The following is a 115,343-nucleotide window of genomic DNA, read 5'->3' as shown; positions in this document are numbered from 1 at the left end:
AGCCGCCAGCGTGTTTTTTGCCCAGGAGATCGACCGTCCCCGGACGAGGCCGAGCAAGTGATCGACCACCTGCGCCAGAAGGGCCTCGGGGTCGATCCCGTCTGCCGGGTTCTTGAGCTGTCGCCGTCGACGTACTTCGCCCGCAAGAAGCGGCCGAAGTCGGCCCGCCGGCTCCGCGACGAGCAGCTCATGCCGCTGATCGAACGGGTCCACGCCGAATCCGGCGGCACCTATGGCGCCCGCCGGATCACCCGCGCGCTGCGGCGCAAGGGCGTCCAGGTGGCCCGCTGCACTGTCGAGCGACTGATGGCCGAGCTGGGCCTGGAGGGCGTCATCCGCGGGCAGCGCCGGCGGACCACCGTCCCCGAACCGTCGGCGCCCCGCCCGCCGGACCTGGTCGACCGGGACTTCACCGCGAGTCGGCCCGACCAGCTCTGGGTGGCGGACATGACGTATGTCCGTACCTGGTCGGGCTGGGTGTATGTGGCGTTCGTCCTGGACGTGTTCTCCCGGACGATCGTCGGCTGGCAGGTCGCGAACCACATGCGCACCGAACTCCCGTTGGATGCCCTGGAGATGGCGCTGTGGAGACGGAGGATCAAGAAGGACTCCGGTCTCATTCACCACAGCGACCGCGGGTCGCAATACGTATCAATTCGGTACACCGAGAGGCTGTCCGACATCGGGGCTTCGGCCTCGGCCGGCTCGGTCGCGGACAGCTATGACAACGCGATGGCCGAGGCCCTGAACGGCACCTTCAAGGCCGAGCTGATCGAGATGCAGGGCCCCTGGACCGGCTTCGACCAGGTCGAGCGGGCGATCTTCCAGTGGGTCACGTGGTACAACGAGGAACGGCTCCACTCCGCCCTCGGCTACGTACCGCCCGCCGAGTACGAACGCGACTGGTGGCGACAACGGGAAGCCTCCCCGCGCTCCGCCTAAACAAGATCGCCGGACTCTACGAAACTCGGGGCAGCTCAGTCCACAAGTGGTCCGTGAAGATTGCGCCCTGCGGTTCCCAGACTGGCGACGGAGTGCTGGCCCTGAGGCACTGTGCCTGCTCGCCGCCTCCCAGCCCAGTGAGGGTGGAGTGCATAACTGCCGCGCAGTTGGGAACTTCATATCGCTGACCATGCGTCAGAGAGTGATGTGGAGGTCATTCGGCGGAGGAGGCCATCCCACAGGCATCTCACTCAGCTAGTGCAGGTGAAGACGTCGATGCATGTGCTGGCCTGTGCGCGATCTCGCGTATGTGTGGACCAAGTTGTGCCATCCATGAGTGAGTTGATATGAAGATTCTGGGGAGGTTGCGAGTCGACTTCGAGGAGGTAGGGCGCGGCGGCGATTCCATCCCTCCGGCGGTCCTGACGCAGCTTCGGGGATGGGGGAATGCTGTGGGTATGGCTGAGTCGGACGATCTTCCGGCTAGTGGCGCTCAAGTGCGCATCGATGGCGAGATGCTCACCGTCGTTGCGGCAGTGCCCACCGTTGACGGCGCTGATCTTGTCGTTCGACGCAGCGACGGCACGCTCACCGACGTGGTATTGAGTCACGCCGATCTGCGCGCGGCGACGGTGCCGGTTAACGACGGGAAGGGCGATTCAGGGCGGGCGCTGGCAGGGTTATGGGGCCGGTGGATGCAGTACGCCGTCCCCCGCATCCGGTCCGCTGTGCTGGCCACCCGTCCGCTTCGGCCGTACGCGCATCAGGACGAGGCAGTGTTCAGCCACATGCTCGCCCAGCCACGGCTGCGGTTCCTGCTTGCCGATGAGCCGGGTACCGGCAAGACCATCATGACGGGGATGTACATCGCCGAGGGCACCCGGCGCGGGCTGGTGCCGGGCCGGACAATCATCATCGTGCCAGCGCACCTGGTGGCCAAGTGGCAGCGAGATCTGCGCCGCTACTTCGCGATCGAGGCGGCGACAGTGACAGCCGAGGTCGCCAGAAGTCCCCGGGATCTGGATCCGCGGGTCAGTGTGTGGGTGGCGAGCGTGGACCTGTACACGCACAACGCGGACGTCCGCCGCACGATCTCCGGGGCTCGGGCGTCGTGGTCACTGGCCGTCTTCGACGAGGCGCACCGGCTGACGCCCACCTCCCAGTACTTAGGTGCGGCGCGGGAGGTGGCGAACCGCTCGCACCACCTACTGCTGCTGACCGCGACCCCACACCGGGGCAAGGAGCATTACTTCCGTGCCCTGCTCAACCTGCTGGATCCCACGCTGTACCCGTGGGATCCGCGGCAGTCCGAGTACGACAGGGCGCTGAAGCCCTCGACGCTGTCCTTCCTTCGCCGAATGAAGGAGGAATTGAAGGGCTTTGACGGTACCGATCTGTTCCCGCCCAGGTTCGCCGAGACGGTGCCGGTGGATCTCAACGGCCCGGAGGCGGCGGCCTACACCGCGGTCATGGACTACGTGGATGTCCACTACGGCGAGAACGCGACGCTGGCCCGCTCGATCTACGGTAAGCGGGCCGCGTCCTCTCTGGTGGCCGCGGCCGCGACGGTCCGGCGGCGAGCGGAGGCGCTCAAGGGGCCGGCCACGGGCCGGACGAGCGCGGTGGTGCCCGAGGAGTTCGCCCGCAGCGACGGGACGGTCGACCTCGCGGTGGAGGACGACGAGGCCTGGCAGCGGGCTGAGGAGGCCCTTGTTCGCGCGCGCAGCCGTGACAAGGACAGTGAACTGGCGGCCGTCGAAGGGGTCTTGGCTGCGATCGAGCAGGCCAAGACTTCCGGATTATCCACGAAGTGGGAGCGGGCGCAGAAGCTCCTGGCAGTCCACGGCATCGCGCCCGGGCAGGGGCAGTTGCTGGTGTTCACCGAGTTCGCCGATACTGCCCGCTGGCTGGCCGAGCGTTTCGACCGGGCTGGCTACAGCGTGGAGGTGCTGCAGGGCGCGGTCAGCCACCACGAGCGGGATCGACTCCAGCAGCGATTCCTGACCGGGCAGTTCCAGGTACTGGTCTCGACCGACGCCGGCGGCGAGGGGATCGACCTGCAGTCCGCCCACGTGATGATCAACTGGGATATCCCGTGGTCCCTGGTCCGTCTTGAGCAGCGTATGGGCCGCCTGCACCGCATCGGCCAGTCCCAGCCCGTGTACATCTACCACCTAGTGGCGCCGCAGACCCGCGAGGGGCGGGTCCAGGAAGTCATGCTGGGCAACCTCCAGGCCGCTGGGGAGTCGCTCGGTGGGCGGATCTTCGACCTGATGGACGCCACCGCCGACCGTGTCGGCTTCGACTACACCCGCGCTCTTACCGAGGCCCAGGCCGGCCGCGACGTTGCCGTTCCTGCGGTGGCCGAGTTGCTGGCTACGGCCAAGGAGCTGGTCAGGGACGAGAACCGGCTCCACACGCCGGCAAACACCGAGGCGGCACTGGAGCGGTTCCGCAGCGACCGCCTGGAGGCGATCAACCCGGTCATCGTCGACGGCTTCGTCGACCAGCTCGCCTTCGCTGAGCACTGGAGATCGGGCCCGGGCCCGGCCAAGGGGATCCGCCACCTGAGCGCGACCCGGCTGTTACCGCCGGCGCTCGGCGGCACGCACGAGGCACTGGTGGCCGCCGATGGTGCCTCGGTCCGGAAGGCCGTCAACGATGGCGCCCAGGGACTGGACGACGTCGTCGTGCTGGGTCCCACCGAGGAGCCGTTTCACGAACTGACCGACCTGGCCCTGCGCATCGGCGAGAGCGACCTGATCCGCGGCACGATTCTCACCGACCCCGCTTCGCTGACCGACTACACCCTGCTGGTCTACGACGCCGAGGTCGAGGTCCACGACGGCATCCGCCGCCGACGGCGTAAGTCACCGGTCTTGATCCGGTACTCCGGCGCCGGAGCCTTCGAGAGCGCCTGGGAGTCCCTGATGCTGCTCACTCCCAGCGGCGCTGTCCGCCGGACGGCACCGCCGCTCTCCCCCGCGCTGCGCCACGACGCCGAGCACGAAGCCCGCGCAGCACTGGCCCGCGAAGCCGCGCGGGCCCGCGCCGAGCGGGAGGCGTGGGTCGATCAGGCGCGTCGGCAGCTCGACCAGGTCGAATATCGCTACCTCGACGAGCTCGAAGACCTGCCCACTCCGGAGCGGCGCGAGCGAATGGCCCGTTTCGGGGAGCTCAAGCGCGACCGCCTCGCCCAGCTCGACGACATCAGCAGGGTCGGGCAGAGCGCTCCGCGCCTGGTCGGCTGGGCGTACGTGGTCGGTGAGGCCCGCGCCGACCAGCTCGGCTACGACCCCGACAGCGAGGCGGTCGCAGTGGCCGCCGTCCTGGCCGAGCTGGAACGGCTCGGCTTTGACGTGGACGACCGTCAGAGCGCCGGGGTGGGCTATGACCTGCTGGCCCGGCACCGCACTACCCGCGAGCAGCGCCTGGTGGAGGTCAAGGGCCTGCAGGCGGGCCTGGCGCCGGTGTGGCTGGAGCAGCATGAGTGGGCCCAGGCACAGCAGCGCGGCCAGGACTACTGGCTGTACGTCGTGGTCGACTGCGCCACTGCCCCTGCGGTTGCGGTACGGGTCCAGGACCCGGCCGGTCTGCTGGCCAGCGGGCCGCGGCGCATCGAACGGTTCCAGATCAAGGTTGCCGACCTGCGTCGGCTGATGGGAGAACAGCGGTGACCGCCATCGAACAGGTGCACTCGGCGAGTACGCCGCCTGCCGCGCCAAGCGGCGGCGATGATATGGGGAGCCGCCTGATCGACCGCTGGTTCCCGTGCGCCTCGGTCGACGCCGCGGTCGGTAGACCGGCCGGGTCCGGACGCAGTGAGAAGGCGCTGTTCACCTGGTTCGCCTCTCGGCCTATTGCCCAGGCCCGCGCGGCCGTGCTGACGGCCCTGCTGCCGGACCAGGTGGCCCACCACGACGATGTGGAGAAGGCGGTCGGGAGCGGCGACGCCGAAGCCCAGCAACGCCTGCGGAAGGCCATTGCTGCCCAGTACCCGTCAGGTCGCCCGGTGGTCCTTGACATGTTCAGTGGGCGCGGCATCCTCCCACTGGAGGCCGCGCGCCTGGGCGTGACCGCCGTCGGCACAGATCTCAGTCCGGTGGCGACCCTGGGCGGGCGACTGCTAGCCGACTATCCACTGCATGACTGGTCGGCCGAGGCTGCCGTCCCCTTCATTGATGGCGCGGATCTAGAAGACGGGCTCTTCTCCGCTGAAGGGCCACGGCTTCTCCGAGATGTCCGTGCCGTACTAGCAGAGGTGAACAGGCGTGTGGCCGAAGCTGTGGCGCCTTACTACCCGGCCAACGATCGCGGAAAGGTGCCCTGGGCTTACCTATGGGCCGTGAGCATCCCGTGCGACCAGTGCCGTCGGCGCTTCCCACTCATCGGCAGTATGCGCCTGCAGTTCGCCTCCGGACGTGAGGGGGATTACGGGCAGTCGCTCGAACTCGTCATCGACGGAGATCAGTGGCAGCCTCAGGTGGTGGGCGGAGACCCCACCCAGCAGCCGACCTTCTCGGCCGCAGCTGGCCGCAAAGGCAAGAGTGCTCGTTGCCCATTTCCGTCCTGCGGACACGTTCACACGCTCGATGCCGTCAAGGCGATTGGCTTCGCTGGCCAGTACGATGACGAACTTCTCGCCGTCGGGGAGGAGAACGAGGGGGTTGGTAAAACCTTCCGAATACCGACGCCTGACGAGGTGCGAGCAGCAAAATCTGTCGACCTTACTCAACTCGATGGCTTTGGCCCCTTCACTGCTGTTCCTGACGAGGCGATCCCGCCAGGCAACCAGGACACAATCCGAGCCAGCGGCTACGGCTACTGCACCTATGGCGCCCTAATGAACGACCGGCAGGCCCTTCTCTTCGCCGAGACCGTCCGCGCTATCCGCTCCGTGCGCACCGACCTCTTGGCTGCAGGGCTCACGCTGGACTACGCGGGCGCACTCACTGCCTACGCTGCAGCGAACATGCAGCGGCGACTCAGGTATTCCACTCGGGGCGCGAAGTTGCGCGCCTTCGGCGGCAACGCCTCGCGCAAGGGGACGTGGGTCCAGGTCCACGACATCTTTGCAGACGAAAGCAAGGTGTCCTTCCAGTTCGACTATCTCGAGTCCGGGCCGGGCAGCGGTCCTGGCACTTGGGAAAGTGTGACTGACAGTGGCCTGCAGGCCCTCAAGAAGGTCATCCAGGGAAGCGCTGCAGGACGTCCGGGCCGATTCCGTCGTGCCTCCGCAGTAGCCCTCCCCTTTCGCGACGGGTCGGTAGATGCGGTCGTCACCGACCCGCCGTACTACAACATGATCGACTATGCCGATGCGTCGGACCTCTTTCACGTCTGGCTGAAGCGTTGCCTCTTCGATGTGTTCCCCGACCTTTTCGATGTTCCGGGGCTGCAGGACAAGAGCGACGAGATTATCGTCAAGCGCGGCAACGCCCCCGGCGAGCACCGCACCCGTGACTTCTACGAGCAGATGCTGAGTCGGGCTTTCGGCGAGGCCCGGCGCGTCCTGCGTCCGGATGGCCACCTCGTCGTCGTCTTCGGGCACTCCGACCCCGACGCCTGGCGTCGCCTGCTCGGCGCCCTGCACGACGCCGGCTTCGTGGTCACCAGCTCCTGGCCCTCCAGGACCGAGACGGCCGCGACGGGTGTGGCCAGCATCAAGGTCACGGTCACCATCGGCTGCCGCGTAGCCGCCCCCAACCGCCCGGCCGCCACTGCCGCCCAGGTCGACCGCGAAGTCACCGAGCGGGTCAAGGCTGCAGCCCGGGAGTGGGACCGCGACGGGCTGGCCCTTACCGACCAGCTCATGGCCGCCTACGGGCCGGCCATGGAGATCTTCGGCCGCTACTCCAAGATCCTCAAGCCCGACGGCAGCCGGGCCGAACTCGACCGTTACCTGACGCTGGCGCGTACCGCGGTCCGCGACGCCACCGCGCTCAAGCTGGACGAGTTGCCGCTGGAGACTTTCGACTCCCCCACCCGCTTCGCGGTCTTCTGGCAGCGCCTGTACGCGCGTTCGGACGTCCCCAAGGGTGAGGCGCGCTTCCTCGCCCAGGCGGACAACCTGCGGCTGGAGGACCTGCGTGGCGCACTGCTGACGGAGAGCAAGAGCGGCTACCGGCTGCGGCTGGACGCGCCGGACGCCGTCGGCGAGCAATCCTCGGCCTTCGAGGTGGTCCGGGCCATGGCCGCCGCATGGGACCAGAACGCCACCGAAGGCGTCGCCGCCGTGCTGGCCGACTGCGAACGCCAGCCCACCGACGCGCACCTATGGGCGGTCGTCGGGGAGATCGTCGCGCAGCTCCCGCCCAGCGACCAGGTCGCCAAGGCGCTGACCGCCGTGCAGCGCAACGCCGCCACCATCACCAGCCTGGCGCACCGCGCCGCCACCGCATCCGCCCCCGGCGAGCCCGTCGCCCAGCTCGCCCTGTCCCTGCCTGATGAGGAGTCCTGAGCATGTCGACCGGCATCGCTGCGCACTGGGCGGACCTGCTGACCCTACGGCCCGAGGTCACAGACTCCGACGGCTCGGTCGGGGAACTGCAGATGAGCCTGCACAAGGCCGTCTATCAGACCGTCGACGTGCCCTACCGCAAGGTCGACTACTACAGCGACATCACCCAGCCCACCCCGAACCTCGTCGGCTTCTTCGGCCGCATCGCGCGCCGACTGGGAACCGATGCCGACTGCGCGGCACTGTTCCACCTCGACCAGGGCATGGGCGGAGGCAAGAGCCACGCCCTGGTCGGGCTCTACCACATGGCCCATTCCCCGCAGGAGTTCTTCGCCACAGAACTGGGCCGCAAGGTCCGCGCCGAAGCCGAACAGGGTGGCACCGACGTGGACCTGGCCGGCACCCAGACCGTCGTTCTGACCGCCGACTACTTCAGCCCCGGCAGGACCAGCGAGACCTTCGGCCCGGCCACCAACCTGTTCGAACGGTTCCTGTGGTCGCTGACAGGCGGCGACATGGACCGCTACCAGCGATACGCCAAGGGCGGCCCGAACAAGGACACCCTGCAGCAGGCACTCACCGATGCGGGACGCCCAGTGCTCATCCTGCTGGACGAGCTCATGGACTACGTCCTGCAGCTCGCCGAGCCCGAGAACATCGCCTCCATGCCCGGCGAGCAGGCGTTCCTCAACGCCCTGATGGACGTGTGCGACGACGTGCCAAACGTCGCCCTCGTCGTGGTCATGATCCGCAGCGAACTTGACGAGCGCGGCTACCCCCCGCAGGCCGAGGCCTTCCGCAGCTACGTCTCCGAACGGCTGGTACGCAACGGCCCCGACGGCAGGGTCGCGGTCAACTCGTCCCACGACTTCGCTGCCATCATCCAGCGCCGCCTGTTCGAGTCGACCGATGTGAGCGCCGCGGCCGCGCAGACCGCCCAGCAATACGCCGCAGCGCACCAGGGCAGCTGGCGGGACAAGGTCCTCGACAAGCTCGGCCCCGGGCGAGGGGCAGCCAGCTTCGCCGAGCGGGTCACGGCCAGCTACCCCTTCCACCCCGAGCTGATGCGGCTAGTACGAGAGGAGTGGTCGCGCGTACAGAACTTCCAGCGGGTACGCTCCACGGTCGCCATCTTCGCCCGGACCGCGCTGCACTGGGTCACCGAGCACCAGGCCGGACGCTGGGCCCCAGCCCTTATCGGTGTCGGCGACATCCCGCTGACCACCGCCCTGGAGCAACTGCTGTCTTCCGGCCTGTTCATGAACAACGACCGGGCCGTCCAAGGCTACCGCTCGGTGGCCACCACCGACATCACCAGCAGCGACGGCTCCGCAGGACGCGCGGTCGCCATCGACCGCCGACTACGCGCCGACGGCGTCACTGCCGGCCAGCAGCACGCCGCCGTACGCATGGCCACCGCCCTGTTCTGCTACTCCATGGTCGCCCGCCCCCGCGCCGGCCGGGGCGCGACCAAGGCCGAACTCCTCGCCGCCATCCTGGAACCAACCCCGGCCCCCGGCACCCCCTACACAGACGCCGAGGAGGTCTTCAATGCCCTCACCGGCGAGGACGGCCTCGGCGCACTGGAGATCACCCAGCCCGCCAACGCACCCGGCCGCTACTACCTGTCGATCAAACAGACGCTGCGGATGTACTACACCGCCTGCCACGCCCTGGTGGACCAGCAGGCCTGCGAGAAGCTGCTCTGGGACAAGGCGCAGAAACTCGCCCACAAGGGGATCTTCGACGAGATCCACTTCATCGATGCCCCAGCCGCCACTGGCACCATCGACCTGGCGCGGACCTTCGAGGGCGTGGACTCGGCCACCACCCGCCTGGTGGTGCTCGACCCGCGCCGCTGGACACTGCTCAACGGCAAGGACACCCGTAGCCGCGCCGAGATCACCGCGCTGTTCGGCCTCGGTCCCGACGCGCTCCGCGTGGACAACGCCGCCAGCTGCACCGTGGCCTGCGTGAACACCCAGCGGCGGGACATGGCACGCAAGCGTGCCAAGGAGGTCCTCGCCTGGCGCAACGTCCTCAAGCAGATCGACCCCGAGGAAGCCGACGAGTACCGCGAGGCCACCGCCAGGACCACCGAGGCCGAGGACAAGTTCAAGAAGGACCTCGAAAAGGCCTTCCAACACTATGCCTACCTGGTGCGCGCCGCCGACGGGCTGCACGTGGAGTTCAAGCGGTTCGACGGGGACGGCACGTCCTCGCTGCGCGGGGACCAGGTGTGGTCCGCGCTGGTGGAGGCCGGTCGTGCGACGACCACCGGCGGTCTCTCAGCCGAGTACCTTGCCACCCTGCTCGACACCTTCGAACGCACCCTGACTCCTCGTGAGGTCGTTCAGTTCTTCTACAAGAACCCCTCCTTCCCCCTGGTTCCGGCTACCGACGACATACGCCAGGCGGTCTTCGCCCTGCTCCTCGACGGGTGGGAGCTGGCCGACTCCGACGGCAATCCGCTCGCCATCGCCTCCGCCGGCCAGATCTCCATCAACTCCATCAGCCAGAGCCTCCGCCGCGCAGTCGAGGCACCCGAGGCCGTGTCCGCCACCGCGGCAACCAGGAGCACCACGACGGCCGTACTGCCCCAGCAGCGACGCGTATCCGCCGACTGGCAGGGAGACGTGCTGCCAGTCGACAGCGACGACCAGCAGTACCGGTCCACGGCGGGACAAGCCGGTAGGACCGACGCAGCCAGCACCTCTGACGATGCACCGAGCACCGCCTTGCAGCCGGTCGTCTTCAAGCGGTACATCGTCGAGCTCACCAACCGCAGCATCACCGCACCCGATGCACGCAGCCAAGCGTGGGAACTCCTCAAAGAGCTGAGCAAGGTCATCGACGCGGACGCCGACCACCAACTCCTCACCTTGAACGTCACACTCGTCACTGCTGAGGGGGCACAGGGTGCGATCCAGCAGAAGGCTGAGCAGGCTGGTGCACGCTTCCGGATCGAGGACGACGACTTCTGACCTGGGTAGAACAATGAAGATTGGTAACACACTCACCCTTGAGCTGGCGCGCACCTACGTCGCCAAGCAGGGCTCCACGATTTCGGGCGTGAGCGACGCCGGCTTCGCCACCGAATGGCAGTTCGAAGTTCCCGGCCATCCGCAGTTAACCATCCACGACACACAGTGGGACAACGGCGAACGGGACGTAGTGCTTCAACAGCCCCCGCTCGTACCCGAGATGCCAGCGGCGTTAGCCAACCTGCACGGTCGACACCGCGCTGGGATCACCGAGATTGCTCCGGGGATACTGCGAATCACGGCTTTTCTCTCACTGCCTCAGCCGGACGGGAGGCCGAAGCAGAAACGGGCTCTTACCACGGCTCAGCTAGCGGAGGGCTGCGGGAAGCAACTCCTGCGCGAACTTGTGGCGCGCCCCGATGTTTCGCTTGATCCCTCCTTCGACCTCGCCAAGCCGCAGGACACGGAAAAGTTCCAGCACGCGCTCCGCTTCCAGGATGAGGATCGGGAGACACCCGCCATCGCCTACGTGCTAACCCGGCTCATGCCGACCTTGAGGCACACCGGCTGGGTTGCCAACGAGTGACGTGAGCCTCAGCTTGGGGAGCTGTGATCATTTGTGGCCAGCTCGAGCGTTGACCTGGGCGAACGGACGAGAAGGGGCCGTCTGGCACCGCTGCTTTCACCGTGGTTCCCCGCTGTTCCCCGCTCGATCTGGTGCGCTTGTGGTGCGGCCATGGTGCGTCGGCTCCGCGTGGCTTCCCGCCAGGCTGGGCACGCGAAGGTCACGGAGCTGCCACCGATCACCGCTTTAGGAGCGAGGTTGGGCGATCACGCGCGTGACCTGCGGATTCCGTACCGTGGGCAGAGCCCGGCCGAACTCACCCCTGCGGACCCCGGTTCCCCGTGAGTCCCCGTCCGTTCTGGCACGAGAGTGGCACGGCCACGGGACCGTGCCTTGGGCTCCCTCGATGCGAACTACGGGCGGGAGGGTCGCTGAAGGTCGCCTTGCTGTCCAGGAGGTTTCCTGAGGTCTAACTCGGTTGACTGCGGTCTGAGCGGTTGCTGTACTCCGCTGCTGTACAGCGACTTTGGAGGACTCGTGACCGCACTGCCTGCAAGCGTAGACCGCGACATCCTCGATCACCGGATCATCTTCGCGCTCAAGACGATCCGCGAAACGCTGGGCTGCACGATCCCCGAAGCCATCGACGTGTTCGTGGTCCGGTATGAGGAGCTGCGCCGTGACCGTCCGGGCGACTTCTCAGTCCCGCCTGAGGAGTACGGGCAGGGCTTCTACTCGTGATCGGCGGTGTACCAGTTTGGAAGATCGCGTACGCGGCGCGGATCCGGCCTGATCTGGCAAGACGCTGACCTGCGCGTTCGCGGAACGCTGTCCGGCGGATCTTTTGGTCCGATTGTGCTGGGCGGATCTGTGTGAACGATCATCGGGCCATGAACACGGACTACTGGGCGGCACTCACGGACTCTGAGCGCGAGCAGTGGGGGTTCGTCCCCCGTCAGACGATCGGGTCCCTGTGCTTCGGTATGGACCGGCACGATGCGGTTACCACCATGGCGGGGCATGGCTTCACCGCCGAGCAGAATGAGATCGAACGCTGGAACCGGGACCGCTCCCAGTGGCGCGTCCAGTTCCACCAGGCCGAAGCGGACAGGTGGAAGCGACCGGCCGTGAAGTGCTACTTCGTCGAAGACGTGGGGTTGACCTGCACCCTTGTCGACGGGCTGCGTGGCCCGCAAGTCACCTACGAGGGGATCCGCTTGATCGGCCGTGTGCCGTCTGAGCTCTCGCGAGAGATGGAGGCGTACGCCATCGAGCACGACGCGGGGATCAGGTTCAGCCCTGGGGGAGACATGTTCGTCGACGGCTTCGAGATCGAACTGGGCACGCAGCGGGCCGGCGATGGCGTCGTCACCTGGGCCCTGTTCTTCAACACCGGTGGAATCGCGGGCACCTCGTGGGACATCGCACCGAAAGAAGTCTGGCACCACTGGTAGAGCACTCAGTGAGTGAGGATGCCGCACCAGGTCGGCGGAGTCTCAAGGGGCGAGTCAATCTTCACCGAACGCGATCAGTAGTCGAAGAAGTGACGGGAAAGGTCCGCGACCTCCGTCTACGTGATTCATCAACGCTGTGAACTGCGACTTAGCTGTTCAACGACTGTCGATGTTGGTCGTCATTGAGTGCCGTTGGACGGCCCAGGCACGGCCCAAGCGGGGGCGTCGTGGTATCTGGTCGCCTTAAGCTACGCGGCCGTCGTTAACCTGCCGCAAGCCCCCTATGACGGCTCACAGACGGCCGCAGACTGTCTTCGAGGTTGGTTCCAGCAGCGGAAGCTGAAGGAACGGTGGAAACTGTTGCACTACACCACGGGACCACACGTCAGAAACCAGTAGATATTGCGACAGTTGCCCTGCAAACTACAATGCATGGACTTCGCAGATGATCAACTAGCGCCTCTGGCAAGCTGGATCGACGAAGCGGCTCAAGCCGAGACCAGCTTTGCGGCTCATCGATCACTCACTAGCCGTATTCCGATCGCCGAGCAACGAGGGACGTTGGACGAAGAGGACTCCCAGGCTACCGCACGGAAGGCAACTGCTTGGGCCTTCGCTTACCACGTTCAAGTAGTAGAAAACAGCGGCAAATGGCGAACTCAGATTATTCCTTACCTCGAATATCCAGACGACTCATCAATGCCGCCGCGAATTGTCGACGTACCCAACTCCGGCGTCGCGGTATGGTCTAGATTGAGTGAAATGGTGTCCTCGAACTTTGGTAAGGCCAGGCTGCATCACTTGCTCTTTGAGCGCAAACACGGGAACGTCCGCGATCACGCAATTCAGGCAGCGCAGAGTTATTTCCAAGCAGCCAAAGACTGGACTGAGTGGCTTGATAAAGAAGAAGCTCTGAACATAGCTTTGCGGTTGGCGCGCGCAGTAGGGGAAAGAGAACTCGCCTCGCAGATTATGGCGGATATGCTAAAACTAGTTGGTCAAGCCCTGTCAAGCGAGGAGGAAGTGCCTGGAGTTGCATTGCGCGTCCTTCGACCTCTCGTCGATGAGAGTTCACCTCCCCCAGCCCTGACTTCCACTATTGACATCGCCTTGCAAACGTACGACTCCCCGTTCATCCGAGATGAACTATTGTCCCTTGCGTTGCGTCGCCCAGTCACGGTCAAGGAGCGTGATGCCCTGCATGTGCAGCGAGTGCAGATTTGGCTAGATGCTGCCGCCGGCGAAACCGGTCTAAGGAGAGCCGGCCATCTCAAGACCGCCCTTCAGCGCGCCCAGGAGACAGGTAAATCCGATCTGATTGAGCGTGCCGCTGCGGCCCTGCAAAAGATCCGGGAAGAAGATCTCGGGCTCGTCTCCTTTACTTCCTCCGGCGCTATAAGTCGAGAGCAGTTCCAGGAAATGATGGCGCCAGTGGTCAACGCCGCCGACTGGCGGGAAGCTTTGGTGCAGTTCGCCTTCGCTTACGGGCCTGCCGTCGGTACGGTGGAACGCACAAGGAAAGCTGCCGAAGAGTACGCTCGCGTTTCCATCATCGAGAGTCTCGCCACGACGGAGATTTTTGGATCCGATGGCCTGCCGCGCTTTTCTCCGCAAACCGATGCCGAGAAAAATGAAATGCGCCTAGCCCGACAAGAGGCGTTTGCATTGCAAACTTCGGCACCCCTGTTAGCGCATCTTTTGCATAAAGTGGCTGAGGCGCACGGAATTCCAAGTGAAGCGGATCTTACTGAGTTCTTTTCTCAAGGTCCGCTTGCTTCGCATGAGTTGGCATCGTCGATCTCTCGGTGTTTCATCCGCTTTTGGACCGGAGACCCCGAAGGAGCTACGTTCACCATCGCCCCAAAGATTGAAACGTTGGCTCGAAATCTCGTCTTGAGTCTGGACGCGGGTGTCTATCGACTACAGCGCCAGGAAAAACCGGGACAGTACCCAGGGCTAGCATCCCTGCTTTCAACTCTACGAGAGAGAGGGCTCGATGAATCCTGGTACCGCAACATCCTCACTATTTGCGGAAATCCGGCGGGTGGCTGGAATCTCAGGAACGAACTCGCACATGGATTCGTTGAGAACTCCGGATCGCCGGGAGCAGCCATCCTGTTTCAATGTGTGATGTACCTCTGGACTCTAGGGCCCAAAAAAGAGAAAGATGAAACAGAGTCAGAAGTCTCCAATTCCTCAGATGAAGCACCCTCCTGACAGATCTGCTGTGCCCAACGCACTCCCTCTCGGTTAGTGACGACGGGACAGGAACTTCGTCCGGTCCCGTCGTCACTCGCGACTCACCATGCATCGGCGTGCCAGGAAAATCGACTAATCTCCGTCTGCCAGCAGCCATCTCAGCAGGTCGCGACCTTTCTTGCGGAACCATGAGCGGAACCGAAGCAACCAGTGCTCGGCAACGTGGCAGAGATGCCGAGCCTGACGTGCATACCAAGCGAAAGCCGGCAGTGTGAGGAGTGTCAGGAACGCGAGCAGAATAACCTCATTTAGGGGAATTTCGATTCCTCCGATCCGTTGCTGAACAAGTGGGTGAGTTTGCATTAATTGCAGCCCGAGATAGGGCATGGATCTGGCTCGGCCGGCAGGGGCCATCCCGGGATCACCGCAACACCGGCCGGAAGGTAGAACTGAACTTCGGGGACAGGGACTACAACCTTCGAGGGCTCGTCCATCGGGTCATCGTCCAACATGGTCCATGTGGCACCTGTGGGGCTTCTGGCGAAAATCACGCACATTTCCCTTGCTTCGCCCGAAGTTGCTACCTGTACGCCATGTACATGCCTTGCGTTTTCTACCTCTGGGCTCGCCCCTAGGTATGTCGGCCTCCAAGGAATGGCTTCTCCCAGAGGCCAACTCCCACCCTGACCCGTCGGCCCTGGCCATCCGCGACGCCTGAAGGGGTACCGGGCGATAGCCAACTCCAATGTGCCGGAATGGTCATATTCGGCGGCTTGGACATAAGTGCGGTGATAAGTCAAGTCGTTGGTCGCTAGCGTTACCCGGGCGCGCCGCCCCCGCTTGTCTCGGACCGTACAGTGCAGCAATCCCCATTCGCTGGCTGTAGGAGCCAATGAGGCAAACCCGCACCACTCCTCATAGGTGGCTTCCTGACCGTTCCGCTCCATCTCACGGACGGCGGCATGCGAAAGTTCAGAGAACTCTTTGATCTTCGGGTCTCTCAAATCGCCACTCAGGTATCGAAGCCGCTTCTCCGAGGTCGAGGGAGCGGGGGAGGTGTAACGAGAAGTGCGCTTTTTCTTCGGCATGCAAGGAATTCTGCCGACGTCGGGGATGTCGCGCCACCCTGCTATATCCAGCGCTGTGTAGAACCACCGCGGCGGTGCTGAGCTGCTTAAATCAGCGCTAGAGATGGGTCCGCTCAGCCTCTGCGGGAGTGGTGGGGGCCCCACCGCAACCTGACTGTTACCGGTTGACGGCGTGCAGCCCCTGTGTTCGTCAGCGCACCCGAAGCGGGCATGCTCAGTCGGCCTTCCTATAGATCCAAGTCACACTGCTCTGAGCCCTCGAAGGTCGCCGACTCGTTGAACAAGCGGATCGCTGACAACCCGGACATGTCTGAGCTGCCGTCCCTAGCCGACGTTGTGCGCGACCACATGGTGTCCCGCGGGGTCGCTGTGCGTGCGTTCGACGTACTGAAGCGGTAAGGGGTGGCCGAACCAGTACCGGGCGGACGGTGGCGCGTTGTGCGCTCAGGCGTCCGCATCGACCGCCGCCCGCTGCACCAGCGCATCGCTGAGGTCATCGCGACTGACGCGCTTGAAGTCGGGGAAGCGTTCCCGAGTACCTCGGCGCTGGCAGAGCGGTTCGGGGTATCTCGTCCTACGGTCACCAAGGCGCTGGACAAGTTGGAGGCCGCCGGCGTGCTGGTGGGGGGAGGGCAGGGCAAGTGCGGACCGTCCGCGCCAGGTCCTCACGGCGCTGCTGGTATCAGCGGCTGCGGGCATGCTCGCTCGCCTCGATGGTGCCAGCTACCCCGCCGCCCTATACCGTGCCGCAGTCACATTCGCCGAAGAAGTGAAGGGCCGGGTCTCTGACCTGCGGCCACGTAATCGATCAACGCTGCGACCTGCCACTTAGCCGTCGGTGGTTGTCAGCGTTGGTCGTCGTTGAGCGCCCTCCGACGGCCCCGAGACGGCCCGACAGATGGGGTGGAGGACTGGGAGGTAGACCACATGCTCCGCTGCTACTCCTGGCCGTAGCCGAGGATGTCATGAAGCCAGTGCTGGAAGTAGCGGCGAACGGCATCGCCGTCATGAGGGTCAAGTTGGAGCCATTCTCGCGCGGCAGTCACCATGTGCCTCATGGCGAGAGCTTCCTCGTGCGGCCTGAGTTCAACCCAGTCCGTCAGGGCGCCCCACAGGAGGTAGATGCTGCCCGCGTGCTCGTATGTGGTGAAGACGTCCAGCGTGGCGCCCATGAATTGCAAGCCAGTGTCATAGGGGTCGTCTGCATGCACGAGCTGGTTGGCGAGGTGACGGGTCTGCTCTAGGTATGCCGACACAGCTTCATCGTCACCCATTGTGTTCAATCCCTTAGCGTGTCTCGAAGTGAGAGATCAGCTGCTGCCTGACTGCGCCTGACACGGGGTTGGCACCTCCGGGCCGCACCCTACAGAGCGGTCGGCGTAGCGACTTTGGCCGGGAGCTGCTTTGGCGCGAGTGATCATGGCCCCGTAAGCTTCCGGCGCGTCGGGCAGTCTGTGGACCTGCCCGGTAAAGCACGACGTTGGGGCCATGATCTTCGAGGCTCGCGCCAAAGTGGCTGGCTAAAGTCGCGGAGCCGACCGCCCCAGCCACGACGTGTTCTGACCTCATGCACTGTGTGCCTGCCTCTTGGGCGGGCGTGGGCGGCCGGCGGTGCCGAGCGGGGCGGAGACATGAGCGCGGGCGCCGCCGGCCGCCCGCGCCCGCCCGGAGGAGCGAAGCGACGACGGGTGCTTGATGACGTAGAGAAAGTCTGAGCCAACTTGGCCGTGCTACAGCCGGAACGACAGTTCCAGCTCGTCGCCCGGAAGGTGGAACTCCTCCAGGGCTAGGGGCTTGTCTGCCTCAGTGAGAGTCACGCGGATGACGTGAAGTAGTGGGACCCCGTCCGCGAGGCGTAGGGCCTGGGCCTGGTCCGGGAGGGGCATGCGGGTGCGGACGTACTCCGTGAAGTGGAGATCGTGGCCCAGGTTGGCAAGTGCGGTGTAGAGGTCGGGGGCCGGTGGTGGGGCTTCTTCCTCGTACTTGGTGTCGATGAGGACCGAGAACGGGATGTAGGTGCGGTGGAGTTGACGGAGGCGGCCTTGGTCCGCGGTCTGTAGGGCGTCGTACGTGAACATCGGCTCGCCCGGCGGGATGCGGAGCAGGTCTGCCAGGGCTAGCGGGGCGTCGGTGCGGGTGGCTACGGGGGGCTCGGCGTCTGTCCAGCGGATGCCGTCAGCCTCGACGTACCGGCCGTCGGACGCTCGGCGCACGCCGCGCGGGCGCGTAAGGCTGGGGCGGCTGTGGGGGGAGCGGGCGAAGGTGCCTCGGCCCATGATGGCCTCGACGAGTCCCGACGCCCTTAGCTCCGTGAGGCCCTGACGAACTGTGGGGCGCGTCACACCGAACTGCTTCGCCAACGCTTCCTCCGAGGGGAGCGGTTGGCCGGCCGGGAAGGTGCCGTTCAGGATGCCTTCGCGCAGGTAGTCGGCGATCTGCCGGTACTTCGGCTGCGTCTTCTTCGGCGGCATGCGGGCCCTCCGTTGCCGTGGCTTTCGCGGCTGTTCGTCGTCGTAGACAGCGTGCCCACGATCGTGGACAGCTTCCCTCATCGCTTGGTCGGTTGACAACCCGTACTACGGGTCGCCACTCTGGTCTGGCGTCACCCGTACTACGGGTGGTCTAGCAACCCGGAGGATGGGCCTTCGGGTGCCAGAGATGAGGAGATCCGAACAGTGGCAAGCCTTCCGATCGACACCGCGAAGTTCACGGGGATCATCTGCGCCGTGCCCCCGGCTCCGCGGGTCGCCAACCGTGAGACCGGTCAGCTTCGCGTCGACCGCGAGACCGGCAAGACCATGTACCAGGTCGGCCTGTGCCTGATGGCCGGAGCGTCGGCGGACGTCGTCACCGTGAGCGTGGCGGGTGAACCGGCCGGTGTGCAGCTCGGTATGCCGGTGGCCGTGCGGGACCTGGTCGCCACGCCGTGGGAGAACGAGGGGCGGCACGGGATCGCGTTCCGCGCGGCGGAGATCCGGCCCCTGAGCGCTCCCGCTTCGGCGGGCAAGGGGGCCGGGCAGTGATGAACCTGGCCTCCACCCCTTCGGCCGAGGCGACCGGTTCGAGTTGGGCTCTGGTGGTCGCCGCAGTGCTGGTGTCGGGTCTGCTTCTCGCAGGCCCGGCCCTGCGCCGCCGCTACCCCGTCGCCTGGTGGCTGTTACTCGGCTTTCCCGCCGCAGCCTTCCGGGTGGTGCGCACCTGGCGGGCCTTGATGGCGGGGTGCGGACTCGCCGTGAGTCGTCGGCCGGCGCTGACGGTCGTGTCCGGGCTCGTCGGCAACGGGGCGCCTCCGCCGCTACCGCGTGTGCCGCGCCCTGGCCTCATACGCCCTACTTCCGGCGGCTTCCTGCTGCTGGTTCGGCTGCTGCCAGGCCAAGTGCCGGAGGACTTCGTCAAGGCTGCACCCGCCATGGCGGAGGACTGGCAGGTGCACGCGGTACGGGTGACCTCCTGGAAGCCAGGAGCCGTACGGATCATCGCTTCGGCGGCCGACCCGCTGGCCGCTCCTCGCGTGCCGAAGCAGCGGGGGCCTGGCCACCTGCTCCGGGTGACCGTGGGCGCGCTGGAGACCGGGGCCGCGTGGGTCGTCGACCTGCGGCGCGTGCCGCACTGGCTGATCGTCGGGGCCACTCGTTCCGGTAAGTCGACGCTGATCAACGCACTCGTGGCGGGCCTGGCTCCGCAACCCGTTGCACTGATCGGCATCGACTGCAAGGGCGGCATGGAACTGTCGCTCTACGAACCGCGGTTGTCCGCGCTCGCGACCAACCGTGAACAGGCAGTCCGGCTGCTGGCCGCGCTCGTAGACCTGACCCTCGACCGCATGACCGTCTGCCGGGCTGCCCGCGTCCGCAACATCTGGGGCCTGCCGGACAAGGAGCGCCCGGTACCTGTCGTGGTGATCGTCGACGAGATCGCCGAACTGTTCGTCGTGGCAAGCCGCAACGAGAAGGACGAAGCGCGGGCGGCCGGTACGGCGCTGATCCGACTGGCCCAACTGGGCGCGGCTCTCGGGGTCTTCCTCGTCGTCGCCGGCCAACGCGTCGGCTCCGACCTGGGACCCGGCGTCACCGCACTGCGGGCCCAACTGGGCGGCCGAGTCTGCCACCGCGTGGCCGACCCCGGCACGGCCGAGATGGCGCTCGGGGATCTCAACCCGGACGCGCTGAAGGCGGCGCAGGCCATCACTCCGGAACAGGCCGGTACGGCCGTCCTCGCCTCCGGCGACGGCTGGGAACGCGCCCGGTCGCACCTGATCACGGAAGCAGAGGCGGAAGCCGTCGCCGCCGAGTACGCGCACCTGACTCCGGTTCTGTCCGAACTGCACGTCGAAGCGCCGTGAAAGGGGCCTGCCGTGCTGGTGTCCACGTCCGCCGTTCTGCTGCTCGGACTGCTGATCTGGTTCCTCCTGCGCATTCGCTACCTGAGGTGGGCCGACGCGCTGATCTGCGGAGCCTTCGGATTCCTGCTGTCCCGGACCATGGCTGCCCCGTTCGTTCAGGGGCTCCTCGACGGCGTGAGCGGCTTCCTCGGCCTCTTCCGCTTCTGAACCTCTCCATCGACCCGCGAAGGGGATTCTCTGTGCCCGACTACGTCATTCGCTCCGGTGACCGTGCCGCGTTCCTGGCCGGCCTACGGGAGCTGATCGACTTCCTGACCGCCAACCCGACCGTCGTCGTACCGCGCTACGCGTCCGTCACGGTCGTGGTCGACGCCTCCGACTCCGTTGCACGCCGGGACGCGGTGGAGTTCGTCGCCGCTCCGCTCGGCGTGCCGGTGGAGGACATCGGCCGGGGCTACTTCAACGCGCGACGCGACTTCGGACCGATCTCGTACGTCGTCGTCGCGATTCCGCCCGAGGAGCGGCAGTGATCGCCCGTACGACGGGCTCCCGACGGGGCGCGAAGTCGCCAAACCCGACCCCGTCAGGAACCCACTCCATCCGCCACGTGAGCAGTGAAAGGAGCACTCACACTTTGTCCACCGCGCATCATTCGCGCAAATCCCCCCTGCCCGACTGCGAACTCAGGCAGCACGACCCGGACGTCTCGACCTGCGCCGGACGCGAACAGGTCATCCTCGTCCACCTTGACGGAACCGAGCGGCGCCTGTGCCCTGCGCACGCTGCCGCCCTCTGGCTCACGGATCCGACGCTCCGCTTCAGCGCCAAGACACGGCCGGAGGGAATCTCGGCCGTGATGGGGCAGGCGTTCGGCGGCGGGGGTGGTCGCCGATGACCACAACCCTTCCCGAGAACGCTGCTGCTGCCCTGGTCGCCAGGGCGGCAGAGCCGGACTTCGCAGCCTGGCGCCGGAGCATCGTCCGCCTCGGCGGCTGCACCAACCCGATTCACCTGGTCGGTATGGCAACCGTCTACGACACGACAACGGGCGCGGCCCTGCTCTCCTACGGCTCGGACGTCTACGGCGGTCGCCTGCTCACCGCATGCGGCAATCGGCGCGCGGCGGTTTGTCCGGCCTGCTCGGCTGTGTACCGGGCGGACACGTACCAACTCGTCCGGGCCGGACTCGTCGGCGGTAAGAAGGTGCCGGAGGCGGTGAGCGGTCACCCGCGGGTGTTCGCCACGCTCACCGCTCCCGGCTTCGGCCCGGTCCACACGCGCCGTGAACGTGACGGGCGCGTGCGGGCCTGTCGGCCTCGTCGGGTGGGGGAGTGCTGTCCGCACGGGACTACGGCTGGATGCCGGGAGCGGCACCCGGCGAATGATCTCCGTCTCGGTGAACCGCTCTGCCCGCGCTGCTACGACTACGCGGGGGCCGTCCTGTGGCACGCGTTCGCCGGTCGGCTCTGGCACCGGTTCGGACTGGAGCTACGGCGGGAGGTCGCCCGGCGGGCAGGGCTGTCGCGGACGGAGTTCGGGGAGGTTGCCCGGCTCTCGTACGCGAAGGTCGCCGAGTACCAGCGGCGGGGCCTGGTCCACTTCCATGCCGTGATCCGACTCGACGGTCCGGACGGTCCTGGCTCGGCTCCGCCCGGCTGGGCGACTGTGCCGCTCCTGGTGGACGCCGTCTGGGCCGTGGTCGGTCGGGTGCGGCTGACCGCTCCGGGCGCGGATGTGGTCGGTCCGCGGATGTTGCGCTTCGGTACGCAGGTCGACGTTCGGCCGGTCACCTCGTACGGACGGGACGCGGGGGAGCGGCCTGCCTCTGCGGGGGCCGTGGCGGGCTACATCGCCAAGTACGCCACCAAGGGTGCGGAATCCGCCGGCGCGGTGGACGGCCGCATTCATCACTCACGGGACATGGTCATGCTTCCGGTACGCGCGCATGTGCTGCGCATGATCGGCACGTGCTGGTGGCTCGGCGGACTGCCGGAGTTCGAGCCGCTCGGCCTGCGTCGCTGGGCCCACATGCTCGGGTACGGCGGCCACTTCTCCACCAAGTCACGCCGGTACTCGACCACGCTGACCGCGCTCCGGCAGGCCCGTGCCGACCATCGCGCGGAGCAGCAGCGGGCCTCCCTCGGCCTGGCCGACCACCCCACGGTCACGGTCGGCGAGTGGCGTTACGCGGGGCGCGGCTACTCGCCGGAAGCGGCTCTCCTGGCTGCCTCGGTGCGGGAGGGCGGCGGTCTCCATGGCGCGTGACAGCCGCACGAAGCCGGCCGAACTGCTCACGGTCCGGCAGGTGCTCGACGAACTGGGCGGCGTCTCCCGGCGCACCTTCTACCGCTGGCGGGAACTGCGCCTCGCTCCGGCCTGCATCCGGTTGCCGAATGGGGAGCTGAGGGTCCGTCGGGACGTGCTCAACGAGTGGTTGGAGGAGCGTGCGGAGGGGGCGGCGTCGTGAAGTCGTACAAGGCTTCCGTCTGGAAGCTGTCGGTCAACAAGACCACCAAGAAGCCGACCTACCTCGTGCGCTGGGTGGTCGACGGACAGCCGTTCAGCGAGTCGTACAAGACTAAGACGCTGGCCGACCGCTTCCGGGCCAAGCTGGTGCGGGCGCTCGACAAGGGCGAGCCGTTCGACACCGTCACCGGTCTGCCCGACTCGCTGCGCGGTGGCAAGGCGGCGCTGTCCTTCCTCGACCTGGCGGTGAAGTACGTGGATGCCCGGTGGGCGGAGGCGTCGGCCAAGCAACGGGACAGCATGACCGATGCGCTGGCGACGGTCGTTCCTGTCTTGGTGAAGCCGGGGCGGGGGCGGCCTGCTCCCGAGGTGCTGCGACGGGCACTGCGTTCGTACGTCCTGCCCGTACCCCGTAGGGAGCGGGAGCGGCCGGAGGAGATCGCCGCGGCGGTGAAGTGGATCGAGAAGGCATCGCTTCCGGTGGCGGAGCTGCAAGAGATCACCCGGGCGCATGACCTGATCGACGCGCTGAGTCGGCGGCTGGATGGCAAGCCCGCGGCGACGCAGACGTACCGGCGGCGGCGCGCCGTCGCCTTCAACGCGCTTGAGTACGCGGTGGAGCTGGAATATCTCCCGTCCAACCCGCTGAGCCGGGTCCGGCGCAAGCGGGGCAAGCGGGCGCTGCAGGAGGTTGACCGCCGGGTGGTGGTCAACCCTCGACAGGCCCGGGAGCTGCTGACCGCCCTCACATACGTGGGTGGCTACGACCGGGCGAGCGGTCGGCGGCTGCGGGCATTCTTCGGGTGCCTGTACTACGCGGCCATGCGGCCGGGAGAGGCTCTCGGCCTTCGCCGCTCCGACTGCGCTCTTCCGGCGTCGGGCTGGGGCCGTATCGAGCTGGCGGAGACCCGTCCCACGGCCGGGAAGGCGTGGACGGACTCCGGGGAAGCACACGACCGGCGCGGCCTGAAGCAGCGAGCCCAGCGTGAGGTACGGATCGTGCCGATTCCGCCTCCGCTGGTGCGGCTGCTCCGCGAGCACCTGAAGGAATTCGGCACGGCGGAAGACGGCCGGCTGTTCTCCAGCGAGCGGGGCAACGTGATCGCGGCCTCGTCGTACTCCCGGGCGTGGAAGCAGGCTCGGGAACTGGCGCTCGTGCCGGACCAAGCCTCCTCGGTCCTGGCCTTCCGCCCGTACGACCTTCGGCACGCGGGTGTCTCCCAGTGGCTCAACTCCGGAGTGCCGGCGCCGGAGGTCGCCGCTCGTGCGGGCCACTCGGTGGACGTTCTGCTGAAGATCTACGCCAAGTGCGTCGACGGCCAGGAAAAGGAGATGAACGACCGGATCATGCAAGGGCTGGGGGAGGGGGACGACCCTACGGACTGACAGCCGAACATGACCGACCGACGGAAGCCCCGGACTGTGAGAGGTCTGGGGCTTCGGCCTGTCCACGGATGGTCCACAGGGCTACTCTCAAGGGCCTGCGAAACGGCCTCTGACCTGCCTCTCAGCCCTCCAAGATCAACACGCTATTACAACGTGATCACTGGCAAACGGCTGCTTCCGGCGGCATCTGCCTGCACATGCAACAAGACCCCGCGCTCAGCGAACTCGCTGGTGGCGGGGTCTTCAGGCACTTCATGCGAAGTGCCCCCGGCAGGATTCGAACCTGCGCACACGGCTCCGGAGGCCGTTGCTCTATCCCCTGAGCTACGGGGGCGGGTCGGGCGCGTTGTTTGCGCGGCGACGGGTAGAACACTACCAGTTCCGGGGCGGTGGTCATGAACGTTTTCCGGTGGGTCCCGGGGGGTGGGTCCCACGGACGGGGTGGAAGTGGGGAAAAGCCGGACGCGGTGGCCGGTGCCGACCTACTCTCGAGTGGTGCCAGCCGCTTCGGGACGGGTGCTTGTTGTGGACGACAACAAGGTCATCCGGCAGCTGATCAGGGTCAATCTTGAGCTTGAGGGGCTCGAGGTCGTGACCGCCGCCGACGGTGTCGAGTGTCTGGATGTCGTGCATCGGGTGCAGCCTGATGTCGTCACGCTCGATGTCGTCATGCCGCGACTGGACGGGCTGCGGACCGCCGCCCGGCTGCGGGCCGATCCGCTCACCCGCGATCTTCCCCTTGCCATCGTCAGCGCCTGTTCGCAGTACGAGATCGAGGCCGGGCTCGACGTCGGCGTCGACGCCTTCCTCGCCAAGCCCTTCGAGCCGGCGGAGCTCGTGCGGCTCGTGCGGCGGTTGATCGACGGTGGGGCTCGTGGGGCCGGGGAGGCCGAGCCCGCCGGGCGTAGTAGCGGGTGATTCCTTCAACGGCGTGACGGTGCCACCCCGAGTTCCGGGTGTGTCCGTCCACATGGCGATACCGCGCCCAAACCAGTTCGCATACCCACCCCCCTCCTCCCCTACGCTTGTCCCGTGACCCCCGTGGAGCTCTCCCGTACCGTGCTCAGCGCGGTCCGTCGCGCTGTCGACGTGGGGGAGCTCGACGTCAGCGTGCCCGAGCGGGTCGTCGTCACGCCGCCCCGGCCCGGCGGCTGCGGTGACTACGCCACCAACGTCGCCCTCCAGCTCGCCCGGCCCGCCGGTCAGCCCGCCCCACTGGTCGCCCAGGTGCTCCGGGGGTATCTGCTCGACCTCGACGGCATCGGCGACGTCACCGTCACCGGACCCGGGTTCCTCAACATCAGCCTCCGCGACGCCGACGCGGAGGCCGCCCTCGTACGGCTGGTGGAGGACGTTCGGCGCGCCGGTCAGTGGTACGGGTACGCCCCGCGGGCTGCCGGGGCCGTCGTCGAGCTGCGTTGTCCACGTGAGGTCCGTGCCCTAGTCGTCGCGGATGTCGTGGCCCGGCTTCTCCGGTCCCAGGGGAGCCAGGCAAGCGTCAGTTGTGAGGGTCCCACCCCCGTCGACCCCACCCCCGTCGACCCCATCCCCGTCCGCTGGGAGCAGATCCTCGGCGTCCACCCCCATACCGCCGATCCCATCGGCGACAACGCCGTCCACATTCGGCCCGTCCCCGCCCCCGCCGACCCCCTTCACCTCGGCCGTGACGCCGCCCGCTGGGCCCTTCTTCACCCGGCCGGTCACGACCGGCCCCGTCTCGGCGGCGAGCATCTCGTTCAGCGTGAGAGCAACCCGCTCTTCCGCGTCCGGTACGCCCACGCCCGTGTCCGGGCCCTCGGCCGGAACGCCGCCGACCTGGGCTTCGGGGCCGAGGCGGGGCCCGTCGACGTGGCCCCGCCCGACTTGCTCACCCTGCTCGCCGACCATCCTCGCGTGCTCGCCCGCGCCGCGGACCACCACGCTCCCGATGTTCTCGCCCGGCACCTCGTCAGCGTTGCCGATGCCGTGCTGCCCTTCCTCGCGACCGTGCTGCCGCGCGGGGAGGAGAAACCCTCGGCCGCCCACCGTGCCCGGCTCGCCCTCGCCGAAGCCGCCGGGACGGTGCTGGCCGGTGGCCTGTCCCTGCTCGGCGTCGACGCACCCGAACACCTCTGAGAGAGCCCACAGAGAGCCGCACTGACATGAGCCGTTCCGCACACCCCGCCGGGCCCCGTCACGCCGATGTCCTGCCCGAGGGGCACTACTCCGCCCCGCCCGCCGACCTCAACGCCCTCGACCCCAAGGTCTGGGCGCAGACCGTCGGCCGGCGCGAGGACGGTGTCGTGACCGTCGGCGGCATCGCCGTCACCGACCTCGCCGAACGCTTCGGCACCCCCGCCTACGTCCTCGACGAGGCCGACTTCCGGGCCCGGGCGCGGGCCTGGCGCAACGCCTTCGGGCACGACGCCGACGTCTTCTACGCCGGGAAGGCGTTCCTGTCCCGCGCCGTCGTGAAGTGGCTCGACGAGGAGGGGCTCAACCTCGACGTCTGCTCCGGCACCGAACTCGCCACCGCGCTCTCCGCCGGAATGCCCGCCGAGCGGATCGCCTTCCACGGCAACAACAAGTCGCCGAACGAGATCGAGCGGGCCGTCGAGGCCGGGGTCGGGCGGATCGTGCTCGACTCCTTCCAGGAGATCGTGCGGGTCGCCCACATCGCGCACTCCCTCGGGAAGCGGCAGCGGGTGCAGATCCGGATCACGGTCGGCGTCGAGGCGCACACGCACGAGTTCATCGCCACCGCGCACGAGGACCAGAAGTTCGGCATCCCGCTGGCCGGGGGACAGGCCGCCGAGGCCGTACGGCGGGCCCTCCAGCTCGACGGGCTCGAACTCATCGGGATCCACTCCCACATCGGGTCGCAGATCTTCGACATGTCCGGGTTCGAGGTGGCCGCGCACCGCGTGGTGCGGCTGCTCAGGGACATCCGGGACGAGCACGGGGTCGAACTGCCGGAGATCGACCTCGGCGGCGGGCTCGGGATCGCGTACACCAGCAGCGACGACCCGCGCGAGCCGCACGAGATCGCCAAGGCGCTCACCGAGATCGTCACCCGTGAGTGCGATGCCGCCCGGCTCCGTACGCCCCGCATCTCCGTCGAGCCGGGGCGCGCCATCGTCGGGCCGACCGCCTTCACGCTCTACGAGGTCGGCACCATCAAGCCGCTGGAGGGGCTGCGGACGTACGTGTCCGTCGACGGGGGGATGTCGGACAACATCCGCACCGCGCTCTACGACGCCGAGTACAGCGTCGCGCTCGTCTCCCGTGTCTCCGAGGCCGAGCCGATGCTCGTACGGGTCGTGGGCAAGCACTGCGAGAGCGGGGACATCGTGGTCAAGGACGCCTTCCTGCCGGCCGACCTGGCACCCGGTGACCTCATCGCCGTGCCCGCCACGGGCGCGTACTGCCGTTCGATGGCCAGCAACTACAACCACGCGCTGCGTCCACCGGTCGTCGCCGTCGCGGACGAGGAGGCCCGGGTGATCGTCCGCCGGGAGACGGAGGAGGATCTCCTGCGGCTCGACGTCGGATGACGCCCGGCGGGACTCAGGAACCAGGGAAGAGGACGGTGACAGGGGCGGCGCGGGGCGGCCGGAAGATCTCCTGTCTTCCGGGCCGACGAAAATGAAATAAACGTCTCAGGATCCGGACAAATAGCAGAAACTTCGTTCCGGTGAGTGAGACTGGTTCAACCGTAGACGGTATGAGGAAACGAGGTCGGATGATGCGTACGCGTCCGCTGAAGGTGGCGCTGCTGGGCTGTGGGGTTGTCGGCTCAGAGGTGGCGCGCATCATGACGACGCACGCCGACGACCTCACGGCCAGGATCGGTGCCCCGGTGGAGCTCGCCGGGGTCGCCGTGCGGCGCCCCGGCAAGGTGCGCGAGGGCATCCCCGCCGAGCTCGTCACCACCGACGCGACCGCGCTCGTCAAACGCGGCGACATCGACGTCGTGGTCGAGGTCATCGGGGGGATCGAACCCGCCCGGACGCTCATCACCACCGCCTTCGAGCACGGCGCCTCCGTCGTCTCCGCGAACAAGGCCCTGCTCGCCCAGGACGGGGCCGCCCTGCACGCCGCCGCGGAGTCGAACGACCGGGACCTCTACTACGAGGCCGCCGTCGCCGGTGCCATCCCGCTGATCCGGCCGCTGCGCGAGTCCCTCGCCGGGGACAAGGTCAACCGGGTGCTCGGCATCGTCAACGGCACCACCAACTTCATCCTCGACAAGATGGACTCCTCGGGCGCCGGCTACCAGGAGGCCCTCGACGAGGCCACCGCGCTCGGGTACGCGGAAGCCGACCCGACCGCCGACGTCGAGGGGTTCGACGCCGCCGCCAAGGCCGCCATCCTCGCCGGGATCGCCTTCCACTCGCGCGTACGGCTCGACGACGTCCACCGCGAGGGCATGACCGAGGTCACCGCCGCGGACTTCGTCTCCGCCAAGGAGATGGGCTGCACCATCAAGCTGCTCGCCATCTGCGAACGGGCCGAGGACGGCGGGTCCGTCACCGCGCGCGTGCACCCCGCGATGATTCCGCTCACCCACCCTCTGGCCTCCGTGCGCGGCGCCTACAACGCCGTGTTCGTCGAGTCCGACGCGGCCGGGCAGCTGATGTTCTACGGGCCCGGCGCCGGCGGTTCGCCCACCGCCTCCGCCGTGCTCGGCGACCTCGTCGCCGTCTGCCGCAACCGGCTCAACGGGGCCACCGGGCCCGGTGATTCGGCGTACGCGGCGCTGCCCGTGTCGCCCATGGGCGACGTCGTCACGCGCTACCACATCAGCCTGGACGTCGCCGACAAACCGGGTGTGCTCGCCCAGGTCGCCACCGTGTTCGCCGAGCACGGGGTTTCCATCGACACTGTTCGCCAGCAGGGCAAGGACGGTGAGGCCTCCCTCGTCGTCGTCACCCACCGTGCTTCCGACGCCGCCCTCGGCGGGACCGTGGAGGCGCTGCGCAAGCTCGACACCGTGCGGGGTGTCGCCAGCATCATGCGGGTTGAAGGAGAGTAACCAGCAATGACCCACCAGTGGCGCGGAATCATCGAGGAGTACCGGGACAGGCTGCCGGTGTCCGACAGCACGCCGGTCGTGACGCTCCGTGAGGGCGGTACGCCCCTCGTGCCCGCGCAGGTGCTCTCCGAGCGCACCGGCTGCGAGGTCCACCTCAAGGTCGAGGGCGCGAACCCGACCGGGTCCTTCAAGGACCGCGGCATGACGATGGCGATCAGCAAGGCCAAGGAGGAGGGCGCGAAGGCCGTCATCTGCGCCTCCACCGGCAACACGTCCGCCTCCGCGGCCGCCTACGCCGTACGGGCCGGGATGGTGTCCGCGGTGCTGGTGCCGCAGGGCAAGATCGCGCTCGGCAAGATGGGCCAGGCGCTCGTGCACGGCGCGAAGATCCTCCAGGTCGACGGCAACTTCGACGACTGCCTCACGCTGGCCCGCGCCCTCAGCGACAACTACCCCGTGGCGCTGGTCAATTCGGTCAACCCGGTGCGTATCGAGGGCCAGAAGACGGCCTCCTTCGAGATCGTCGACATGCTCGGCGACGCGCCCGACATCCATGTCCTGCCGGTCGGCAACGCGGGCAACATCACCGCCTACTGGAAGGGCTACCGCGAGTACGCCGCGGACGGCGTCGCCACGAGGACGCCCCGCATGTGGGGTTTCCAGGCCTCCGGCAGCGCCCCGATCGTGCGCGGCGAGGTCGTCAAGGACCCGTCGACGATCGCCACCGCGATCCGTATCGGCAACCCGGCCTCCTGGTCGTACGCGCTGGCCGCGCGCGACGAGTCCGGCGGGGCCATCGACGAGGTGACGGACCGTGAAATCCTGCGCGCCTACCGGCTGTTGGCCGCGCAGGAGGGCGTCTTCGTCGAGCCGGCGTCCGCCGCGTCCGTGGCCGGACTGCTGAAGGCCGCCGAGCAGGGCAAGGTCGACCCCGGCCAGCGCATCGTGTGCACGGTCACCGGCAACGGCCTCAAGGACCCCGACTGGGCCGTCGCCGGCGCCCCTCAGCCGGTCACGGTCCCGGTCGACGCGGCCACGGCGGCCGAACGCCTGGGCCTGGGCTGACGGCACCGCCCGTACCGTCGACGGCGATCGCGACGACGACCCGCGGCGACGGACGACGAACGGCGACAACCGACGGCGACCGGCCCCGCACGGGCCGGCGCCGCACGGCCCGCCCTCGCGCAGCCCGGTGGCGGTCGTCCGTCGCCGGTTCAGCCGTCCGTCGCCGTCCGCCTGACCTCGACGGCCTCCGGATTCCGGATACGTACGGCACTGAGTGCCCGAATACCCGAAATACCCGAGTGCCTGAGCGCGGCCACGCTCGGCGGCCCCCGCCGCCGACGCCCCGCCCGCCCCGTTTCGCCCGGTCGGCGCAACGCGCGCGCACCGCGCAAGGTACGCAACCGCGTGGCGTGCGGAGGCGTCTCCCACAGGGGACTTCGGTGGAGGGTGGCACAGGGGGCTTGCGACACGCATCGTGCGCCTCCCGTGCGCCCTATGTCGCCACTGAACTTTCCTTCGATAGGCTGTAGGGAACCCGACCGCCGCACACGCCCACGCAGGTGGCGGCGCCGCGCCGTCCTCGCGGCCCGAGGGTCTTCCCCGTTCCTGTCGAGTGTCATTCGACCATCACGCAGCTCAAGGAGAGTCAACGAGCGATGGCCGGTCCCGCGTTCCGCGCCGCCGCCGTCCGGGTGCGCGTCCCCGCCACCAGCGCCAACCTCGGCCCGGGCTTCGACGCCCTCGGCCTGTCGCTGGGGCTCTACGACGACGTCGTGGTCCGGGTGGCCGACTCCGGGCTGCACATCGACATCGCCGGCGAGGGCGGTGAGACGCTGCCGCGGGACGAGAAGCACCTGCTCGTACGCTCGCTGCGCACCGCCTTCGACGTACTCGGCGGACAGCCGCGCGGCCTGGAGATCGTCTGCGCCAACCGCATTCCGCACGGCCGCGGACTCGGCTCCTCCTCCGCCGCCATCTGCGCCGGAATAGTCGCGGCCCGCGCCGTGACCATAGGCGCCGAGGCCAGGCTCGACGACACGGCGCTGCTCGAGCTGGCCACCGAGATCGAGGGCCACCCGGACAACGTGGCGGCCTGTCTGATGGGCGGGTTCACCCTGTCCTGGATGGAGGCCGGAGCCGCCCGGGCCATCAGGATGGAGCCCTCCGATTCCATCGTTCCGGTGGTTTTCGTGCCGGGAAAGCCGGTGCTCACCGAAACCGCGCGCGGCCTGCTCCCGCGCACCGTTCCGCACGTGGACGCCGCCGTTAACGCGGGCCGCGCGGCCCTGCTCGTCGAGGCCCTCACCCGGCGCCCCGAGCTGCTGCTGCCGGCCACCGAGGACCGTCTCCACCAGGAGTACCGCGCCCCCGCCATGCCGGAGAGCGCGGCGCTGGTGGAACGGCTGCGGGCGGACGGCATCCCCGCGGTCATCTCCGGCGCCGGACCCACCGTCATGGCACTCGCCGACGCGGGCACCGCGGACAAGGTGGAGCAACTGGCGGGCGCCGACTGGGCCGCCAACAGGCTGAGTCTCGACCTGCAAGGAGCCTGCGTACTGCCGCTGTCGGCAGGCGCGGAGATCTGAAATCCGGCGGTTGCCGGATTTCGAGAGGGGGAATGTTTGTTGGATCCGGTAGTGTTAACCTCAAGTCTGCACCCGACCCCACCATGGCGAGGTGCCTCGTGTCCCCGTCCGGGACAGACATTCCTCCGGGAGCCCCCCAAGCCGCACTGTGTGGTGTACGTCGTACCTGGGCAGTACCTCGTATGCGCACACTGAGCGGTCCGCCGGGCACGCTCCGGAATCGGTGCGACCACGCCACGTGACTCAGTGACACTTGGTGCCGCTGATGGCCGAGGAAGCGCCAATCACCAGATATCTCTTCCGCCGTTTTGGGCGGACCACCGCCCCGGCACGGTTCACCTGCAAGGACCGAAGCCGGACAGCACAACCGGTCGCCGAGCCAGACAGGCCGACGTCCGCTCCAGGGAAGGACCCTTCGTGAGCGACACCACCGATCTGATGGGCGCACGTGTCGAGGAGACCGCTGCCGCGCCCGCCACGGACGCCTCCGCGCCTGCCGGCGGTGCCGGCTCCCGGCGGCGCCGCGGTACCGGCCTCGAGGGCATGGTGCTGGCCGAGTTGCAACAGGTCGCATCCGGCCTCGGTATCAGGGGCACCGCGCGCATGCGCAAGAGCCAGCTGATCGAGGTCATCAAGGAGGCGCAGGCGGCCGGGGGCGCCCCCGCCGCGAAGGCCGCGCCCGCCGCGGGGGACGCCGCCGAGACGAAGCCGAAGCGCCGCGCCACCTCACGGACCCGTACGGCCGACGAGGCCGCGCCCGCGAAGAAGACGGCCGAGGCCGCCGCCAAGCTCTCGAACGACGTGGAGCAGTCGGGCGCGCCCGCCAAGGCCGTGGCGCAGAAGCAGATCGAGATCCCCGGCCAGCCCGCTGGGGGTGCCTCCCGCCCGAGTGAAGCCGAGCGTGGGGGAGAGGACGCTCCGGCCGAGCGTCGCCGACGCCGGGCCACCGCCGAGGCGGGCGCCCCGGCGGGTGGCGCCGAGACCGTCGCCGCCGAGGCGAAGAGCGAGTCGAAGGCCGAGAACCAGGGCCAGCAGCAGTCGCAGGGCGAGGCCGGTGACGGCGGCGAGGGCCGCCGCCGCGACCGCCGTGAGCGCGGCCGGGACCGTGACCGCCGCGGCAAGGGCGACGACCAGCAGGGCCAGGGCGGCCAGCAGCAGCGCCAGCAGGGCCAGCAGCAGGGCGGCGGCCGTCAGGACCGCCAGCAGCGGCCCGACGAGGACGGGGACGACTTCGACGGCCGCCGGGGCCGGCGCGGCCGCTACCGCGACCGCCGTGGCCGCCGTGGCCGCGACGACGTCTCCGAGCCGCAGATCACCGAGGACGATGTCCTGATCCCGGTCGCGGGCATCCTCGACATCCTCGACAACTACGCCTTCATCCGGACGTCGGGCTACCTGCCGGGTCCCAACGACGTGTACGTCTCCCTCGCCCAGGTCCGCAAGAACGGCCTGCGCAAGGGCGACCACGTCACCGGCGCGGTCCGTCAGCCGAAGGACGGCGAGCGCCGCGAGAAGTTCAACGCGCTGGTGCGGCTGGACTCCGTCAACGGCATGGCGCCCGAACACGGCCGTGGGCGGCCCGAGTTCAACAAGCTGACGCCGCTTTACCCGCAGGACCGGCTCCGTCTGGAGACCGACCCCGGCGTCCTGACGACCCGCATCATCGACATGGTCTCGCCCATCGGCAAGGGCCAGCGCGGTCTGATCGTGGCCCCGCCGAAGACCGGCAAGACCATGATCATGCAGGCGGTCGCCAACGCGATCACGCACAACAACCCCGAGTGCCACCTGATGGTCGTCCTCGTCGACGAGCGTCCGGAAGAGGTCACCGACATGCAGCGGTCGGTGAAGGGCGAGGTCATCTCCTCGACCTTCGACCGTCCGGCCGAGGACCACACCACGGTCGCCGAGCTCGCCATCGAGCGCGCCAAGCGTCTGGTGGAGCTGGGTCACGACGTGGTCGTGCTGCTGGACTCGATCACCCGTCTGGGCCGTGCGTACAACCTGGCGGCCCCGGCCTCCGGCCGCATCCTGTCCGGTGGTGTCGACTCGACCGCCCTGTACCCGCCGAAGCGGTTCTTCGGTGCGGCCCGCAACATCGAGGACGGCGGTTCGCTGACCATCCTCGCCACCGCCCTGGTGGACACCGGGTCCCGCATGGACGAGGTGATCTTCGAGGAGTTCAAGGGCACCGGCAACATGGAGCTCAAGCTCGACCGGAAGCTCGCCGACAAGCGCATCTTCCCGGCGGTGGACGTGGACGCGTCCGGTACCCGTAAGGAAGAGATCCTGCTCGGCAACGAGGAGCTGGCCGTCGTCTGGAAGCTGCGCCGGGTGCTGCACGCGCTCGACCAGCAGCAGGCGATCGAGCTGCTCCTCGACAAGATGAAGCAGACCAAGTCGAACATCGAGTTCCTGATGCAGATCCAGAAGACGACGCCGACCCCCGGCAACGGCGACTGAGCGTTCCGCGACGTCAGCCGGACAAGCCGGTGAGCCGGTAGGAGACACACAGAAGGCCGCCCCCTGTTTCAGGGGGCGGCCTTCTGCCGTTGTGGCCCGTACGAGACCTTCACCACAGGCGCTCCGCCCCGCCCAGGCCCTCCGCGGCACGGTCAGGCCTCGCGTCGCCGCAGGTGAGCGGGGTTACCAAGGGGTACACAGGAGTGCATGGTTCCCATGTCCGCATCTGGCGGACACAGGGTGTTGTGCAACCCTTTCCCGAGTTCCCCCGTCTGACCGGACGAGCGACGATAGTGCGGTACGGGTCTGATGACCGAGAACAGACCGGGGCCCGACCCCGACCGCAGGGGGTAACCGAACGCGGACACGAGAGCCGAGGAGCGCATGCCTGCCGACAGCACGCGAGGACCGGGCATACCAGGGGAGCCCGGCGCCGCCGGGCCACGCCGCCGGGGCAAGGGCCGCCGTCGCAAGCCTCCCACCGGGCGGCGCAGGGCCCTGACGGCCATGGCCTGGACCGCCGCGGGCATCGTCGTGCTCGGCGGCGCGGGGGCCGGCTTCCTCTACTTCAAGCTCAACGGCAATCTCAGGACGATCGACATCAACCAGGCCCTCGGCGGCGACCGGCCCACCAAGGCCGACAACGGCTCCGAGAACATCCTGGTCCTCGGCTCCGACACCCGCGCCGGCGGCAACAAGAAGCTCGGCGGCGGCACCGACGACGGCAGCGCCCGCTCCGACACGGCGATGATCGTGCACGTGTACGAGGGCCACAAGAGGGCCGCCGTGGTCTCCATACCCCGCGACACCCTGGTCGACCGCCCCGAGTGCACCGACGCCAAGGGCGGCACGCACCCGGCGGCGCACGCCGCGATGTTCAACGAGTCGTACTCCGCCGGTGGCGCCGCCTGCGCGGTGAAGACCGTCGAGTCGATGACCGGCCTGCGCATGGACCACTACCTGGAGGTCGACTTCAGCGGCTTCCAGAAACTCATCGACGAACTCGGCGGGGTCCAGGTCACCACGACGAGGAACATCGACGACCCGAACAGCCACCTCGACCTCAAGGCCGGCACGCACACCCTCGACGGGCGGCAGGCCCTCGGTCTGGTCCGCACCCGGCACGGTGTCGGCGACGGCTCCGACCTCGGCCGCATCCAGCTCCAGCAGGCCTTCGTCAAGGCGCTGGCCGACCAGGTCAAGCACATCGGCGTGCTCACCAACCCCAAGAAGCTCTACGACCTCGCCGACACCGCGACCAAGGCCGTCACCGCCGACTCCGACCTCGGTTCGGTGAACTCCCTGATCGCCTTCGCCGACGGCCTGAAGGGCATCAGCTCCTCCCACATGAACATGGTCACGATGCCGGTCCAGTACGACCCGGCCAACCCCAACCGCGTCCTCGTGGAGAAGGCCAAGGCCCAGCAGATCTGGACCGCCCTGAGGAACGACCGCCCCATCCCCAGGACCGCCACCAAGGGCACAGCCACCGGCAAGGCGAGCGGAGTGGTGAGCGCCCCCTAGAGGCGCGGAGACCCTCGGGGAATACCCGACCCCACCCCCCGGTTTGGGTGGATGGCCCCAGTCCTGGCAGACTGGTACGTCGGCTCCGGTTCACGCTCCGCATCCCGCGGCTGCGACCCGGCGCCCTCCCGGAACATAGGAGACACCTTGAAGCGCGACATCCACCCCGCGTACGTCGAGACGCAGGTCAGCTGCACCTGCGGCGCGTCGTTCACCACCCGCAGCACCATCGACTCGGGCAGCATCCGGGCCGAGGTCTGCTCCGAGTGCCACCCGTTCTACACGGGCAAGCAGAAGATCCTCGACACCGGTGGCCGTGTGGCCCGCTTCGAGGCCCGCTTCGGCAAGGCTGCCGCCGGCTCCAAGAAGTAGCGAGCCCCATTTCGCCGGTCCATGGCCGTGCCCCCACCGCGGGGTGCGCCGGGACCGGCGTTTTTGGTCGCCCGCCTTCCCCCACCCCAGCAGTACAGGCAGTACAGGAGCCGAAAGATGTTCGAGGCCGTCGAGGAACTCGTCGCCGAGCACGCCGATCTGGAGAAGCAGCTCGCCGACCCGTCGGTCCACGCCGACCAGGCCAACGCGCGCAAGCTCAACAAGCGCTACGCCGAGCTCACCCCGATCGTCTCCGCGTACCGCTCCTGGAAGCAGACCGGCGACGACATCGACACCGCGCGCGAACTCGCCGCTGAGGACCCCGACTTCGCGGCCGAGGTCAAGGAGCTGGAGCAGCGGCGCGAGGAGTTGACCGAGAAACTGCGCCTCCTGCTCGTCCCACGCGACCCCAGCGACGACAAGGACGTCATCCTGGAGATCAAGGCGGGCGCGGGCGGCGACGAGTCGGCGCTGTTCGCCGGCGATCTGCTGCGCATGTACCTGCGGTACGCCGAGCGGGTCGGCTGGAAGACCGAGATCATCGACGCCACCGAGTCCGAGCTGGGCGGCTACAAGGACGTCCAGGTCGCGGTGAAGACCCGCGGGCAGACCGAGCCCGGCCAGGGCGTGTGGGCCCGGCTGAAGTACGAGGGCGGGGTGCACCGCGTGCAGCGGGTGCCGGCCACCGAGTCCCAGGGCCGTATCCACACCTCCGCGGCCGGCGTGCTGGTCACCCCCGAGGCCGAGGAGGTGGAGGTGGAGATCAACCCCAACGACCTCCGCATCGACGTCTACCGCTCCTCCGGGCCCGGCGGCCAGTCCGTCAACACCACCGACTCCGCGGTGCGCATCACGCACCTGCCCACCGGAGTCGTCGCCTCCTGCCAGAACGAGAAGAGCCAGCTGCAGAACAAGGAGCAGGCGCTGCGTATCCTGCGCTCCAGGCTGCTGGCGATGGCGCAGGAGGAGGCGGAGCGGGAGGCCGCCGACGCCCGCCGCAGCCAGGTCCGCACCGTCGACCGCTCCGAGAAGATCCGCACGTACAACTTCCCGGAGAACCGCATCTCGGACCACCGCGTCGGATTCAAGGCGTACAACCTGGACCAGGTCCTGGACGGCGAACTGGACGCGGTGATCCAGGCCTGCGTCGACGCGGACTCGGCCGCCAAGCTCGCGGCCGCGTAAGACACGTACGCACGCGTGGCGTGCGCACGTACGAGCACCAACGGAGGACCAGCGTGCAGCAAGAATCCGGGGGGCGGCCCCCGAGTCCCCGCAGCGTGCTGCTCGCGGAGGTGGCACAGGCCACCCAGCGGCTGGCCGACGCGGGCGTGGACTCGCCGCGCACCGACGCGGAGGAACTCGCCGCGTTCGTGCACGGCGTCAAGCGGGGTCAGCTGCACACCGTGAAGGACGCCGACTTCGACGCCCGCTACTGGGAGGTCATCGCCCGGCGCGAGCAGCGTGAGCCGCTCCAGCACATCACCGGGCGTGCCTACTTCCGTTATCTGGAACTCCAGGTCGGGCCAGGGGTGTTCGTGCCCCGGCCGGAGACCGAGTCCGTGGTGGGCTGGGCCATAGACGCCGTACGGGCCATGGACGTGGTCGAGCCGTGCATCGTCGACCTGTGCACCGGCTCGGGGGCCATCGCGCTCGCCCTGGCCCAGGAGGTGCCGCGCTCGCGTGTGCACGCCGTGGAGCTGAGCGACGACGCGCTGAAGTGGACCCGCAAGAACACGGAGGGGTCCAGGGTCGACCTGCGCCAGGGCGACGCCCGGACGGCCTTCCCCGACCTCGACGGCCAGGTCGACCTCGTCATCTCCAACCCGCCGTACATCCCGCTCACCGAATGGGAGTACGTCGCCCCCGAGGCCCGCGACTACGACCCGGAACTGGCGTTGTTCTCCGGGGAGGACGGCCTCGACCTGATCCGCGGCATCGAGCGCACCGCGCACCGGCTGCTGCGGCCCGGCGGAGTCGTCGTCGTCGAGCACGCCGACACCCAGGGGGGACAGGTGCCGTGGATCTTCACCGAGGAGCGGGGCTGGGCCGACGCCGCCGACCACCCCGACCTCAACAACCGGCCGCGGTTCGCCACCGCCCGCAAGGCGCTGCCGTGACCCTCATCAGGACGTCCGACCAGCAGCAGTACGTGTACGAGGAGGCCCGCTGACAATGGCACGGCGATACGACACCAACGACGCCACCGACCGCGTGACCGGTCTGCGCGAGGCCGCGTCCGCCGTCCGCCGGGGCGAGCTCGTGGTGCTGCCCACCGACACGGTCTACGGCATCGGCGCCGACGCGTTCTCCTCCGAGGGCGTGGCCGACCTGCTCGCCGCGAAGGGCCGGGGCCGCAACATGCCCACTCCCGTGCTCATCGGTTCCCCGAACACGCTGCACGGGCTGGTCACGGACTTCTCCGAGATGGCCTGGGAGCTCGTGGACGCCTTCTGGCCGGGCGCGCTGACGCTGGTCGCCCGGCACCAGCCGTCCCTCCAGTGGGACCTCGGGGACACGCGGGGCACGGTCGCCGTGCGGATGCCGCTGCACCCGGTCGCCATCGAACTGCTCACGGAGGTCGGCCCGATGGCCGTGTCGTCGGCGAACCTGACCGGGCACCCGGCGCCGGAGACGTGCGACGCGGCGCAGGACATGCTCGGCGACTCCGTCTCCGTCTACCTCGACGGCGGTCCTACCCCCGGCAACGTCCCGTCCTCCATCGTCGACGTCAGCCGCAAGGTGCCCGTGCTGCTGCGTGAGGGCGCCCTGTCGCCGGAGGAGCTGCGCAAGGTGGTACCCGACCTCGAGGTGGCGAATTGACGGCCCCTGACGCGGGGCGTGGCATAGGCGACACCTTCCGCATCCTGCACGTCAGCACAGGGAACGTCTGCCGCTCGCCCATCACCGAGCGGCTGACCCGGCACTTCGTGGCGGACCGGCTCGGGGATCCGCGGGGCGGCGGGCTGATCGTGGAGAGCGCGGGCACCTGGGGTCACGAGGGCGCGCCGATGGAGGCCAACGCGGAGACCGTGCTGGCCGACTTCGGCGCGGACGCCTCCGGCTTCACCGGCCGGGAACTGCTGGACGAGCACGTGATCCGGGCCGACCTGGTGCTCACCGCGACCCTCGACCACCGCGCCCAGGTCATCTCGATGGGCCACTCGGCCGGTCTGCGCACCTTCACCCTCAAGGAGTTCACCCGCCTGGTGAAGGCGATAGACCCGGCCACGCTGCCGCCGCTGGAGGACGGCGTGGTCGAACGCGCCCGCGCCCTGGTCCGCGCCGCCGCCGCGCTACGCGGGTGGCTCCTGGCCCCCACCGCCGAGGCCGACGAGGTCTACGACCCCTACGGCGCCCCCCTGCCGTTCTTCCGCTCGGTGGGCGACGAGATACACCAGGCCCTGGACCCGGTGGTGACGGCCCTGACAGGCGTACGAGCACGCGCCTGACCCAGAGCGGACGCACGCCGCCCCGGCCGGAAACGCCCCGCAGGCCCGCGCACGCCCGTCCACATCCGCGCCGAAGCCCCGCAGGTCCACGGGGCGGACCGAAGCCCGGTGAACCGGGCAGGAGGGCCGTCCACGGCGCCGCTACGCCCCGCTGGCGGCTCGTGAAGGGCCGGCCGAGGCGAACCGGGCCCCCGGCCCCGCTCCACCACCCGCCGCCCCCTGCTCGGGCCCGCCCGCCCTGCACGTCCGCCCGGGCCCCTGCTCGGGCCCGCTTACCCGGGCTCCGCACGAGCCTGCCTTCTCGGGAGCCCCGCTCGGGGCGGCCCCGTCCGGGGCCCCGGGACCCGTCGGCCTGGGCTCCGCCTCGTAGCCCGCCCGGGCCCGGCCGGGCTCCGCACGGCCCCCCACCCGGGCCTGCCCGCCCGCCGGGTCGTACCCGCTATCCCGGACCCCGCGTGGGACTCGTCCGCCGGGGCCTGGTCGGGCCCGCCTTCTCGGGCCTGCCTCCCCGGGGCCCGCTCGGACCCATTTGCCCAGGCCCCAGCTCGGGCCGGTCGGCCCGTGCCCCGCCCGAGCTCCGCATGGCACCCGCCCGGGGTCCCCGGACGGGATCCATCCGCTCGGGCCTGCTCGGGCCCACCTCCTGGGCTGTGCACAGGCCCGCCTTCCCGGAGCCCCCGCTCGGGCCGCTCGGGGCCCCTGTCCGCGACCCGTCCGCCCGTGCCCTGCCCGAGCTCCGCATGGCACCCGCCCGGGGCCCGCACGGCCCCTCTGGCCGGGCACCGCGTCGTCTCCCGGCCCCCGGGCCCGCTCGGGTCGGCCCGGGCTTCGTGTGGCCCCTGTGCGGGCCCGTCTGTTCGGGGCGTGGGGGGCGTGTTGGGCTAAGGAGGCGGGCGGGGTGGGGGTCGGGGGCCTACATTGGGTGTACGTCGATGTCGACCGTCCGGAGCGCCACATGTCGGTCATCCCTGCTCTCGAGGCCGATCTCCTGCGCCGGCAGGATCCCGAGCTGGCCGACGTGCTGCTGGGGGAGCTGGACCGGCAGTCGACGACGCTCCAGCTGACCGCGGCGGAGAACTTCACCTCGCCCGCGGTGCTCGCCACGCTCGGCTCGGTGCTGGCGAACAAGTACGCCGAGGGCTATCCGGGCGCACGTCACCACGGCGGCTGCGAGTTCGTCGACGCCGCCGAACGCCTCGCCGTGGCGCGGGCCAAGGCCCTGTTCGGCGCCGAGCACGCCAACGTGCAGGCCCACTCGGGCTCGTCCGCGGTGCTCGCCGCCTACGCCGCGCTGCTGCGGCCCGGCGACACCGTGCTCGCCCTCGGCCTGCCCTACGGCGGCCACCTCACGCACGGCTCGCCCGCGAACTTCTCCGGCCGCTGGTTCGACTTCGTCGGCTACGGCGTCGACGCCGAGAGCGGGCTCATCGACCACCAGCAGGTGCGCACGCTCGCCCACACGCACCGGCCCAAGGCGATCGTGTGCGGTTCCATCGCCTTCCCGCGCCACATCGACTACGCCTTCTTCCGCGCGGTGGCCGACGAGGTCGGGGCCTATCTGATCGCCGACGCGGCCCACCCCATCGGACTCGTCGCGGGCCGGGCGGCGCCCAATCCCGTGCCGTACGCCGACGTGGTGTGCGCCACCACCCACAAGGTGCTGCGCGGACCGCGCGGCGGGATGCTGCTGTGCGGGAGCGAGCTCGCCGAGCGCGTCGACCGCGCCGTGTTCCCCTTCACCCAGGGCGGCGCCCAGATGCACACCATCGCGGCCAAGGCCGTCGCGTTCGGCGAGGCCGCGACCCCGGCGTTCGCCGCCTACGCCCACCAGGTCGTCGCCAACGCGCGGGTGCTCGCCGCCCGGCTGGCCGCGGAGGGCCTGATCGTCACCACCGGCGGCACGGACACCCACCTGATCACCGCCGACCCGGCGCCGCTCGGCGTCGAGGGCCGCACCGCCCGCGGACGGCTGGCCGCCGCCGGTATCGTCCTCGACTGCTGCGCGCTGCCGCACGCCGACGGCCGCGGGCTGCGCCTGGGCACCGCCGCGCTGACCACCCAGGGCATGGGCCAGCAGGAGATGGAATGGATAGCCGTCCTCTTCGGCAAGGTGCTGCGCGGCGAGGTCGACGGGGCGAGCGCGCGTGAGGACGTGCGCGAACTCACAGGCCGTTTTCCGCCGTATCCCGGCTGAGACGGGGTAGCAGAACGCCCGTACAAAACCGTACACAGCCACACGTGCAACCATCGTCGCTACCCGGAAGTCCCCATACATATGCCTGCGTCGCTAGGGTGTGGGGCTGAGAAGGCCAGCGAGACCTGTGGGGAAGCCTGTGCGTGAATACCTGCTGACGCTCTGCATCACGGCCGCGGTGACGTATCTGCTGACAGGGCCGGTACGCAAGTTCGCGATCGTTGCGGGGGCGGTGCCGGAGATCCGGGCACGTGACGTGCACCGGGAGCCCACTCCCCGGCTCGGCGGTATCGCGATGTTCTTCGGACTGTGCGCGGGACTGCTGGTCGCCGACCACCTCACCAACCTCAACGACGTCTTCGAGAAGTCGAACGAGCCGCGCGCGCTGCTCTCCGGCGCCGCCCTGATCTGGCTGATCGGCGTCCTGGACGACAAGTTCGAGATCGACGCCCTGATCAAGCTGGGCGGCCAGATGATCGCGGCCGGCGTCATGGTGATGCAGGGCCTCACGATCCTCTGGCTGCCCGTGCCCGGCGTCGGCACGGTCGCGCTCACCCAGTGGCAGGGCACCCTGCTCACGGTCGCCCTGGTCGTCATCACCATCAACGCGGTGAACTTCGTCGACGGCCTCGACGGCCTGGCCTCCGGCATGGTGTGCATCGCGGCCGCCGCGTTCTTCATGTACGCCTACCGGATCTGGTACTCGTACGGCATCGAGGCCGCCGCCCCCGCGACCCTCTTCGCGGCCGTCCTCATGGGCATGTGCCTGGGCTTCCTGCCGCACAACATGCATCCCGCGCGGATCTTCATGGGCGACTCGGGGTCCATGCTGATCGGCCTGGTCCTGGCGGCGGGCGCGATCTCGGTGACCGGGCAGATCGACCCGGACGTGATGAAGCTGTTCTCCGGCTCCGAGCGCAACGCGGTGCACCAGATGGTGCCGGTCTACATCCCGCTGCTGATGCCGCTGACGATCATCGCCATCCCGGCCGCCGACCTGATCCTGGCCATCGTGCGGCGCACCTGGCACGGCAAGTCGCCGTTCGCCGCCGACCGCGGTCATCTGCACCACCGCCTGCTGGAGATCGGCCACTCGCACAGCCGGGCCGTGCTGATCATGTACTTCTGGGCGGCCCTGATCGGCTTCGGCGCGCTCGCCTACTCGGTCAAGTCGGCGTCCATGTGGATCGTGCTGGGCATCGTGGTGCTCAGCTTCATCGGCCTGGTGCTGCTCCTGCTGCCGCGCTTCACGCCGCGCGCCCCGCGCTGGGCCGAGCAGTTCGTGCCGCCCCGCTACCGGCGCCGCCGGGCCGCGGTCCCGGACGCCTCCACGCCCGCGACGGCGTCGTCCGCGCCGTCCGAGGCTCCCGGGTCCCCAGCCTCCCGCGCGTCCGAGGAGAGCCCGGCGCAGGGGGAGACGCCCGTCGCGGCGGGCGTGGGTGTCCGTGCCGGTGGGACCGGCGGTGTCAGCGGTGTCAACGGAGCGACCGCCGTGGGAGCCCGTTCGCGGGTCCTGGACGGGCGGAAGGCCGGAACGTCGCGCTGACGGCGCCAAGGTAAGAATCTGACTAAGGCGTTGCCAACCCGTGGGACGCCAAATCCCCCCAATACCGTGCGAACAGGTCTGGATTTTGCACAGAAGTGCGGCTGTACTCTCACGTGTGAGGGTCAGCACACCCATGAGGTAAAGACCTCATCAAATAGTTTGTGATACCGTTCACGAGTATCCCGGACAGCCGAAGGGCCACAGTGCGAAGGTCCTGGTGGGGCCGAGGTTTCCCCCTCGGCACCGGGACTACGCTCGTCCCATGACGACGCCCTGCCCCCTGTGAATGCGGAGTTGCCGCGATGCCGTCCAATGACGCCCGGATCCTGGCCGAGGCCGCTGTGCCCACAGCCGCCGTCGGTGTGGTCGCCGCCGTCATCAGCGGTGTGGTCGCGGGTGGCAAGGGGGCGATCGGCGCTGTCGTCGCGACCGTGATCGCGATCCTCTTCATGGGGATCGGACTCTACGTCCTGCAGCGCACCGCCAAGTCGCTTCCGCACCTTTTCCAGGCGATGGGCCTGATGCTCTACGCGGCGCAGATCCTGCTGCTGTTCGTCTTCATGGCCGTGTTCAAGCACACGACGCTGTTCAACCCCAGGGCCTTCGCCTTCACGCTGGTCGCTGCCACACTGGCATGGATCGCGGCGCAGACGCGGGCCCATATGAAGTCCAAGATCCTTTACGTCGAGCCCGACTCGGCTCCGTCCACGGCCGACGAGAAGTCCCAAAAGACGGAGCGCTCGTCGTGAGCGGTAGGGCCGGGATAAGGACGCACGAGAGATCCTGCTATCGTCCGGTGCCAACTGCGGCATCGCGGGCGCGGGCATCCGAGCTGACGCCTGTTCGATCGCGAGGCGAGATGCCCCACTGCCGCCCCCACATCCGTAACACCAGTCCCGTGCCGAACCGCGGCCTCGCGCCGCGCCGACACAACGAGGTTGCCGTACCTATGCGCCACGCTGAAGGAGCCCGCGGTGAGTGCTGACCCGACGCAGGTGCTCGCCTTCGAGACCGACTGCCACATCTTCGCCGGCTGTGGCTTCCCCGCTCCGGGCCTGCACTCGTTCCTGTTCGAGCCCCTCTGGGGCAACGCGGACAGCAACCTGTACTTCAACAAGCCGATGCTGCTGGCGCTGCTCGGCTCCATCATCGTCGTCGGATTCTTCTGGGCGGCCTTCCGCAGGCCCCAGGTCGTGCCGGGCAAGCTCCAGATGGTTGCCGAGGCGGGCTACGACTTCATCCGGCGCGGAGTCGTCTACGAGACGATCGGCAAGAAGGAAGGCGAGAAGTACGTTCCACTCGTCGTCTCCCTGTTCTTCTTCATCTGGATGATGAACCTCTGGTCGATCATCCCGGTCGCCCAGTTCCCGGTGACTTCGATCATCGCGTACCCGATCGTGCTGGCCCTGATCGTCTACGTCCTGTGGGTCTCGCTGACCTTCAAGCGTCACGGTTTCGTGGGCTTCTTCAAGAACGTGACCGGCTACGACAAGTCGCTGGGCCCGGTGCTCCCGCTGGCCATGCTCATCGAGTTCTTCTCGAACCTGCTGGTCCGGCCCTTCACCCACGCGGTCCGGCTCTTCGCGAACATGTTCGCGGGCCACACGCTGCTGCTGCTCTTCACGATCGCCAGCTGGTACCTGCTCAACGGCATCGGCATCGCCTACGCGGGCGTCAGCTTCATCATGACGATCGTGATGACGGCCTTCGAGCTCTTCATCCAGGCACTGCAGGCGTACGTCTTCGTCCTCCTGACCTGCACGTACATCCAGGGCGCGCTCGCAGAGCACCACTGAGCACCCCGCAGAGCAACCCCCTGATCGTCCGGTGGCCAACCCCCACCGGTCCGTAAAGAAAAGGAAGAACTGGCATGTCCCAGACCCTTGCCGCTGTTTCCGGCTCGCTCGGCTCCGTCGGTTACGGCCTCGCTGCCATCGGTCCCGGCGTCGGCGTCGGCATCATCTTCGGTAACGGCACCCAGGCCCTGGCCCGCCAGCCCGAGGCCGCCGGCCTGATCCGCGCCAACCAGATCCTCGGCTTCGCCTTCTGTGAGGCGCTCGCCCTGATCGGTCTGGTCATGCCGTTCGTCTACGGCACCTGATTCGCCGATCAGCGAAAGCTTCCTAGACGAAAGGCAATGACATGAGCCAGCTGCTCATTCTGGCGGCCGAGACGGAAAACCCCCTCGTCCCGCCGATCCCCGAGCTCGTCATCGGCCTGCTCGCCTTCGTCATCGTCTTCGGTCTCCTCGCCAAGAAGCTCCTCCCGAACATCAACAAGGTTCTGGAGGAGCGCCGCGAGGCCATCGAGGGCGGTATCGAGAAGGCCGAGGCCGCGCAGACCGAGGCCCAGAGCGTCCTTGAGCAGTACAAGGCTCAGCTCGCCGAGGCCCGCCACGAGGCCGCTCGCCTGCGCCAGGAGGCGCAGGAGCAGGGCGCCACGCTCATCGCCGAGATGCGGGCCGAGGGCCAGCGTCAGCGCGAGGAGATCATCGCCGCCGGTCACGCCCAGATCGAGGCCGACCGCAAGGCCGCCGCGTCCGCGCTCCGGCAGGACGTCGGCACGCTGGCCACCGAGCTGGCCGGCAAGCTCGTCGGCGAGTCCCTCGAGGACCACGCCCGCCAGAGCCGTGTGATCGACCGCTTCCTCGGCGAGCTCGAGGAGAAGGCCGAGGCGACTCGATGACCATGCACGGAGCCAGCCGTGAGGCGCTGAGCGCCGCACGGGAGCGTCTGGACGCGCTGACGGACTCCACCTCCGTGGACGCCGGCCGGCTCGCCGACGAACTGGCGGCCGTCACCGCGCTGCTCCACCGCGAGGTGGGTCTGCGTCGGGTCCTGACCGACCCGGCGCAGTCCGGCGAGGCCAAGGCCACGCTGGTGCAGCGCCTGCTCGGTGCGCAGATCGGCGGCACGGCCACCGACCTGGTGTCCGGCATGGTGCGTTCCCGCTGGTCGCAGCCCCGCGACCTGGTCGACACGCTGGAGGAGCTGGCGGACGTCGCCGACCTCACGGCGGCGCAGCGGGACGGCACGCTCGACAACGTCGAGGACGAACTGTTCCGCTTCGGCCGGATCGTCTCCTCGAACACCGGGCTGCGCGCGGCCCTGACCGACCGCGCCGCGGCCGCCTCGGCCAAGAAGGAACTGCTGCGCCGGCTGCTCGGCGGCCGCACGGCCGCGACGACCGAGCGTCTGGTGACGCGCCTTGTGACGGCGCCGCGGGGACGTAGCCTGGAAGCGGGACTGGAGTCCCTGACCAAGCTCGCCGCCGAACGCCGCAACCGCATGGTCGCGGTCGTCACCTCGGCGGTCCCGCTGAGCGACACGCAGAAGCAGCGCCTCGGCGCGGCCCTCGCCAAGCTCTACGGCCGCCAGATGCACCTCAACCTCGACGTGGACCCCGACGTCCTCGGCGGGATGCGGGTGCAGGTCGGCGACGAGGTCATCAACGGCTCCCTCGCGGACCGGCTCGAGGACGCCGCCCGCCGCATGGCGAGCTAGCAGCAACTCAAGACGCAAGACGTACACGACGGCCCTGGTTGGGCCGTGCAGAGGATTCACCTCTTATTGGGGGGAGTCCCCGACTCGTGGAATACCCCCCAAGTGAAACTTCGGGCCCAACAAGGAGAGCAGGGAACCCAGATGGCGGAGCTCACGATCCGGCCGGAGGAGATCCGGGACGCGCTGGAGAACTTCGTCCAGTCGTACAAGCCGGACGCGGCCTCGCGCGAGGAGGTCGGTACGGTCACCCTTGCCGGCGACGGCATCGCGAAGGTCGAGGGTCTTCCCTCGGCCATGGCCAACGAACTGCTGAAGTTCGAGGACGGCACCCTCGGCCTCGCCCTCAACCTCGAGGAGCGCGAGATCGGTGCCATCGTCCTCGGTGAGTTCAGCGGTATCGAGGAGGGCCAGCCGGTGCAGCGCACCGGTGAGGTTCTGTCCGTCGCCGTGGGCGAGGGCTACCTCGGCCGCGTGGTGGACCCGCTCGGCAACCCGATCGACGGCCTCGGCGAGATCGAGACCGAGGGCCGCCGCGCCCTCGAACTGCAGGCCCCCACGGTCATGCAGCGCAAGTCGGTGCACGAGCCGATGGAGACGGGCTACAAGGCCGTCGACGCCATGACCCCGATCGGCCGCGGCCAGCGTCAGCTGATCATCGGCGACCGCCAGACCGGCAAGACCGCCCTGGCCGTCGACACGATCATCAACCAGCGCGACAACTGGCGCACCGGCGACCCCAACAAGCAGGTCCGCTGCATCTACGTCGCCATCGGCCAGAAGGGCTCCACCATCGCGTCGGTCCGGCGCTCGCTGGAGGAGAACGGCGCGCTGGAGTACACGACCATCGTGGCCGCCCCGGCGTCCGACCCGGCCGGCTTCAAGTACCTGGCGCCGTACACCGGTTCCGCCATCGGCCAGCACTGGATGTACCAGGGCAAGCACGTCCTGATCATCTTCGACGACCTGTCGAAGCAGGCCGACGCCTACCGCGCCGTGTCGCTGCTGCTGCGCCGTCCGCCGGGCCGTGAGGCCTACCCGGGCGACGTCTTCTACCTGCACTCCCGCCTGCTGGAGCGCTGCGCGAAGCTGTCCGACGACATGGGCAAGGGCTCGATGACCGGTCTGCCGATCGTCGAGACCAAGGCCAACGACGTCTCGGCGTTCATCCCGACCAACGTCATCTCCATCACCGACGGCCAGTGCTTCCTGGAGTCGGACCTGTTCAACGCCGGTCAGCGCCCCGCGCTGAACGTCGGTATCTCCGTCTCCCGAGTCGGTGGTTCCGCGCAGCACAAGGCGATGAAGCAGGTCTCCGGCCGTCTGCGCGTGGACCTGGCCCAGTTCCGTGAGCTGGAGGCGTTCGCCGCCTTCGGTTCCGACCTGGACGCGGCCTCCAAGGCCCAGCTGGAGCGCGGTCAGCGCATGGTCGAGCTGCTGAAGCAGGACCAGTACCAGCCGATGGCCACCGAGGACCAGGTCGTCTCCGTGTGGGCCGGTACCACCGGCAAGATGGACGAGGTGCCGGTCGCCGACATCCGCCGCTTCGAGAAGGAGCTCCTGGAGTACCTGCACCGCAAGGAGCAGGGCCTCATGACCTCCATCAAGGAGGGCGGCAAGATGTCCGACGACACGCTCCAGGCCGCCGCCGAGGCGATCGCCGAGTTCAAGAAGCAGTTCGAGACGAGCGACGGAAAGCTGCTCGGCGAGGACACCCCGGCCGCTGCCGCCAAGTGACGTAAGGAAGGGACCTGACTCATGGGAGCCCAGCTCCGGGTCTACAAGCGTCGCATCCGATCCGTCACCGCGACCAAGAAGATCACCAAGGCGATGGAGATGATCGCCGCCTCGCGCGTCGTCAAGGCGATGCGCAAGGTGTCGGCCTCCACGCCGTACGCGCAGGAACTGACCCGCGCGGTCACGGCGGTCGGAACCGGGTCCAACACCAAGCACCCGCTGACCACGGAGGCGGAGAACCCGACCCGCGCCGCGGTGCTGCTCCTGACGAGCGACCGCGGCCTGGCCGGCGCCTTCAACTCCAACGCCATCAAGGCGGCGGAAAAGCTGACCGTGCGCCTCGAGGGCGAGGGCAAGCAGGTCGACGCGTACATCGTCGGCCGGCGCGGTGTGGCCCACTACAACTTCCGTGAGCGCAAGATCGCGGAGTCGTGGACCGGCTTCACCGACGAGCCCTCGTACGCGGACGCCAAGACGGTGGCGGCCCCGCTGATCGAGGCCATCCAGCAGGACACCGCGGACGGCGGCGTGGACGAACTCCACATCGTCTACACGGAGTTCGTCTCGATGATGACGCAGACGGCGACCGACGCCCGGCTCCTGCCGCTGCGCCTCGAAGAGGTGTCGGAGGAGTCCGCGGCGAAGGACGAGATCCTTCCGCTGTACGACTTCGAGCCCTCGGCGGAGGACGTCCTCGACGCGCTGCTGCCGCGCTATGTGGAGAGCCGTATCTACAACGCGCTGCTCCAGTCGGCCGCTTCGAAGCACGCCGCCACCCGGCGCGCGATGAAGTCGGCCACCGACAACGCGGGCGAGCTGATCAATACGCTCTCCCGGCTTGCCAACGCGGCCCGCCAGGCCGAAATCACCCAGGAAATCAGCGAGATCGTCGGTGGCGCGAGCGCCCTGGCCGACGCGACCGCGGGGAGTGACAAGTAATGACCACCACTGTTGAGACGGCCACGGCGGCGGGCCGCGTCGCGCGGGTCATCGGCCCGGTCGTCGACGTGGAGTTCCCCGTCGACGCGATGCCGGAGATCAATAACGCCCTTCACGTCCAGGTCGCCGACCCGGCCAACGAGGGGGAGCAGAAGACGCTGACCCTCGAGGTCGCCCAGCACCTGGGTGACGGCATCGTCCGTACGATCTCCATGCAGCCCACCGACGGCCTGGTCCGCCAGTCCTCGGTGACGGACACCGGCTCGCCGATCTCCGTCCCGGTCGGCGACTTCACCAAGGGCAAGGTGTTCAACACCCTCGGTGAGGTGTTGAACGTCGACGCCGAGTACGACGGCGAGCGCTGGCCGATCCACCGCAAGGCGCCGAACTTCGACGAGCTCGAGTCGAAGACCGAGATGTTCGAGACCGGCGTCAAGGTCATCGACCTGCTGACCCCGTACGTCAAGGGCGGCAAGATCGGTCTGTTCGGCGGTGCCGGCGTCGGCAAGACGGTGCTCATCCAGGAGATGATCTACCGCGTCGCCAACAACCACGACGGTGTCTCCGTGTTCGCCGGTGTCGGCGAGCGCACCCGTGAGGGCAACGACCTCATCGACGAGATGAGCGAGTCGGGCGTCATCGACAAGACCGCCCTGGTCTTCGGTCAGATGGACGAGCCCCCGGGCACCCGTCTGCGCGTCGCGCTGGCCGGCCTGACCATGGCCGAGTACTTCCGTGACGTCCAGAAGCAGGACGTGCTGTTCTTCATCGACAACATCTTCCGCTTCACGCAGGCCGGTTCCGAGGTCTCCACGCTGCTCGGCCGTATGCCGTCCGCGGTGGGTTACCAGCCGAACCTGGCCGACGAGATGGGTCTCCTCCAGGAGCGCATCACCTCGACCCGCGGTCACTCGATCACCTCGATGCAGGCGATCTACGTCCCCGCGGACGACCTGACCGACCCGGCCCCGGCCACCACCTTCGCCCACCTCGACGCGACGACGGTTCTGTCCCGTCCGATCTCGGAGAAGGGCATCTACCCGGCCGTGGACCCGCTGGACTCCACGTCCCGGATCCTGGACCCGCGCTACATCGCGGCGGACCACTACAACGCGGCCATGCGCGTGAAGAACATCCTGCAGAAGTACAAGGACCTGCAGGACATCATCGCGATCCTCGGTATCGACGAGCTCGGCGAGGAGGACAAGATCGTCGTCCACCGTGCCCGTCGCGTGGAGCGCTTCCTGTCCCAGAACACCCACGTCGCCAAGCAGTTCACCGGTGTGGACGGCTCGGACGTGCCGCTGGACGAGTCGATCGCGGCGTTCAACGCGATCTGCGACGGCGAGTACGACCACTTCCCCGAGCAGGCGTTCTTCATGTGCGGTGGTATCGAGGACCTGAAGAAGAACGCGAAGGAGCTGGGCGTCTCCTGAGCATCCAGCTCACCCGAGGGGGCGGGTGCGGTCCCGCCCCCTCTTCGCCCCACTAGACTTGTTCGCAACACCCGGCAGGAGAGCCGGGTGGTGACCCGAGGAGCCACTCTTGGCTGCTGAGCTGCACGTCGAGCTGGTCGCCGCCGACCGCCAGGTCTGGTCCGGCGAGGCCACCCTGGTCGTCGCGCGCACCACGTCCGGCGACATCGGCGTCATGCCCGGTCACCAGCCGCTGCTCGGTGTGCTGGAGTCGGGCCCGGTGACCATCCGTACGAGTGAAGGTGGAACGGTCGTCGCCGCGGTGCACGGCGGTTTCATCTCGTTCGCGGACAACAAGCTGTCGCTGCTGGCGGAGATCGCCGAACTCTCGGACGAGATCGACGTCCAGCGCACCGAGCGTGAGCTCGAACGCGCGAAGGCGGAGGGCGACGCTCATGCCGAGCGCCGCGCGGAGGTCCGACTGCGCGCGGCGACGACGGGCTGAACCCAAGCCAGCCGTGCGATGACGTCACTCAGCCGCGGCCGGTACCGGAGCAATCCGGTACCGGCCGCGGCTGAGGTGAATGCGGGTGTTTTTTCCGTTCCATTACCTAGGAGACGAGGAGGTCGGTGTCGATGGTCCTCGCTCTGACTGTGTGCGGGCTGGTGGTCTTGCTCGTGGTGATGGGACTGTTCGTCTTCGGCCTGCGACGCAGGCTCATCCAGCGCTCGGGCGGCACCTTCGACTGCAGCCTGCGCTGGGACGTACCGGAGAAGGCCGACACCAGCGGCAAGGGCTGGAGCTACGGTGTCGCCCGCTACAACGGCGACCGTGTCGAGTGGTTCCGTGTCTTCTCCTACGCGCCCCGCCCGCGCCGCACCCTGGAGCGGGCCTCCATCGAGGTGGCCGGCCGCCGTCTGCCCGAGGGCGAGGAGGAACTCGCCCTGCTCTCCGACGCGGTCGTCCTCACCTGTCTGCACCGCGGCACGCGCCTGGAACTCGCGATGAGCGAGGACGCCTTGACGGGCTTCCTGGCCTGGCTGGAGGCGGCGCCGCCCGGACAGAGGGTGAACGTGGCGTAGGACGGCGAAGAGCGCCCCCGGACCTGGTCCGGGGGCGCTCCGCTGGTCTCGGGACCCGTGGGCCCTTACGACAGACCGCTGTTGATGGCGTTCACCAGCTCGCCGTTGCCGGTGTCACCGCTGAACTCCCAGAAGAAGGCGCCGCCGAGGCCCTGCTGCTTGGCCCAGGACATCTTCGTGCCGATGGTGGCCGGGGTGTCGTAGGACCACCAGTTGTTGCCGCACTTCGCGTAGGCCGTGCCCGCGACGGTGCCGGTGGCCGGGCAGGACGTCTTGAGCACCTTGTAGTCCTCGATGCCCTGCTCGTACGTGCCGTTCGCCGGGCCCGTGGCCGTGCCGCCCGGGGCGTCCTGGGTGACGCCGGTCCAGCCGCGGCCGTACAGGCCGATGCCGATGAGCAGCTTGCTCGCCGGGACGCCCTTGGACTTGTACTTGGCCATCGCGTCGGCGGTGGTGAAGCCGGCCTGCGGGATGCCGTTGTACGAGGTGAGCGGGGAGTGCGGGGCGGTGGGGCCCTTCGCGTCCCAGGCACCGAAGAAGTCGTACGTCATCACGTTGTACCAGTCGAGGTACTGCGCGGCGCCGCCGTAGTCGGCGGCGTCGACCTTGCCGCCGGAGGTACCGTCGGCGGAGACGGCCGCCGTGACCAGGGCACCGTTGCCGAACTTGGCGCGCAGTGCGGCCGCCACGTTCTTGATGGCCGCGGACCCGCTGGTGTCACAGGTCAGACCGCAGGCGTTCGGGTACTCCCAGTCGATGTCGATGCCGTCGAACACATCGGCCCAGCGGGAGTCCTTCACCAGGTCGTAGCAGGACTGGGCGAAGGCCGTCGGGTTCTTGGCCGCGTCCGCGAAGCCGCCGGACCAGGTCCAGCCGCCGAAGGACCACAGCACCTTGATGTTCGGGTACTTGGCCTTGAGCTGGCGCAGCTGGTTGAAGTTGCCGCGCAGCGGCTGGTCCCAGGTGTCGGCGACGCCGCTGACCGACTGGTCGGCGGTGAACGCCTTGTCGTAGTCGGCGTAGGAGTCGCCGATCGTGCACTTGCCGCCGGTGACGTTGCCGAAGGCGTAGTTGATGTGCGTGATCTTGGCGGCCGAGCCGGACGTCACGATGTTCTTGACGTTGTAGTTGCGGCCGTAGATGCCCCACTCGGTGAAGTAACCGAGCCGGACCTTGTTGCCGGGCGGGGGAGTGGTGCCGCCACCGCCGCCGGTCGTGCGCACGGCGACCGAGCCGCTGACCGGGCCGGTCTGGTTGGCGGTGTCGCGGGCCTGGACGCTGTAGGAGTAGTCGGTGCCGGCGGTCAGTCCGGTGTCCGTGTACGAGGTCGTCGTCACGGTCGCGACCGTCCTGCCGTCACGCAGCACGTCGTAGTTCTTGATGCCCTTGTCGTCGGTGGCCGCGCCCCAGGTGAGCTTCACCGAGGTGTCGGTGATGTTGGAGGCGGTCGGGGTGCCGGGGGCGGAGGGCGGGTTGTCGCCGGGTACGGTGCTGCCGCCGTCACAACTGCCGCCGTTGAGCTTGCAGTTGCTCGGGGAGCCGGCGCCGGCGCCGTTGAAGCCGAAGGAGACGGAGGCGCCCGGGGCGAGGGTGCCGTTGTAGGACTTGTTCTTGGCGGTCCAGTGGGTGCCGGAGCTGGTCACGTCCGCGTCCCAGGCGGAGGTGACGGAGGTCCCGGAGGGGAAGTCCCACTCGATGGTCCATGAACTGATGGCGGCGGAGCCGGAGTTGGTCACCGTCCACTTGCCCTCGAAGCCGGTGCCCCAGTCCTGGGTCTTGGCGTAGGTGGCGGTGGCCGTTGTCGCGGCCTGGGCGGAGCCCGCGAGGCCGACAAGGCCGGCCAGCGGGAGCAGCAGGGTCGCGAACCCGGCCGCGGCTCTGTGTCTGAAGCGCATACCGCGCCTCCTCTTTTTATGTCGCCTGCGGGGCGCTACGGCCACCCCTTCGGCGGTGGGGGTTGTGGTCGGGGGCGTGACTGAGCCATCACGCCACCGGTGCCGCGAGAATAGAAAGGTCTGGACCACGGGTCAATAGGTCTGGACCACTAGTCCTTCGCGTCTCGGGTCCCCAACTCCCCTGCCGAAGCAGCCGCTTGGGCCCGGCCTCGCGGGCGGGCCCACAGCCCGGAGCCGATCGGCGCCGGGCCGCTCAGCGTTCGCCGCCCGGCACCCACAGCACGTCGCCGGAGGCCTTGTTGGCCGTGCGCGCCAGGATGAACAGCAGGTCCGACAGCCGGTTGAGGTAGGTCGCGGTGAGCGCGTTCATCGTCTCGCCGTGCTCCTCCAGGGCGGCCCAGGTCGAGCGCTCGGCGCGGCGGACCACCGTGCACGCCTGGTGGAGGAGGGCCGCGCCGGGCGTCCCGCCGGGGAGGATGAAGGAGCGGAGCTTGTCGAGTTCGGCGTTGAAGCGGTCGCAGTCCTCCTCCAGCCGGTCGACGTAGAACTGCTCGACCCGCAGCGGCGGGAACTCCGGGTTCTCCGCCACCGGCGTGCACAGGTCCGCGCCCACGTCGAACAGGTCGTTCTGCACCCGGGTGAGGACCTCGACGATGTCCTCGGCGAGCCCGCCCAGCGCGATCGCGGTGCCGATCGCCGCGTTCGCCTCGTTGGCGTCGGCGTACGCGGAGATCCGCAGGTCGGTCTTGGCGACCCTGCTCATGTCGCCGAGGGCGGTGGTGCCCTTGTCCCCGGTCCTGGTGTAGATGCGCGTCAGGTTGACCATGAGGCCAATCTAGACGCTCCCGGGACGGACGCCGAGCGCCGTTTTCACGGTGGCGCCAACCCGGCCCGAGGGGCGAGGAATTCACGGCCGTGCCCGCCGTACCGGACGTGACGGGTGTCTCACGCCCTGAGACAGTGACACGCATTACTTACGGGTCTCAAGGACCCGGGCGAGCGCTAATGTCCGCACAGGAGCCATGCGTGAGCAGCGGGTGAGCGCCAAGCGCTCACGCAGTCGCGCAGTCCTCGCTCAAGTCGTCGGTGCAGTCGTTTCGAAGGGGAGTCGTCAGTGGCACGGAAGCTCGCCGTCATCGGGGCCGGTCTCATGGGATCCGGCATCGCCCAGGTCTCCGCGCAGGCGGGCTGGGACGTCGTCCTGCGGGACGTCACTGACGAGGCACTGAGGCGTGGCACGGACGGCATCAAGGCCTCGTACGACAGGTTCGTCGCCAAGGGCCGGATGGAGGCGCACGACGCCGACGCCGCCCTCGCCCGCATCACCACGACCACCGACCTGGACGCGGCCGCCGACGCGGACGTGGTGGTCGAGGCCGTCTTCGAGAAGATCGAGGTCAAGCACGAGATCTTCCGCACCCTCGACAAGCTCGTCCGCGAGGACACCGTCCTCGCCTCCAACACCTCCGCCCTCCCGATCACCAAGATCGCGGCCGTGACGGAGCGCCCGGAGCGGGTCGTCGGGGTGCACTTCTTCTCGCCGGTGCCGATGATGCAGCTCGTCGAGCTGGTCCGCGGCTACAAGACCAGCGACGAAACCCTCGCCCGGGCACGGGAGTTCGCCGAGTCCGTCGGCAAGACCTGCATCGTGGTCAACCGGGACGTGGCCGGCTTCGTGACCACCCGGCTCATCTCGGCGCTCGTCGTTGAGGCGACCAAGCTGTACGAGTCGGGCGTCGCCACCGCCGAGGACATCGACCTCGCCTGCAAGCTCGGCTTCGGCCACGCCATGGGCCCGCTCGCGACCGCGGACCTGACCGGCGTCGACATCCTGCTGCACGCCGCCGACAACATCTACACCGAGACCCAGGACGAGAAGTTCGCACCGCCGGAGCTGATGCGCCGGATGGTTGACGCCGGTGACATCGGGCGCAAGAGCGGGCAGGGCTTCTACAAGCACTGAGACCGCACAGGGGCCACTGGGATCACCCGCCGGGGTGAATTCGGTATCGGTTCGCTTACAACCAGCAACCAGATCGCCGCAGAAGCAGTCAGAGGTTGCACAGCCACCGTCACGGAGTACGCCACAGCTTTCACGGGGAGCGCATATGTACATCAGGGGCGACCACGCCGAGCTGGTCGTCGGGGGCCGCCTCGACGTCCGCAGCGCGGCGGACGCCCGTACGGTCCTGCACTCGGCCGTCGACGACGGCGCCGGCGACCTGGTGCTCAACCTGTCCGAGCTCGACTCCTGGGACGCCACCGGACTCGGCGTGATCATGGGTGTCCACCGGCGGGCCGGGCGCTGCGGCCGGCGGCTGGTGCTGCGGGACGTGCCGCCGCAGATGCAGCGCCTGCTGGTGGCCACCCGCCTGCACCGCATCCTCGCCATCGAGGGCGGCATCGGCGTCGAGTCCCTGCCCCGCGTCTAGGCGAGCACCTTCCAGCCCGGACCGAACAGGTGTGAACCGGGCGACGGGGGAGGCCCGGGCGCACGTCGGCGAACCGTACGTGGTGCGCAATCCTCATGAGACCGTGACGTCTCGGACCACGCGGTACCCCGGCCTGTCGTGGATACTGGCCGAAGGTTTAGGGTTCGGTCGCCCGCAGCTCAGCAACCCTCGAGCGGGCCCGGACCAGAAGCGACAGCGCGGTGTGCGGCAAGGCCGGGAGGGGCCGGCCGTGTCCGGCACACGACGCTTTTGGGGGGCTTGGAACCTATGGACCCGAACACCCGGGAACCCGAGGACATGGGCCATGGCGGCGACGGCCACGTGCCGGGCCGGCGCCCGCCCAGGGATTCCCTCGCATCCGACTTCGTCCAGCACGCGCCCGCACCGGCCCGCACGGCGCAGGTCGTCTCGGGCGACTTCCTGCTCACCGTCAACCCCGTGGACGGCAGCGAGATCGTGGCCTGCCCGCCCGGCGCGCACCCCGGCCGGCCGCGCAAGCACACACCGGCCGAGCGCGCCGAGCACGACCGCGGCGCGGTACCGCCCGCCCTGCCCGGCCCCGCCCCGTCCGCGCTGCCGCTCCTTGAGCGCCAGGCCGAGCGTGAGCAACTGGTACGGCTGCTCGCCCGCGGCCGCTCCGTACGCCTGACCGGACCGGGTGGCTCCGGCCGCACCAGCCTGCTCGACCTCGTCGCCGAGGACTGCGCGGACCTCGCCCCCGACGGCGTCGTCCGGCTCAACGGCTACCGCCGCACCGCGAGCGACCTGCTGCACGAACTCTTCCATGCCGTGCACAGCGCCCCGCGCTACCGGCCCGACCCCGACGAACTGCTCGCGTACGTCGGTGAGATCGGCGCGGTCGTCCTGGTGGACGACATCGAGCTCGGCGGCGGCGCGCTCGACGAGCTGATCGACGCCACCCCCGAATGCGCCTTCCTGTTCAGCGCGACCCCGGATGTGCCGGCGCCGTCCGCGGAGTCGGAGATCGAGGAGGTCGCCCTCAGCGGTCTGGACCGGGCCGGCGGAGTCGAACTCATCGAGCGCGCCGTCGGCCGTGTCCTCACCGAGGAGGAGGCCAACTGGGCCGGGGACCTGTGGTTCGAGTCCGAGGGCCTGCCGCTGCGCTTCGTGCAGGCCGGTGCCCTGCTGAGCCAGCACGACCGGTTGCGGGCCGGTACCAGCGCCGTCGAGGAGTTCGGCGTCTTCGAGGACGCGCCGCCCGCGGACGCCGTCCTCGACGAGGGCGAGGGCGACGGCCTGCCCCTGCCCTCGTTCGGCGAGGCCGCCGCGCCCGCGCCGCTGCTCGCCTCGCGGCTGAGCGCCTCCGCGCGGGCCACGCTGCGGTTCGCCGTCGCGCTCGGCGGCGAGGTGCCCCACCAGTCGCATCTGCCCGCGCTGGTCGGCGACACCCACGCCGACGCCGCGCTCGGCGAGCTGGCGAGCTGCGGCCTGATCACCCCGGCCGGCCCGTGCCACCGGCTCGCCGCCGGTGTGCTGACCCAGCTGGAGGCCGCCGGATACGGCGAGGACGCCGAGGAGCAGGCCCTCACCGCGGCCCGCCACTACATCTGGTGGGCCGGCCACCCCTCGGTCGCGCCGGAGCGGGTGTGCGCCGAGGCGGACGCCCTGCTCGCCGCGCTGGCCGTCCTGGTGCCGGTCACCGTGCCGTCCGCCGGGGGCGAGGAGAGCGCGGCCGTACTGCTCGCCCGCGCCGCCGCCCCCGCGTTCGCGGCGGGCCTCGACTGGAACGCCTGGGCGCGGACGCTGCGTTACGGCACCGAGGCCTCCCGGCTCGCCGCAGAGGTCGCCGAACAGGCCTACTTCCAGCACGAGCTGGGCATCATCGCGCTCTGCGGCGGTCAGCTCGACCGGGCCCGTGCCGAGCTGGAGGCCTCCATCGGGCTGCGCGGCGCGCTCGCCGACAGGCGCGGCACGGTCGCCGGGCGCCGCGCCCTCGCCCTGGTCGCCGACCGCTCCGGCACGCCAGTGGGCCTCGGCGCGACGGCGGGCGAGGAGGTGCCCGACGCCCGCACCGAGGAGTCGGCGTCCCCGGCCGGTGGGGTGCCCTCGCCCTTCCCGGCGCTCCAGCCGCCCGGCGCGGACGCCTCCACGCTGGTCACCCACAAGCTGTCGATCCCCGGTCCGCCGTCCGGCCCGTCCGACCCCTACGCCCCGGCCAAGCACCGCGTCGGCCTCAAGGGCCTGGCCCGGCGCAACCTCGTGGCGGCCGGCGCGGGCGCGCTGCTCGCGGCCGTCCTCGGCACCGTGGTGACGCTCGGCGCCACCTCGCAGAACGGCCCCGACACCCCCTCCGACAACGTCAACCCGTCCGCCGGCCAGGACCTGGACGACGGCAGCCTGGGCGCCGACACGCCGAAGCAGGACCGCAGCGGGGGAGACGACACCGGCACGGCCACCAGCCGTCCGACGGATCCGGACCACGGCACCGCCCCCGGCACGTCCGAGGACGCGGCGCCGGGCGGCGCCGAGCCCTCGGAGAGCCTCGGGCCGTCCGGCGACGGCACCTCCTCGGGCTCCTCGTCCAAGACCCCGAAGCCGTCGGGCTCCGCCGGATCCCCGAGCGGCGGCACCGGCGGGAAGACCGGGGGCACGGGCGGCGGCACGCCGGGCGGGAACGGCGGGAACGGCGGAGGCGGCGGAAGCCCTTCCGGCGGCTCCGGAGGCGGCCCCACGAGCGGCGGTGGCTCCTCCTCGGGCAGCAGCGGCGAGCCCACGGGCGGAACCACCGGCGAGCCCGGCGGCGACTCCTCGGGAAGTACCACCAGCCCCCCCGAAGGCACGTCCGGGGAGCCGTCGGGCGGCACCTCGGCGCCGGCGTCCGGCCTCTCGGCCGGACCGCCGGCCGACACCTCCGAGAGCGGCGCGGCACCGGAGGCGTCCGGCACCGCGACGTTCGCCTGACGCACACAGAACCGGGGGCCGGGTCCGTGTGGCACGGACCCGGCCCCCGGTGTCGTACGGGAGCGCCGCGGCCGTCCTCGGACCGGCCGCGGCCGGTTGTCAGAACAGCCGCAGCTTGTCGTCCTCGATGCCGCGCAGGGCGTCGTAGTCCAGTACCTGGCAGCCGATGCCGCGGTCGGTGGCGAGGACGCGGGCCTGCGGCTTGATCTCCTGGGCCGCGAAGACGCCGCGGACCGGGGCCAGATGGGGATCGCGGTTCAGCAGTTCGAGATAGCGGGTGAGCTGCTCCACACCGTCGATCTCGCCGCGCCGCTTGATCTCGACCGCGACCGTCCCGCCCTCGGCGTCCCGGCACAGGATGTCGACCGGCCCGATGGCCGTCATGTACTCGCGGCGGATCAGCGTGTAGCCCTCGCCGAGCGTCTCGATGCGGTCGGCGAGCAGCTCCTGGAGGTGCGCTTCCACGCCGTCCTTGATCAGCCCCGGATCCACCCCGAGTTCGTGCGAGGAGTCGTGCAGGACCTCCTCCATCGTGATGATGAGCTTCTCGCCCGCCTTGTTGACGACGGTCCAGACGCCTTCCTCCTCACCGGTGCCCTCCTTGAGCGTGCAGGGCGGGGACATCCAGTTCAGGGGCTTGTAGGCGCGGTCGTCCGCGTGGATCGAGACGCTGCCGTCCGCCTTGACCAGGATCAGACGGGGCGCTGACGGCAGATGGGCGGTGAGCCGGCCGGCGTAGTCGACGGAGCACCGGGCAATGACGAGACGCATGGTCGGCAACGCTACTGGACGGACGGCCGTGCGCGCGATTCGCCCGGGGATCTCAGGCAGGGCGGAGGCCGGGACTCCCCGTGGGTCGCCCCATTTTTCCCTGGATCACCCGTGTTCACTTGTGGCCGATTGTGTGCCCAACTAGCCCGGTCTGTATATGCATTCGCCTGGTGGGCGTCCGTTCTTGTGCCTACCGTAGTGAACGGGAGGTCGCGACCCGTGTACTCACCGTGTTGGGAGTCGCGTGCCCCCTTATCTGTCCGGCAACCCCTGTTCTTCGGGGGTGCGAGAGGAGAACCCATGTCGCTCGACGTCTCACCGGCCCTACTCGAACAGGCCGAGCGAGGCGAGGTCGACGAAGCTGACTTCGTCGACTGCGTCCGGACCTCCCTGCCCTACGCGTGGGAGATGATCAGCTCCCTGGTGGCCCAGCTGAAGGTGGACGGCGGCCAGTTCGCCGACAACCAGACGCCCCCGCCGGACGAGTACGCACGCGGTCAACTGCTGCGTGTGCTGGCGAGTGACGCCATGCGCGGCGCGCTTCAGCGGCACTTCGGCGTGCGGCTCGCCTTCCAGAACTGCCACCGGGTGGCGGTGTTCCCGCTGGACGCCTCGGTCGACGAGACGCTGGCCCGATTCACCTCGGTGCGCAGCCAGCTCCTCAACCAGTCCCCGGAACTGCGGGACTGCTGATGCCGTGAGTCGATGCTTGCCGCTCCGTCCGCAGGAGGTGCTTGGACTCAGGGGCGGCAAGCGTCCCACGACGTGCTCCCGGTCACCGCAGCTCGGGCAGTACCTCGGCGCCGAGCCGTCGCAGGTTGTCCTCCGTCGCCGCCAGATCGCCCGAGCCCTCGGTGAACAGGGCGAAGCGGGAGATGCCGGTCCGCTCGGCGGTGGCCGCGAGCCGGTCGGCGCACAGCCGCGGGGTGCCCACCGGGTGCAGCCCGCAGAGCAGTTCGGTGTACTCCAGCGGATCGCGCATCCCGCGGGCCCGGCCGTCCACGGTGACATGGGCGTCCAGACCCTGTTTCAGCCAGCCCGGCATCGCCTTCAGCAGGGTCTCCACCGCGTCCGTGCGCCGGTCCGCGATCTGGCAGACGCCCGCCGAGACATGGCCGGCGCCCCGGATCTCCTCGGCCGGCCGTCCGGCCGCCCGCGCGCACCGCTGCCAGTGGGCGACCATCTCGGCCTTCTCCTCGTCCCCGATGTGCATCCCCAGCAGCATCGGCAGCCCGCGCTCGGCGGCGAGCCGCACGCTCGCCGCGGAGGTGCAGGCGACGATCACCTCGGGACCCGCCACCGGGGTCAGCGCCTCCGACGGGCGCGGTACGACGGGGACCTCGCGGAAGGCGAACCGCTGTCCCGAGGCCGACACCGACGGCTCGCGCAGCCAGCGCACCAGCAGGTCGAGCGACTCGGGGAACCCCTTCTCGTACGCCTCCAGTCCCGTGCCGAACACTTCCAGGTCCACCCACGGGCCGCCGCGCCCGACGCCGAGCGAGAACCGCCCGCCGCTGGTCAGGTGCAGCAGCGCCGCCTGCTCGCCGAGCGCCACCGGGTGGACCGTGGGCAGCACACTGACCGCCGTACCCACCCGCAGCCGGCGGGTACGGCCGAGTAGCAGCGCGGCCAGGGTGATCGCGGACGGGCACGTACCGTACGGGACGAAGTGGTGCTCGCCCAGCCAGACCGCGTCGAGACCGGCCTCCTCGGCGACCTCCGCGGAGCGGACCGCCCGGTGCAGCGCCTCGCCTTGGCCCTGCCCGGGGAACTGGGCCGCCAGCACGAAACTTCCAACGTGCATTGCTCTTTCCTGCTTCCTCGGCTCCGACACGGAGCTCCCCCACACGGCATAACCGCGGGACACGTGCCGAGGACACGGCCTGGCGAAGAGATTTGCGGATTGTCTGCGGAATGGGTCGTCCGGGAAGGGGACTTGTGGTGTTTGGTTCTCCCCACATGCCCGCGGTGGTGCCGCGTACGCTGGAGAAGGTCCCTGTCCTCCACACAGTTTCGTGAGGTGTCCCGTGTCCCCCCGCCGCAACCGATCCAAGGGTGGAAGAGGCGTCGCCTCGTCCGGCCGGAGCGCCGAGGACGACGGCGGGGGCCGCTACGGCGGTTGGCAGTCCACCGAGAGCTGGCGGGGCGAGGACTTCAGCGTGCGCCATGTCGCGGGCTCCGCCGCCGACGGCAAGACGTACCGCTGTCCCGGCTGCGACCAGCTGATCCCCTCCGGCGTCCCGCACGTGGTGGCCTGGCCCCAGCACGCGGGCGTGGACGACCGCCGGCACTGGCACAAGGCGTGCTGGAACGCCAAGGACCGCCGCACCACACGGGTGCAGCGGTCCCGTAACGCGCCGCGGTTCTAGTCGCGGTTTCCGTCGCTCAGACGTCCCGCGTGTGCAGCAGGGCCCAGGCGCCGGCGAACGCGACGGCCGTCGCGCCCAGCAGGATCCACAGCGGGTCCCAGCCGGTCGGTCCGGAACTGGTGAGGGAGTTGGAGTAGAAGACGCTCAGCTGGCTCGGGATCGAGTACTCGAACAGGAACTCGCGCACCTTCTCCAGCGAGTGCGTGACCATGAACAGCGCGATCACCAGCGGGGCGAGCACGACACCGATCATGATCGTGATGGCGCCCGCCGAGTGCCGCAGCACCGAGCCGATGACGAGCGAGATCAGCCCGAGCAGGGCCATGAAGAGGCTGACGCCCACGGTGGCCTTGAACCACTCCGCACCGGTGGGCTGCCGGGCGCCGATGCCCTGCATCATGGCCGTCTGCGCGAGGCCGACCACACCGGTGGAGACCAGCGTCACCGTGAACGCGACCAGGAAGAACACCACCGCCTTGGCCGTGAGTACCCGCCCACGGCTCGGACACGCCGTCATCGTGGTCCGGATCATGCCGGTGCCGTACTCCGAGGCCGTGGTCATCACGCCGAGCGTGATGACGCAGATGCTGCCGAGCAGCAGCCCGAAGAAGCCCATCGACAGCATGTTCTCGTCGCCGTGCAGCTCACCGGCCACGTTGGTGACGAACATGCCGATCAGCAGCCCGATACCGACCACCAGCAGGACGAACACCCCGAGCGTCCACATCGTGGAGCGCACCGACTTGATCTTCGTCCACTCCGAGGCGATGGCGTGCCCGAGGTGCGTACGCACGACGGGGATCGGCGAGGTGTAGCCGGGGTGGGTGGAACCGGCCGCCGCCTCCCAGGCGGGCGGCACGGCCTGCGGCACAGGGGTCTGCGGCGTGCTCATCGGTCGTCCTCGGGCTTGGCGGAGTCGTCGGCGGATGCGGAGACCTGCGGTGCGGGAGAGGCGGGCCCGGTGGCCGGCGCGGCTCCCGCGTGCGGCGCGGTGGCGGGCTGGGCGGGCACCTGCGGGGCCTGCGGGGCGCTCTGCGCGTACGGGTTCACGATGCCCGCGCCCGGGGCGCCGTAGGGGCCGGGACGGCCCGCGCCCGGAGCCGCGTACAAGTTCTGGTGCGAGCCCGCGTACGGGTGTCCGGCCGGCTGGGGCGGTGGCGGCGCGTACCAGCCGGGCTGGCCCTGGCCGGGCACCGGCATCGGCGGCTCGGCGCCGGGCGGCAGGGGCTGCATCAGCCCGGCCTTCTGGTCGGTGGTGGAGCGGTAGTCGACGACCCCCTGGGTCATCCGCATGTACGCCTCCTCCAGCGAGGCCTGGTGCGGCGACAGCTCCCACAGGCGTACGTCCGCCCCGTGCGCGAGATCGCTGATGCGCGCCAGCGGCAGCCCGGTCACGCGCAGCGCGCCGTCCTGCTCGGGCAGCACGTGCCCGCCCGCCTCGGTCAGCGCGGACGTCAGCTTCTCCCGCTGCTGCGGCTCGGTGTCGGGTGTGCGGACCCGCGCGAAGTCCGCGGAGTTCGCGGAGATGAAGTCCGTCACACTCATGTCGGCGAGCAGCTGCCCGCGCCCGATGACGATGAGGTGGTCGGCGGTCAGCGCCATCTCGCTCATCAGGTGACTGGAGACGAACACGGTCCGTCCCTCCGCCGCGAGCGACTTCATCAGATTGCGCACCCAGAGGATGCCCTCGGGGTCGAGACCGTTCACCGGCTCGTCGAACAGCAGCACCTGCGGGTCGCCGAGCAGCGCGGCGGCGATCCCCAGCCGCTGGCCCATACCGAGGGAGAAGCCCTTGGAGCGTCTCCTCGACACGTCCTGGAGGCCGACGACCCCGAGCACCTCGTCGACACGGCGGGCCGGGATGCCGGAGAGCTGCGCCAGGGACAGCAGGTGGTTGCGCGCGGACCGGCCGCCGTGCACCGCCTTCGCGTCCAGCAGGGCGCCGACCTGGCGGGGCGCGTTCGGCAGCGTGCGGTACGGATGGCCGCCGATCGTCACCGTCCCCGAGGTGGGGTTGTCCAGCCCCAGGATCATCCGCATCGTCGTCGACTTGCCCGAGCCGTTCGGACCGAGGAAGCCGGTGACGGCACCCGGCCGCACCTGGAAGGAGAGATTGTGCACGGCGGTCTTGTCGCCATAGCGCTTGGTCAGGCCGACTGCCTCGATCATGCTCCGCACCCATCGAACGGTTCAGGTCAGCGGGGCACACGCCCCCCGTAAGGGTTAGGAGGATATCCGGGCGCTGACGGTTCCGCCCAAAGGAAAGTAAAAACCTGCGTGCTCAGGCGTCCCGCTTCCGCAGCAGTGCATACCCTCCCGCGAGCGCCGCGATCACCCACAGCAGCATGATCCCGAGGCCGCCCCAGGGACCGTAGGGGGTGTCGTCGCCGACCCGGGGGACCACCTGCATGATGCGGCTGCCGGCCTGGTCGGGCAGGAACCGGCCGACCTTCTTCGTCGCCGAGACATTGCCCAGGATGTTGGAGATCAGGAAGAAGAACGGCATCAGGATGCCCAGCGACAGCATCGGCGAGCGCAGCATCACGGTGACGCCCATGGAGAACAGCGCGATGAGCGTCATGTAGAGGCCCCCGCCGACCACCGCGCGCAGCACACCCGGCTCGCCGAGGGAGGTGCCGAGCGAGCCGAGCATCGCCTGCCCGAGGAAGAACGAGGCGAAGCTGGTGACCATGCCGACCACCAGGGCCAGCCCGGCGGCCACCGCCACCTTGCTCGCCAGGAAGGCCCCGCGCTGCGGGACGGCGGCCAGCGAGGTGCGGATCATGCCGGTGCTGTACTCGTTGGACACCACCAGCACCGCGAACACGATCATCGCGAGCTGGCCGAGGCCCATGCCGGCGAAGCTGACGTACGTCGGGTCGAAGGAGACCCGGTCCCGCGCGTCCATGTTGCCGAACTCGTGCTTCGACAGGGCCGAGAGCAGCATGCCGAGGGCGATCGTGACGACCGCCGTCAGGGACAGCGTCCACACCGTGGACGCCACCGACCGGATCTTGGTCCACTCGGACCTGATGACCTGAGTCGCCGCCATCGCTCAGCCCTCCTTCTCACTGTCGGCGCCCGACGGCTGGGCGGGCGCCCCTTCCGGCGCGGCCGCTCCGGTGTGCGCGTGGTACTCCACCGCACCGGCCGTCAGCCGCATGAACGCCTCCTCCAGCGACGACTGCTGACTGCTCAGCTCGTGCAGCACGACCTGATGCTGCGCGGCCAGCTCCCCGACGCGCTCCGCCTTGCCGCCCTCGATCTGGATCAGCCCGGCCTCGCCCGGCACGGCCGTGATCCCGGCCTCGTGCAGCACGTCGAGCAGACGCTCGTGCTGCGGGGTGCGGACCCGCACGTGGGAACGGGAGTTGCGCTCGATGAAGTCGGCCATGGAGGTGTCGGCGAGCAGCCGGCCCTGGCCGATGACGACGAGGTGGTCCGCGGTCAGCGCCATCTCGCTCATCAGATGCGAGGAGACGAACACCGTACGGCCCTGGGCGGCGAGGGACTTCATCAGACCGCGGATCCAGTGGATGCCCTCGGGGTCGAGGCCGTTGACCGGCTCGTCGAACATCAGGATCCGCGGATCGCCGAGCAGCGCGCCGGCGATGCCGAGCCGCTGGCTCATGCCGAGCGAGAAGCCCTTCGCCTTCTTCCGCGCCACCGGGGTCAGTCCGACGGTGTCCAGGACCTCGTTCACCCGGTGGGTGGGGATGCCGTTGCTCTGGGCGAGGCACAGCAGGTGGTTGTAGGCGCTGCGCCCGCCGTGCATGGCCTTGGCGTCCAGCAGGGCGCCGATGTACGTCAGCGGGTCCTTGAGCTGCTGGTAGTGCCGGCCGTCGATGCGGACGTACCCGGAGGTGGGCCGGTCGAGGCCGAGGATCATCCGCATCGTCGTGGACTTCCCGGCGCCGTTGGGCCCGAGGAACCCGGTGACGGTGCCCGGTCGGACGGTGAAGCTGAGGCCGTCGACCGCCAGCTTGTCCCCGTACCGCTTGGTCAACCCCTCCAGTTCGATCATGGCAGACACGCTAGAACGCCGCGAAGCTCTCCGCCACCCCTGGGGCAGAGAGCTTCGCGTTCAGCGGCGTATGTCAGCCGCGGTCGGGCCCGGCGACCGCCGTTCAGCGGGACTGCTGGGCCGGAACGCCGCGGGAGATCGGCTCGTCCTCGGTCGGCGCGCCCGCGGCGGCCACCGCGGCACCGGTGAGGGTCGCCAGCATCTCGCGCACGTTCGTCAGCTGCGCGTTGATGGAGTCGCGGCGGTTGGTGAGCGCCGCGAGCTCGCGCTCGGATTCCGAACGGATGCGGTCGGCCTTGGCGTTGGCGTCGGCCACGATGTCCTCGGCCTGGCGCTGGGCCGTCTCCACCGTCTGGCGGGCGCGGCGCTCGGCGTCGGTGCGCAGCTTCTCCGCCTCCAGGCGGAGCTGCTCGGCCCGGTGCTCGATCTCCGCCAGCCGCTTCTCGGCCTTGGCCTGACGGGAGGCCAGGTCGCGCTCGGACTGCTCGCGCCGCTTGGCGAGGTTCGTCTCGAAGTCGGCGGCGGCCTGCGCGGCCTTGGCGCGGGTCTCCTCGAAGAGGGCGTCCGCCTCCTCGCGCTTGGACTGCGCGTCCTTCTGCGCGTCGGCGCGCAGCTGGGAGGCCTCGCCCTTGGCCTTCTCGACGATCCGGACGCCCTCGTCCTCGGCCTTGGACTTGCGGTCCGCGGCGAAGGACTCGGCGTCGTTGCGAACCTGCTGGGCCGCCGACTCGGCGAGTTCGCGGTGCTGTTCGGACGCGCGCCGGGCCTCCTCGCGCAGATCCTTGGCCTCCTCCTCGGCGAGGCGGAGGATCTTCTCGACCCGCGCGCCGAGGCCCGCGTACGACGGTTCGGCGTCGCCGATCTGGGCCTGGGCGTTCTGCGTCTCGAGGTGGAGTTCCTCGATGCGCTTCTCCAGGGCGGTGATGCGGGCGAGAGCACTGTCACGGTCGGAGACGAGCTTGGAGATACGTTCGTCCACCTGAGCGCGGTCGTACCCACGCCGCACAAGCTCGAAGCCGTAGGGGGAAGTGTCGCTCATGGGGTTCCTGTCCGAATGAGACCGGTGAGGTGATAGGTGGAATCCTAGGGGCCGAAGCGGTGTGTCATCGAGCGGATACGTGTTTGATCTGGAGAATGACACCTCTTTTGGGTGGCTGACCGTCCCAAGGCTTGCCAAGAGAACGGGTCAAACCACCCAGAAGGCCGGAATCCCCCTCCAGGCTATCCGTCTGACGACTTGCCACCCGACCGGGGTGCCCCCACCGTCGCTCCCGCCTTCACCGCACCGTCCTTCCCGGCCGGCGCCTCGAACGACTCCAGTGCCTCCAGCACGTCCTGCACCCGGGAGATCTCGGTGTTGATGTCCTCGCGCCGGCGCACCAGGATCTCCAGCTCCCGCTTGCCCTCATCGACCGTGCGCCGGGCCTCGCGGACCGCCTCGGCCTTGAGCTCCTCGGCCTCCCGCACGAGCGTGGCCTTCTTCTGCTCGGCCTCCTTCAGCAGCCCCTCGGCCTTCTTCACCGCGGCGATCCGCACCTTGCCCGCCTCGGAGTTGGCCTCCGAGACGATCTCCTTCGCCTTGGACTGCGCCTTGGCGAGCTGCTCCTCGGCCGCCTTGACGAGCGCGTCGCAGCGGTCGCCCGCCGACTTCATCGTCTCGGCCGCCTCGCGGCGGGCCCGCTCGTGCAGTTCCTCGATCTCGGTCGTCAGGCGCACGCGCAGCTCCTCCGCGCGCTCCCGGATCTGCGTGGCGTCCCGGCGGGCGCCGACGAGCAGTTCGTCCGCGTCCGTACGGGCCTTCTCCACCGTGGAGTTGCCCTCGACCCTGGCCTCGGACAGGATCCGGTCGGCCTCCTTGCGGGCCGCGCCCACCATCGTGTCGGCCTGGGACTCGGCGTCCGCCTTCGTCTTGACCGCGCTCGTCTGCGCCTCGGTGAGCAGCTTGTCGGCCTCGGCCGTGGTCTCGGTGATGAGGACGTCGACCTGCTCGGCGGCCTCCGAGCGCCGCTTGTTGGCGTCCCGGCGGGCCTCGTCCAGGGTCCGCTCGGCCTCCGCCCGCGCGTCCGACCTGACCCGCTCGGCCTCGGCACGGACCCGCTCTGCGTGCGCCTGCGCGGAGCCGACCGTCTCGGCGGCGCCGGCGCGCAGCCGCTCCGCGTCCCCGGTGGCGTCCGAGATCAGCTTCTCCGCCTTGGCGACGGACTCGGCGCGGACCCGGTCCGCCTCCGCGATCGTCTCCGTCTGGAGCCGCTCCGCCTCCGAGCGCGCCTCGGAGATGAGGGTGTCCGCCTGGGTGGCCGCGTCCGTCCGGATGCGGTTGGCGTCCTCACGGGCCTCCGCGCGGGTGCGCGAGGCGTCCTGCTCGGCCTGCGCGACGGTGTCGGAGGCCTCGGTGCGCACCCGCTGGGCGTGCTCGGAGACGTCCGCGCGGATCCGCTCCGCCTCCGTGATCGCCTCGGACACGGTCCGCTCGGCGAGCACCTTGGCGGCCTCGGTCTCCTCCCGCGCCTCCCCGCGCAGCCGGCCCGCGTCCTCGCTCGCCCGCTCCCGCTCGGCGTAGGCGTCGGTGCGGACCCGGTCCGCCTCCTCCTCGGCCTCCCTGCGGGTGCGCTCCGCCGCGTGCTCGGCGGCCGAACGCAGTCCGGCGATCTCCTCCTGCGCCTGGTCGTGCAGCCCGGCGACGGAGTCCCGCACCTGCTGCGCGTGCTGCTCGGCGGCCGACACCATCTCGGTGGCGCGCCGGTCGGCCTCCTCCACCAGACGGGTGGCCTCGGCCTGCGCCTCCTCCACCCGCTTGCGCGCCGAGGCCAGCAGCTCCTCGCTCTGCTCGCGGGCCCGCTCGCGCTCCTGGTCGGCCTCGGCGCGCGCGGCACCGAGCAGTTCCTCGGCCTCGCGGCGGCGTCGGGCGGCCTCCTCCTGGGCGGCGGCCAGCGTCTCGGACGCCTCCGCGCCGAGCCGTTCCGCGGCGGCCTGCGCCTCCGCGCGCACCCGGTCCGCGGTGTCCTGGGCCTCCGTCTTGAGCCGCTCGGCCTCCGCGGCGGCCTCCGCCCGCAGCCGCACGGCGACGGCCTCGCCCTCGGCGCGGGAGGCGGACGCGTCGGCGGCGGCCTCGTCGCGCAGCCGCTCGGCCTCCGTCTCCGCCTGCTGCTGCAGCGTCCGGATGCGCTCGGCGGCCTCGGTGCGCAGCCGCTCGGCCTCCTCGGCCGCCTCACGGCGGATGCGGGAGGCATCCTCGCGGGCCTCGCCGAGCGCCTTCTCGGCGTTCGCGAGCCGGTCCTCGGCCTCGGTGTGCAGCCGGGTGAGCTCCTCGGCGGCCTCCGCCTTGCGGGCGGCGACCGCCTCCTCGGTCTCCTCGCGCAGCTCGCGCGCGGCCCGCTCGGCGTCCGCCTTGACCGACTCGGCCTGCTCGTCGGCCTCGGCGCGGTGCCGCTCGGCCTCCTTGCGGGTGCGCTCCAGGGTCTCCTCGGCCTGCCGGCGCAGCGTGGTGGCCCGCTCGATGGCCTCGGTGCGGACCTTCTCGCTGTCGCTCTGCGCGGTGCCGCGCAGCTCGTCGGCGTCGGCCTTCGCCTTGGCCAGCAGCTCCTCGGCGGACTTGGCCGCCTCCTCGATCTGCGCCACGGCCTCGCGCCGGGCCTCGGCGCGGATCCGCTCGCCCTCGGCGACCGCGTCGGCCCGCAGCTGCTCGGCCTCGCCGCGCAGCCGGCGTGCCTCCTCCTGGAGCTCGACCGTCTTGGCGCGGTACTCCTTGGTGTCGTCCTTGGCGGCACCCTTGAGCTGCTCGGCGAGGTCGTGCGCCTCGGCGCGCAGCCGGTCCGCCTCGGCCTCGGCCTCCTTGCGGATCCGCTCGGCCTCCTCGGAGGCCGCCCTGGTGGTCCGCCTGGCGTCCTCCGCCGCCTTGTTCAGCACGTCCTCGGCGGTCTTCGCCGCCTTGGACAGCTGGGTCGCGCTCTCCTCGGCGGTGATCGTACGGGCCTTCTCGGAGGCCTCCGCGACGATCTTCTCCGCCTCGGCGCGGGCGTCCGCGACCAGCTGCTCGGCCTCGGACTTGGTGGCCTCGGCCTCCTTGGTGGCCTCCTGCACCAGCCGGGCGACCTGCTCCTTGGCGGTGCGCGTGCGCTGCTCGTTGGCCGCCTCGGCGCCGGAGAGCGTCTTGGCCGCGGCCTCCTTGGCCTCGGTGACCAGCTTGTCGGACTCGGTCTGCGCCTTGCGCAGCGCCTCCTCGGCGTCGGCCAGGCGCTGCTCGGCGGACCGGCTCAGCTCGGCGGCCTGCCGGCGGGCGGCGTCCGACTCGCTGGCGGTGGCCGAGCGCAGCTGCTCGGCGTGGTCGGTGGCCTCCTGGGCCTGGTTGGAGGCGGCGTTCAGCAGCCGCTCGGCGTCCGTGCGGGCGCGGCGCAGGAGCTGCTCGGCCTCCGCGCGGGCCGCCTCGGCCTCGCCCTGCAGCCGCTGCCGTGCCTCGGCGGTCACCCGTTCGGCCTCGGCGCGGGCCGCGGCCATGGCCTGCTCGGCCTCGGCGCGCGACTCCTCCAGCAGACGCCTGGCCTGCTGCTCGGTACGGGCGCGCAGCTGCTCGGCCCACGCCACGTTCTCGTTGACGTGCGACTCGACGGTCTGCCGGCGCTCGGCGAGCTCCTGGTCGAGCTGCTGGCGCCGGTTGACCGCCTCGGTGTGCAGCTCGGCCTGGAGACGCGCGGCCTGCTCCGCGTGCTCCTGGAGGATGCGCTGCGTCTGCGTTCTGGCCTGGCTCAACTCGCGCTCGGCGTCGGCGCGGATCTGGTCCGCCTGCATCTGAGCGTTGCGCAGCAACTGCTCGGCCTGATAGCCGAGGTCGGCGCTGTCGTAGGCGGGCCGGGTCATGATGGTGCGGCGCGCCTCGTGAAGCTTGGCGCGCAGCACCTCGACCTGGTAGCCGAGGTCCTCGGCGTGCTGGATCGCCTTTTCCCGCTCGGTCTTCAGCCGATCCATCTCGGCCTCGAACCGAGAGAGGTGGTCGACGTCAGCCGCCGGCTCTCGCTCCTGGCGTTCGTAGCCCCGCACTGCGCGGTCCCATCCGTCCCCTGGTCGCAACCCTGTCCAAACGAGCTCCGTCCATCCGCCGAACGGGGCCCCCGGGAAATGGTGTCAGATCAACAGCGGAGCACGGGCTGGTGCCCCGCCGCTCGTCCCCCGAAACACGGACCCCGGCGGTCCTGTCATTCCTGACGGCAGGACCGGGTCGTCCCCGCTGGGAGGACGACCACCCCCAACCCTACCGGCCCTTATGTACGGGAGTCAGTGCTCAACCGACTCAACGGCCGCCGAAGTGACCAGTTCTGTCAGGACTCCGTGGCAATCCTTCGGGTGCAGGAAAGTGATCCTCGACCCCATCGAGCCGCGTCGCGGCTCGTCGTACAGAACGCGTACGCCCTTGTCGCGTACGGCGGCCGCCTCCGCGTCGACGTCCGCCGTACCGAAGGCGATGTGATGCACGCCCTCGCCGTTCTTCGCGAGCCACTTCGCGACGGTGGAGTCCTCGCGGATCGGTTCGAGGAGTTGCAGGTAGGAAGCCCCGCCGTCGGAGGTCTCGTTGATCTTGAGCATGGCCTCGCGCACGCCCTGTTCCTCGTTGACCTCGGTGTGGAACACCTCGAAGCCGTAGGTGGACCGGTAGAACTCGACTGTGGCGTCGAGGTCGTGGCAGGCGATTCCGATGTGGTCGATTCGCGTCAGCATGGAATCAGTGCAGCGCCACCGGGATGGTTACGCAACGTGCGCGCGATCACACCGACGGCCCGATGACGGGGCGGAGCACCGCTCAGTACATTCGAAGTAAACCCTCGTTCACTCCTCGGCCGCGCAGGCCGGTAAGGGGATCGCAGCTCATGTCTTCTGGAACTTCCGGTACGACCGGCTCGGTGATCGTCGCGGGCGCGCGGACGCCCATGGGGCGGCTGCTGGGCTCGCTGAAGTCCTTCTCGGGAGCCGACCTCGGCGGCTTCGCGATCAAGGCCGCCCTCGACCGCGCGGGGATCGGGGGCGACCAGGTGCAGTATGTGATCATGGGCCAGGTGCTCCAGGCCGGCGCGGGGCAGATCCCGGCCCGCCAGGCCGCGGTCAAGGCCGGCATTCCCATGAGCGTTCCCGCGCTCACGGTCAACAAGGTCTGCCTGTCGGGCCTGGACGCCATCGCGCTCGCCGACCAGTTGATCCGTGCGGGTGAGTTCGACGTGGTCGTGGCCGGCGGCCAGGAGTCCATGACCAACGCCCCGCACCTCCTGCCGAAGTCCCGCGAGGGCTACAAGTACGGCGCGGTGGAGATGCTGGACTCGATGGCCCACGACGGCCTGACCGACTCCTTCGAGGGCATCGCCATGGGCGCGTCGACGGAGCACCACAACACCCGCCTGGGCATCGGGCGTGCCGAGCAGGACGAGATCGCCGCCCTGTCCCACCAGCGGGCCGCCGCGGCGCAGAAGAACGGCGTCTTCGAGGCCGAGATCACCCCGGTGGAGATCCCGCAGCGCAAGGGCGACCCGGTCCTGTTCAGCAAGGACGAGGGCATCCGCGGCGACACCACGGCCGAGGGCCTGGCCAAGCTGCGCCCGGCCTTCGCCGAGGACGGCACGATCACCGCCGGCTCCTCCTCGCAGATCTCCGACGGGGCCGCGGCCGTGGTGGTGATGAGCAGGGCCAAGGCCGAGGAACTGGGCCTGGAGTGGATCGCCGAGATCGGCGCCCACGGCAACGTCGCGGGACCGGACAACTCCCTGCAGTCCCAGCCCTCCAACGCCATCCTGCACGCCCTCAAGAAGGAGGGCCTGGAGGTGTCCGACCTGGACCTCGTCGAGATCAACGAGGCGTTCGCGGCCGTGGCCGTGCAGTCAATGAAGGACCTCGGAGTGTCCACGGAAAAGGTGAACGTGAACGGCGGCGCCATCGCCCTGGGTCACCCGATCGGGATGTCCGGCGCCCGTCTCGTGCTGCACCTGGCGCTGGAGCTGAAGCGGCGCGGCGGCGGTGTCGGCGCGGCCGCGCTGTGCGGCGGCGGCGGTCAGGGCGACGCGCTGATCGTCCGGGTGCCGAAGGCCTGAGCCGGGCGGCGCCCGACCGACCTCATTCGTAGGACCTCCCGTACGCCGACCGCGTACGGGGATCACGTGAACGGAGCTGTGATGCAGGACGTCTCCTCTCTGGTGGCCCAGGCCAGGGAAGGCCGGCCGAGGGCCGTGGCCCGGCTGATCTCCCTGGTGGAGGGGGCGTCCCCGCAGCTGAGGGAGGTGATGCGGACGCTGGCGCCCCTGACCGGCAACGCGTACGTCGTCGGTCTGACGGGCTCCCCGGGCGTGGGCAAGTCCACGTCCACGTCCGCGCTGGTGACGGCGTACCGCAAGCAGGGCAGGCGGGTCGGCGTCCTGGCCGTCGACCCGTCCTCGCCGTTCTCCGGCGGCGCGCTGCTCGGCGACCGGGTGCGGATGTCGGAGCACGCCTCCGACCCGGGCGTCTACATCCGCTCCATGGCCACCCGCGGCCATCTGGGCGGGCTCGCGTGGGCCGCCCCGCAGGCGATCCGCGTCCTGGACGCGGCGGGCTGCGACGTGATCCTGGTCGAGACGGTCGGCGTCGGCCAGTCGGAGGTGGAGATCGCCTCCCAGGCCGACACGTCCGTCGTCCTGCTCGCCCCGGGAATGGGCGACGGCATCCAGGCGGCCAAGGCCGGCATCCTGGAGATCGGCGACGTCTACGTGGTCAACAAGGCCGACCGGGACGGCGCGGACGCCACCGCCCGCGAGCTGAACCACATGCTGGGCCTCGGCGAGGCCCGCGGCCCCGGCGACTGGCGCCCGCCCATCGTCAAGACGGTCGCCGCGCGCTCCGAGGGCATCGACGAGGTCGTCGAGGCACTGGAGAAGCACCGGGCCTGGATGGAGGAGCGGGGCGTCCTGGCCGAGCGCCGCCGCGCCCGTGCCTCACGCGAGGTGGAGACCATCGCGGTCACGGCCCTGCGCGAACGCATCGGCGACCTCCACGGCGACCGCCGTCTCAGCACCCTCGCCGAAAGGATCGTCGCCGGCGAACTGGACCCCTACCAGGCGGCGGACGAACTGGTGACGGGCCTGACCGAGGGCTGATCCCGGCCTCGTCCGGAAACTCCGTGGCCCGTCACGGCGCGTATCGCTAACCTGATCCGCATGTTCCTCCTCATGGCATAGACCGCGCACCCGCGCCGCGTCCCGCACCGACGACCGACCGTCGGGGGACGCGGCGCTCCGGTGTCCCGTCCTGCTGCCCTCACGTGAGGAACCACCCGTGTCCGCGCCCACTTCGTCGCGCCCCGCCCTGCCCGCGCGGCCCTCGTACGCCGCCGTCCTGCGCGTCCCGCACGCGCGCCGCACCTTCGCCGCCGCCCTGACGGCACGCCTGTCCTACGGGACGGTGTCGCTCTCGGTGATGCTGGCCGTCACCCGGGCCACCGGGTCGTACGCCGTGTCGGGCGCCGTGATGTCCCTGTTCGGCGCCACGTCGGTCTTCCTGATGCCCCTGCGGGCGTCCCTCGTCGACCGGTACGGGCGGCGCCGCGCCCTGCTCCCCATGGCGGTGCTCTACGGCGCTCTGCTGTGCGCCCTGGCCGTCCTGACCTGGGGGCCCGGCGCACCCGCCGCGGCCGTCGCCGCGGCCGCCGCCCTCGCGGGCGCCTGCGCGCCCCCGCTGGGCCCCACCATGCGCGCCGTGTGGTCCGAACTCGTCGCCGACCGGGGTCTCCTGCTGCGCGCCTACAGCCTGGACGGTGTCGCCGAGGAGCTGCTGTTCGTCTCGGGCCCGGTCCTCGTCGGCGTGCTCGTGGGCTTCGCGCCCCCGGCGTCCGGCATCCTGCTCAGCGCGCTGCTGGTCGTCGCCGGCACCTGTGCCTTCGTCACCTCGCCGGTGATGACCGGCTCCCGCCCGGCGCCACGGCGGGAGAGGTCCCGCGGCCGGCTCGCCGGGCTCCGCGGCCTTCTGCCGCCGGTCGCCGTGGCCGCGGGCGTCGGCCTGGCGCTCAGCGGGGTGGACCTGCTGGTGATGGCGTTCGCCGCCGGGAGGTCGTACGACACGGCCGTGGTGCCGTGGGTCCTGGGCGCCCTCTCGGCGGGCAGCGCGGTGGGCGGCCTCGTCAACGGGGCGATCGACTGGCGCACCCCCGCCCGTGTGCGTCTGACCTGGTTCGCGGCGGGCCTCGGCCCCGTGATCGCCGCGGCGGGCCTCGCGCCCGGCCTGTGGACCCTGGCGGCGGTCATGGCCTGCGCGGGTGCGTTCATCGCTCCGGCGCTGACCACGGCGTACCTGCTGGCCGACGAGACGGCGGCGGAAGGCTCCCGGACGCGGGCCGGAGCGTGGGTGAACGCGGCGGTGAACGCCGGTGGTTCGGGCGGGGCGCTGGTGACGGGACTGCTGATCGGCGCCCTGCCGGTCGGGGTGTGCTTCCTGCTGGCGGGCGGGACCTCCGTGGCGGCGGCGCTGGTCGCGGGACCGTGGCGGCGCCGTCAGGGGTGTTCCGTCCGCCCGGCTCCGGGACCCCGGAGCCGGGCGGACGTCGCGACCGGGCTCAGGGACGTCCCCGCTGCCCCCGCAGATGCTGGGCGATCGGCTTCAGGGCCTTGTCCAGTTCCGTCAGGGTCTCGTGGTCGAGCAGGTCGATGAAGTGCCTGCGGACGGATGCCACATGATGGGGGGCGACCTTCTGCATGATCTCCATGCCGTGGTCCGTGAGGACCGCGTAGAGGCCGCGGCGGTCGGACTCGCAGTTCTCGCGGCGGACCAGGTTCGCGTTCTCCATGCGGGTGATCTGGTGGGAGAGGCGGCTCTTGGACTGGAGCGTGGCGGACGCGAGGTCGCTCATGCGCATCCGCACGTCCTCCGACTCGGAGAGATTCACCAGGATCTCGTAGTCGTTCATCGTCAGGCCGAACGGCTGCAGGTCCTTTTCGAGCTGGTACGTCAACAGCCTGTTGACCTCCAGGTGGGTGCGCCAGGCGCACTGCTCCGCATCGGTCAGCCAGCTCGTGGCCGTCTCGGTCTCCATGAATGAAGTCTACCTAAGAAGTTGAAAGGCGAACTAGTGAGGGTGATGTGACGGCGTGCACGCGTTCGACGTCACACTCCGCAGACTACCGCTCACACACCGAAGCGACGCTGGAGATCTCCCAGCTGTCCGGGAAGGCGCTGTTGGCCGGCCTGCTGTCCACGGGTTCCGGACACCCTTCCCCCGCCGGGTACCCCCGCCTCGTCCGGCAGCACCCCCGCCGCCAGTTCGGCCATGAGGCTCTCGCTCGACTGGAGCAGCACCGTACCCGCGCCCACGAACTCGAACTGGTGCTCCTCCCCGGAGACCGGTCCGAGGCCCGTCATCGAACGCAGCCCGCCCAGTACGCCGGTCAGGTACCCGTGGTCGTAGTGATGGCACGGGGACGGGCAGTCGGCCCAGCCGACCAGCGCCTGCGGGTCCACGCGGATCGGGGGTTCCATGAACACCACCGGCCCGTTGGACGCGGCCACGAACTTGCCGGTTCCGATGAGGGTCAGGAAGCCGGGCACGATCGACTGCTTCAGCGAGAGACTTGGCTGAAAAGCGAGCAGATTGCCGGAGCGAATGGTCAGATTGCCGTCGTCCAGGTCGAAGGAGTTGACATCGAAGGCCCGGTCGGCGAGCAGCATCCGGCCCGAGCCGTCGGCCACCACCCAGTCGCTCGCGTGCAGAGGCGAATGGAACGACGTACGGGTCAGAACGTCCAGGGCGCCGTGCCCGATGCCGTTGAACCCGATCGACCCGTAGTAGGCGATCATCTTCCCCTTCTGCAGGAACCACTGGCTCCCCTTGAGCTCCACGCAGAAGGTGTACGGGTTCACGTTGTCGTCGGCCGGCAGGGTCGACGGGTCGTGGACCACCGGCCCCGTGCCGGGGGTTCCGTACGCGCTCACAGCTTCTCCTCCGAGGCCTGGACGTACACCGTGCCGTTGCCGCTCAGTTCCAGCTGGAAACCCTCACCGGAGCCGCGGCCCACCATCTCGCGCCAGCCCAGCGCGGTGGACAGCTTGTTGCGGATGTCGCCGTGGTGGGCGACGTAGGCCTGCGGGTCGACGTGGACGGGGCGTTGCGGGGTGACCGGCACCTCGAAGACGCCGCCGTGCGCCATCACGGCCACCGAGCCGTGTCCCTGGAGGGTCGTCGTGAACAGCCCCTGGCCCGTCGCCTGGCCCCGCACCAGGCCCATGACCCCGCCCTGCGAGCCCATGAACATCGTGCCCTGCTGAAGCGTGCCCTCGAAGGCGAGCAGGCGGTCCGCCTCCACGTACAGGGTGTCGCCCGTCATCTCGATCACGTGCACATGGTGGCCGCCGTGCCCGAAGAGCACCGTGCCGTTGCCCTCCACGGTCATCAGCGGGGTCGCCTCACCCGCCACCCGGCGCCCGATCATCGACATCAGACCGCCCTGACCGCCCTGGATGTTGGGCGTGAACGCCACGTCGCCCCGGTACGCGAGCATCGCGCCGCGCTGGCTGAACAGGCGCCGGCCGGGCACGACCGGCGCCTCGACCATCTTCGAGTTGATCTCCCGGAAGGTCATCTCACAGGTCCCCCGCGATCGTGTTCCGCTCGCTGGGCTGGACGTACACCAGCCCGTCACCCTCGAACCGGATCTGGAAGGCCTCCCCGCCGCCCTCCCCGAGGAACGTGCGGAAGGTCACCCCGGACTGGAAGGTCTGCCGGACGTTCCCCTGGTGCGCCACGTAGGCGCCGGGGTCGACGATCAGCGGGTACTGCGGGCTGACCCGGAGCACCACCGCCGGCCCGTCCGACATGATCGCCGCCTGCCCGTGCCCCTCGACCGTGGTCGTGAACAGTCCGTTGCCCTGCGAGGCGCCGCGCAGCCCGGTGAACGTCGTCCCGGTGCGCAGCCCCGCGTCCGTCGCGAGCAGGTTGCTCGACTCGACGTACAGCTTGTCGCCCTGGAGCCGGACCAGATTGATCTCGGCCGCCCGGTCCGCGAACCAGCACGTTCCCTGCCCCCGCACCTCCATCACCGTCATCTGCTCGCCGGTGAGCCGCCGGGTCACCATGCCGCGCAGCCCCTCGCCACCCCCGGTCAGCCTCTTGAAGGCCATCTGTCCGTCGTACGCGACCATCGAGCCGTTCTTCGCCTTCACGGCGTCACCGGTCATGTCGACGGCCAGCACCCTGCTGTCTTGAAGTCGGAACATCGCCACGGAGCGAAGGTAGCGGCGGACGGGGGAGCCCGACAGGGCCCGCGGGAGGACAACGACCCTGATTCACGCCCTTACGGGACGACAGCACCCACCCCCTGCCCGGACCCGGCTCCCGGGTTTGCCACAATGGACGAACGTTTGTGCTCGCATTCACAAGCCGGCCCGCGACACCCCAGCGGCCCGCCGGTCCGTCTCCCACCGAAGGTGACCCGTGGACATCAAGACCGCCACCGCCCTCCGCCGCCTCCGTCTGGTCTCCGCCCCCGAGGCGGTCTCCTTCCTCCTGCTGCTGGTCTGCTCGGTCCTGAAGCGGACCACGGACTTCAACGCGGTGCCCGTGATGGGCGCGGTCCACGGCGTCCTGTTCATTCTGTACGTGATCTTCTGGGCAGACGCCTGGAACCGCGCCAAGTGGCCGCTGGGCACCGCCGCCCTCTACTTCGTCCTCTCGGTCCTGCCCACCGGCGGCTTCTTCGCCGAGCGCAGGCTCAAGCGCGAGGCCGAGGACGCGGTGATCGCCTCCCGCGCCCGCCGCGAAGGAGTCGTGAACGCGTGATCGTCGCCTTTTCCGTGACCCCGCTCGGCGTCGGCGAGGACGTGGGGGAGTACGTCGCCGACGCCGTCCGGGTCGTCCGCGAGTCCGGCCTGCCCAACCGCACCGACGCGATGTTCACCTCCGTGGAAGGCGAGTGGGACCAGGTCATGGACGTCGTCAAGCGCGCCGTCGCCGCGGTGGAGGCACGCGCGCCGCGCGTCTCCCTGGTCCTCAAGGCGGACATCCGCCCCGGCGTCACGGACGGCCTCACCGCCAAGGTGGAACGGGTCGAGAGGCACCTCGCCCAGGAAGACCGGCCGACGCGGTAGCAACCGGCGGCGAGTCCCAGGAGCCACCCGTTCCGCGCCCCGCCGCCCTCACCCGCCCGAGACCAGCGCCATCCCCAGCGGGGTGCGTTCGTACAGCACCTGGTGCCCGTACCGGCGGGACGTGAGCAGGCCCGCGTCCCGCAGCACCGTCAGATGCGCCGACACCGACGACGGAGCAAGACCCAGCCTGTGGGCGAGGGCCGTCGTCGTCGCCGGATCGCTCAGCGCGGCCAGGACCCCGGCCCGCCCCCGTCCCAGCAGCCGCACCAGGGGCTCGCCGCCCTCCGTGCCCGGCCGCGCCCACAGGCCCGCTAGCCCCCGCGCCGGATACACCAGCGTGGGCTGCCAGGGCGGATCGAAGCCGCTGATCACGTCCGGCCACGAGAACACGCTCGGCATCAGCACCAGCCCCCGCCCGTCGAGGTCGCGCCCGTGCTCGCCCGGCCAGTCGATCGTCAGCGTCCGCCCGTCCCAGGTCAGCCGGCGGTCCAGCTCCGGCAGCAGCGCCCCCAGGCCCACCTCGGCCAGCCGCCGCGAGTGGAAGGCCACATCCGCCTCGAGCAGCGCCCGCAGCCGCGGCCACTCCGGCTCGACCAGCGCACGCCACGCGGCCTCCATCAGATCGGCCAGCTCCCGCACCGCGCGCCCCGGATCGGCGAGCATCGCCCGCCCCCGCGACGACTCCAGCGCCCCCGGCGTGTCGGCGAGCGCCCGCGCCAGATCGTTCCGCGCCGCTCCGGGGTCCGCCGCCCGCACCTGGGCGATCTCGTCCTCGAACACGGCCGCCGGACCGATCGGCGGCGGCCCGAGGAAGTCGGGGCTGTGCCCGCGCCGGGGCATGAGCAGCCACAGCGGGGCGAGGTCCAGCCCCCGCGCGGCCTCCCGGATGCGGCGCAGCCAGTGCGGGTGGTACCCGTGCCGGTCCGGCCGCCGCAGCGTCCGCACCGCCTCCTGCGTCTCCCACAGCGGCGACACCGCGAACCGGCACCGCAGGAGGTCGTCGCCACCGAAGTGCAGACGGAACGGCACGACACCCCCGGGAGGAAAGAGCACGACGGAAAGACACGGCGGAAGACACGACCGACAGCAAAGATTCGGCAGTGGCCGAAACTCTACGCCGACCGCCCCTCCCACCGGCACGCTGCCGCCCATGCAGCAGCAAGCTCCCGAGCCCACCCCGACCCCGCGGGCCCCGGACCGGCCCGCACCCACGCCCGCCCCCGCACCAGCCCCCGTGCCCATGGCCGAACCCGCGGCCGGCTACGCCCGGGTCTTCGCCATACCCGAGTTCCGGGCCGTCTTCGCCGCCCACGCCCTCTCCCTGCTCGGCGTGATGGTCAGCGAGATCGCCCTGTCGGTCCTCGTCTACGACCTCACCGGCTCGCCCCTGATGAGCGCCCTCACCTTCGCGCTCGGCCTCATGCCCTACGTCGTCGGCGGCACCCTCCTCAGCGGGATCGCCGACCGCTTCCCGGCCCGCCGCGTGCTCGTCGTCTGCGACCTGGTGTGCGCGGCCTGCGTGGCGCCCATGGTGGTGCCCGGAGCCCACATCGCCGTCCTGCTCGCGCTGCGCTGCGCCGTCGCCCTCGTGTCACCGGTGTTCCAGGGAACGCGGATGGCCGGCCTCACCGACATCCTCGGCGACGGCGAGCTGTTCGTTCTCGGCCGCTCCCTGCTGCGGATCGTCTCGCAGAGCGCGCTGCTCGCCGGCTTCGGCCTCGGCGGCCTGCTGCTCACCGTGGTCAGCCCCCGGCACGCCCTGCTGATCACCGTCGCCACCTTCCTCGCCTCCGCCACCCTGCTCCGCCTCGGCACCCGGCACCGTCCCGCCCGGACCGGCCGGCCCGGCGCCCTGGTGGGCGACTCCCTGCGCGGCGCCCGGCAGGTGCTCGCCGACCGCCGGGTCCGCGTACTGCTCCTGCTGTTCTGGGTGCCGCCGATGTTCGCGGTCGTGCCGGAGGCACTCGCGGCCCCGTACGCCGACGGGCTCGGGGCCGGCTCCGTCGGCCTCGGTCTGCTGATGTGCGGGCTGCCCGTCGGCACGATCGCTAGCGAGCTGTACGCCGGCTCCCGGCTGCGGCCCGCCGTCCGGGAGCGGATCGCCCTGCCACTGGTCTGCCTGACCCTGCTGCCCTACCTCGGCTACGCCCTGCGCCCCGGCCTCGCCGTCTCCCTGCTCCTGCTGGTGCTCTCGGGCGCCGGGTCGGCGTACACGCTCGGCCTCGACCAGTGGTTCGTGCGGGCGGTGCCCGGGGAACTGCGCGGCCGGGCCATGACCCTGCTCACCGCCGGACTCATGACGCTCCAGGGCGTGGGCATGGCGCTCGCCGGGGTCGCGGCGGAGTTCGCCGGGGTGACGGCGACCGTCGCGGGGGCGGGAGTCCTGGGGACGGTGTGCTGCGTGGGGCTGGCGGTGGCCGCCCGCCGGACCGAGGGCCGAGCCGAGGGGACCGAAAGCTGAGACGGGGGCTGAGCGGCATATGACCGCCCGGTAGGGTCTGGTGACGTGCCGAAGCCCCTCAGTCTCCCTTTCGACCCCATCGCCCGTGCCGACGAGCTCTGGAAGCAGCGCTGGGGAAGCGTGCCGTCCATGGCCGCGATCACCTCGATCATGCGCGCCCACCAGATCCTGCTCGCCGAGGTCGACGCGGTGGTCAAGCCGTACGGGCTGACCTTCGCGCGCTACGAGGCCCTGGTGCTGCTCACCTTCTCCAAGGCCGGCGAACTGCCGATGTCCAAGATCGGCGAGCGCCTGATGGTGCACCCCACGTCCGTGACGAACACCGTGGACCGGCTGGTCAAGTCCGGCCTGGTCGCCCGGCGCCCCAACCCCAACGACGGGCGCGGCACGCTCGCCGTCATCACCGACAAGGGCCGCGAGGTCGTCGATTCGGCCACCCGCGACCTGATGTCGATGGAGTTCGGCCTCGGGGCCTACGACGCCGAGGAGTGCGGCGAGATCTTCGCGATGCTGCGCCCGCTGCGGATCGCCGCGCACGACTTCGACGAGGACTGAGAGGCCGGGCCACGGGCCGCCGCGCCACGGCCACCCCGGGCAAGATCTCCCGGAACGGGTGGTTACGCTCGTCCCCATGAAACGAAGCGTGCTGACCCGCTACCGGGTCATGGCCTACGTCACCGGTGTGCTGCTGGTCCTGCTGACTCTCGGCGTGATCGCCAAGTACCTGCTCGGCATGAACGGCGCGGCGAGCTTCACGAGCGTCGTCGGCATCGCGCACGGCTGGCTGTACGTCGTGTACCTGGTGTTCGCCTTCGACCTGGGCTCCAAGGCGAAGTGGCCGGTCACCAAGCAGCTGTGGGTGCTCCTCGCCGGCACCGTCCCGACCGCCGCGTTCTTCGTGGAGCGCAAGGTCAGCCGCGAGCTGGAGTCCCGGCTCGCCGAGCAGGGCGAGGCCCCCGCGGTCGCCAAGGCGTAGGCACGGCGCCACCGCCGTACGGAACACGTATGGCGGTCAGCCGTCGACATTTACTTGGACGTCCTAGTAAATTCGAGGGTATGGACGCTGACGCCATCGAGGAGGGCCGCCACCGCTGGCAGGCCCGGTACGACGCCGCACGCAAGCGCGAGGCGGACTTCACCACGCTCTCCGGCGACCCCGTGGAGCCTGTGTACGGTCCCCGACCGGGAGACACGTACGAGGGATTCGAGCGGATCGGCTGGCCGGGGGAGTACCCCTTCACCCGCGGCCTGTACCCGACCGGCTACCGGGGGCGTACGTGGACGATCCGGCAGTTCGCCGGGTTCGGCAACGCCGAGCAGACGAACGAGCGCTACAAGATGATCCTCGGCAACGGCGGAGGCGGTCTCTCGGTCGCCTTCGACATGCCGACGCTCATGGGCCGCGACTCCGACGACCCCCGTGCGCTGGGCGAGGTCGGCCACTGCGGCGTGGCCATCGACTCGGCGGCCGACATGGAGGTGCTGTTCAAGGACATCCCGCTCGGTGACGTCACCACGTCGATGACGATCAGCGGGCCGGCCGTCCCCGTCTTCTGCATGTACCTGGTCGCCGCGGAGCGGCAGGGCGTGGACGCCTCCGTCCTCAACGGCACGCTCCAGACGGACATCTTCAAGGAGTACATCGCGCAGAAGGAGTGGCTCTTCCAGCCCGAGCCGCATCTGCGCCTCATCGGCGACCTGATGGAGCACTGCGCCGCCAGGATCCCCGCGTACAAGCCGCTGTCGGTCTCCGGTTACCACATCCGCGAGGCCGGGGCGACGGCCGCGCAGGAGCTGGCGTACACGCTCGCCGACGGCTTCGGGTACGTCGAACTGGGGCTGAGCCGCGGCCTCGACGTCGACGTCTTCGCGCCCGGCCTGTCCTTCTTCTTCGACGCGCACCTCGACTTCTTCGAGGAGATCGCCAAGTTCCGCGCCGCGCGCCGCATCTGGGCCCGGTGGATGCGGGACGTCTACGGCGCGAAGACCGACAAGGCGCAGTGGCTGCGCTTCCACACGCAGACCGCCGGGGTCTCGCTGACCGCCCAGCAGCCGTACAACAACGTCGTGCGTACGGCCGTCGAGGCGCTCGCGGCGGTGCTCGGCGGCACCAACTCGCTGCACACCAACGCGCTCGACGAGACGCTCGCGCTGCCGAGCGAGCAGGCCGCGGAGATCGCGCTGCGCACCCAGCAGGTGCTGATGGAGGAGACCGGGGTCGCCAACGTCGCCGATCCGCTGGGCGGTTCGTGGTACATCGAGCAGCTGACGGACCGGATCGAGGCGGACGCCGAGAAGATCTTCGAGCAGATCAAGGAGCGGGGGCTGCGGGCGCACCCCGACGGGCAGCACCCGATCGGGCCGATCACGTCCGGGATCCTGCGGGGCATCGAGGACGGGTGGTTCACCGGAGAGATCGCGGAGTCGGCGTTCCGGTACCAGCGGTCGCTGGAGAAGGGCGACAAGAGGGTCGTCGGCGTCAACGTCCACACCGGCTCGGTCACCGGCGATCTGGAGATCCTGCGGGTCAGCCACGAGGTGGAGCGGGAGCAGGTGCGCGTGCTCGGGGAGCGCAGGTCCGGGCGGGACGACGGCGTCGTCCGCTCCGCGCTGGACGCGATGCTGGCGGCCGCGCGGTCCGGCGCCAACATGATCGAGCCGATGCTCGACGCCGTGCGCGCCGAGGCCACGCTGGGCGAGATCTGCGGGGTGCTGCGGGACGAGTGGGGTGTCTACACGGAGCCCGCGGGGTTCTGAGACCCGGTGCCGGGGCGGTCGCCTCCGTCCCGGCACCCTCGTCAGCCGCTCGCAGCCAGCCCGGTCAGCAGGACCCGGGTGAGGCCGCGCACCCATTCCTCGTCCGCCGGTTCGGCGCTGACCAGGGTGCGGTGCACCACGGCGCCCGCGACGATGTCGAAGATCAGGCCGACCGTGCGGGCGGCCTCCTCAGGGTCCGGCTCCGGGGGGAGCTCGCCCCGGTCCTGGGCGCGGGCGCGGCCCTCCAGGACCAGGCGCTTCTGGCGGTCCACGATCGAGGTGCGGATGCGTTCGCGCAGCGCCTCGTCGCGCGTCGACTCGGCGACCACGGCCATCAGGCCGCTCCTGGCCTCGGGCCGGGCCAGGATCCCGGCGAACTGGAGGACCACGCCCTCGATGTCGGCGGCGAGGCTGCCGCGGTCGGGGAGACGGAGTTCGTCGAAGAGTTCGGCGACGGCGTCGACCACGAGTTCGTTCTTGCCCGCCCAGCGGCGGTACAGCGTCGTCTTCGCGACCCCGGCCCGGGTGGCCACGTCCCCCAGGGTGAGCCGGGACCAGCCCAGTTCCACCAGCGCCGCCCGGGTGGCGGCCAGGATCGCCGCGTCGGCGGCGGCGCTGCGCGGCCGGCCGGCGCGGGCGGCGGGGGTACGGCTCTGCATCCCCTGACCATAACCGGACCGAAAACGAGTGGTTCCTGTCCGGTCGTGAGAGAGATCACCGCGCCGTGCTTCCGCGCGGGCGTCCGCGGCCATTACGCTACGGGTCGTAGCGAAACGCGGGTGCGAGCCCGCGTCCCAGCGACGACCACAGGGTGCCAGGTGGGGACCGGGCGCCCGGCGCGGTACGGCTTTCCCGGCGGTTTTCACTCAGGCGGGCAGAACGGGGGAGGATAGGCGCATGCAGCCACGGAACATGTCCATGAGCGGAGTCGTCGACCTCGCCGCGGTGAAGGCGGCCCAGGAGGCGAAGGCGAAGGCGGAGCAGGCGCGCGCCCAGGCGGCCAGGGAGGGCGGCGCGGGGGCGGTCTCCCCGGCCGATCTCGTGATCGACGTCGACGAGGCCACCTTCGAGCGCGATGTCCTCCAGCGGTCGGCGGAGGTGCCCGTCGTCATCGACTTCTGGGCCGAGTGGTGTCAGCCGTGCAAGCAGCTGAGCCCGGTCCTGGAGCGGCTGGCCGTCGAGTACAACGGGCGCTTCCTGCTCGCCAAGATCGACGTCGACGCCAACCAGTTGCTGATGCAGCAGTTCGGCGTCCAGGGGATCCCCGCGGTCTTCGCGGTGGTCGCCGGTCAGGCCCTGCCCCTGTTCCAGGGGGCGGCGGGCGAGGAGCAGATCCGGCAGACGCTGGACCAGCTGGTGCAGGTCGCCGAGCAGCGGTTCGGGCTGACCGGCCTGACCGTCGACCCGGACGCCGAGGCGGGCGCGCAGCCGGCCCCGCAGGTCCCGGTCGGCCCGTACGACGCGCTGCTGAACGCGGCCTCGCAGGCGCTGGACGCCGGCGACCTGGGCGGCGCGGTGCAGGCGTACAAGAACGTGCTGGCCGACGACCCGGCCAACCCCGAGGCCAAACTCGGCCTGGTGCAGGCCGAGTTGCTCCAGCGGGTGCAGGGTCTCGACCCGCAGCGGGTGCGCAAGGAGGCGGCCGAGAAGCCCGCCGACGTGCAGGCGCAGATCGCCGCCGCCGACCTGGATCTGGTGGGCGGTCATGTGGAGGACGCCTTCGGCCGGCTCATCGACACCGTGCGGCGCACCGCCGGTGAGGACCGGGACGCGGCGCGGCTGAGGCTGCTGGAACTCTTCGAGGTCGTCGGGCCCGAGGACCCGCGAGTCACGGGAGCGCGCCGGGCGTTGGCGCGGGCGCTGTTCTGATCCGGGCCAACGGCCCCGGGGCGGCCGGTCGTTAAACACCGGCGTGTGATGCCCGAGTGAAAGATTGGCCGAGGAGTCGTCAGGGCGGCCGCGCTTTACCAAAACTTGGTCAACGCGGCCGCTGTTACTGGCAGTAAATCAACGGTGTGGTTCCGCCCGGTTCCGTCCGGGCATCCACCGTTTTGTTCTCCCCTTTGTTAGCACCGAGTGTCGCCGTTCGGGGCCGGTGAGTCGTATCCCGGTCATACCGCCGTTACCAGCGAGTAACGAACCCCCTTGTGCGGGCGGCGAGAATGCACCACGATCGGCGACGCTCGGTCCATCCCCGTACCCCCGGCAGCCAACCGGGACATGGGGTGCCTGGGTCCCCACCGAGCAGGGCCGGCGGCAGTGACGCCGTCCCTTTGGGCAGGGGGGTCTTCGCCGGCTGGCGAAGCCTGTCCAGCAAGGTTGTGCGTGATGCGTGTCAGGCGCGACCAGTGGTTGTCGCTCGGGGGTGATCGCCGGTGATTCGGGCGCGGTTGGCGCCACCGAGCGCGGGCGCTCTCCTTCCCGAGGACGTAGCACTTCTCCCATCCCTGCCCGGCCGAGCCGCCGGCCGGTGGCGAGCCGGGCCAGGAGATGTACGTCCGAGAAGGAGGAATTATGGAGTCCCAGGTGCGTGGCGGGACCAGATGGAAGCGGTTCGCTGTGGTCATGGTGCCCAGCGTGGCCGCGACGGCGGCGATAGGCGTGGCCCTGGCGCAGGGTGCCCTCGCCGCGTCGTTCAGTGTGTCGGGTCAGTCGTTCAAGGTGACGGCCGACCGGCTGGAAGGCAAGGGGTTCTCCCAGTACGGCGCGATCGACTCGGGCAAGAGCCTTGAGGGCAAGGACGAGGTTCACCCGGTCGCGGTCTCGGCGTTCAAGAAGGCCACGATCACCAATATGTGCCAGTCGGTCGTCACCCCGACGCCCTTCGGTAATGTGAGCCTGGTCCTGAGGGCGGGCGGCGGCAAGACGCCGGTCAGTGCCGACAACCTCTACATCGACGTCGCCAACCTGCAAGCCGACGCCACCTTCAACAACATCGACATCGGTGTTGCGGCCAAGGACGCCGGCAAGGGTCCGGGCATGAAGGGCGGCAACGAGCAGGCCAACCCCTTCGGGTTCGCCCAGCAGGCCGACTCGGCCGTTCTGACCGACGTGAAGCAGACGGCGTGGGCGACCACCGCCGGGACCTTCAAGCTCAGCGGACTCAGCATGTCGCTGGCGACGGGTACCAAGGAGTGCTACTAGGCACTCGGTGACGGGCGGGGGAGCCGACGGCGCCCCCGCCCGTTCCACCTTCCGCCCGCTCTTCACACACCCCCCCCACACCGACCGAGCACCACCCTCATCACAGCAACGCTGCACCAGGGAGCTGTTTTCCATGAGCGCCGAGACTCCTGCCGCAGACGGCCAGTTCACCCGCCGGAGGCTGCAGTTCCGCGCCTGGCGGGGCACACGTCCGTTCTGGGCAGGCCTGTTCGTCCTGCTCGGCGGCCTTCCGATCATGTACTTCCCGTACGCCCACCTCCAGCTCGGTCATCTGACCCTGGCGATGGCCACCACCGCGGGAGCCGGGTCCCTGATCATCGGCGTGCTGCTCATCGTCCTGGGCATCAGCCTGTGGTTCCAGAAGCACATCCGGGTCTTCGCGGGTGTCGCGGCGATACTGCTGGCGCTGGTGTCCATCCCCGTGTCCAACTTCGGCGGCTTCGTCATCGGCTTCCTGCTGGCGCTCGTCGGCGGCGCGATGGCCGTGTCGTGGGCGGAGGGCGTGCCGCCCGCGCCGGAGGACATCGAACGGGACGGTCCGGTATGGGGTGGGGCCCCCGAGGCCGCACCCGGCCCGGCAGGGGGCGACCCGGTACCGCCCGGGCCGGTGGTTGACCCGATGAGCAAGGAAGGCCCCTCCCAGGGCTTCGAGGCACTGGGGGAGAACGACCTGTCAGGAACGAGCCCGGCCAACGGGGCGAACGGGAGGCACAGTGCCGGCTGACGAGGTGACTCACGGGACGGGAGTGGAGGAGTCCCGTGTGAGAACCGGGCCGCGCCACGCGGCACCCAAGAAGCCGCTGTTCACCAGGTTCCACATGCCGGCCGGCAAGGCGATAGCCATGGCGGCGATGCCGACGGCGGTCCTCATGGGCATGGGCTTCACGTCCACGCACGCCGTCGCCGACAACAACGCGACGGCGCCGTCGGCCAAGAGCCTGACCGCCGACGAGTACAAGGACTGTGTCGCGGCGCTGGACGGCTCGCAGGACAAGGACTCGGCCTCACCGGCCCCGTCCTCCTCCGAGACCTCCGAGAGCGCCGGTGGCACCGCCGAGGACGACCAGGGCGCCACCGCGAAGCCGGACCCCTCTGCCACGTCCTCCACGGGACAGGACGGCCAGGCGGACCAGAACGGCCAGGCGGACCAGAACGGCCAGCAGGACGAGGGCTCCTCGCACGCCTCCTCCTCGCGCACGTCCGACAAGGCCGAGCCCGAACCCGCTCCCACCGCCTCGCAGAGCGATCCGGGCGGTTCGGGCACCGGGGGCGCCGCCACGACGGCCCCGCCGGCGTCCGGGGGCGGCGGCCTGCTGGGGACCGTCGGGGACACGCTCGGTGGCGTCGGGGACGCGCTCGGAGGCCTCCTCGCGGGCAAGGGCTCCGGGGCCACCGCGGAGCCCGGGGTCGCGCCGACCGCCTCCGCCACGCCTTCGGCGGGCGGCACCAAGGATGACGGCGACGGCGTCTCCGATCCGGCCGAGGACACGGCCGGGAAGGTCACCGACACGGTGAAGGGCACCGTGAAGGACGTGACCGGCGCGGTGTCCGGGACGGCCGAGGAGGCCGGGAAGGCCGTCGAGGACGCCAAGGAGGCGGCCGGAGAGGCGGCCGGCGCCGCGACGGCCACGCCGAGCCCGTCGGCGGGTTCCACGACGGACCCGGAGAACTGCCCGGCCGCCACCGACGCCGAGGGCGGCGTGGACAACAGCGTGCTCCTGGCGGACGACCCCTGGTACCTGGACGCCAGTTCACTGCTGCTGAAGGGCGCCGACTACAAGGGCATCGTGGAGGTGCGCACCGCCAACGGCACCGTCAAGAGGGTGCTGAAGTACGTCATTTCGGATGGCACCGACATCGGGGACCTGCACCAGACGGTCAAGGACAAGCAGGCAGGCAAGACCTACCACGTACAGGCCGCCAAGGGCTCCACGTCCACGATCCGCAACGGAGACACGGTGATGTACACCGAGAGCATCTCCGGCAACCTGTTCGGTCTGATCCCGGTCACCTTCAGCCCGAAGAGCCCTCCGCCGCTGAACATCCCGCTGATCTACTTCACCAAGGTCAAAGTGGTCCAGGCGGCCCAGTTCGGCGGCGACCTGCACATCCCCGGGATGCATGTGTACACGACCGACTGACCGGCCGCGGGCCTGTCCGGGAGCCGGAACACCGCTGAGGGCGCCCCCTGTTCGCAGGGGACGCCCTCAGTCGTGTGACGGCCGGCCGGGCGGCCGTGCGCGCGGTCAGTCGCGGGCGCCGCCGCCCAGGTGGTGGACGCGGACCATGTTGGTGGTGCCGGGGACGCCGGGGGGCGAGCCGGCGGTGATGATGACCGTGTCGCCGGGGGCGAAGCGGTTGAGCTTGACCAGCTCCTGGTCGACCAGGTCGACCATCTCGTCGGTGCTGTTGACGAACGGCACCACGTGCGGCTCCACGCCCCAGCTGAGCGCGAGCTGGTTGCGGGTGGACTCGTCGGTGGTGAAGGCCAGGATCGGCTGGCAGGCGCGGTAGCGGGACAGCCGGCGCGCGGTGTCGCCGGACTGGGTGAAGCCCACCAGGCCCTTGGCGCCCAGGAAGTCGGCGATCTCGCAGGCGGCGCGGGCCACCGAACCGCCCTGCGTGCGCGGCTTCTTGCCCGGCACCAGCGGCTGCAGACCCTTGGCGAGCAGCTCCTCCTCGGCCGCCCTGACGATCTTCGACATCGTCTTGACGGTCTCGACCGGGTAGGCGCCCACGCTCGACTCGGCCGACAGCATGACCGCGTCGGCGCCGTCCAGGATCGCGTTGGCCACGTCGGAGGCCTCAGCGCGGGTCGGACGGGAGTTGGTGATCATCGACTCCATCATCTGGGTCGCCACGATCACCGGCTTGGCGTTGCGACGGCACAGCTCGATCAGGCGCTTCTGCACCATGGGGACCTTCTCGAGCGGGTACTCGACGGCCAGGTCGCCGCGGGCGACCATCACACCGTCGAACGCCATCACGACGTCCTGCATGTTCTCCACCGCCTGCGGCTTCTCCACCTTGGCGATGACGGGGACGCGGCGGCCCTCCTCGTCCATGACCCGGTGGACGTCGGAGACGTCCTTGGCGTCGCGGACGAAGGACAGGGCGACCATGTCGCAGCCCATGCGGAGCGCGAAGCGCAGGTCCTCGACGTCCTTCTCGGACAGCGCGGGCACGTTCACCGCGGCGCCGGGCAGGTTGATGCCCTTGTGGTCGGAGATGACGCCGCCCTCGATGACGATCGTCCTCACCCGCGGGCCCTCGACGTCCACGACCTTCAGCTCGACGTTGCCGTCGTTGATGAGGACCTGGTCGCCGCGCGAGACGTCGCCCGGCAGCCCCTTGTACGTCGTACCGCAGACGTGCTTGTCGCCCGGGACGTCCTCGGTGGTGATGGTGAACTCGTCACCCCGCTCGAGCTCCACCGGACCCTCGGCGAAGGTCTCCAGCCGGATCTTCGGGCCCTGGAGGTCGGCGAGGACGGCGATGGCCCGGCCGGTCTCCTTGGCCGCGGCGCGGACCCGGTCGTACCGTGCCTGGTGCTCGGCGTGCGTTCCGTGGCTGAAGTTGAACCGGGCCACGTTCATGCCCGCGTCGATCATGGCGACGAGCATCTCGTGGGAGTCGACCGCTGGGCCGAGAGTACAGACGATTTTCGAACGGCGCATGGGGCGATCCTATCGGTTTGTTTCGCTCCGGAATATTCCGTCTGATGGAAGATACAAATGGGCGCCTCGGCGCTCAGTCGAGTGCCGGCGGGAATTCCGCGGACGTGCTCAGCCGTCCTTTCCGACCAGTGCGTAAGTCTGGGTGGCGATCTCCATTTCCTCGTCCGTGGGAACCACGGCCACGGCGACCCGCGCGCCCTCGGGCGAGATCAGCCGCGCCTCCTCGCCGCGTACGGCGTTCCGGTCGCGGTCCACGGCCAGGCCCAGGCCCTCAAGGCCCGCGAGGGCGGCCTCGCGCACGAAGGCCGCGTTCTCGCCGACGCCGGCCGTGAAGGCGACCGCGTCCACCGTGCCGAGTACCGCGTAATAGGCGCCCACGTACTTCTTCAGCCGGTGGATGTAGATCTCGAACGCGAGCCGCGCGTCCTCGTCGCCCTCCTCCATCCGGCGCCGAATCTCCCGCATGTCGTTGTCGCCGCACAGACCGAACAAACCACTCCTCTTGTTGAGGAGAGTGTCGACCTCGTCCATGGACATTCCGCCGACTCGCTGCAAATGGAAGATGACGGCCGGGTCGAGGTCACCGGAACGCGTTCCCATCACCAGCCCCTCCAGCGGGGTGAGCCCCATGGAGGTGTCCACGCACCGGCCGCCCCGGACCGCCGAGGCCGAGGCGCCGTTGCCCAGGTGCAGCACGATGACGTTGACGTCCTCCGGCGCCCTGCCCAGCAGTTCGGCGGTCGCGCGGGAGACGTAGGCGTGCGAGGTGCCGTGGAAGCCGTAGCGCCGCACCCGGTGCCGGTCGGCGAGCTTCGTGTCGATCGCGTAGCGGGCCGCGGACTCCGGCATGGTCGTGTGGAACGCCGTGTCGAAGACGGCGACCTGCGGCAGGTCGGGGCGCAGCGCCATGGCCGTGCGGATGCCGGTGAGGTTGGCCGGGTTGTGCAGCGGTGCCACCGGGATCAGCCGCTCGATCTCGGTGAGCACGGTGGAGTCGACGACGGTGGGCTGGGTGAAGAACATGCCGCCGTGCACCACCCGGTGCCCGATCGCGGCCAGTTCGGGGGAGTCCAGGCCGAGCCCGTCCCTGGCCAGTTCCTCCGCGACCGCCTTCAGCGCGGCGTCGTGGTCGGCGATCGGGCCGTTCTGCTCGCGGCCGTCCCCCGTGGCCAGGCAGGTGTGCTTGAGCCGTGAGGTCTGCTCGCCGATGCGCTCCACCAGGCCGACGGCGAGCCGGGTCGCGTCGCGCATGTCGAGCAGCTGGTACTTCAGCGACGAGGAGCCGGAGTTGAGGACGAGGACGCGGGTCGCGGTCACGAGCGCTGGGGCTTTCTGGTCGGAGTGGTGGAGGTCTGCGGCCGCGCGCGCGGGGGCGGCGCCCCGGCGGACGCGGCCGGGGGAGGGTCAGTCGCCGGACGACTGGGCCTGGATCGCCGTGATGGCCGCGGTGGTGACGATGTCCGGCACCAGGGCGCCGCGGGACAGGTCGTTGATCGGCTTGCGCAGGCCCTGGAGGACCGGGCCGACCGCGACCGCGCCGGCCGAACGCTGCACGGCCTTGTAGGTGTTGTTGCCGGTGTTCAGGTCGGGGAAGATCAGCACGGTGGCCTGCCCCGCCACCTCCGAGCCGGGCAGCTTGGTGGCGGCCACCGAGGGTTCCACGGCCGCGTCGTACTGGATCGGCCCCTCGATCATCAGGTCCGGGCGGCGCAGCCGGACCAGCTCGGTCGCCTCGCGCACCTTGTCCACGTCGGCGCCCGAACCGGAGTCGCCGGTGGAGTACGACAGCATGGCGATCCGCGGTTCCACCCCGAACCGGGCGGCGGTGGCCGCCGACTGGACGGCGATGTCGGCCAGTTGCTCGGCGTCCGGGACCGGGTTGACCGCGCAGTCGCCGTAGACGAGGACCTTGTCGGCCAGGCACATGAAGAACACGGAGGAGACGATCGAGGCGTCGTCGCGGGTCTTGATGATCTCGAACGCGGGCCGGATGGTCGCGGCCGTGGAGTGCACCGAGCCCGACACCATGCCGTCGGCCAGCCCCTCCTGCACCATGAGCGTGCCGAAGTAGTTCACGTCGGAGACGACGTCGTACGCCAGCTCCACCGTGACGCCCTTGTGGGCGCGCAGCGCCGCGTACCGCTCGGCGAAGGCGTCCCGCAGGTCGGAGACGGCCGGGTCGATGAGCTGCGCGTCCCCGAGGTCGATGCCCAGGTCGGCGGCCTTCTTGCGGATCACCTCCACCGGGCCGAGCAGCGTCAGGTCGCACACGCCCCGGCGCAGCAGCACCTCCGCCGCGTGCAGCACGCGCTCCTCGGTGCCCTCCGGCAGCACGACCCGGCGCCGGTCGCGGCGGGCCTGTTCGAGGAGCTGGTGCTCGAACATCATCGGGGTGACCCGGTCGCCGCTGGGCGCGGAGACCCGCTTGCTGAGGTCGGCGGTGTCGACGTACCGCTCGAACAGGCCGAGCGCGGTCTCCGCCTTGCGCGGGGTGGCCGCGTTGAGCTTGCCCTCCAGGGAGAACAGCCGCTCGGCGGTGGGGAAGCTGTTGCCGGACACCGAGACCACCGGGGTGCCCGGGGCGAGGCGGCCGGCCAGGGTGAGGATCTCCTGCCGGGGCGCCTCGTTCAGGGTGAGCAGCACGCCGGCTATCGGCGGGGTGCCGGCGCTGTGCGCGGCGAGCGAGCCGATGACCAGGTCGGCGCGGTCGCCGGGGGTGACCACCAGGCAGCCGGGGGTCAGCGCCTTGAGGAGGTTGGGCAGCATGGCGCCGCCGAAGACGAAGTCCAGGGCGTCGCGGGCCAGTCCGGAGTCGTCGCCCAGCAGCACCCGGCCGTCCAGGACCTGGGTGATCTGCGCGACTGTCGGCGCGGACAGGGCCGGCTCGTCGGGCACCACCCAGCAGGGCACCGGCAGCCGGCCGGCCAGCCGCTCGGCGATCTCGTCGCGGTCCTCGCGGGCCACCCGGTTGGTGACCATGGCCAGCACGTCGCAGCCGAGGCCGTCGTAGGCGCGGTAGGCGTTGCGGGTCTCGGCGAGCACCGACTCCGCGCTCTGCCTGCGGCCGCCCACGACCGGCAGGACGGAGGCCCCGAACTCGTTGGCGAGCCGGGCGTTGAGGGACAGCTCGTCCGGGAGCTGGGTGTCGGCGAAGTCGGTGCCGAGGACGAGCACCACGTCGTAGTCCCGGGCGACCACGTGGAAGCGGTCGACGAGGGCGGAGACCAGTTCGTCGGTGCCCTGCTCGGCCTGGAGGGCGGACGCCTCCTGGTAGTCGAGGCCGTAGACGGTCGCCGGGTCCTGGGGGAGCCGGTAGCGGGCGCGCAGCAGCTCGAAGAGGCGGTCGGGGCCGTCGTGGACGAGGGGACGGAAGACGCCCACCCGGTCCACCTGCCGGGTCAGCAGTTCCATGACTCCCAGCTCGACGACCTGCCGGCCGTCACCGCGGTCGATACCGGTCACGTACACGCTGCGGGTCACGCGGGCTCTCCGTTTCCTCGGGGATCACTCGTCGGCCGGGGATGGCGTCCTGCAAAAAACGCCCACCGGGGTGAGCGGAATCCCCTTGACAGTACCCCCGGCGGTAGCTATGGCGCCCGCCAGGCCGTGACCATCGTCCGGACATGAAACAATCGGACGGGATCACCGGTGTCAACAGCGAGCAGGAGACACAGCAGGATGCGTATCGGAGTTCTCACGGCGGGCGGCGACTGCCCGGGACTGAACGCGGTGATCCGGTCGGTCGTGCACCGGGCGGCCACGGCGTACGGCGACGAGGTCATCGGCTTCGAGGACGGCTACGCGGGCCTGCTCGACGGGCGTTACCGCACCCTGGACCTCAACGCGGTGGGCGGCATCCTCGCCCGCGGCGGCACCATCCTCGGCTCCTCCCGGCTGGAGCGCGACCGGCTCCGCGAGGCCTGCGAGAACGCCTCGGACATGATCCACCGGTTCGGCATCGACGCGCTGATCCCGATCGGCGGCGAGGGCACGCTGACCGCGGCGCGCATGCTGTCGGACGCCGGGCTGCCGGTGGTGGGCGTGCCGAAGACGATCGACAACGACATCTCCTCCACGGACCGCACCTTCGGCTTCGACACGGCCGTCGGCGTGGCCACCGAGGCCATGGACCGGCTGAAGACCACGGCCGAGTCCCACCAGCGCGTGATGGTCGTGGAGGTCATGGGCCGGCACGCGGGCTGGATCGCGCTGGAGTCCGGCATGGCGGCCGGCGCGCACGGCATCTGCCTGCCCGAGCGCCCCTTCGACCCGGCCGACCTGGTGAAGATGGTCGAGGAGCGGTTCGCCCGCGGCAAGAAGTTCGCGGTGATCTGCGTCGCCGAGGGCGCCCACCCGGTCGAGGGCAGCATGGACTACGGCAAGGGCGAGATCGACAAGTTCGGCCACGAGCGCTTCCAGGGCATCGGCACGGCGCTGGCGTACGAGCTGGAGAGCCGGCTCGGCAAGGAGGCCAAGCCGGTCATCCTCGGTCATGTCCAGCGCGGCGGTGTCCCGACCGCCTACGACCGCGTCCTCGCCACCCGCTTCGGCTGGCACGCGGTGGAGGCCGCCCACCGCGGTGAGTTCGGCCACATGACCTCGCTGCGCGGCACCGACATCGTGATGGTCCCGCTGGCCCAGGCGGTGACGGAGCTGAAGACCGTCCCCAAGGACCGCATGGACGAGACGGAGTCCGTCTTCTAGGCGCTCCGGGCGTTTCAGGAACCGGGGGTCCGGGCGGGGGTGAGGCTGCCTAGTGCCCCGACAGGCGACGTTCGCCCCGTCGCGACGCCCGGCACTCCCCCAAGCTCTTCGAGCAGGGGGGACCCCCAGAGCACGCACCGGACGCCGCTCCTTCACGGGCAAACGTTGCCTGCCGCGGTACTAGCGGTCCCCGCCGGCCTTCCGCACCCATCGGTACACCAGCTCCGGCCTGCCCACCTGCCCGTACAGCGGGCTGCGCCCGGCCCGGCCCGCGTCCACCAGGTGCTCCAGATAGCGCCGGGCGGTGATCCGGGAGATGCCGACAGTCCCGGCGACCCCCGCCGCCGTGAGTCCTTCCTCCGCCGCGCGCAGCACGTCCGTCACCCGCTGGAGCGTCGGCGCGCTCAGGCCCTTGGGGAGGGCCGCGGGGCTCGGGGCGCGCAGGGTCGCTATCGCACGGTCCACCTCGTCCTGGCCGCCGACCTCCCCGACCGCCGCGCGGAACTCGGCGTACCGCACGAGCCGGTCCCGGAGCGTGGCGAAGGTGAACGGTTTCAGGACGTACTGGACCACCCCCAGGGAGACCCCTTCGCGCACCACCGCGAGGTCCCGTGCCGAGGTCACCGCGATCACGTCCGCGTGATGGCCGCCCGCCCGCAGCGACCGGGCCAGCTTCAGGCCGTGCACGTCCGGCAGATGGAGGTCGAGGAGCAGCAGGTCCACCGGGGTGCGCTCCAGGGCCCGCCGGGCCTCGGCGCCCGTGTGCGCCGTGCCCACCACGACGAATCCCGGCACCCGGCCCACGTACATCACGTGCGCGTCCGCCGCGACCGGGTCGTCCTCCACCACCAGGACGCGGATGGGCTGCGTCCCGCTCCCGCCGTCCGTCATGCCACGCCTCCGGGCACGCCGGCCTCGGCCCCCGACCCGGCCCTGCCGGTCACGAGGCCCTCCGTCCCGTGGGTCAGGGACAGGCGCGCCTCGAACACCGCGCCGCCTCCCTCGGCCTCCGACACCGTCAGCGTCCCCTCGTGCCGCCGTACCGCCTGCCGTACCAGCGCCAGGCCCAGTCCCCGCCCGCCCGGGCCCGTCGGCTTGGTGGAGAAGCCGTGCTGGAACACCCGGTCCGTGTGGGCCGGGTGCACGCCCGGCCCGTTGTCCGCGACCCGCAGCACCAGTTCGCCGCCCTCCGCGCACGCCGTGACCGTCACCCGCGCCGGGGTGCCGCCCTGCGCCGCGTCCACCGCGTTGTCGACGAGGTTGCCGAGGATCGTCACCAGGTCACGGGGCGGCAGGCTCCGCGGCAGCAGACCGTCGTCGAGGCCGCTGTCCGAGGACACCACCAGCTCCACGCCGCGCTCGTTGGCCTGGGCCGCCTTGCCGAGCAGCAGCGCGGCCAGCACCGGCTCGCTCACCGCCGTGACCACCTGGTCGGTCAGCGCCTGCGCCAGTTCCAGCTCCGCCGTCGCGAACTCCACGGCCTCCTCCGCCCGCCCCAGCTCGATCAGCGACACCACCGTGTGCAGCCGGTTGGCCGCCTCGTGCGCCTGGGAGCGCAGCGCCTGGCTGAAGCCGCGCTCCGAGTCCAGTTCGCCCATCAGCGACTGGAGTTCGGTGACGTCCCGCAGGGTCACCACCGTGCCCCGGCGCTGACCGCCCGACACCGGTGAGGTGTTGACCACCAGCACCCGCGCGTCGGTCAGGTGCACCTCGTCCACCCGCGGTTCGGACGCCAGCAGGGCGCCGGTCAGCGGGGCCGGCAGGCCGAGGTCCGCCACCGACCGGCCCATCACGTCCTCCTGGCGTGCCACGCCCAGCAGTTCGCGCCCGCCGTCGTTGATGAGCGCCACCCGGTGCTGTGCGTCCAGCATCAGCAGGCCCTCGCGCACCGCGTGCAGGGCGGCCTGGTGGTAGTCGTGCATCCGGCTGAGCTCCGCCGCGTTCATGCCGTGGGTGTGGCGGCGCAGACGCGCGTTGATGACGTACGTGGCGATCGCGCCGAGCGCGAGGATCCCGGCCGCGACCGAGAACAGGGCGATGACCTGTTCCCGTACCCGCTCGCTGATCGCCTCCACCTTGATGCCGGCGCTGACCAGACCGACCACGTGGCCGTCCTCCTCGACGGGGGTGACCGCGCGGACGGACGGGCCGAGGGTGCCGGTGTAGGTCTCGGTGAAGGACTCGCCGCGCTGGGCGCGGGAGATGTTGCCGAGGAAGGGCCGCCCGATCTGGTCCGGATCCGGGTGCGTCCAGCGGATGCCCCCCGGAGTCATGATCGTGACGAAGTCGACCCCGGTGTCCCGCTGGACCCGCAGCGCGTACGGCTGGAGCTCCGAGGAGGGGTCGGAGGTCCGGATGGCCGTCAGGACCGAGGGGGCGTCGGCGATGGAGCGGGCCACCGCCGTGGTCTGCCGGCGGGCCGACTCCTCGGCCTGGCCGCGGTCGCTGAAGTAGCTGAACAGCGCGTACCCGGCCACGACGAGCGCCAGCAGCACGGCCTGCATGGCGAACAGCTGGCCCGCCAGGCTGCGGGGTCTGGGGAGGACGGGTACGCGCATGCCGCCAAGTCTGCCTCTTCCGTTCTGGCGTGAACCATGTGGCGTGAACTTAATGAACGCAAGCGTGACCCCCCTCACAGGACGGGAGATAGTCGCGGCATTCCCCCATGCCCGGACGTGAGCCGCACGCCGGTGATGCCGATGACGTCGTCAAGGAGGGCCGCTTTGAGCAGCGCAGCCGATACGGCACCCGCCGCACCCGCAGCCAAGCGGGACCGTACCCACTATCTGTACATAGCGGTGATCGCCGCGGTCGTCCTGGGCGTCGCCGTCGGGTTCGCCGCGCCCGACTTCGCCAAGGAGCTCAAGCCGCTCGGCACGGGCTTCGTGAACCTGATCAAGATGATGATCTCGCCGATCATCTTCTGCACGATCGTGCTCGGCGTCGGCTCGGTGCGCAAGGCCGCGAAGGTCGGCAAGGTCGGCGGTCTCGCGCTCGGCTACTTCCTCGCCATGTCGTTCGTCGCGCTGGCCATCGGGCTCGTGATCGGCAACATCGTGCACCCGGGCAGCGGGATGCACCTGACGGAGGCGGTCAAGGGCGTCGGCCAGGCGCAGGCGCAGGCCGGGAGCGAGGGCCCGGTCGACTTCGTGCTCGGCATCATCCCGACCACGCTCGTGTCGGCGTTCACCCAGGGCCAGGTGCTGCAGACCCTGCTGGTCGCCCTGCTCGTCGGGTTCGCGCTCCAGGCCATGGGCCGCAAGGGCGAGCCGGTGCTGCGCGGGGTGGAGCACATCCAGCGGCTGGTCTTCCGCGTGCTCGCCATGATCATGTGGGCCGCCCCGATCGGCGCCTTCGGCGCCATGGCCGCCGTCGTCGGCGAGACGGGCATCGACGCCCTGAAGGCACTCGCCGCGATCATGCTCGGCTTCTACGTCACCTGTCTGCTGTTCGTGCTGGTGGTGCTGGGCGCGCTGACCCGGCTGGTGGCCGGCGTCAACATCTTCCACCTGCTGAGGTACCTGGGCCGTGAGTTCCTGCTGATCCTGTCGACGTCGTCGTCGGAGTCCGCGCTGCCCCGGCTCATCGCCAAGATGGAGCACCTGGGCGTGAGCCGTCCGGTCGTCGGCATCACCGTGCCGACCGGCTACTCCTTCAACCTCGACGGCACGATGATCTACCTGACCATGGCCTCGCTGTTCATCGCCGACGCGATGGACCAGCCGCTGTCCATCGGCCAGCAGATCACGCTGCTGCTGTTCATGATGATCGCGTCCAAGGGCGCCGCCGGTGTCACCGGCGCCGGACTGGCCACCCTCGCCGGTGCGCTTCAGTCCCACAAGCCCGCCCTGGTCGACGGCGTCGGCCTGATCGTCGGCATCGACCGCTTCATGAGCGAGGCCCGCGCCCTGACCAACTTCGCGGGCAACGCGGTCGCCACCCTGCTGATCGGCACCTGGACCGGTGAGGTCGACAAGGACCGCGTCCGGCGCGTCCTCGCCGGTGAGCTGCCCTTCGACGAGAAGACGCTGCTGGACGACACCGACGACGGCGCCGGGATCCCCGAGCAGCGCGAACTGGCCAAGGCGTAGCGCTCCGGCAGGACACCGGGACCCCGCACCCCCGAGGGTGCGGGGTCTTTTCACGCTTCGGGCGGACAGTTGCCGTGGCGTGCTGCGGGGTGGACGGTCGCCGTGGCGTGCTGCGGGGTGGACGGTCGCCGTGGCGTGCTGCGGGGTGGACGGTCGCCGAGGCGTGTTCCGGGGTGGACAGTCGCCGGGGCAGACGGCCGGGGCGTCAGTCGCTGAGCCCGGCCACCAGGGCGGCGGCGAGGGAGGCGGGCAACCCGGCCGCCGTCAGGACCGTCACCGCGGCCGTGCGGCCCGCCTCCCCGGGGTCCAGCAGACCGTCGTTCACCGCCTCCATCAGGGCGAACAGGATCTGCTCCTTCACGTACGCCAGGGCGGGCGCGGGCAGGGGAGAGACGAAGACGCCCTCGTCCAGGCCGCGTTGGAGAAGTCCCGCCGCGCTCTCCCGGACGGGGGTGAGGCGTTCGCGGATGCCCTCCATGCTCACCGTGCGCTGGGCGAGCGAGACCAGCAGGCGGTAGCGGTCGGCGATCTCCCAGACCGCCAGCACCGACCGCGCCACGGCTTCCGCCGGGTCCCCGACGCCCTCCCGGCCCGTCGCGTGCGCGGTGGCGAGCGCGAGCACCGCCTCGTCGACGAGCGTGCTGATCAACGCCTCCCGGCTCGGGAAGTGGCCGTACACCGTGCGCCGTACGACACCGGCCGCGCGCGCGATCTGGTCCATGGACGCGTCGGGGTCGCGCAGCAGCTCCGCGAGGGCGACGTCGAGGATCCGGCGCCGGTTCACGTCGGCGCGACTGGTGCTACCCGTGGTCATGGCTGACATTCTGCCCTCTCCTCGACTTGCACAGTGCTGTGCAGCGGCCGTACATTGCACATCGTTGTGCAGTTGCACTTGCCTGTGCAAGTTGATCGAGGAAGGCGAATCCTGCCCATGCGACTCGTCATGAACGAACCGGCCGAGAGGATGGACCGCCCCTACGCCCGGCGCTGGTGGGCGCTCCTCGTGCTCTGCCTGAGCCTGCTGATCATCGTGATGGCGAACACCGCGCTCACGGTCGCCGCGCCCGACATGACCCGGGACCTCGGCCTGTCCAGCGCCGACCTCCAGTGGGTCATCGACGGCTACACCGTCCCGTACGCGGCGCTGATGCTGCTGCTCGGCGCGATCGGCGACAAGTACAGCCGGCGCGGCGCGCTCGTCCTCGGTCTCGTCGTGTTCGGCGGCGGCGCCGTCCTCGGGTACCTCGCCGACAGCGCGGCGGCCGTCATCGCGGCCCGCGCCGTCATGGGCGTGGGCGCCGCGCTGATCATGCCGGCCACCCTGTCCCTGCTGGCCGCGACCTTCCCGCGGGCCGAGCGCGCCAAGGCGATCACCCTGTGGACCGCCACCGCCGGCCTCGCCATCGCCGCCGGCCCCCTCGTCGCCGGCGCGCTGCTCCAGAAGCACGGCTGGTCCTCGACCTTCCTGATCAACGTGCCGGTCGCCGCCGTCGCCCTGGTCGGCGCCTTCGTCCTCGTACCGCCCTCACGGGCGGCCCGGCACGGCCGGATCGACTACGTCGGCGGGCTGCTGTCGGTGGTGTGGATCGGCTCGCTGGTCTACACGATCATCGAGGGTCCGCACTTCGGCTGGGACGCCAAGGCGGTCACCGCGGCCGCGGTCGCGGGCGTGAGCCTGGTGGCCTTCGTCCTGTGGGAGCTGCGCCATCCGCGCCCGGTCCTCGACGTACGGCGCTTCGCGCGGCGCCGCTTCGCCGGCTCCAACCTGGCCGTCGCCCTGTTCTTCCTGGCCGTCTTCGGCGCCTTCTACTACCTCACCCAGCACCTCCAGTTCGTCCTCGGCTACGACGCCCTGGCCACCGGGCTGCGCATGCTGCCGCTGGCCGGCGCCGTCTTCGTAGGCTCGGCGCTGACCGGGTACCTCACCCCGCGCGTCGGCATGAAGTGGACGGTGACCGCGGGCATGGTCGGCGGCACCGCGGCCCTGGCACTGCTGACCCGGGTGGACGGCTCGTCCGGCTACGGCGACCTCGTGGCACCCCTGGTGATCCTGGGCCTGGCGATCGGGCTCGCCCTCTCGCCCTGCACCGACGCCATCATGGGCGCCTTCCCGGAATCCGAGCTGGGCGTCGGCGGCGCCGTGAACGACACCTCCCTGGAACTGGGCGGCTCGCTCGGCATCGCGATCCTCGGCTCCCTGCTGTCCACCTCGTACGCCCGGCACCTCTCCGACGCCACCGCGGGCAGCGGGCTCCCGGCGGGCGCCCTGTCCACCGCCCAGGACTCGGTCGGCGCCGGATACGCCGTCGCACAGGGCATCGGTGACAAGGCCCACAAGCTCGCGGCGCAGGCCGCCCGCACGAGCGACCCGCAGCAGGCCGCGCAGCTCAAGGAGCAGGCCGGCCGGCTCGCCGAGGGCGCCCGGGGGATGAAGGACGCGGTCGGCTCGTCCTTCTCCGACGCGGTGGCCCACACCAGCCTGGTCGGCGCGGTGATCCTTGGCGTGGGCACCCTCGCCGTCGCCCTGCTGCTGCCGCGCGGCGCCGCCCGCGACGAGCAGCCGGCCGAGGAGGCGAAGGAGCTGGTGGGCGGCGGTGTGAAGTCGACGGCCCGGGTCTGACGCCGGGACCGGTCCCGTGCGAGCAACGTCTTCGCGCGGCGCTCGGGCGGGGCCGGCCGCCCCCGTCCCGGCCCCTCCGCACGTTCCGCCGCGGCGCTATCCCTCCCGTGCCCACGGCCGCAGCTTCTCCGGGTTGCGGACCACCCAGATCCGGGTGACACGCCCGTCGGAGACGTCGAACGAGGCGACGGTCGCGACGACGCCGGCACGCTGGGCCACCAGGCCCGGCACACCGTTGACCGACCGCTCCAGGAGTTCGAGCCCCGGAGCCATGTCGGCGATGGCGACCATGTACCCGGCGATGCGCTCGCCGCCCTCGACCGGGCGCAGGACGGTGCCGACCGTGCCGCCGCCGTCGGCGGTCATCACCGCGGCCGGGTCGAGGAGACCGACGAGGGCTTCGATGTCCTTGGTCTCCCATGCCTCTTTGACCTGCCTCACCACGTCGGCCTGGCCGGTCGCCGTGACCGGAGCGCGCGCGACGCCCACCCGCCGTCGAGCGGACGCCGCCAACTGCTTGCAGGCCGCAGGGGTCCGGCCGAGAACGTCGGCGATCTCGGCGAACGGGTACCGGAAGACGTCGTGCAGGACGAACGCCACCCGCTCGGCGGGCGTCATCGACTCCAGGACGACGAGGAAGGCCATGACCACCGACTCGTCCAGGACGATCTGGTCGGCGGGGTCGGAGCCGTCCGCGTGGTCCCACTCGGTGCGGTCGGGCAGCGGCTCGGGCAGCCACGCGCCGACATAGCGTTCGCGGCGGGCTCGCGCCGAGCCGAGCAGGTCCAGGCAGATGCGGCCGGTCACCGTCGTCAGCCAGGCGCCGGGGGACAGGATCTCCTCCCGCCGGCTTCGTGGCAGCCCGTACCAGCGTGCGTAGGCGTCCTGCACGGCGTCCTCGGCCTCGGACGCCGAGCCGAGCAACCGGTAAGCGACATTGATCAGGTGGCGCCGTTCGCCGGCTATGCCGTCCGTGCTGTTCCCGACAGTCCCCATGCTTCCGGCCGCCCCCTCGCCTTACCTTTCGCAGGCCCGCGTCGTCGAGCTGGTGAGACCTTATAGACCTACTGCCCGAAGGGCGGAAAAGGGGTGTGGCGTGGCCACTCAGGTGACGGCGAACGCACGGCGCGGCTTCTCGTTCCTGCAGATCGCGATCGCGGTGCAGACCCTGACCATCTTCTTTCAGGCGGTCTCCGCCGGACTACTGCTGACCTCGTCCTACGGAGAGACGCTGCACGGTGTCGGAGCCCGTGTGATGTACGGGGCGGCGATGCTGTACGTGCTCGCGGCGGTGCTGGCGTGGAAGCCGGGCGGCGGCTCGCCCCGGCCCATCTGGCACGCGTCGGGTTTCCTCGTGCTCGCCTCGGTCCAGGTCGTGCTCGGCATCGCGCACGTCCCGTCGGTCCATCTCCCCCTGGGTGTCCTGATGTTCGCTCTGAGTGTGCTGGCGCTGACCCGGCGCCGACCGGTTCGTCCCACGCCACGACGCCCTGTGAACTGAAAGCTCCTGGCAGCCGTCTCCTACTGCGATGGACTAGCGTGCCGAGCTGGACGGTGCCGCGCCGATCGGCGCGGCACCGTCCGCAGGCACAGGGCAGGTACGGAGAGGCAAACCACGGGATGGCGATCGACTGGGACCGGCGCACGTGCGCGCGCAAGGGGCATGTGACCTACGCACCGGACGACCCGAGGCTCCGGATCCGGCTGCACGCGCGGACCGCGCTGGGCGACGTCTGGCGCTGCCTGCGCTGCGGCGACTTCGCGCTCGGCGAGCCGCACGGCTCGGGACCGGCCGGCGACGCCCCGCTGGTGCCGCGCGGCAAGGTGCTGCGGGATCTGTTCATCCTGCGGTTCCTTGCCTTCGAGCGGGCCGTGCGCGGGGTGTTCATCGTGCTGGTCGCGGTGGCCGTGTGGAAATTCAGCAACAGCCAGGACGCGGTACGCCGCCTGTTCGACGAGTACCTGGACGTCTTCCGCCCCGTCTTCCGGCACTTCCACTACGACCTCGACCACTCACCCGTCATCGGCACCGTCCAGAAGACCTTCGGCTACCGGCATTCGACCCTGCTCCTGGTGGCCTGCGTCCTGCTCGCCTACGCGCTGGTCGAACTGATCGAGGCCGTCGGCCTGTGGTACGCCAAGCGCTGGGCTGAATACCTGACGGTGGTCGCCACCGCCGCCTTCCTGCCGCTGGAGGTCTACGAACTCACCGAGCACATCAGCGCGGTCAAGATCACCACACTGGTCCTCAACATCGTCGCCGTCCTCTACATCGCCTTCGCCAAGCGCCTGTTCGGCCTGCGCGGCGGACGCCGGGCCTTCGACGAGGAACGCCGCAGCGCCTCCCTGCTCGAAGTGGAGGAGTCGGCGGGCGTGGCGGTCTGAGCGGCTCGGTTCCCGTAGCAGTATCCGAACGTGCTGCTGCCGTCGCGAGTGCCGGGAAGTGGTTCCTGATCGCCACCTGCGAGGTCCCGGACGCAGAGGTGTACGAGCCGGTCGACTGGCTCGGCGTGGATCGCGGCATCGTGAACCTGGCCACCACCAGCGATGGCACCAACTACCAGGGCCGCCGCCTGTCCCGCTACCGGCGCTGGCAGGCCCGCAAACGCACCGAGCTGCAAGTGAAGCAGACCCGTTCGGCCACCCGCCGCCTTGCGGGCCAACCGGTCCACCAGGGACCATTTCTTCTGTCGTCGGTGCGGCCTCGCTGGCCCGGCCGACGTCGTCGCCGGGGTCAACGTGCGTAGCCGCGCACGCTCGGCGTGGGTGTTCGTCACCACACCCGTCCTTGCACCGGCATGAGCTGGGGTGGGGAGATGCGACCCGTGACCGCCCTGCCGTAGGGGACAGTCGGGAGCGCGACAAGGTGTGAACGACCGAGTGTACGAGCTCAGTCGTTCACGGCCGAGAAGGTGACCGCCGACTGGTGTCCGCCGTGCCGGCAGATGGGGCCCGTGCTCAGCGCACTGGCCGCCGAGCAGGGCGAACGGCTGAAGGTGGTCCAGCTCGACGTGGACACCAGCCCGGACACGACGAACGCGTACAAGGTGCTGTCGATGCCGACCTTCGTGGTCTTCCGCGCCGGCGAACCCGTGAAGTCCATGGTGGGCGCACGCCCCAAGCGGCGGCTGCTGGAGGAGCTGGCCGACGTGCTGTGACCTGCAGGACGGTACCGCCGGGGCCGTGACGGCGGGCCGGAGAATGAGAAATCCCCCGGGCAATTGCGCCCGGGGGATTTCTCTGCGTATATTCGGTGATTCGCGACTTGATATGCGTTGGGCCGCGAAGAAGTTCACTAAGCAGAGTATATCCGGGCGGGAGCTGAATTGTCAAACACCGAATTTCCAGACGGTGAATTGCGGCAGGAGCAGGAATTCATCGACGGACTGTACGCACGCGTGGACGCGCTGCGCGGTGACACCGAGACCTCCGTCGCGGACGCGCTCGCGCAGGGCGACACACCCATGCAGGCCCGGCTGGAACGGGACATCCTCGTCGCCGAGCGGTCGGGGCTGCTGGCCGCGCTGAACGCCGTGGACGGCTCGCTCTGCTTCGGCCGGATCGACCTCACCGGCGGCGACAGCCACCACATCGGGCGCATCGGCCTGCGCGCCGACGACGCCGAGCGCACACCGGTCCTCATCGACTGGCGCGCCGACGTCGCCCGCCCCTTCTACCTGGCCACCGGCCACACCCCGATGGGCCTGCGCCGCCGCCGGCACATCTCCACCGACGGCCGCCGGGTCACCGCCCTGCACGACGAGATCCTCGACCTCGGCGACACCACACGGACCGGCCACGAGGACCCGACCGGCGACGCGGTGCTGCTCGCCGCGCTCGACTCCGCGCGCACCGGCCGGATGGGCGACATCGTGCGGACCATCCAGGCCGACCAGGACCGCATCATCCGCGCGCCGCACCGCGGCGTGCTCGTGGTCGAGGGCGGCCCGGGCACCGGCAAGACCGCGGTCGCCCTGCACCGGGCCGCCTACCTGCTGTACGAGCACCGGGAGCTGCTCGCCCGGCGGGCCGTGCTGATCGTCGGCCCGAACCCCGCGTTCCTCGGCTACATCGGCGAGGTGCTGCCCTCGCTCGGCGAGACCGGGGTGCTCCTGGCGACCGTCGGCGAGCTGTTCCCCGGGGTGCGGGCGACCGCGTCGGACACCCCCGAGGCCGCCGCGGTGAAGGGCCGCGCCGACATGGCCGACGTGCTCGCCGCCGTCGTACGGGACCGGCAGGCGCTGCCCGATCCGGTGATCGCCATCGAGCACGACCGCGAGGTCCTGATGCTCGACGACGGTCTGGTGAGCGTCGCCCGTGAGCGCACCCGCGCCGCGAAGCTGCCGCACAACGCGGCCCGCGAGCACTTCGAGGGCCACATCCTCAACACCCTCACCGACCTGCTCGCCGAACGCATCGGCACCGACCCCTACGACGGCTCCAACCTCCTCGACCCCAGCGACATCACCCAGATCCGCGACGAACTCGCCGATAACCCCGAGGTCTGGTCGGCCATCGACGAGCTGTGGCCGCGGCTGACCCCGCAGCGGCTGGTGGCGGACTTCCTCGCGGAGCCGGAGGGGTACGTCGGCGACGAGGACGCGGCCGCGATCCGCCGCCCGGTGACCCGGGCGTGGACCGTCGCGGACGTCCCCCTCCTCGACGAGGCCGCCGAACTTCTCGGCGAGGACGACCGCCTGGCCCGCGCCCGCGCCGAGCACGACCGCGAGACCCGGATCGCCTACGCCCAGGGAGTGCTGGACGTGTCGTTCGCGTCCCGCACGTACGAGTTCGAGGACAAGGAGGACGGTGACCCGGACGCCTCGGAGGTGCTGTCCGCGCACGACATCATCGACGCCGAGCGGTTCGCCGAACGCCAGCAGGAGGAGGACCACCGCAGCGCCGCCGAGCGCGCGGCGGCCGACCGCACCTGGGCGTTCGGGCACATCATCGTCGACGAGGCGCAGGAGCTGTCGCCGATGGCGTGGCGGCTGCTGATGCGGCGCAGCCCGACCCGTTCCATGACCCTCGTCGGCGACCCCGCGCAGACGGCGGAGGCGGCCGGCGTCGGCTCCTGGGCCGACATCCTCCAGCCGTACGTCGAGGACCGCTGGGAGCACACCCGTCTCGGCGTCAACTACCGCACCCCGGCCGAGATCATGGACGTGGCGGCGGCCGTGGTCCGCGCCGAGCACCCCGGCTTCGAGCCGCCCGGCTCGGTCCGCTCCACGGGGGTACGGCCCTGGGCCCGCGCCACCGACGACCTGCCCGGCGCGGTGGAGAAGGCCGTCGCGGAACTCACCCCGGAGGAGGGCCGGCTCGCCGTGATCGCCCCGCGCGATCTGCACCGGCGACTGGCCGCCCGGCTCGACGGGGTCACGGCGGGCGCCGAGCCCGACCTGACCCGGACGGTCGTCCTCCTCGACCCGCGCCAGGCCAAGGGCCTGGAGTTCGACTCCGTCCTCGTGGTCGAACCCGCGCGCTACGGCACGAGCGACCTCTACGTGGCGCTGACCCGCGCCACGCAGCGGCTGGGTGTGCTGTATGCGGAGGCGTTGCCTCCGGCTCTGGGGGAGGCGTTCGGGGAGTAGGGGTGGCTGTTCCGGGGGCTGCCGCCCCCGGACCCCCGCTTCGGCCTGGACGGCCTCGTCCTCGAACGCCGGACGGGCTGGTTGTGCTCACGCCGGTCGCAGCCACACCGTCGCCAGGGGCGGCAGGGTCAGGCGGATGCTCGCCGGGCGGCCGTGGCGGCCCTGGGGTTCCGGCTTGACCGGGTCGGGGTGGACGACTTCGCTGCCGCCGTAGCGGGCCGCGTCGGTGTTGAGGACCTCCCGCCAGGCGGGCACGTCGTCGGGGACGCCGATGCGGTAGTCGGGGCGGACGACCGGGGCGAAGTGGGACACCGCCAGCAGCGGGGTGCCGTCGGTGTCGTGGCGCAGGAAGGCGAGGACGTTGTCGTCCGCCGCGTCCCCGGTGATCCACTCGAAGCCGTCGGGGTGGACGTCGCGTGTCCACAGGGCGGGCGTGGCCCGGTAGACGGCGTTGAGGTCGCGGACCAGGTCGAGGACCCCCCGGTGGTCGGCCGCGGCGCCGTAGTTCGGGTCGAGCAGCCACCAGTCCGGGCCGCGGGTTTCCGACCACTCCGAGCCCTGCGCGAACTCCTGGCCCATGAACAGCAGTTGCTTGCCCGGGTGGGACCACATGAAGCCCAGGTAGGAGCGCAGGTTCGCCCGCTGCTGCCACCAGTCGCCGGGCATCTTCGACACCAGCGAACGCTTGCCGTGCACCACCTCGTCGTGCGAGATCGGCAGCACGTAGTTCTCGCTGTAGGCGTACACCATCGAGAACGTCATCTCGCCGTGGTGGAACTTGCGGTGGACGGGGTCGTGGCTCATGTACTGGAGCGAGTCGTGCATCCAGCCCATGTTCCACTTCAGCCCGAAACCGAGGCCGCCGAAGCCGCTCGGGCCGCGGTGGTGGGTCGCCCGGGTCACGCCGTCCCAGGCCGTGGACTCCTCCGCGACGGTGACCACGCCCGGCACCCTGCGGTACACGGTCGCGTTCATCTCCTGGAGGAAGGCCACCGCGTCCAGGTTCTCCCGGCCGCCGTGCTCGTTGGGCGTCCACTGGCCCGGCTCGCGCGAGTAGTCCAGGTAGAGCATGGAGGCGACCGCGTCCACGCGCAGGCCGTCGATGTGGAACTCCTCGCACCAGTACAGGGCGTTGGCGACGAGGAAGTTGCGCACCTCGCGGCGGCCGAAGTCGAACTCCAGGGTGCCCCAGTCCGGATGCGCGGCCCGCAGCGGGTCCGCGTGCTCGTACAGGGGCCGCCCGTCGAACTCGGCCAGGGCCCACTCGTCACGCGGGAAGTGCGCGGGCACCCAGTCCATCAGGACGCCGATGCCCGCCCGGTGCAGGGCGTCGACCAGGAACTTGAAGTCGTCCGGGGTGCCCAGGCGCGCGGTGGGCGCGTAGAAGCCGGTGACCTGGTAGCCCCAGGAGCCGCCGAAGGGGTGCTCGGCGACGGGCATCAGCTCCACGTGGGTGAAGCCGAGGTCCTTGACGTACGCCGGGAGCTGCTCGGCCAGCTCGCGGTACGTCAACCCCGGCCGCCAGGACGGCAGATGCAGCTCGTACACCGAGAACGGGGCCTCGTGGGCCTCGCGCCGGGTGCGGCGGGCCAGCCACTCCGCGTCGCCCCACTCGTAATGGGAGGCGTGCACGATGGACGACGTGGCCGGCGGCACCTCGGTACGGCGGGCCAGCGGATCGGCGCGCAGCGTCTTCGAGCCGTCCGGCCGGGTGATCTCGAACTTGTACAGCTCGCCCTCGCCGATCCCGGGCACGAACAGCTCCCACACGCCTGTCGCGCCGAGCGAGCGCATCGCGTACCCGGTACCGTCCCAGAAGTTGAAGCCACCGGCGACGCGCACGCCCCGGGCGTTGGGCGCCCACACCGCGAACCGGGTGCCGGTCACGCCCTGGTGGGTCATCGGGTGGGCCCCGAGCGCCTGCCAGAGCTGCTCGTGCCGGCCCTCGCCGATCAGGTGCAGATCGAACTCGCCCAGCGTGGGCAGGAAACCGTAGGCGTCCTCGGTGTCCCGCACCGTCCCCGCGTACTCCACCTGAAGCCGGTACGTGGGCACCTCCGGCAGCGGAAGCACCCCCGAGAAGAACCCCTGCCCGTCGTCCCGGAGCCCGGCCCGCCGCTCCCCGGCGACCACGGTCACGCCGAGCGCGTACGGCCGGAAGACCCGGAAGGCGACCCCGCCGGGCACCGGGTGCGCGCCGAGCACGGAATGCGGGTCGTGGTGCGTCCCCGCGAGCAGCCGCTCCCGGTCCCCGGGGCCGACGGCGGCCGGGTCGGCGCCCTCCGGACGCCGGGCGGCCACGGGCTCCGGCGGCGCGGGCGCCGGTGACACGGTTTCTGGCGACACGGTTTCTGGCGACACGAGTTCCGGCGACACGGGTTCCGGTGCCGTGGGAGCGACCGCCGCCGGCCGGGGGGCCGCCTTCGTGGCCGGTGCCTTCTTCGCCGCCCTCGCCGCCTTCTTGGCGGTCTTCCCGGTGACGGCCCCGGCGGCCGCGGTCTTCGCGGCGGTCGCCTTCGCGGTGGTCTTCTTCGCCGCGGTCCTCTTCGCGGCTTCCTTCTTCGCGACCGTCTTCCCGGCCGGTGTCTTCTTCGCCGGTGCCTCCTTCGCCGTGGCCTTCTTGGCTGTCGTGTTCCCGGCGGCCGCGGTCTTCTTCGTCACCGCCTTCTCGGCCGTGGCCTTCTTCGCGGCTGCCTTCTTCGTGGCCGTCTTCTTCGCAGGCGTCGGCTGGTTCTTCGGGTCCGAACCGCTGGACGGGGTGCGGGGGGTCACGGGAGGAGCCTCCTCGGCGCAGGTCGGGTGCGGTGGACGGGGGAGCTGGGGGGGGAGAGGGCGGAAGGGGGTCAGGTCGTGTCCGGGGCGGCCAGGCGGTGGATCGCGGACATCGGTACCGGGAGCCAGTCGGGACGGTGCCGGGCCTCGTAGAGGACCTCGTAGACCGCCTTGTCCGTCTCGTAGGCGCGCAGCAGGACGGGGTCGGTGCGCGGGTCGCCGCCGCCCGCCTCGGCGTAGCCGGCGCAGTACGCGGCGCGGCAGGCCTCGGCCCACTCCGGTGCCGGCGGGCCGCCCGCCGAGTGGGCCGCGTAGTCGAAGGAGCGCAGCATCCCGGCCACGTCCCGGGCCACGGGCTGGGCCATCCGCCGTTCGGCCAGCGGTTTCGCCGGCTCGCCCTCGAAGTCGATCAGCCACCACTGTCCCGACGGGGAGCGGAGGCACTGCCCGAGGTGGAGGTCGCCGTGGATGCGCTGGGCGGTCCAGGTGTGGCCCTCGGCCGCCAGGTCGGCCAGCGCCTCGAACGCGGAGCGCAGACCGGGGACGTACGGCCCGAGCGCGGGCACCGCCTGCGCGGCCGACTCCAGGCGCTCGGTCATGCCGTGCACCAGGGATTCGAGCTGCATGTGGCCGAGAGTGACCGTGGGCAGCGCGCGGGCCAGCGCGGTGTGCACCTCGGCGGTGGCGCGGCCCAGGGCCCGCGCCTCGCCGCTGAAGTCCTCGCCCTTGGCCAGTTCGCGCAGTGCCAGCTCCCAGCCGTCCGAGGCGCCCTGCACGAAGGGCTGGAGCACGCCGAGCACATACGACTCGCCGTCCAGCTCGGCCGTCATCCACGCCGTCGGCGGCGGCACCCGCGAGCAGCCCTCCCGGGCGAGGGCGAGCGGCAGTTCCAGGTCGGGGTTGACGCCGGGCAGCACCCGGCGCAGCAGTTTCAGGATGAACGTGTCGCCGTAGACCACCGACGAGTTGGACTGCTCGGCGGTGACCACGCGGGGTACCAGGTCCGGGCGTATCTCGTCCCGCCGTTCGAAACGGAGCCCGCCGATGCGGGCCCGGGTGCGCAGGGCCTCCAGGATCACCTCGGCGGGCCGGGGGTCGTACAGGGCGTCGTACACCGTGCGGCCGGCGAGCGGGCCCTCGTGCACGTGGCCGATGAGCGCGGGCGCCAGCCGTGGGGGCAGCGCCTCGCGCACGCCTATGAGCAACTGGTAGCAGTCACCGGGGTGCGGGACCGTGCCGTGCACGGGCGGAAGCGGCTGGTGGGCGCGTACGAGCAGGTGGTACAGGCCCAGCTTCCGGTCGCCCGGCAGCAGCTCGGTGGCGGCGACCAGCGAGAACCCCGTCACCGGACGGCCCTTGCCCGCGAACCAGCGCTGCCGCGGCAGCCACTCCCGCAGCAGCGGATCCAGTGACGCGAGCAGACCGGGGCCGGTGGTGGTGACGGAGCGTGTGACGGCTTGCGACATGGCGTCCGACATGGCGTCGCGTCCAATCGCTGGTCGGGTGTGACTGACGCGTGCCCACGGGCGGGGCGGAGGAAACGCCCGCCCCGCCCCGGGTACCGCGAGCCGGCCTGTTGCGACAGGCCCCAGTGCTGCGACCGGAAAGGTTCACCGGCTCGCGACGCCCGGCACGGCTCCCCCAAGCTCTTCGAGCAGGGGGGACCCCCAGCCGCGTTGTCGCATCACCCGAGTACATCCAGTACACGGGCGATGCTCCGCCTTGCGATGCTCCCCCACTGCCTGGACGGCGTGGGAGGTACCCCCAGCACCGGACGCCGCGAGCTCTCCGGTAAACCTTCCCGGTCACAGCACTAGGCGGCGGCGTCCCGGCGCAGCCGGAACCAGTAGAACCCGTGTCCCGCCAGGGTCAGCAGGTACGGCAGTTCCCCGATGGCCGGGAAGCGCACCCCGCCGAACAGCTCCACCGGATGACGTCCGTGGAACGCGCTCAGGTCCAGCTCCGTGGGCTGGGCGAAGCGGGAGAAGTTGTGGACGCACAGCACCAGGTCGTCCTCGTACTCGCGGAGGAAGGCGAGGACGGCGGGGTTGGTGGAGGGCAGTTCGGTGTAGGAGCCGAGTCCGAAGGCGGGGTTCTGCTTGCGGATCTCGATCATGCGGCGGGTCCAGTGCAGCAGCGAGGAGGGCGAGGACATCGACGCCTCGACGTTGGTGACCTGGTAGCCGTAGACCGGGTCCATGATCGTGGGCAGGTAGAGGCGGCCCGGGTCGCAGGAGGAGAAGCCGGCGTTGCGGTCGGGGGTCCACTGCATGGGGGTGCGCACGGCGTCGCGGTCGCCGAGCCAGATGTTGTCGCCCATGCCGATCTCGTCGCCGTAGTAGAGGATCGGGCTGCCGGGCAGGGAGAGCAGCAGGGCGGTGAACAGCTCGATCTGGTTGCGGTCGTTGTCGAGGAGGGGGGCGAGGCGGCGGCGGATGCCGATGTTGGCGCGCATGCGGGGGTCTTTGGCGTATTCGGCCCACATGTAGTCGCGTTCCTCGTCGGTGACCATTTCGAGGGTGAGCTCGTCGTGGTTGCGCAGGAAGATGCCCCACTGGCAGGTGGCGGGGATGGCGGGGGTCTTGGCGAGGATCTCGGAGACGGGGTAGCGGCTTTCGCGGCGGACGGCCATGAAGATGCGGGGCATGACGGGGAAGTGGAAGGCCATGTGGCACTCGTCGCCGCCGGCGGCGTAGTCGCCGAAGTAGTCGACGACGTCCTCCGGCCACTGGTTCGCCTCCGCCAGCAGCACCTTGTCGGGGTACTGGGTGTCGATCTCCTTGCGCACCCGCTTGAGGAACTCGTGGGTGGCCGGGAGGTTCTCGCAGTTGGTGCCCTCCTGCTGGTACAGATACGGCACCGCGTCCAGCCGGAAGCCGTCGATGCCCAGGTCCAGCCAGAACTTCAGCGCGGAGATCATCTCCTCCTGGACGGCCGGGTTCTCGTAGTTGAGGTCCGGCTGGTGGGAGAAGAACCGGTGCCAGTAGTACTGCTTGCGGACCGGGTCGTAGGTCCAGTTGGACGCCTCCGTGTCGACGAAGATGATCCTCGCGTCCTGGTACTGCTTGTCGTCGTCGGCCCACACGTAGTAGTCGCCGTAGGGGCCGTCCGGGTCCTTTCGGGACTCCTGGAACCACGGGTGCTGGTCGCTGGTGTGGTTCATGACGAAGTCGATGATGACGCGCATGCCGCGCTGGTGGGCGGCGTCGACGAACTCCACGAAGTCCGCCAGGTCGCCGAACTCCGGGAGCACGGCGGCGTAGTCGGAGACGTCGTAGCCGCCGTCCCTGAGCGGCGACTTGAAGAACGGCGGCAGCCACAGGCAGTCCACGCCGAGCCACTGGAGGTAGTCGAGTTTGGCGGTCAGGCCCTTCAGGTCGCCGACGCCGTCGCCGTTGCTGTCCTGGAAGGAGCGGACGAGGACCTCGTAGAACACGGCACGCTTGAACCACTCCGGGTCCCGGTCCTGGGCCGGAGTGTCTTCGAAGGTGTCCGGAACGGGCTCATTGACGATCATGTTGTGGGTGACCCTCCGATCTGCGGGGTGGACGGTCGCAGGACGGTGAGGACGTGCGCGGGCCGGTGGCCCGGCTCGAGACGCACATAGTTGGCCCTGCCCCAGTGGTAGGTCTCGCCGGTGAGCTCGTCGCGCACCGGCACCGACTCGTGCCAGTCCAGGCCGAGTTGCGGCATGTCCAACGAGACCGTGGCCTCCTGGGTGTGGTGGGGGTCGAGGTTGGCGACCACCAGAACCGTGTTCGATCCGCTCCGCTTCGAGTAGGCGATCACCGCGTCCTGGTCGGCGTGGTGGAAGTGCAGGTTCCTGAGCTGCCGCAGGGCCGGACTGCGTCGGCGGACGTCGTTGAGTTTGGTGATGAGGGGGGCGATGGTGCGGCCCTCGCGTGCGGCGGCCGCCCAGTCGCGGGGTTTGAGCTGGTACTTCTCGGAGTCGAGGTATTCCTCGCTGCCGGGTTTGAGGGGGGTGTTCTCGCACAGTTCGTAGCCGCTGTAGATGCCCCAGGAGGGGGCGAGGGTGGCGGCGAGGACGGCGCGGACCTCGAAGGCGGGACGGCCGCCGTGCTGGAGGTAGGCGTGCAGGATGTCGGGGGTGTTGGCGAAGAAGTTCGGCCGCATCCAGGCGGCCGCCTCGCCCGACAGCTCGGTCAGGTACTCGGTGAGTTCCTGCTTGGTGTTGCGCCAGGTGAAGTAGGTGTAGGACTGCTGGAAGCCGATCTGGGCCAGGGTGTGCATCATCGCGGGCCGGGTGAACGCCTC

At 70.2% G+C, this 115,343-nt stretch carries 96 protein-coding genes, 1 tRNA gene and 1 pseudogene (1 of these 98 running past the window's edge); 67 read left to right on the top strand and 31 right to left on the bottom strand.

The annotated features are described in order from the left end of the window. The 9 genes from ACIP4X_RS06680 to ACIP4X_RS06640 form a co-directional block, all read left to right on the top strand. A protein-coding gene (locus ACIP4X_RS06680) for an IS3 family transposase (protein WP_401347006.1) occupies window positions 1-942 on the top strand; the annotation gives its coding sequence in 2 pieces (ribosomal slippage) (window positions 1-14 and window positions 14-942; 1,194 coding nt in all); it begins 251 nt to the left of the window's first position. Window positions 943-1,439: 497 nt separating this feature from the next. Beyond that, the gene (locus tag ACIP4X_RS06675; protein WP_388484202.1) at window positions 1,440-4,619 is read left to right on the top strand and encodes a helicase-related protein; all 3,180 of its coding nucleotides are present in this window, start codon (window positions 1,440-1,442) and stop codon (window positions 4,617-4,619) included. Beyond that, on the top strand, window positions 4,616-7,402 hold the full coding sequence (locus ACIP4X_RS06670) for a DUF1156 domain-containing protein (RefSeq protein WP_388484203.1): 2,787 nt from the start codon (window positions 4,616-4,618) through the stop codon (window positions 7,400-7,402). Before ACIP4X_RS06675 ends, ACIP4X_RS06670 begins: the two co-directional genes overlap by 4 nt. Before the next feature lie 2 nt (window positions 7,403-7,404). Then, complete coding sequence (locus ACIP4X_RS06665; protein ID WP_401347002.1) at window positions 7,405-10,386, top strand: DUF499 domain-containing protein; 2,982 nt, start codon at window positions 7,405-7,407, stop codon at window positions 10,384-10,386. Between the two features lie 13 nt (window positions 10,387-10,399). Continuing rightward, window positions 10,400-10,972 carry a hypothetical protein gene (locus ACIP4X_RS06660; protein WP_401347000.1) on the top strand — a complete coding sequence of 191 codons (573 nt, stop codon included), beginning with the start codon at window positions 10,400-10,402 and terminating at the stop codon, window positions 10,970-10,972. Between the two features lie 516 nt (window positions 10,973-11,488). Further along, window positions 11,489-11,692, top strand: coding sequence for a hypothetical protein (locus tag ACIP4X_RS06655; protein WP_388484206.1), 204 nt, complete (start codon window positions 11,489-11,491; stop codon window positions 11,690-11,692). Window positions 11,693-11,841: 149 nt separating this feature from the next. Further along, entirely contained in the window at window positions 11,842-12,405 is a 564-nt protein-coding gene (locus tag ACIP4X_RS06650; RefSeq protein WP_401346997.1) for a hypothetical protein, read from the top strand. A gap of 432 nt (window positions 12,406-12,837) precedes the next feature. Continuing rightward, complete coding sequence (locus ACIP4X_RS06645; protein WP_388484208.1) at window positions 12,838-14,622, top strand: DUF4209 domain-containing protein; 1,785 nt, start codon at window positions 12,838-12,840, stop codon at window positions 14,620-14,622. Window positions 14,623-16,094: 1,472 nt separating this feature from the next. Continuing rightward, entirely contained in the window at window positions 16,095-16,481 is a 387-nt protein-coding gene (locus ACIP4X_RS06640; protein ID WP_401346995.1) for a GntR family transcriptional regulator, read from the top strand. 149 nt (window positions 16,482-16,630) lie between these two features. Here ACIP4X_RS06640 and ACIP4X_RS06635 read toward each other — a convergent pair whose 3' ends face one another. Both ACIP4X_RS06635 and ACIP4X_RS06630 read right to left on the bottom strand, forming a co-directional pair. Continuing rightward, window positions 16,631-16,966: a hypothetical protein gene (locus tag ACIP4X_RS06635; protein ID WP_388484210.1), complete on the bottom strand. Its 336-nt coding sequence runs from the start codon at window positions 16,964-16,966 to the stop codon at window positions 16,631-16,633. 456 nt (window positions 16,967-17,422) lie between these two features. Continuing rightward, the gene (locus ACIP4X_RS06630) at window positions 17,423-18,163 is read right to left on the bottom strand and encodes a GntR family transcriptional regulator (protein ID WP_401346992.1); all 741 of its coding nucleotides are present in this window, start codon (window positions 18,161-18,163) and stop codon (window positions 17,423-17,425) included. Window positions 18,164-18,367: 204 nt separating this feature from the next. Between ACIP4X_RS06630 and ACIP4X_RS06625 the strand changes: the two genes are divergently transcribed. From ACIP4X_RS06625 to ACIP4X_RS06595, 7 genes are all read left to right on the top strand, one after another. Continuing rightward, complete coding sequence (locus tag ACIP4X_RS06625; protein ID WP_073948797.1) at window positions 18,368-18,715, top strand: hypothetical protein; 348 nt, start codon at window positions 18,368-18,370, stop codon at window positions 18,713-18,715. Further along, a complete protein-coding gene (locus ACIP4X_RS06620) occupies window positions 18,715-20,034 on the top strand; it encodes an FtsK/SpoIIIE domain-containing protein (RefSeq protein WP_401346988.1) in 1,320 nt (439 codons plus the stop codon). Before ACIP4X_RS06625 ends, ACIP4X_RS06620 begins: the two co-directional genes overlap by 1 nt. A 12-nt stretch (window positions 20,035-20,046) precedes the next feature. Continuing rightward, a complete protein-coding gene (locus tag ACIP4X_RS06615) occupies window positions 20,047-20,241 on the top strand; it encodes a hypothetical protein (protein ID WP_161107426.1) in 195 nt (64 codons plus the stop codon). Window positions 20,242-20,273: 32 nt separating this feature from the next. After that, complete coding sequence (locus ACIP4X_RS06610; protein WP_401346984.1) at window positions 20,274-20,564, top strand: hypothetical protein; 291 nt, start codon at window positions 20,274-20,276, stop codon at window positions 20,562-20,564. 361 nt (window positions 20,565-20,925) lie between these two features. Then, window positions 20,926-22,299, top strand: coding sequence for a replication initiator (locus ACIP4X_RS06605; protein WP_401346982.1), 1,374 nt, complete (start codon window positions 20,926-20,928; stop codon window positions 22,297-22,299). Next, entirely contained in the window at window positions 22,289-22,501 is a 213-nt protein-coding gene (locus ACIP4X_RS06600; protein ID WP_388483046.1) for a helix-turn-helix transcriptional regulator, read from the top strand. Before ACIP4X_RS06605 ends, ACIP4X_RS06600 begins: the two co-directional genes overlap by 11 nt. Next, window positions 22,498-23,886, top strand: coding sequence for a tyrosine-type recombinase/integrase (locus tag ACIP4X_RS06595; RefSeq protein WP_401346980.1), 1,389 nt, complete (start codon window positions 22,498-22,500; stop codon window positions 23,884-23,886). Before ACIP4X_RS06600 ends, ACIP4X_RS06595 begins: the two co-directional genes overlap by 4 nt. A gap of 262 nt (window positions 23,887-24,148) precedes the next feature. On the opposite strand, the gene ACIP4X_RS06590 is transcribed toward ACIP4X_RS06595, so the two are convergent. Beyond that, window positions 24,149-24,220: transfer RNA gene (locus ACIP4X_RS06590), tRNA-Arg, on the bottom strand. Between the two features lie 113 nt (window positions 24,221-24,333). On the opposite strand from ACIP4X_RS06590, the gene ACIP4X_RS06585 reads away from it, so the two are divergent. The 25 genes from ACIP4X_RS06585 to ACIP4X_RS06465 all read left to right on the top strand — a co-directional run bounded on the left by ACIP4X_RS06585 (window position 24,334) and on the right by ACIP4X_RS06465 (window position 51,716). Continuing rightward, complete coding sequence (locus ACIP4X_RS06585; RefSeq protein ID WP_358729359.1) at window positions 24,334-24,804, top strand: response regulator; 471 nt, start codon at window positions 24,334-24,336, stop codon at window positions 24,802-24,804. 114 nt (window positions 24,805-24,918) lie between these two features. Then, on the top strand, window positions 24,919-26,001 hold the full coding sequence (gene nrtL, locus ACIP4X_RS06580) for an ArgS-related anticodon-binding protein NrtL (RefSeq protein WP_401346977.1): 1,083 nt from the start codon (window positions 24,919-24,921) through the stop codon (window positions 25,999-26,001). 26 nt (window positions 26,002-26,027) lie between these two features. Next, complete coding sequence (lysA, locus tag ACIP4X_RS06575; RefSeq protein ID WP_401346976.1) at window positions 26,028-27,419, top strand: diaminopimelate decarboxylase; 1,392 nt, start codon at window positions 26,028-26,030, stop codon at window positions 27,417-27,419. A gap of 188 nt (window positions 27,420-27,607) precedes the next feature. Continuing rightward, entirely contained in the window at window positions 27,608-28,900 is a 1,293-nt protein-coding gene (locus tag ACIP4X_RS06570) for a homoserine dehydrogenase (protein ID WP_100568056.1), read from the top strand. Window positions 28,901-28,906: 6 nt separating this feature from the next. Next, window positions 28,907-29,965, top strand: a complete 1,059-nt coding sequence (gene thrC, locus ACIP4X_RS06565; RefSeq protein WP_391457006.1) for a threonine synthase — start codon at window positions 28,907-28,909, stop codon at window positions 29,963-29,965. A gap of 596 nt (window positions 29,966-30,561) precedes the next feature. Further along, window positions 30,562-31,491, top strand: coding sequence for a homoserine kinase (gene thrB, locus ACIP4X_RS06560; RefSeq protein WP_358729290.1), 930 nt, complete (start codon window positions 30,562-30,564; stop codon window positions 31,489-31,491). Between the two features lie 417 nt (window positions 31,492-31,908). Then, entirely contained in the window at window positions 31,909-33,954 is a 2,046-nt protein-coding gene (rho, locus tag ACIP4X_RS06555; RefSeq protein WP_358729291.1) for a transcription termination factor Rho, read from the top strand. Window positions 33,955-34,338: 384 nt separating this feature from the next. Continuing rightward, a complete protein-coding gene (locus ACIP4X_RS06550) occupies window positions 34,339-35,478 on the top strand; it encodes an LCP family protein (RefSeq protein WP_358729292.1) in 1,140 nt (379 codons plus the stop codon). Between the two features lie 147 nt (window positions 35,479-35,625). Then, entirely contained in the window at window positions 35,626-35,850 is a 225-nt protein-coding gene (gene rpmE / locus ACIP4X_RS06545; RefSeq protein WP_358729293.1) for a 50S ribosomal protein L31, read from the top strand. A gap of 117 nt (window positions 35,851-35,967) precedes the next feature. Continuing rightward, window positions 35,968-37,035 carry a peptide chain release factor 1 gene (prfA, locus tag ACIP4X_RS06540; RefSeq protein ID WP_391457010.1) on the top strand — a complete coding sequence of 356 codons (1,068 nt, stop codon included), beginning with the start codon at window positions 35,968-35,970 and terminating at the stop codon, window positions 37,033-37,035. A 95-nt stretch (window positions 37,036-37,130) separates the two neighbouring features. Further along, window positions 37,131-37,970 carry a peptide chain release factor N(5)-glutamine methyltransferase gene (gene prmC, locus ACIP4X_RS06535; RefSeq protein ID WP_326806317.1) on the top strand — a complete coding sequence of 280 codons (840 nt, stop codon included), beginning with the start codon at window positions 37,131-37,133 and terminating at the stop codon, window positions 37,968-37,970. Between the two features lie 55 nt (window positions 37,971-38,025). Next, on the top strand, window positions 38,026-38,673 hold the full coding sequence (locus ACIP4X_RS06530; protein WP_358729295.1) for an L-threonylcarbamoyladenylate synthase: 648 nt from the start codon (window positions 38,026-38,028) through the stop codon (window positions 38,671-38,673). Then, window positions 38,670-39,302 carry a protein-tyrosine-phosphatase gene (locus tag ACIP4X_RS06525; protein ID WP_358729296.1) on the top strand — a complete coding sequence of 211 codons (633 nt, stop codon included), beginning with the start codon at window positions 38,670-38,672 and terminating at the stop codon, window positions 39,300-39,302. The genes ACIP4X_RS06530 and ACIP4X_RS06525 overlap by 4 nt, the downstream gene beginning before the upstream one ends. Before the next feature lie 955 nt (window positions 39,303-40,257). Further along, window positions 40,258-41,496: a serine hydroxymethyltransferase gene (gene glyA / locus ACIP4X_RS06520; protein ID WP_401346969.1), complete on the top strand. Its 1,239-nt coding sequence runs from the start codon at window positions 40,258-40,260 to the stop codon at window positions 41,494-41,496. 139 nt (window positions 41,497-41,635) lie between these two features. Then, the gene (locus tag ACIP4X_RS06515; RefSeq protein ID WP_358729298.1) at window positions 41,636-43,042 is read left to right on the top strand and encodes an MraY family glycosyltransferase; all 1,407 of its coding nucleotides are present in this window, start codon (window positions 41,636-41,638) and stop codon (window positions 43,040-43,042) included. A gap of 302 nt (window positions 43,043-43,344) precedes the next feature. Further along, entirely contained in the window at window positions 43,345-43,791 is a 447-nt protein-coding gene (locus tag ACIP4X_RS06510) for a hypothetical protein (RefSeq protein WP_358729299.1), read from the top strand. Between the two features lie 225 nt (window positions 43,792-44,016). After that, window positions 44,017-44,838, top strand: coding sequence for a F0F1 ATP synthase subunit A (gene atpB / locus ACIP4X_RS06505; RefSeq protein ID WP_225075586.1), 822 nt, complete (start codon window positions 44,017-44,019; stop codon window positions 44,836-44,838). Window positions 44,839-44,912: 74 nt separating this feature from the next. Continuing rightward, window positions 44,913-45,143, top strand: coding sequence for an ATP synthase F0 subunit C (atpE, locus tag ACIP4X_RS06500; RefSeq protein ID WP_073889576.1), 231 nt, complete (start codon window positions 44,913-44,915; stop codon window positions 45,141-45,143). 41 nt (window positions 45,144-45,184) lie between these two features. Continuing rightward, window positions 45,185-45,727, top strand: coding sequence for a F0F1 ATP synthase subunit B (locus ACIP4X_RS06495; protein ID WP_358729300.1), 543 nt, complete (start codon window positions 45,185-45,187; stop codon window positions 45,725-45,727). 2 nt (window positions 45,728-45,729) lie between these two features. After that, window positions 45,730-46,545 carry a F0F1 ATP synthase subunit delta gene (locus ACIP4X_RS06490; RefSeq protein ID WP_358729360.1) on the top strand — a complete coding sequence of 272 codons (816 nt, stop codon included), beginning with the start codon at window positions 45,730-45,732 and terminating at the stop codon, window positions 46,543-46,545. A gap of 141 nt (window positions 46,546-46,686) precedes the next feature. Then, on the top strand, window positions 46,687-48,279 hold the full coding sequence (gene atpA, locus ACIP4X_RS06485) for a F0F1 ATP synthase subunit alpha (protein WP_358729301.1): 1,593 nt from the start codon (window positions 46,687-46,689) through the stop codon (window positions 48,277-48,279). Window positions 48,280-48,300: 21 nt separating this feature from the next. After that, window positions 48,301-49,218: a F0F1 ATP synthase subunit gamma gene (locus tag ACIP4X_RS06480; protein ID WP_358729302.1), complete on the top strand. Its 918-nt coding sequence runs from the start codon at window positions 48,301-48,303 to the stop codon at window positions 49,216-49,218. Beyond that, the gene (gene atpD, locus ACIP4X_RS06475) at window positions 49,218-50,654 is read left to right on the top strand and encodes a F0F1 ATP synthase subunit beta (RefSeq protein WP_391457021.1); all 1,437 of its coding nucleotides are present in this window, start codon (window positions 49,218-49,220) and stop codon (window positions 50,652-50,654) included. Before ACIP4X_RS06480 ends, atpD begins: the two co-directional genes overlap by 1 nt. Window positions 50,655-50,763: 109 nt before the next feature. Then, window positions 50,764-51,138: a F0F1 ATP synthase subunit epsilon gene (locus ACIP4X_RS06470; protein WP_358729304.1), complete on the top strand. Its 375-nt coding sequence runs from the start codon at window positions 50,764-50,766 to the stop codon at window positions 51,136-51,138. A 131-nt stretch (window positions 51,139-51,269) separates the two neighbouring features. Further along, on the top strand, window positions 51,270-51,716 hold the full coding sequence (locus ACIP4X_RS06465; RefSeq protein ID WP_100568036.1) for a DUF2550 domain-containing protein: 447 nt from the start codon (window positions 51,270-51,272) through the stop codon (window positions 51,714-51,716). 65 nt (window positions 51,717-51,781) lie between these two features. On the opposite strand, the gene ACIP4X_RS06460 is transcribed toward ACIP4X_RS06465, so the two are convergent. Together ACIP4X_RS06460 and ACIP4X_RS06455 are read right to left on the bottom strand one after the other, a co-directional pair. After that, window positions 51,782-53,611, bottom strand: a complete 1,830-nt coding sequence (locus tag ACIP4X_RS06460; protein WP_358729305.1) for a glycoside hydrolase family 18 chitinase — start codon at window positions 53,609-53,611, stop codon at window positions 51,782-51,784. 253 nt (window positions 53,612-53,864) lie between these two features. After that, window positions 53,865-54,437, bottom strand: a complete 573-nt coding sequence (locus ACIP4X_RS06455) for a cob(I)yrinic acid a,c-diamide adenosyltransferase (RefSeq protein WP_358729306.1) — start codon at window positions 54,435-54,437, stop codon at window positions 53,865-53,867. Between the two features lie 288 nt (window positions 54,438-54,725). Here ACIP4X_RS06455 and ACIP4X_RS06450 point away from each other — a divergent pair, with 288 nt between their 5' ends. From ACIP4X_RS06450 to ACIP4X_RS06440, 3 genes are all read left to right on the top strand, one after another. Beyond that, complete coding sequence (locus ACIP4X_RS06450) at window positions 54,726-55,574, top strand: 3-hydroxyacyl-CoA dehydrogenase family protein (RefSeq protein ID WP_358729307.1); 849 nt, start codon at window positions 54,726-54,728, stop codon at window positions 55,572-55,574. 145 nt (window positions 55,575-55,719) lie between these two features. After that, on the top strand, window positions 55,720-56,043 hold the full coding sequence (locus tag ACIP4X_RS06445; RefSeq protein WP_358729308.1) for an STAS domain-containing protein: 324 nt from the start codon (window positions 55,720-55,722) through the stop codon (window positions 56,041-56,043). Window positions 56,044-56,331: 288 nt separating this feature from the next. After that, window positions 56,332-58,986, top strand: a complete 2,655-nt coding sequence (locus ACIP4X_RS06440; RefSeq protein WP_391457026.1) for an ATP-binding protein — start codon at window positions 56,332-56,334, stop codon at window positions 58,984-58,986. A 99-nt stretch (window positions 58,987-59,085) separates the two neighbouring features. On the opposite strand, the gene nucS is transcribed toward ACIP4X_RS06440, so the two are convergent. Further along, complete coding sequence (gene nucS, locus ACIP4X_RS06435) at window positions 59,086-59,757, bottom strand: endonuclease NucS (RefSeq protein ID WP_358729310.1); 672 nt, start codon at window positions 59,755-59,757, stop codon at window positions 59,086-59,088. 300 nt (window positions 59,758-60,057) lie between these two features. Here nucS and ACIP4X_RS06430 point away from each other — a divergent pair, with 300 nt between their 5' ends. Continuing rightward, window positions 60,058-60,450: an SCO5389 family protein gene (locus tag ACIP4X_RS06430; RefSeq protein ID WP_358729311.1), complete on the top strand. Its 393-nt coding sequence runs from the start codon at window positions 60,058-60,060 to the stop codon at window positions 60,448-60,450. Between the two features lie 82 nt (window positions 60,451-60,532). Here ACIP4X_RS06430 and ACIP4X_RS06425 read toward each other — a convergent pair whose 3' ends face one another. Next, a complete protein-coding gene (locus ACIP4X_RS06425; protein ID WP_391457029.1) occupies window positions 60,533-61,561 on the bottom strand; it encodes an LLM class flavin-dependent oxidoreductase in 1,029 nt (342 codons plus the stop codon). A 223-nt stretch (window positions 61,562-61,784) separates the two neighbouring features. On the opposite strand from ACIP4X_RS06425, the gene ACIP4X_RS06420 reads away from it, so the two are divergent. Beyond that, window positions 61,785-62,126 (top strand): ATP/GTP-binding protein, encoded by a 342-nt coding sequence (locus ACIP4X_RS06420; RefSeq protein WP_391457030.1) that lies wholly within the window; start codon window positions 61,785-61,787, stop codon window positions 62,124-62,126. A 16-nt stretch (window positions 62,127-62,142) separates the two neighbouring features. On the opposite strand, the gene ACIP4X_RS06415 is transcribed toward ACIP4X_RS06420, so the two are convergent. The 7 genes from ACIP4X_RS06415 to mce form a co-directional block, all read right to left on the bottom strand. After that, on the bottom strand, window positions 62,143-63,018 hold the full coding sequence (locus tag ACIP4X_RS06415) for an ABC transporter permease (RefSeq protein WP_391457032.1): 876 nt from the start codon (window positions 63,016-63,018) through the stop codon (window positions 62,143-62,145). Next, window positions 63,015-64,295 (bottom strand): ATP-binding cassette domain-containing protein, encoded by a 1,281-nt coding sequence (locus tag ACIP4X_RS06410; protein WP_401346955.1) that lies wholly within the window; start codon window positions 64,293-64,295, stop codon window positions 63,015-63,017. Before ACIP4X_RS06410 ends, ACIP4X_RS06415 begins: the two co-directional genes overlap by 4 nt. A gap of 112 nt (window positions 64,296-64,407) precedes the next feature. After that, complete coding sequence (locus ACIP4X_RS06405) at window positions 64,408-65,178, bottom strand: ABC transporter permease (RefSeq protein WP_358729316.1); 771 nt, start codon at window positions 65,176-65,178, stop codon at window positions 64,408-64,410. Window positions 65,179-65,181: 3 nt separating this feature from the next. Continuing rightward, window positions 65,182-66,150, bottom strand: coding sequence for an ATP-binding cassette domain-containing protein (locus ACIP4X_RS06400; RefSeq protein WP_391457037.1), 969 nt, complete (start codon window positions 66,148-66,150; stop codon window positions 65,182-65,184). A gap of 103 nt (window positions 66,151-66,253) precedes the next feature. Beyond that, entirely contained in the window at window positions 66,254-67,189 is a 936-nt protein-coding gene (locus ACIP4X_RS06395) for a cellulose-binding protein (RefSeq protein WP_358729318.1), read from the bottom strand. Window positions 67,190-67,371: 182 nt separating this feature from the next. Next, on the bottom strand, window positions 67,372-71,184 hold the full coding sequence (scy, locus tag ACIP4X_RS06390; protein WP_391457040.1) for a polarized growth protein Scy: 3,813 nt from the start codon (window positions 71,182-71,184) through the stop codon (window positions 67,372-67,374). Between the two features lie 234 nt (window positions 71,185-71,418). Continuing rightward, window positions 71,419-71,859, bottom strand: coding sequence for a methylmalonyl-CoA epimerase (gene mce, locus ACIP4X_RS06385; protein ID WP_358729320.1), 441 nt, complete (start codon window positions 71,857-71,859; stop codon window positions 71,419-71,421). A 149-nt stretch (window positions 71,860-72,008) separates the two neighbouring features. Between mce and ACIP4X_RS06380 the strand changes: the two genes are divergently transcribed. From ACIP4X_RS06380 to ACIP4X_RS06370, 3 genes are all read left to right on the top strand, one after another. After that, entirely contained in the window at window positions 72,009-73,217 is a 1,209-nt protein-coding gene (locus tag ACIP4X_RS06380; RefSeq protein WP_401346949.1) for an acetyl-CoA C-acetyltransferase, read from the top strand. 81 nt (window positions 73,218-73,298) lie between these two features. Next, window positions 73,299-74,255 carry a methylmalonyl Co-A mutase-associated GTPase MeaB gene (meaB, locus tag ACIP4X_RS06375; protein ID WP_100568017.1) on the top strand — a complete coding sequence of 319 codons (957 nt, stop codon included), beginning with the start codon at window positions 73,299-73,301 and terminating at the stop codon, window positions 74,253-74,255. Window positions 74,256-74,433: 178 nt separating this feature from the next. After that, window positions 74,434-75,801, top strand: a complete 1,368-nt coding sequence (locus ACIP4X_RS06370; protein WP_401346946.1) for an MFS transporter — start codon at window positions 74,434-74,436, stop codon at window positions 75,799-75,801. Here ACIP4X_RS06370 and ACIP4X_RS06365 read toward each other — a convergent pair. The 4 genes from ACIP4X_RS06365 to ACIP4X_RS06350 form a co-directional block, all read right to left on the bottom strand. Next, entirely contained in the window at window positions 75,707-76,183 is a 477-nt protein-coding gene (locus ACIP4X_RS06365) for a MarR family transcriptional regulator (RefSeq protein WP_358729323.1), read from the bottom strand. The genes ACIP4X_RS06370 and ACIP4X_RS06365 overlap by 95 nt on opposite strands. 92 nt (window positions 76,184-76,275) lie before the next feature. Next, on the bottom strand, window positions 76,276-77,079 hold the full coding sequence (locus tag ACIP4X_RS06360; RefSeq protein WP_358729324.1) for an AIM24 family protein: 804 nt from the start codon (window positions 77,077-77,079) through the stop codon (window positions 76,276-76,278). Next, on the bottom strand, window positions 77,076-77,726 hold the full coding sequence (locus ACIP4X_RS06355; RefSeq protein WP_100568013.1) for an AIM24 family protein: 651 nt from the start codon (window positions 77,724-77,726) through the stop codon (window positions 77,076-77,078). Before ACIP4X_RS06355 ends, ACIP4X_RS06360 begins: the two co-directional genes overlap by 4 nt. A gap of 1 nt (window position 77,727) precedes the next feature. Next, entirely contained in the window at window positions 77,728-78,360 is a 633-nt protein-coding gene (locus tag ACIP4X_RS06350) for an AIM24 family protein (protein WP_401347383.1), read from the bottom strand. Window positions 78,361-78,577: 217 nt separating this feature from the next. Between ACIP4X_RS06350 and ACIP4X_RS06345 the strand changes: the two genes are divergently transcribed. Then, window positions 78,578-78,922 (top strand): DUF3817 domain-containing protein, encoded by a 345-nt coding sequence (locus ACIP4X_RS06345; RefSeq protein ID WP_358729326.1) that lies wholly within the window; start codon window positions 78,578-78,580, stop codon window positions 78,920-78,922. Next, a complete protein-coding gene (locus tag ACIP4X_RS06340; RefSeq protein WP_358729327.1) occupies window positions 78,919-79,230 on the top strand; it encodes an MTH1187 family thiamine-binding protein in 312 nt (103 codons plus the stop codon). The genes ACIP4X_RS06345 and ACIP4X_RS06340 overlap by 4 nt, the downstream gene beginning before the upstream one ends. A gap of 48 nt (window positions 79,231-79,278) precedes the next feature. Here the strand turns inward: ACIP4X_RS06340 and ACIP4X_RS06335 are convergent, their stop codons facing one another. Then, window positions 79,279-80,259 carry a DUF5937 family protein gene (locus ACIP4X_RS06335; protein WP_358729328.1) on the bottom strand — a complete coding sequence of 327 codons (981 nt, stop codon included), beginning with the start codon at window positions 80,257-80,259 and terminating at the stop codon, window positions 79,279-79,281. A gap of 121 nt (window positions 80,260-80,380) precedes the next feature. Between ACIP4X_RS06335 and ACIP4X_RS06330 the strand changes: the two genes are divergently transcribed. The 4 genes from ACIP4X_RS06330 (at window position 80,381) to ACIP4X_RS06315 (ending at window position 84,448) form a co-directional block, all read left to right on the top strand. Then, window positions 80,381-81,691, top strand: a complete 1,311-nt coding sequence (locus ACIP4X_RS06330) for an MFS transporter (protein ID WP_391457048.1) — start codon at window positions 80,381-80,383, stop codon at window positions 81,689-81,691. A gap of 45 nt (window positions 81,692-81,736) precedes the next feature. Then, complete coding sequence (locus ACIP4X_RS06325; RefSeq protein ID WP_401346940.1) at window positions 81,737-82,246, top strand: MarR family winged helix-turn-helix transcriptional regulator; 510 nt, start codon at window positions 81,737-81,739, stop codon at window positions 82,244-82,246. 76 nt (window positions 82,247-82,322) lie between these two features. Next, on the top strand, window positions 82,323-82,667 hold the full coding sequence (locus tag ACIP4X_RS06320; RefSeq protein WP_358729329.1) for a DUF3817 domain-containing protein: 345 nt from the start codon (window positions 82,323-82,325) through the stop codon (window positions 82,665-82,667). An 80-nt stretch (window positions 82,668-82,747) separates the two neighbouring features. After that, window positions 82,748-84,448 (top strand): methylmalonyl-CoA mutase family protein, encoded by a 1,701-nt coding sequence (locus tag ACIP4X_RS06315; protein ID WP_358729330.1) that lies wholly within the window; start codon window positions 82,748-82,750, stop codon window positions 84,446-84,448. Window positions 84,449-84,489: 41 nt separating this feature from the next. On the opposite strand, the gene ACIP4X_RS06310 is transcribed toward ACIP4X_RS06315, so the two are convergent. Beyond that, on the bottom strand, window positions 84,490-85,107 hold the full coding sequence (locus ACIP4X_RS06310) for a TetR/AcrR family transcriptional regulator (RefSeq protein WP_401346936.1): 618 nt from the start codon (window positions 85,105-85,107) through the stop codon (window positions 84,490-84,492). A gap of 238 nt (window positions 85,108-85,345) precedes the next feature. On the opposite strand from ACIP4X_RS06310, the gene ACIP4X_RS06305 reads away from it, so the two are divergent. From ACIP4X_RS06305 to ACIP4X_RS06290, 4 genes are all read left to right on the top strand, one after another. Further along, a complete protein-coding gene (locus ACIP4X_RS06305) occupies window positions 85,346-86,317 on the top strand; it encodes a tetratricopeptide repeat protein (protein WP_358729332.1) in 972 nt (323 codons plus the stop codon). A 645-nt stretch (window positions 86,318-86,962) separates the two neighbouring features. Further along, entirely contained in the window at window positions 86,963-87,592 is a 630-nt protein-coding gene (locus ACIP4X_RS06300) for a DUF6230 family protein (protein WP_401346933.1), read from the top strand. A 133-nt stretch (window positions 87,593-87,725) separates the two neighbouring features. After that, entirely contained in the window at window positions 87,726-88,337 is a 612-nt protein-coding gene (locus tag ACIP4X_RS06295) for a DUF6114 domain-containing protein (RefSeq protein WP_401346932.1), read from the top strand. Continuing rightward, complete coding sequence (locus tag ACIP4X_RS06290) at window positions 88,327-89,754, top strand: hypothetical protein (RefSeq protein WP_401346929.1); 1,428 nt, start codon at window positions 88,327-88,329, stop codon at window positions 89,752-89,754. The genes ACIP4X_RS06295 and ACIP4X_RS06290 overlap by 11 nt, the downstream gene beginning before the upstream one ends. Window positions 89,755-89,859: 105 nt before the next feature. Here ACIP4X_RS06290 and pyk read toward each other — a convergent pair whose 3' ends face one another. From pyk to pta, 3 genes are all read right to left on the bottom strand, one after another. Beyond that, window positions 89,860-91,290: a pyruvate kinase gene (gene pyk / locus ACIP4X_RS06285; protein ID WP_358729336.1), complete on the bottom strand. Its 1,431-nt coding sequence runs from the start codon at window positions 91,288-91,290 to the stop codon at window positions 89,860-89,862. 108 nt (window positions 91,291-91,398) lie between these two features. Further along, window positions 91,399-92,607, bottom strand: a complete 1,209-nt coding sequence (locus tag ACIP4X_RS06280) for an acetate kinase (protein WP_358729337.1) — start codon at window positions 92,605-92,607, stop codon at window positions 91,399-91,401. Between the two features lie 87 nt (window positions 92,608-92,694). Next, a complete protein-coding gene (gene pta / locus ACIP4X_RS06275; protein WP_391457057.1) occupies window positions 92,695-94,770 on the bottom strand; it encodes a phosphate acetyltransferase in 2,076 nt (691 codons plus the stop codon). Window positions 94,771-94,968: 198 nt separating this feature from the next. Here pta and ACIP4X_RS06270 point away from each other — a divergent pair, with 198 nt between their 5' ends. Continuing rightward, window positions 94,969-95,994 (top strand): ATP-dependent 6-phosphofructokinase, encoded by a 1,026-nt coding sequence (locus ACIP4X_RS06270; protein WP_358729339.1) that lies wholly within the window; start codon window positions 94,969-94,971, stop codon window positions 95,992-95,994. 180 nt (window positions 95,995-96,174) lie between these two features. Here ACIP4X_RS06270 and ACIP4X_RS06265 read toward each other — a convergent pair whose 3' ends face one another. Next, on the bottom strand, window positions 96,175-96,885 hold the full coding sequence (locus ACIP4X_RS06265) for a response regulator (RefSeq protein ID WP_358729340.1): 711 nt from the start codon (window positions 96,883-96,885) through the stop codon (window positions 96,175-96,177). After that, window positions 96,882-98,552, bottom strand: coding sequence for an ATP-binding protein (locus ACIP4X_RS06260; RefSeq protein WP_401346923.1), 1,671 nt, complete (start codon window positions 98,550-98,552; stop codon window positions 96,882-96,884). The genes ACIP4X_RS06265 and ACIP4X_RS06260 overlap by 4 nt, the downstream gene beginning before the upstream one ends. 165 nt (window positions 98,553-98,717) lie before the next feature. Here ACIP4X_RS06260 and ACIP4X_RS06255 point away from each other — a divergent pair, with 165 nt between their 5' ends. Then, window positions 98,718-100,085: a cation:dicarboxylate symporter family transporter gene (locus tag ACIP4X_RS06255; protein WP_358729342.1), complete on the top strand. Its 1,368-nt coding sequence runs from the start codon at window positions 98,718-98,720 to the stop codon at window positions 100,083-100,085. 205 nt (window positions 100,086-100,290) lie between these two features. Here ACIP4X_RS06255 and ACIP4X_RS06250 read toward each other — a convergent pair whose 3' ends face one another. Beyond that, window positions 100,291-100,908, bottom strand: coding sequence for a TetR/AcrR family transcriptional regulator (locus ACIP4X_RS06250; RefSeq protein WP_358729343.1), 618 nt, complete (start codon window positions 100,906-100,908; stop codon window positions 100,291-100,293). Window positions 100,909-101,016: 108 nt separating this feature from the next. Between ACIP4X_RS06250 and ACIP4X_RS06245 the strand changes: the two genes are divergently transcribed. After that, window positions 101,017-102,705, top strand: a complete 1,689-nt coding sequence (locus tag ACIP4X_RS06245) for an MFS transporter (protein WP_358729344.1) — start codon at window positions 101,017-101,019, stop codon at window positions 102,703-102,705. Between the two features lie 96 nt (window positions 102,706-102,801). Here ACIP4X_RS06245 and sigJ read toward each other — a convergent pair whose 3' ends face one another. Further along, a complete protein-coding gene (gene sigJ / locus ACIP4X_RS06240) occupies window positions 102,802-103,701 on the bottom strand; it encodes an RNA polymerase sigma factor SigJ (protein ID WP_401346919.1) in 900 nt (299 codons plus the stop codon). A 100-nt stretch (window positions 103,702-103,801) separates the two neighbouring features. Here sigJ and ACIP4X_RS06235 point away from each other — a divergent pair, with 100 nt between their 5' ends. The 5 genes from ACIP4X_RS06235 to ACIP4X_RS06215 all read left to right on the top strand — a co-directional run bounded on the left by ACIP4X_RS06235 (window position 103,802) and on the right by ACIP4X_RS06215 (window position 108,296). Next, on the top strand, window positions 103,802-104,206 hold the full coding sequence (locus ACIP4X_RS06235; protein ID WP_358729346.1) for a hypothetical protein: 405 nt from the start codon (window positions 103,802-103,804) through the stop codon (window positions 104,204-104,206). A gap of 119 nt (window positions 104,207-104,325) precedes the next feature. Next, the gene (locus ACIP4X_RS06230) at window positions 104,326-105,090 is read left to right on the top strand and encodes a DUF2127 domain-containing protein (protein ID WP_358738306.1); all 765 of its coding nucleotides are present in this window, start codon (window positions 104,326-104,328) and stop codon (window positions 105,088-105,090) included. Window positions 105,091-105,188: 98 nt separating this feature from the next. Next, window positions 105,189-105,452 carry a hypothetical protein gene (locus ACIP4X_RS06225; protein WP_358738304.1) on the top strand — a complete coding sequence of 88 codons (264 nt, stop codon included), beginning with the start codon at window positions 105,189-105,191 and terminating at the stop codon, window positions 105,450-105,452. Between the two features lie 165 nt (window positions 105,453-105,617). Continuing rightward, on the top strand, window positions 105,618-105,863 hold the full coding sequence (locus ACIP4X_RS06220; protein WP_391457064.1) for a thioredoxin domain-containing protein: 246 nt from the start codon (window positions 105,618-105,620) through the stop codon (window positions 105,861-105,863). 198 nt (window positions 105,864-106,061) lie between these two features. Further along, entirely contained in the window at window positions 106,062-108,296 is a 2,235-nt protein-coding gene (locus tag ACIP4X_RS06215) for an ATP-dependent DNA helicase (protein WP_358738302.1), read from the top strand. 87 nt (window positions 108,297-108,383) lie between these two features. On the opposite strand, the gene glgB is transcribed toward ACIP4X_RS06215, so the two are convergent. The 4 genes and pseudogenes from glgB to ACIP4X_RS06195 form a co-directional block, all read right to left on the bottom strand. After that, on the bottom strand, window positions 108,384-111,068 hold the full coding sequence (glgB, locus tag ACIP4X_RS06210; RefSeq protein ID WP_401346912.1) for a 1,4-alpha-glucan branching enzyme: 2,685 nt from the start codon (window positions 111,066-111,068) through the stop codon (window positions 108,384-108,386). A gap of 71 nt (window positions 111,069-111,139) precedes the next feature. Further along, a complete protein-coding gene (locus ACIP4X_RS06205; protein ID WP_358738300.1) occupies window positions 111,140-112,534 on the bottom strand; it encodes a maltokinase N-terminal cap-like domain-containing protein in 1,395 nt (464 codons plus the stop codon). Window positions 112,535-112,881: 347 nt separating this feature from the next. Beyond that, window positions 112,882-114,585 (bottom strand): maltose alpha-D-glucosyltransferase, encoded by a 1,704-nt coding sequence (gene treS / locus ACIP4X_RS06200; RefSeq protein WP_391457070.1) that lies wholly within the window; start codon window positions 114,583-114,585, stop codon window positions 112,882-112,884. Continuing rightward, a pseudogene (locus ACIP4X_RS06195) lies at window positions 114,582-115,343 on the bottom strand (alpha-1,4-glucan--maltose-1-phosphate maltosyltransferase); the annotation flags it as partial. The gene treS and the pseudogene ACIP4X_RS06195, both read right to left, overlap by 4 nt.

Origin of the sequence: Streptomyces sp. NPDC088817, assembly GCF_044750345.1 — a bacterium.
Lineage (GTDB): Bacteria > Actinomycetota > Actinomycetes > Streptomycetales > Streptomycetaceae > Streptomyces.
This window is presented reverse-complemented; position numbering and strand designations above follow the sequence as displayed.

Excerpts from the sequence above, each read along its gene's own strand:
- ACIP4X_RS06665 (WP_401347002.1), top strand. The coding sequence starts at position 7,405 with ATGTCGACCGGCATCGCTGCGCACTGGGCGGACCTGCTGACCCTACGG.
- ACIP4X_RS06660 (WP_401347000.1), top strand. The coding sequence starts at position 10,400 with ATGAAGATTGGTAACACACTCACCCTTGAGCTGGCGCGCACCTACGTC.
- ACIP4X_RS06650 (WP_401346997.1), top strand. The coding sequence starts at position 11,842 with ATGAACACGGACTACTGGGCGGCACTCACGGACTCTGAGCGCGAGCAG.
- ACIP4X_RS06645 (WP_388484208.1), top strand. The coding sequence starts at position 12,838 with ATGGACTTCGCAGATGATCAACTAGCGCCTCTGGCAAGCTGGATCGAC.
- ACIP4X_RS06635 (WP_388484210.1), bottom strand. The coding sequence starts at position 16,966 with ATGGGTGACGATGAAGCTGTGTCGGCATACCTAGAGCAGACCCGTCAC.
- ACIP4X_RS06630 (WP_401346992.1), bottom strand. The coding sequence starts at position 18,163 with ATGCCGCCGAAGAAGACGCAGCCGAAGTACCGGCAGATCGCCGACTAC.
- ACIP4X_RS06620 (WP_401346988.1), top strand. The coding sequence starts at position 18,715 with ATGAACCTGGCCTCCACCCCTTCGGCCGAGGCGACCGGTTCGAGTTGG.
- ACIP4X_RS06605 (WP_401346982.1), top strand. The coding sequence starts at position 20,926 with ATGACCACAACCCTTCCCGAGAACGCTGCTGCTGCCCTGGTCGCCAGG.
- ACIP4X_RS06600 (WP_388483046.1), top strand. The coding sequence starts at position 22,289 with ATGGCGCGTGACAGCCGCACGAAGCCGGCCGAACTGCTCACGGTCCGG.
- lysA (WP_401346976.1), top strand. The coding sequence starts at position 26,028 with ATGAGCCGTTCCGCACACCCCGCCGGGCCCCGTCACGCCGATGTCCTG.
- ACIP4X_RS06570 (WP_100568056.1), top strand. The coding sequence starts at position 27,608 with ATGATGCGTACGCGTCCGCTGAAGGTGGCGCTGCTGGGCTGTGGGGTT.
- thrC (WP_391457006.1), top strand. The coding sequence starts at position 28,907 with ATGACCCACCAGTGGCGCGGAATCATCGAGGAGTACCGGGACAGGCTG.
- thrB (WP_358729290.1), top strand. The coding sequence starts at position 30,562 with ATGGCCGGTCCCGCGTTCCGCGCCGCCGCCGTCCGGGTGCGCGTCCCC.
- ACIP4X_RS06550 (WP_358729292.1), top strand. The coding sequence starts at position 34,339 with ATGCCTGCCGACAGCACGCGAGGACCGGGCATACCAGGGGAGCCCGGC.
- prfA (WP_391457010.1), top strand. The coding sequence starts at position 35,968 with ATGTTCGAGGCCGTCGAGGAACTCGTCGCCGAGCACGCCGATCTGGAG.
- ACIP4X_RS06530 (WP_358729295.1), top strand. The coding sequence starts at position 38,026 with ATGGCACGGCGATACGACACCAACGACGCCACCGACCGCGTGACCGGT.
- glyA (WP_401346969.1), top strand. The coding sequence starts at position 40,258 with ATGTCGGTCATCCCTGCTCTCGAGGCCGATCTCCTGCGCCGGCAGGAT.
- ACIP4X_RS06510 (WP_358729299.1), top strand. The coding sequence starts at position 43,345 with ATGCCGTCCAATGACGCCCGGATCCTGGCCGAGGCCGCTGTGCCCACA.
- atpE (WP_073889576.1), top strand. The coding sequence starts at position 44,913 with ATGTCCCAGACCCTTGCCGCTGTTTCCGGCTCGCTCGGCTCCGTCGGT.
- ACIP4X_RS06495 (WP_358729300.1), top strand. The coding sequence starts at position 45,185 with ATGAGCCAGCTGCTCATTCTGGCGGCCGAGACGGAAAACCCCCTCGTC.
- ACIP4X_RS06490 (WP_358729360.1), top strand. The coding sequence starts at position 45,730 with ATGCACGGAGCCAGCCGTGAGGCGCTGAGCGCCGCACGGGAGCGTCTG.
- atpA (WP_358729301.1), top strand. The coding sequence starts at position 46,687 with ATGGCGGAGCTCACGATCCGGCCGGAGGAGATCCGGGACGCGCTGGAG.
- ACIP4X_RS06480 (WP_358729302.1), top strand. The coding sequence starts at position 48,301 with ATGGGAGCCCAGCTCCGGGTCTACAAGCGTCGCATCCGATCCGTCACC.
- atpD (WP_391457021.1), top strand. The coding sequence starts at position 49,218 with ATGACCACCACTGTTGAGACGGCCACGGCGGCGGGCCGCGTCGCGCGG.
- ACIP4X_RS06465 (WP_100568036.1), top strand. The coding sequence starts at position 51,270 with ATGGTCCTCGCTCTGACTGTGTGCGGGCTGGTGGTCTTGCTCGTGGTG.
- ACIP4X_RS06460 (WP_358729305.1), bottom strand. The coding sequence starts at position 53,611 with ATGCGCTTCAGACACAGAGCCGCGGCCGGGTTCGCGACCCTGCTGCTC.
- ACIP4X_RS06455 (WP_358729306.1), bottom strand. The coding sequence starts at position 54,437 with ATGGTCAACCTGACGCGCATCTACACCAGGACCGGGGACAAGGGCACC.
- ACIP4X_RS06445 (WP_358729308.1), top strand. The coding sequence starts at position 55,720 with ATGTACATCAGGGGCGACCACGCCGAGCTGGTCGTCGGGGGCCGCCTC.
- ACIP4X_RS06440 (WP_391457026.1), top strand. The coding sequence starts at position 56,332 with ATGGACCCGAACACCCGGGAACCCGAGGACATGGGCCATGGCGGCGAC.
- nucS (WP_358729310.1), bottom strand. The coding sequence starts at position 59,757 with ATGCGTCTCGTCATTGCCCGGTGCTCCGTCGACTACGCCGGCCGGCTC.
- ACIP4X_RS06430 (WP_358729311.1), top strand. The coding sequence starts at position 60,058 with ATGTCGCTCGACGTCTCACCGGCCCTACTCGAACAGGCCGAGCGAGGC.
- ACIP4X_RS06425 (WP_391457029.1), bottom strand. The coding sequence starts at position 61,561 with ATGCACGTTGGAAGTTTCGTGCTGGCGGCCCAGTTCCCCGGGCAGGGC.
- ACIP4X_RS06415 (WP_391457032.1), bottom strand. The coding sequence starts at position 63,018 with ATGAGCACGCCGCAGACCCCTGTGCCGCAGGCCGTGCCGCCCGCCTGG.
- ACIP4X_RS06410 (WP_401346955.1), bottom strand. The coding sequence starts at position 64,295 with ATGATCGAGGCAGTCGGCCTGACCAAGCGCTATGGCGACAAGACCGCC.
- ACIP4X_RS06405 (WP_358729316.1), bottom strand. The coding sequence starts at position 65,178 with ATGGCGGCGACTCAGGTCATCAGGTCCGAGTGGACCAAGATCCGGTCG.
- ACIP4X_RS06400 (WP_391457037.1), bottom strand. The coding sequence starts at position 66,150 with ATGATCGAACTGGAGGGGTTGACCAAGCGGTACGGGGACAAGCTGGCG.
- ACIP4X_RS06395 (WP_358729318.1), bottom strand. The coding sequence starts at position 67,189 with ATGAGCGACACTTCCCCCTACGGCTTCGAGCTTGTGCGGCGTGGGTAC.
- mce (WP_358729320.1), bottom strand. The coding sequence starts at position 71,859 with ATGCTGACGCGAATCGACCACATCGGAATCGCCTGCCACGACCTCGAC.
- ACIP4X_RS06380 (WP_401346949.1), top strand. The coding sequence starts at position 72,009 with ATGTCTTCTGGAACTTCCGGTACGACCGGCTCGGTGATCGTCGCGGGC.
- meaB (WP_100568017.1), top strand. The coding sequence starts at position 73,299 with ATGCAGGACGTCTCCTCTCTGGTGGCCCAGGCCAGGGAAGGCCGGCCG.
- ACIP4X_RS06365 (WP_358729323.1), bottom strand. The coding sequence starts at position 76,183 with ATGGAGACCGAGACGGCCACGAGCTGGCTGACCGATGCGGAGCAGTGC.
- ACIP4X_RS06355 (WP_100568013.1), bottom strand. The coding sequence starts at position 77,726 with ATGACCTTCCGGGAGATCAACTCGAAGATGGTCGAGGCGCCGGTCGTG.
- ACIP4X_RS06350 (WP_401347383.1), bottom strand. The coding sequence starts at position 78,360 with ATGTTCCGACTTCAAGACAGCAGGGTGCTGGCCGTCGACATGACCGGT.
- ACIP4X_RS06330 (WP_391457048.1), top strand. The coding sequence starts at position 80,381 with ATGCAGCAGCAAGCTCCCGAGCCCACCCCGACCCCGCGGGCCCCGGAC.
- ACIP4X_RS06320 (WP_358729329.1), top strand. The coding sequence starts at position 82,323 with ATGAAACGAAGCGTGCTGACCCGCTACCGGGTCATGGCCTACGTCACC.
- ACIP4X_RS06315 (WP_358729330.1), top strand. The coding sequence starts at position 82,748 with ATGGACGCTGACGCCATCGAGGAGGGCCGCCACCGCTGGCAGGCCCGG.
- ACIP4X_RS06310 (WP_401346936.1), bottom strand. The coding sequence starts at position 85,107 with ATGCAGAGCCGTACCCCCGCCGCCCGCGCCGGCCGGCCGCGCAGCGCC.
- ACIP4X_RS06305 (WP_358729332.1), top strand. The coding sequence starts at position 85,346 with ATGCAGCCACGGAACATGTCCATGAGCGGAGTCGTCGACCTCGCCGCG.
- ACIP4X_RS06300 (WP_401346933.1), top strand. The coding sequence starts at position 86,963 with ATGGAGTCCCAGGTGCGTGGCGGGACCAGATGGAAGCGGTTCGCTGTG.
- ACIP4X_RS06295 (WP_401346932.1), top strand. The coding sequence starts at position 87,726 with ATGAGCGCCGAGACTCCTGCCGCAGACGGCCAGTTCACCCGCCGGAGG.
- pyk (WP_358729336.1), bottom strand. The coding sequence starts at position 91,290 with ATGCGCCGTTCGAAAATCGTCTGTACTCTCGGCCCAGCGGTCGACTCC.
- ACIP4X_RS06270 (WP_358729339.1), top strand. The coding sequence starts at position 94,969 with ATGCGTATCGGAGTTCTCACGGCGGGCGGCGACTGCCCGGGACTGAAC.
- ACIP4X_RS06265 (WP_358729340.1), bottom strand. The coding sequence starts at position 96,885 with ATGACGGACGGCGGGAGCGGGACGCAGCCCATCCGCGTCCTGGTGGTG.
- ACIP4X_RS06260 (WP_401346923.1), bottom strand. The coding sequence starts at position 98,552 with ATGCGCGTACCCGTCCTCCCCAGACCCCGCAGCCTGGCGGGCCAGCTG.
- ACIP4X_RS06250 (WP_358729343.1), bottom strand. The coding sequence starts at position 100,908 with ATGTCAGCCATGACCACGGGTAGCACCAGTCGCGCCGACGTGAACCGG.
- ACIP4X_RS06245 (WP_358729344.1), top strand. The coding sequence starts at position 101,017 with ATGCGACTCGTCATGAACGAACCGGCCGAGAGGATGGACCGCCCCTAC.
- sigJ (WP_401346919.1), bottom strand. The coding sequence starts at position 103,701 with ATGGGGACTGTCGGGAACAGCACGGACGGCATAGCCGGCGAACGGCGC.
- ACIP4X_RS06230 (WP_358738306.1), top strand. The coding sequence starts at position 104,326 with ATGGCGATCGACTGGGACCGGCGCACGTGCGCGCGCAAGGGGCATGTG.
- ACIP4X_RS06205 (WP_358738300.1), bottom strand. The coding sequence starts at position 112,534 with ATGTCGCAAGCCGTCACACGCTCCGTCACCACCACCGGCCCCGGTCTG.
- treS (WP_391457070.1), bottom strand. The coding sequence starts at position 114,585 with ATGATCGTCAATGAGCCCGTTCCGGACACCTTCGAAGACACTCCGGCC.